This is a genomic window from Nonomuraea sp. LP-02, from assembly GCF_036289125.1.
Classification (GTDB): domain Bacteria; phylum Actinomycetota; class Actinomycetes; order Streptosporangiales; family Streptosporangiaceae; genus Nonomuraea; species Nonomuraea bangladeshensis.
The window spans coordinates 1,185,762-1,297,322 of sequence record NZ_JAXCLK010000001.1 but is presented as its reverse complement, the minus strand read 5'-3'; the positions used below and the strand labels follow the sequence as shown (position 1 = coordinate 1,297,322).

Annotated in this window: 110 protein-coding genes, 1 pseudogene and 1 riboswitch (2 of these 112 running past the window's edge); of the genes and pseudogenes, 56 read left to right on the top strand and 55 right to left on the bottom strand. The window is 73.4% G+C overall.

The window, feature by feature from the left end; genetic code table 11:
- Positions 1–365, bottom strand: partial view of a DUF6716 putative glycosyltransferase gene (locus SMD20_RS06005; RefSeq protein WP_329592450.1) — the 5' end (the start) only. 802 nt of this gene lie to the left of the window's left edge; 365 of the gene's 1,167 nt are visible here — the first part of the coding sequence; its start codon is at positions 363–365; its stop codon lies beyond the left edge, outside the window.
- Positions 366–367: 2 nt separating this feature from the next.
- Positions 368–1,312 carry a hypothetical protein gene (locus tag SMD20_RS06000; protein WP_329575933.1) on the bottom strand — a complete coding sequence of 315 codons (945 nt, stop codon included), beginning with the start codon at positions 1,310–1,312 and terminating at the stop codon, positions 368–370.
- A gap of 115 nt (positions 1,313–1,427) precedes the next feature.
- Between SMD20_RS06000 and SMD20_RS05995 the strand changes: the two genes are divergently transcribed.
- The 3 genes from SMD20_RS05995 to SMD20_RS05985 all read left to right on the top strand — a co-directional run bounded on the left by SMD20_RS05995 (position 1,428) and on the right by SMD20_RS05985 (position 4,198).
- Positions 1,428–2,249, top strand: a complete 822-nt coding sequence (locus tag SMD20_RS05995) for an aldo/keto reductase (protein WP_329575931.1) — start codon at positions 1,428–1,430, stop codon at positions 2,247–2,249.
- Positions 2,250–2,269: 20 nt separating this feature from the next.
- Positions 2,270–3,223 carry a Gfo/Idh/MocA family protein gene (locus tag SMD20_RS05990; RefSeq protein ID WP_329575928.1) on the top strand — a complete coding sequence of 318 codons (954 nt, stop codon included), beginning with the start codon at positions 2,270–2,272 and terminating at the stop codon, positions 3,221–3,223.
- 122 nt (positions 3,224–3,345) lie between these two features.
- Positions 3,346–3,481: riboswitch (cyclic di-AMP (ydaO/yuaA leader) on the top strand.
- Between the two features lie 12 nt (positions 3,482–3,493).
- Positions 3,494–4,198: a CHAP domain-containing protein gene (locus SMD20_RS05985; protein WP_329575926.1), complete on the top strand. Its 705-nt coding sequence runs from the start codon at positions 3,494–3,496 to the stop codon at positions 4,196–4,198.
- Between the two features lie 73 nt (positions 4,199–4,271).
- Here SMD20_RS05985 and SMD20_RS05980 read toward each other — a convergent pair whose 3' ends face one another.
- On the bottom strand, positions 4,272–4,853 hold the full coding sequence (locus SMD20_RS05980; protein WP_329575924.1) for a PadR family transcriptional regulator: 582 nt from the start codon (positions 4,851–4,853) through the stop codon (positions 4,272–4,274).
- A 108-nt stretch (positions 4,854–4,961) separates the two neighbouring features.
- Here SMD20_RS05980 and SMD20_RS05975 point away from each other — a divergent pair, with 108 nt between their 5' ends.
- From SMD20_RS05975 to SMD20_RS05950, 6 genes are all read left to right on the top strand, one after another.
- Positions 4,962–5,645 (top strand): class II aldolase/adducin family protein, encoded by a 684-nt coding sequence (locus tag SMD20_RS05975; protein ID WP_329575921.1) that lies wholly within the window; start codon positions 4,962–4,964, stop codon positions 5,643–5,645.
- Positions 5,642–6,553, top strand: a complete 912-nt coding sequence (locus tag SMD20_RS05970) for a VOC family protein (protein WP_329575918.1) — start codon at positions 5,642–5,644, stop codon at positions 6,551–6,553. Before SMD20_RS05975 ends, SMD20_RS05970 begins: the two co-directional genes overlap by 4 nt.
- 1 nt (position 6,554) lies before the next feature.
- Positions 6,555–6,761 (top strand): tautomerase family protein, encoded by a 207-nt coding sequence (locus SMD20_RS05965; protein ID WP_020541062.1) that lies wholly within the window; start codon positions 6,555–6,557, stop codon positions 6,759–6,761.
- A gap of 1 nt (position 6,762) precedes the next feature.
- Positions 6,763–8,193: an aldehyde dehydrogenase gene (locus SMD20_RS05960; RefSeq protein WP_329575916.1), complete on the top strand. Its 1,431-nt coding sequence runs from the start codon at positions 6,763–6,765 to the stop codon at positions 8,191–8,193.
- A gap of 114 nt (positions 8,194–8,307) precedes the next feature.
- A complete protein-coding gene (locus SMD20_RS05955; RefSeq protein WP_329592449.1) occupies positions 8,308–8,733 on the top strand; it encodes a YciI family protein in 426 nt (141 codons plus the stop codon).
- A gap of 57 nt (positions 8,734–8,790) precedes the next feature.
- On the top strand, positions 8,791–10,131 hold the full coding sequence (locus SMD20_RS05950) for an RNA polymerase sigma factor (protein WP_329575913.1): 1,341 nt from the start codon (positions 8,791–8,793) through the stop codon (positions 10,129–10,131).
- A 12-nt stretch (positions 10,132–10,143) separates the two neighbouring features.
- Here SMD20_RS05950 and SMD20_RS05945 read toward each other — a convergent pair whose 3' ends face one another.
- On the bottom strand, positions 10,144–10,479 hold the full coding sequence (locus SMD20_RS05945; protein WP_329575910.1) for an ArsR/SmtB family transcription factor: 336 nt from the start codon (positions 10,477–10,479) through the stop codon (positions 10,144–10,146).
- Between the two features lie 41 nt (positions 10,480–10,520).
- Positions 10,521–11,816 carry a UDP-glucose dehydrogenase family protein gene (locus SMD20_RS05940; protein ID WP_329575908.1) on the bottom strand — a complete coding sequence of 432 codons (1,296 nt, stop codon included), beginning with the start codon at positions 11,814–11,816 and terminating at the stop codon, positions 10,521–10,523.
- A 298-nt stretch (positions 11,817–12,114) separates the two neighbouring features.
- On the opposite strand from SMD20_RS05940, the gene SMD20_RS05935 reads away from it, so the two are divergent.
- The 6 genes from SMD20_RS05935 to SMD20_RS05910 are packed head-to-tail and all read left to right on the top strand — an operon-like array spanning position 12,115 to position 19,821.
- The gene (locus SMD20_RS05935; RefSeq protein WP_329575906.1) at positions 12,115–13,167 is read left to right on the top strand and encodes a sugar ABC transporter substrate-binding protein; all 1,053 of its coding nucleotides are present in this window, start codon (positions 12,115–12,117) and stop codon (positions 13,165–13,167) included.
- Positions 13,168–13,179: 12 nt separating this feature from the next.
- Positions 13,180–14,694: a sugar ABC transporter ATP-binding protein gene (locus SMD20_RS05930; RefSeq protein ID WP_329575904.1), complete on the top strand. Its 1,515-nt coding sequence runs from the start codon at positions 13,180–13,182 to the stop codon at positions 14,692–14,694.
- Positions 14,691–15,680, top strand: a complete 990-nt coding sequence (locus tag SMD20_RS05925; RefSeq protein WP_329575902.1) for an ABC transporter permease — start codon at positions 14,691–14,693, stop codon at positions 15,678–15,680. The genes SMD20_RS05930 and SMD20_RS05925 overlap by 4 nt, the downstream gene beginning before the upstream one ends.
- On the top strand, positions 15,681–17,003 hold the full coding sequence (locus SMD20_RS05920) for a hypothetical protein (RefSeq protein ID WP_329575899.1): 1,323 nt from the start codon (positions 15,681–15,683) through the stop codon (positions 17,001–17,003).
- Positions 17,000–18,304, top strand: a complete 1,305-nt coding sequence (locus SMD20_RS05915; protein WP_329575896.1) for a DUF917 domain-containing protein — start codon at positions 17,000–17,002, stop codon at positions 18,302–18,304. Before SMD20_RS05920 ends, SMD20_RS05915 begins: the two co-directional genes overlap by 4 nt.
- A complete protein-coding gene (locus SMD20_RS05910) occupies positions 18,301–19,821 on the top strand; it encodes a PucR family transcriptional regulator (protein WP_329575893.1) in 1,521 nt (506 codons plus the stop codon). Before SMD20_RS05915 ends, SMD20_RS05910 begins: the two co-directional genes overlap by 4 nt.
- Before the next feature lie 67 nt (positions 19,822–19,888).
- On the opposite strand, the gene SMD20_RS05905 is transcribed toward SMD20_RS05910, so the two are convergent.
- Both SMD20_RS05905 and SMD20_RS05900 read right to left on the bottom strand, forming a co-directional pair.
- Positions 19,889–21,595, bottom strand: a complete 1,707-nt coding sequence (locus SMD20_RS05905) for a hydantoinase B/oxoprolinase family protein (RefSeq protein ID WP_329575889.1) — start codon at positions 21,593–21,595, stop codon at positions 19,889–19,891.
- On the bottom strand, positions 21,592–23,640 hold the full coding sequence (locus tag SMD20_RS05900; RefSeq protein ID WP_329575888.1) for a hydantoinase/oxoprolinase family protein: 2,049 nt from the start codon (positions 23,638–23,640) through the stop codon (positions 21,592–21,594). The genes SMD20_RS05905 and SMD20_RS05900 overlap by 4 nt, the downstream gene beginning before the upstream one ends.
- A 172-nt stretch (positions 23,641–23,812) precedes the next feature.
- On the opposite strand from SMD20_RS05900, the gene SMD20_RS05895 reads away from it, so the two are divergent.
- The 3 genes from SMD20_RS05895 to SMD20_RS05885 all read left to right on the top strand — a co-directional run bounded on the left by SMD20_RS05895 (position 23,813) and on the right by SMD20_RS05885 (position 27,171).
- Positions 23,813–24,703 (top strand): hypothetical protein, encoded by an 891-nt coding sequence (locus tag SMD20_RS05895; RefSeq protein ID WP_329575885.1) that lies wholly within the window; start codon positions 23,813–23,815, stop codon positions 24,701–24,703.
- A 32-nt stretch (positions 24,704–24,735) separates the two neighbouring features.
- The gene (locus SMD20_RS05890; protein WP_329575882.1) at positions 24,736–25,233 is read left to right on the top strand and encodes a DUF305 domain-containing protein; all 498 of its coding nucleotides are present in this window, start codon (positions 24,736–24,738) and stop codon (positions 25,231–25,233) included.
- Between the two features lie 99 nt (positions 25,234–25,332).
- Positions 25,333–27,171 (top strand): serine hydrolase domain-containing protein, encoded by a 1,839-nt coding sequence (locus tag SMD20_RS05885; protein WP_329575880.1) that lies wholly within the window; start codon positions 25,333–25,335, stop codon positions 27,169–27,171.
- Positions 27,172–27,371: 200 nt separating this feature from the next.
- Here SMD20_RS05885 and SMD20_RS05880 read toward each other — a convergent pair whose 3' ends face one another.
- Genes SMD20_RS05880 through SMD20_RS05870 form a run of 3 tightly spaced genes read right to left on the bottom strand, consistent with a single transcriptional unit; the run spans position 27,372 to position 29,375 of the window.
- Positions 27,372–27,635 carry a MarR family transcriptional regulator gene (locus SMD20_RS05880; RefSeq protein ID WP_329592447.1) on the bottom strand — a complete coding sequence of 88 codons (264 nt, stop codon included), beginning with the start codon at positions 27,633–27,635 and terminating at the stop codon, positions 27,372–27,374.
- A gap of 22 nt (positions 27,636–27,657) precedes the next feature.
- Entirely contained in the window at positions 27,658–28,908 is a 1,251-nt protein-coding gene (locus SMD20_RS05875) for a cytochrome P450 (protein ID WP_329575878.1), read from the bottom strand.
- A gap of 59 nt (positions 28,909–28,967) precedes the next feature.
- Positions 28,968–29,375 (bottom strand): ATP-binding protein, encoded by a 408-nt coding sequence (locus SMD20_RS05870; protein ID WP_329575875.1) that lies wholly within the window; start codon positions 29,373–29,375, stop codon positions 28,968–28,970.
- Between the two features lie 256 nt (positions 29,376–29,631).
- On the opposite strand from SMD20_RS05870, the gene SMD20_RS05865 reads away from it, so the two are divergent.
- Entirely contained in the window at positions 29,632–30,504 is an 873-nt protein-coding gene (locus tag SMD20_RS05865; RefSeq protein WP_329575872.1) for an SGNH/GDSL hydrolase family protein, read from the top strand.
- A gap of 26 nt (positions 30,505–30,530) precedes the next feature.
- On the opposite strand, the gene SMD20_RS05860 is transcribed toward SMD20_RS05865, so the two are convergent.
- The 6 genes from SMD20_RS05860 to SMD20_RS05835 form a co-directional block, all read right to left on the bottom strand.
- Entirely contained in the window at positions 30,531–31,670 is a 1,140-nt protein-coding gene (locus tag SMD20_RS05860) for an esterase-like activity of phytase family protein (RefSeq protein WP_329575870.1), read from the bottom strand.
- Positions 31,671–31,691: 21 nt separating this feature from the next.
- Complete coding sequence (locus SMD20_RS05855; protein ID WP_329575867.1) at positions 31,692–31,877, bottom strand: hypothetical protein; 186 nt, start codon at positions 31,875–31,877, stop codon at positions 31,692–31,694.
- A 33-nt stretch (positions 31,878–31,910) separates the two neighbouring features.
- Complete coding sequence (locus SMD20_RS05850) at positions 31,911–32,432, bottom strand: flavodoxin family protein (protein ID WP_329575864.1); 522 nt, start codon at positions 32,430–32,432, stop codon at positions 31,911–31,913.
- Between the two features lie 14 nt (positions 32,433–32,446).
- The gene (locus SMD20_RS05845) at positions 32,447–32,917 is read right to left on the bottom strand and encodes a CBS domain-containing protein (protein WP_329575861.1); all 471 of its coding nucleotides are present in this window, start codon (positions 32,915–32,917) and stop codon (positions 32,447–32,449) included.
- A gap of 115 nt (positions 32,918–33,032) precedes the next feature.
- The gene (locus SMD20_RS05840; protein WP_329575858.1) at positions 33,033–33,836 is read right to left on the bottom strand and encodes a putative protein N(5)-glutamine methyltransferase; all 804 of its coding nucleotides are present in this window, start codon (positions 33,834–33,836) and stop codon (positions 33,033–33,035) included.
- A 174-nt stretch (positions 33,837–34,010) separates the two neighbouring features.
- The gene (locus tag SMD20_RS05835) at positions 34,011–35,084 is read right to left on the bottom strand and encodes a TetR/AcrR family transcriptional regulator (protein ID WP_329575856.1); all 1,074 of its coding nucleotides are present in this window, start codon (positions 35,082–35,084) and stop codon (positions 34,011–34,013) included.
- An 84-nt stretch (positions 35,085–35,168) separates the two neighbouring features.
- Here SMD20_RS05835 and SMD20_RS05830 point away from each other — a divergent pair, with 84 nt between their 5' ends.
- Together SMD20_RS05830 and clpX are read left to right on the top strand one after the other, a co-directional pair.
- The gene (locus SMD20_RS05830) at positions 35,169–36,383 is read left to right on the top strand and encodes a cytochrome P450 family protein (RefSeq protein ID WP_329575853.1); all 1,215 of its coding nucleotides are present in this window, start codon (positions 35,169–35,171) and stop codon (positions 36,381–36,383) included.
- Between the two features lie 5 nt (positions 36,384–36,388).
- Positions 36,389–37,624: an ATP-dependent Clp protease ATP-binding subunit ClpX gene (clpX, locus tag SMD20_RS05825; RefSeq protein WP_329575849.1), complete on the top strand. Its 1,236-nt coding sequence runs from the start codon at positions 36,389–36,391 to the stop codon at positions 37,622–37,624.
- 2 nt (positions 37,625–37,626) lie between these two features.
- Here the strand turns inward: clpX and SMD20_RS05820 are convergent, their stop codons facing one another.
- The 10 genes from SMD20_RS05820 to SMD20_RS05775 form a co-directional block, all read right to left on the bottom strand.
- A complete protein-coding gene (locus tag SMD20_RS05820) occupies positions 37,627–38,139 on the bottom strand; it encodes an FBP domain-containing protein (protein ID WP_329575846.1) in 513 nt (170 codons plus the stop codon).
- Between the two features lie 41 nt (positions 38,140–38,180).
- Complete coding sequence (locus SMD20_RS05815; RefSeq protein ID WP_329575843.1) at positions 38,181–39,530, bottom strand: MATE family efflux transporter; 1,350 nt, start codon at positions 39,528–39,530, stop codon at positions 38,181–38,183.
- 90 nt (positions 39,531–39,620) lie between these two features.
- The gene (locus SMD20_RS05810) at positions 39,621–40,484 is read right to left on the bottom strand and encodes an SMP-30/gluconolactonase/LRE family protein (protein WP_329575840.1); all 864 of its coding nucleotides are present in this window, start codon (positions 40,482–40,484) and stop codon (positions 39,621–39,623) included.
- Positions 40,485–40,549: 65 nt separating this feature from the next.
- Entirely contained in the window at positions 40,550–41,434 is an 885-nt protein-coding gene (locus SMD20_RS05805; protein WP_329575837.1) for a pentapeptide repeat-containing protein, read from the bottom strand.
- 41 nt (positions 41,435–41,475) lie between these two features.
- On the bottom strand, positions 41,476–42,243 hold the full coding sequence (locus SMD20_RS05800) for a GNAT family N-acetyltransferase (RefSeq protein WP_329575834.1): 768 nt from the start codon (positions 42,241–42,243) through the stop codon (positions 41,476–41,478).
- Positions 42,244–42,246: 3 nt separating this feature from the next.
- Positions 42,247–43,023: a polyprenyl diphosphate synthase gene (gene uppS, locus SMD20_RS05795; protein ID WP_020541032.1), complete on the bottom strand. Its 777-nt coding sequence runs from the start codon at positions 43,021–43,023 to the stop codon at positions 42,247–42,249.
- Positions 43,024–43,091: 68 nt separating this feature from the next.
- Positions 43,092–44,144: a small ribosomal subunit Rsm22 family protein gene (locus SMD20_RS05790; RefSeq protein ID WP_329575824.1), complete on the bottom strand. Its 1,053-nt coding sequence runs from the start codon at positions 44,142–44,144 to the stop codon at positions 43,092–43,094.
- A 192-nt stretch (positions 44,145–44,336) separates the two neighbouring features.
- A complete protein-coding gene (locus tag SMD20_RS05785; RefSeq protein WP_329575821.1) occupies positions 44,337–44,690 on the bottom strand; it encodes an MmcQ/YjbR family DNA-binding protein in 354 nt (117 codons plus the stop codon).
- A gap of 60 nt (positions 44,691–44,750) precedes the next feature.
- Positions 44,751–45,353: a Dps family protein gene (locus SMD20_RS05780; protein ID WP_329575818.1), complete on the bottom strand. Its 603-nt coding sequence runs from the start codon at positions 45,351–45,353 to the stop codon at positions 44,751–44,753.
- A gap of 91 nt (positions 45,354–45,444) precedes the next feature.
- Entirely contained in the window at positions 45,445–46,638 is a 1,194-nt protein-coding gene (locus SMD20_RS05775) for an MFS transporter (protein ID WP_329575815.1), read from the bottom strand.
- Positions 46,639–46,689: 51 nt separating this feature from the next.
- Here SMD20_RS05775 and SMD20_RS05770 point away from each other — a divergent pair, with 51 nt between their 5' ends.
- The 3 genes from SMD20_RS05770 to SMD20_RS05760 all read left to right on the top strand — a co-directional run bounded on the left by SMD20_RS05770 (position 46,690) and on the right by SMD20_RS05760 (position 48,555).
- The gene (locus SMD20_RS05770; protein ID WP_329575813.1) at positions 46,690–47,073 is read left to right on the top strand and encodes a MerR family transcriptional regulator; all 384 of its coding nucleotides are present in this window, start codon (positions 46,690–46,692) and stop codon (positions 47,071–47,073) included.
- Positions 47,070–47,693 (top strand): GNAT family N-acetyltransferase, encoded by a 624-nt coding sequence (locus SMD20_RS05765; protein WP_329575810.1) that lies wholly within the window; start codon positions 47,070–47,072, stop codon positions 47,691–47,693. The genes SMD20_RS05770 and SMD20_RS05765 overlap by 4 nt, the downstream gene beginning before the upstream one ends.
- 76 nt (positions 47,694–47,769) lie before the next feature.
- The gene (locus SMD20_RS05760; protein ID WP_329575807.1) at positions 47,770–48,555 is read left to right on the top strand and encodes a TetR/AcrR family transcriptional regulator; all 786 of its coding nucleotides are present in this window, start codon (positions 47,770–47,772) and stop codon (positions 48,553–48,555) included.
- 45 nt (positions 48,556–48,600) lie between these two features.
- Here the strand turns inward: SMD20_RS05760 and SMD20_RS05755 are convergent, their stop codons facing one another.
- The 3 genes from SMD20_RS05755 to SMD20_RS05745 are packed head-to-tail and all read right to left on the bottom strand — an operon-like array spanning position 48,601 to position 50,536.
- Positions 48,601–48,939: a DUF4180 domain-containing protein gene (locus SMD20_RS05755; protein WP_329575804.1), complete on the bottom strand. Its 339-nt coding sequence runs from the start codon at positions 48,937–48,939 to the stop codon at positions 48,601–48,603.
- 32 nt (positions 48,940–48,971) lie between these two features.
- Positions 48,972–49,373: a helix-turn-helix domain-containing protein gene (locus SMD20_RS05750; RefSeq protein WP_329575801.1), complete on the bottom strand. Its 402-nt coding sequence runs from the start codon at positions 49,371–49,373 to the stop codon at positions 48,972–48,974.
- 35 nt (positions 49,374–49,408) lie between these two features.
- Complete coding sequence (locus SMD20_RS05745) at positions 49,409–50,536, bottom strand: winged helix DNA-binding domain-containing protein (RefSeq protein ID WP_329575799.1); 1,128 nt, start codon at positions 50,534–50,536, stop codon at positions 49,409–49,411.
- A gap of 133 nt (positions 50,537–50,669) precedes the next feature.
- Between SMD20_RS05745 and SMD20_RS05740 the strand changes: the two genes are divergently transcribed.
- The 11 genes from SMD20_RS05740 to fusA all read left to right on the top strand — a co-directional run bounded on the left by SMD20_RS05740 (position 50,670) and on the right by fusA (position 62,561).
- Complete coding sequence (locus SMD20_RS05740) at positions 50,670–52,208, top strand: phenylacetate--CoA ligase family protein (RefSeq protein ID WP_329575796.1); 1,539 nt, start codon at positions 50,670–50,672, stop codon at positions 52,206–52,208.
- On the top strand, positions 52,205–52,648 hold the full coding sequence (locus tag SMD20_RS05735; protein WP_329575794.1) for a DUF4188 domain-containing protein: 444 nt from the start codon (positions 52,205–52,207) through the stop codon (positions 52,646–52,648). The genes SMD20_RS05740 and SMD20_RS05735 overlap by 4 nt, the downstream gene beginning before the upstream one ends.
- A complete protein-coding gene (locus SMD20_RS05730) occupies positions 52,645–53,730 on the top strand; it encodes a hypothetical protein (RefSeq protein ID WP_329575792.1) in 1,086 nt (361 codons plus the stop codon). Before SMD20_RS05735 ends, SMD20_RS05730 begins: the two co-directional genes overlap by 4 nt.
- On the top strand, positions 53,727–54,644 hold the full coding sequence (locus SMD20_RS05725; RefSeq protein ID WP_329575789.1) for a hypothetical protein: 918 nt from the start codon (positions 53,727–53,729) through the stop codon (positions 54,642–54,644). The genes SMD20_RS05730 and SMD20_RS05725 overlap by 4 nt, the downstream gene beginning before the upstream one ends.
- 65 nt (positions 54,645–54,709) lie before the next feature.
- Entirely contained in the window at positions 54,710–56,122 is a 1,413-nt protein-coding gene (locus SMD20_RS05720) for a carboxylesterase/lipase family protein (protein WP_329575786.1), read from the top strand.
- Positions 56,123–56,143: 21 nt separating this feature from the next.
- Complete coding sequence (locus SMD20_RS05715; protein WP_329575784.1) at positions 56,144–56,569, top strand: hypothetical protein; 426 nt, start codon at positions 56,144–56,146, stop codon at positions 56,567–56,569.
- Positions 56,570–56,596: 27 nt separating this feature from the next.
- Positions 56,597–56,971 (top strand): YciI family protein, encoded by a 375-nt coding sequence (locus SMD20_RS05710; protein WP_329592445.1) that lies wholly within the window; start codon positions 56,597–56,599, stop codon positions 56,969–56,971.
- Entirely contained in the window at positions 56,968–58,200 is a 1,233-nt protein-coding gene (locus tag SMD20_RS05705; protein WP_329575782.1) for an RNA polymerase sigma factor, read from the top strand. The genes SMD20_RS05710 and SMD20_RS05705 overlap by 4 nt, the downstream gene beginning before the upstream one ends.
- Positions 58,201–58,256: 56 nt before the next feature.
- Positions 58,257–58,739: a metallophosphoesterase family protein gene (locus SMD20_RS05700; RefSeq protein ID WP_329575780.1), complete on the top strand. Its 483-nt coding sequence runs from the start codon at positions 58,257–58,259 to the stop codon at positions 58,737–58,739.
- Positions 58,740–58,966: 227 nt separating this feature from the next.
- Positions 58,967–60,253, top strand: a complete 1,287-nt coding sequence (locus SMD20_RS05695; RefSeq protein ID WP_329575778.1) for an FAD-binding oxidoreductase — start codon at positions 58,967–58,969, stop codon at positions 60,251–60,253.
- A 286-nt stretch (positions 60,254–60,539) separates the two neighbouring features.
- Positions 60,540–62,561 carry an elongation factor G gene (gene fusA / locus SMD20_RS05690; RefSeq protein WP_329575775.1) on the top strand — a complete coding sequence of 674 codons (2,022 nt, stop codon included), beginning with the start codon at positions 60,540–60,542 and terminating at the stop codon, positions 62,559–62,561.
- 85 nt (positions 62,562–62,646) lie between these two features.
- Here fusA and SMD20_RS05685 read toward each other — a convergent pair whose 3' ends face one another.
- From SMD20_RS05685 to SMD20_RS05675, 3 genes are all read right to left on the bottom strand, one after another.
- A complete protein-coding gene (locus SMD20_RS05685) occupies positions 62,647–65,238 on the bottom strand; it encodes a M14 family zinc carboxypeptidase (protein WP_329575770.1) in 2,592 nt (863 codons plus the stop codon).
- Positions 65,239–65,503: 265 nt separating this feature from the next.
- On the bottom strand, positions 65,504–66,343 hold the full coding sequence (locus SMD20_RS05680) for an alpha/beta fold hydrolase (RefSeq protein ID WP_329575768.1): 840 nt from the start codon (positions 66,341–66,343) through the stop codon (positions 65,504–65,506).
- Complete coding sequence (locus SMD20_RS05675; protein ID WP_329575765.1) at positions 66,340–66,777, bottom strand: MarR family winged helix-turn-helix transcriptional regulator; 438 nt, start codon at positions 66,775–66,777, stop codon at positions 66,340–66,342. Before SMD20_RS05675 ends, SMD20_RS05680 begins: the two co-directional genes overlap by 4 nt.
- 250 nt (positions 66,778–67,027) lie before the next feature.
- On the opposite strand from SMD20_RS05675, the gene SMD20_RS05670 reads away from it, so the two are divergent.
- Positions 67,028–69,352, top strand: coding sequence for a rhamnogalacturonan lyase (locus SMD20_RS05670; protein ID WP_329575762.1), 2,325 nt, complete (start codon positions 67,028–67,030; stop codon positions 69,350–69,352).
- A 56-nt stretch (positions 69,353–69,408) separates the two neighbouring features.
- Here SMD20_RS05670 and SMD20_RS05665 read toward each other — a convergent pair whose 3' ends face one another.
- The 5 genes from SMD20_RS05665 to SMD20_RS05645 form a co-directional block, all read right to left on the bottom strand.
- Positions 69,409–69,987 carry a hypothetical protein gene (locus SMD20_RS05665; protein WP_329592443.1) on the bottom strand — a complete coding sequence of 193 codons (579 nt, stop codon included), beginning with the start codon at positions 69,985–69,987 and terminating at the stop codon, positions 69,409–69,411.
- Positions 69,988–70,360: 373 nt separating this feature from the next.
- Positions 70,361–70,672, bottom strand: a complete 312-nt coding sequence (locus SMD20_RS05660; RefSeq protein WP_329575759.1) for a hypothetical protein — start codon at positions 70,670–70,672, stop codon at positions 70,361–70,363.
- 64 nt (positions 70,673–70,736) lie between these two features.
- Entirely contained in the window at positions 70,737–71,279 is a 543-nt protein-coding gene (locus SMD20_RS05655; protein WP_329575756.1) for a hypothetical protein, read from the bottom strand.
- A gap of 163 nt (positions 71,280–71,442) precedes the next feature.
- Positions 71,443–71,823, bottom strand: coding sequence for a hypothetical protein (locus SMD20_RS05650; RefSeq protein ID WP_329575754.1), 381 nt, complete (start codon positions 71,821–71,823; stop codon positions 71,443–71,445).
- A 580-nt stretch (positions 71,824–72,403) separates the two neighbouring features.
- The gene (locus tag SMD20_RS05645) at positions 72,404–73,168 is read right to left on the bottom strand and encodes an IclR family transcriptional regulator (RefSeq protein WP_329575752.1); all 765 of its coding nucleotides are present in this window, start codon (positions 73,166–73,168) and stop codon (positions 72,404–72,406) included.
- A 168-nt stretch (positions 73,169–73,336) separates the two neighbouring features.
- On the opposite strand from SMD20_RS05645, the gene SMD20_RS05640 reads away from it, so the two are divergent.
- From SMD20_RS05640 to SMD20_RS05620, 5 genes are read left to right on the top strand one after another with little or no spacing between them, the layout of a single operon-like run.
- A complete protein-coding gene (locus tag SMD20_RS05640) occupies positions 73,337–73,990 on the top strand; it encodes an ABC transporter permease (RefSeq protein ID WP_329575749.1) in 654 nt (217 codons plus the stop codon).
- Complete coding sequence (locus SMD20_RS05635; protein WP_329575745.1) at positions 73,977–74,981, top strand: ABC transporter ATP-binding protein; 1,005 nt, start codon at positions 73,977–73,979, stop codon at positions 74,979–74,981. Before SMD20_RS05640 ends, SMD20_RS05635 begins: the two co-directional genes overlap by 14 nt.
- A complete protein-coding gene (locus tag SMD20_RS05630; protein WP_329575742.1) occupies positions 74,971–75,747 on the top strand; it encodes an ABC transporter permease in 777 nt (258 codons plus the stop codon). The genes SMD20_RS05635 and SMD20_RS05630 overlap by 11 nt, the downstream gene beginning before the upstream one ends.
- Positions 75,748–75,775: 28 nt before the next feature.
- A complete protein-coding gene (locus SMD20_RS05625; protein WP_329575740.1) occupies positions 75,776–76,753 on the top strand; it encodes a glycine betaine ABC transporter substrate-binding protein in 978 nt (325 codons plus the stop codon).
- A 37-nt stretch (positions 76,754–76,790) separates the two neighbouring features.
- Complete coding sequence (locus SMD20_RS05620; RefSeq protein WP_329575737.1) at positions 76,791–76,961, top strand: hypothetical protein; 171 nt, start codon at positions 76,791–76,793, stop codon at positions 76,959–76,961.
- Here SMD20_RS05620 and SMD20_RS05615 read toward each other — a convergent pair.
- Complete coding sequence (locus tag SMD20_RS05615; RefSeq protein WP_329575735.1) at positions 76,945–77,574, bottom strand: cysteine hydrolase family protein; 630 nt, start codon at positions 77,572–77,574, stop codon at positions 76,945–76,947. The two genes, SMD20_RS05620 and SMD20_RS05615, sit on opposite strands and share 17 nt — an antisense overlap.
- A 99-nt stretch (positions 77,575–77,673) precedes the next feature.
- Here SMD20_RS05615 and SMD20_RS05610 point away from each other — a divergent pair, with 99 nt between their 5' ends.
- Entirely contained in the window at positions 77,674–78,615 is a 942-nt protein-coding gene (locus SMD20_RS05610) for a glycosyltransferase family 9 protein (protein ID WP_329575733.1), read from the top strand.
- Positions 78,616–78,649: 34 nt separating this feature from the next.
- Positions 78,650–79,705, top strand: coding sequence for a glycosyltransferase family 9 protein (locus tag SMD20_RS05605; RefSeq protein WP_329575731.1), 1,056 nt, complete (start codon positions 78,650–78,652; stop codon positions 79,703–79,705).
- Between the two features lie 54 nt (positions 79,706–79,759).
- Here SMD20_RS05605 and SMD20_RS05600 read toward each other — a convergent pair whose 3' ends face one another.
- The 6 genes from SMD20_RS05600 to SMD20_RS05575 are packed head-to-tail and all read right to left on the bottom strand — an operon-like array spanning position 79,760 to position 85,092.
- A complete protein-coding gene (locus SMD20_RS05600; protein ID WP_329592441.1) occupies positions 79,760–80,974 on the bottom strand; it encodes a cytochrome P450 family protein in 1,215 nt (404 codons plus the stop codon).
- Positions 80,931–82,211, bottom strand: coding sequence for a cytochrome P450 (locus SMD20_RS05595; protein ID WP_329575728.1), 1,281 nt, complete (start codon positions 82,209–82,211; stop codon positions 80,931–80,933). Before SMD20_RS05595 ends, SMD20_RS05600 begins: the two co-directional genes overlap by 44 nt.
- Complete coding sequence (locus tag SMD20_RS05590) at positions 82,208–82,801, bottom strand: GTP-binding protein (RefSeq protein ID WP_329575725.1); 594 nt, start codon at positions 82,799–82,801, stop codon at positions 82,208–82,210. Before SMD20_RS05590 ends, SMD20_RS05595 begins: the two co-directional genes overlap by 4 nt.
- The gene (locus SMD20_RS05585; protein ID WP_329575723.1) at positions 82,782–83,111 is read right to left on the bottom strand and encodes a DUF742 domain-containing protein; all 330 of its coding nucleotides are present in this window, start codon (positions 83,109–83,111) and stop codon (positions 82,782–82,784) included. The genes SMD20_RS05590 and SMD20_RS05585 overlap by 20 nt, the downstream gene beginning before the upstream one ends.
- Positions 83,112–83,137: 26 nt before the next feature.
- On the bottom strand, positions 83,138–83,578 hold the full coding sequence (locus tag SMD20_RS05580; protein WP_329575720.1) for a roadblock/LC7 domain-containing protein: 441 nt from the start codon (positions 83,576–83,578) through the stop codon (positions 83,138–83,140).
- Positions 83,575–85,092 (bottom strand): hypothetical protein, encoded by a 1,518-nt coding sequence (locus tag SMD20_RS05575; protein ID WP_329575717.1) that lies wholly within the window; start codon positions 85,090–85,092, stop codon positions 83,575–83,577. Before SMD20_RS05575 ends, SMD20_RS05580 begins: the two co-directional genes overlap by 4 nt.
- A gap of 192 nt (positions 85,093–85,284) precedes the next feature.
- Here SMD20_RS05575 and SMD20_RS05570 point away from each other — a divergent pair, with 192 nt between their 5' ends.
- A complete protein-coding gene (locus SMD20_RS05570; RefSeq protein ID WP_329575714.1) occupies positions 85,285–85,806 on the top strand; it encodes a hypothetical protein in 522 nt (173 codons plus the stop codon).
- A gap of 1 nt (position 85,807) precedes the next feature.
- On the opposite strand, the gene SMD20_RS05565 is transcribed toward SMD20_RS05570, so the two are convergent.
- On the bottom strand, positions 85,808–86,821 hold the full coding sequence (locus SMD20_RS05565) for a LacI family DNA-binding transcriptional regulator (RefSeq protein WP_329575711.1): 1,014 nt from the start codon (positions 86,819–86,821) through the stop codon (positions 85,808–85,810).
- A gap of 225 nt (positions 86,822–87,046) precedes the next feature.
- Between SMD20_RS05565 and SMD20_RS05560 the strand changes: the two genes are divergently transcribed.
- Both SMD20_RS05560 and SMD20_RS05555 read left to right on the top strand, forming a co-directional pair.
- Positions 87,047–89,368, top strand: coding sequence for a beta-glucosidase family protein (locus SMD20_RS05560; RefSeq protein ID WP_329575710.1), 2,322 nt, complete (start codon positions 87,047–87,049; stop codon positions 89,366–89,368).
- 1 nt (position 89,369) lies between these two features.
- On the top strand, positions 89,370–91,388 hold the full coding sequence (locus tag SMD20_RS05555) for a beta-galactosidase (RefSeq protein ID WP_329575706.1): 2,019 nt from the start codon (positions 89,370–89,372) through the stop codon (positions 91,386–91,388).
- A gap of 7 nt (positions 91,389–91,395) precedes the next feature.
- Here SMD20_RS05555 and SMD20_RS05550 read toward each other — a convergent pair whose 3' ends face one another.
- The 5 genes and pseudogenes from SMD20_RS05550 to SMD20_RS05530 form a co-directional block, all read right to left on the bottom strand.
- The gene (locus SMD20_RS05550; RefSeq protein WP_329592439.1) at positions 91,396–92,127 is read right to left on the bottom strand and encodes a class I SAM-dependent methyltransferase; all 732 of its coding nucleotides are present in this window, start codon (positions 92,125–92,127) and stop codon (positions 91,396–91,398) included.
- 142 nt (positions 92,128–92,269) lie between these two features.
- A pseudogene (locus SMD20_RS05545) lies at positions 92,270–93,271 on the bottom strand (RNA polymerase sigma factor); the annotation flags it as partial.
- Between the two features lie 116 nt (positions 93,272–93,387).
- A complete protein-coding gene (locus SMD20_RS05540) occupies positions 93,388–94,521 on the bottom strand; it encodes a winged helix DNA-binding domain-containing protein (RefSeq protein ID WP_329575704.1) in 1,134 nt (377 codons plus the stop codon).
- A 16-nt stretch (positions 94,522–94,537) separates the two neighbouring features.
- Entirely contained in the window at positions 94,538–95,977 is a 1,440-nt protein-coding gene (locus SMD20_RS05535) for a WS/DGAT/MGAT family O-acyltransferase (protein ID WP_329575701.1), read from the bottom strand.
- 55 nt (positions 95,978–96,032) lie between these two features.
- The gene (locus tag SMD20_RS05530) at positions 96,033–97,082 is read right to left on the bottom strand and encodes a winged helix DNA-binding domain-containing protein (protein WP_329575699.1); all 1,050 of its coding nucleotides are present in this window, start codon (positions 97,080–97,082) and stop codon (positions 96,033–96,035) included.
- A gap of 9 nt (positions 97,083–97,091) precedes the next feature.
- On the opposite strand from SMD20_RS05530, the gene SMD20_RS05525 reads away from it, so the two are divergent.
- Complete coding sequence (locus SMD20_RS05525; RefSeq protein WP_329575696.1) at positions 97,092–98,270, top strand: cysteine desulfurase-like protein; 1,179 nt, start codon at positions 97,092–97,094, stop codon at positions 98,268–98,270.
- A 72-nt stretch (positions 98,271–98,342) separates the two neighbouring features.
- Here the strand turns inward: SMD20_RS05525 and SMD20_RS05520 are convergent, their stop codons facing one another.
- Positions 98,343–100,040, bottom strand: a complete 1,698-nt coding sequence (locus SMD20_RS05520) for a SulP family inorganic anion transporter (RefSeq protein WP_329575693.1) — start codon at positions 100,038–100,040, stop codon at positions 98,343–98,345.
- 206 nt (positions 100,041–100,246) lie between these two features.
- Positions 100,247–100,861, bottom strand: a complete 615-nt coding sequence (locus tag SMD20_RS05515) for a TetR/AcrR family transcriptional regulator (protein WP_329575690.1) — start codon at positions 100,859–100,861, stop codon at positions 100,247–100,249.
- A 66-nt stretch (positions 100,862–100,927) separates the two neighbouring features.
- Between SMD20_RS05515 and SMD20_RS05510 the strand changes: the two genes are divergently transcribed.
- The 5 genes from SMD20_RS05510 to SMD20_RS05490 all read left to right on the top strand — a co-directional run bounded on the left by SMD20_RS05510 (position 100,928) and on the right by SMD20_RS05490 (position 106,448).
- Entirely contained in the window at positions 100,928–102,919 is a 1,992-nt protein-coding gene (locus tag SMD20_RS05510; RefSeq protein ID WP_329575688.1) for a HelD family protein, read from the top strand.
- A 54-nt stretch (positions 102,920–102,973) separates the two neighbouring features.
- Entirely contained in the window at positions 102,974–103,234 is a 261-nt protein-coding gene (locus SMD20_RS05505; RefSeq protein ID WP_329575685.1) for a hypothetical protein, read from the top strand.
- 69 nt (positions 103,235–103,303) lie between these two features.
- A complete protein-coding gene (locus SMD20_RS05500) occupies positions 103,304–103,900 on the top strand; it encodes an NUDIX hydrolase (protein ID WP_329575683.1) in 597 nt (198 codons plus the stop codon).
- A 250-nt stretch (positions 103,901–104,150) separates the two neighbouring features.
- A complete protein-coding gene (locus SMD20_RS05495) occupies positions 104,151–104,843 on the top strand; it encodes a lysophospholipid acyltransferase family protein (protein ID WP_329575680.1) in 693 nt (230 codons plus the stop codon).
- Between the two features lie 30 nt (positions 104,844–104,873).
- Complete coding sequence (locus tag SMD20_RS05490; protein WP_329575677.1) at positions 104,874–106,448, top strand: penicillin-binding transpeptidase domain-containing protein; 1,575 nt, start codon at positions 104,874–104,876, stop codon at positions 106,446–106,448.
- On the opposite strand, the gene SMD20_RS05485 is transcribed toward SMD20_RS05490, so the two are convergent.
- Positions 106,445–107,308, bottom strand: coding sequence for an alpha/beta fold hydrolase (locus SMD20_RS05485; RefSeq protein ID WP_329575675.1), 864 nt, complete (start codon positions 107,306–107,308; stop codon positions 106,445–106,447). The genes SMD20_RS05490 and SMD20_RS05485 overlap by 4 nt on opposite strands.
- A 143-nt stretch (positions 107,309–107,451) precedes the next feature.
- A complete protein-coding gene (locus tag SMD20_RS05480; protein ID WP_329575672.1) occupies positions 107,452–108,099 on the bottom strand; it encodes a PadR family transcriptional regulator in 648 nt (215 codons plus the stop codon).
- Between the two features lie 100 nt (positions 108,100–108,199).
- Here SMD20_RS05480 and SMD20_RS05475 point away from each other — a divergent pair, with 100 nt between their 5' ends.
- Genes SMD20_RS05475 through SMD20_RS05465 form a run of 3 tightly spaced genes read left to right on the top strand, consistent with a single transcriptional unit; the run spans position 108,200 to position 110,238 of the window.
- A complete protein-coding gene (locus SMD20_RS05475) occupies positions 108,200–108,862 on the top strand; it encodes a GntR family transcriptional regulator (RefSeq protein WP_329575669.1) in 663 nt (220 codons plus the stop codon).
- Positions 108,859–109,341 carry an OsmC family protein gene (locus tag SMD20_RS05470; protein ID WP_329575666.1) on the top strand — a complete coding sequence of 161 codons (483 nt, stop codon included), beginning with the start codon at positions 108,859–108,861 and terminating at the stop codon, positions 109,339–109,341. Before SMD20_RS05475 ends, SMD20_RS05470 begins: the two co-directional genes overlap by 4 nt.
- A gap of 42 nt (positions 109,342–109,383) precedes the next feature.
- Positions 109,384–110,238, top strand: coding sequence for a carbohydrate deacetylase (locus SMD20_RS05465; RefSeq protein WP_329575663.1), 855 nt, complete (start codon positions 109,384–109,386; stop codon positions 110,236–110,238).
- 31 nt (positions 110,239–110,269) lie between these two features.
- On the opposite strand, the gene SMD20_RS05460 is transcribed toward SMD20_RS05465, so the two are convergent.
- The gene (locus SMD20_RS05460) at positions 110,270–110,614 is read right to left on the bottom strand and encodes a DUF3040 domain-containing protein (RefSeq protein ID WP_329575660.1); all 345 of its coding nucleotides are present in this window, start codon (positions 110,612–110,614) and stop codon (positions 110,270–110,272) included.
- 134 nt (positions 110,615–110,748) lie between these two features.
- On the opposite strand from SMD20_RS05460, the gene SMD20_RS05455 reads away from it, so the two are divergent.
- Positions 110,749–111,561, top strand: the 5' portion of a protein-coding gene (locus tag SMD20_RS05455; protein ID WP_329575657.1) for an Rv2578c family radical SAM protein. Its footprint extends 252 nt past the window's final position; only the first 813 of its 1,065 coding nucleotides appear in the window; its start codon is at positions 110,749–110,751; the stop codon falls past the right edge of the window.

The following is a 111,561-nucleotide window of genomic DNA, read 5'->3' as shown; positions in this document are numbered from 1 at the left end:
CCGCTGCGGTAGATCCACGCCTTCTCCGTCGCCGGCACCGAGATGCCCGGCAGCCCGCTGACGAACACCGGCCGGGGCCGCAGCCCGTCCAGCACGCCGGACACGAGCACGTCCACCACCGGTCCCGTACAGGCCACGAGGATCACGTCGGGCCGGGTGCGCTCGGCCAGCCGGCGCACCGACCGGGCCGACAGCACCGGCGGCGCGGGCCGGCCGCGCCCGCTCACCGCGGCGGCGATCTGCTCGGGCGAGGGCGCGATCGGCGTACGGACCACCACCAGGTCCGGGGAAGAGCCCCCGGGCAGGTCGTCGAGCAGGCAGGCCGCCCACTTCAGGTACGAGTCGGAGTCGGCCACCGCCAACACGTTCAACCAGGCACTCCCGTCAGATGCGAGCGCAGGGCGGGCGCCGCCCTGCTGGTCCACCAGTCGTCAGGCACGTCCACGGGCTCGACGGCGACGCCGCGCGGGCCGAGCAGGACCCGCAGCGAGGTGACGGCGGTCGAGGGGAGGCTGAGCACCCGCTGGTCCGGGCGCAGGCCGCGCAGGGTCAGCTCGGCGGGCGCGCCCGCCTCGTGCACGGTGACGCCGGGCAGCTCCCCGATCAGCGCCACGTCCACCGGGTCCTCGCGGCGGTGCGGGTAATACGCGAGCGGCTCGCGGGCGGCCAGGTCGGTCAGCCAGCGCAGGTAGCGGCCGCGGTGCACCAGGCCGTTGCGGACGAGCGAGGTGCCGAGGACGACCGTGTGCTCGGCGGGGCCGTACGGGCTCGGCGGCTGGGCGCGCAGCCAGGCGAAGTCGTGCCGGACCAGCTCGACGCCGGCGGCGCGGACGGCCTCGGCGAGCTTGTCGTCCACGTCGAGCGCGGTGAAGACCGACACCCGGCTGAGGCGCAGCCGCAGCGCGGCGGCCAGGCCGAGTGCGGCGCGCGGCACGGACGGCTCGGCGCGGGCGCGCAGCAGCGGGCGCGACGGCCCGGCCGCCAGCAGCTCCAGCAGGCGCAGCGTGGCGAGGCCGTCGTCCACGATGACGACCCGGCCGGGCCACGAGGCCAGCCAGCGCACCTGCACCCTGCCGGAGAAGGCGTCGCCGACCGCGACGACCCGGCGCGGCATGCGTTCACGCGGATCGGCCAGCACCAGCCCCGCGGGCGGCCCGAGGGAACGCAGCTCCGCGCGGGTGGCCTTCAGCGCGCGCAGCCCCGCGCGCGGCACGATCGTGGTCACGGGCCCGAGGAGACCCGCGTGGTGGGCCTCGACGGCGCACAGCATCTGGAGCGGTGACTCCACCCAGGCCGACGCCTGTCCGACCACTCCTGCCCCTCCCGGCCGATGGGCCTCCCCAGCAGGGTGATGGCCCGTCCATGACGCCGTTAAGTTACCCCCGCCGCCTTAAGCCGCCAGGAACGCGACGTGAACAATGGAGGCTATGAACTCGCTCATGCTCAACACCGACGGCGTGCAGATCCCGCAGCTGGGGTACGGCGTCTGGCAGGTCCCCGGCGACGAGGCCGAGCAGGCCGTGCGCACCGCGCTGGAGGCCGGCTACCGGCACATCGACACGGCCGCCGCCTACGGCAACGAGGAGGGCGTGGGCCGGGCCGTGCGCGCGAGCGGGCTGCCGCGCGAGAAGGTGTTCGTCACGACCAAGCTGTGGAACGGCGACCACGGCCGCGCCGAGCAGGCCTTCGACGAGAGCCTGGCCCGGCTGGGCCTCGATCACGTCGACCTGTTCCTCATCCATTGGCCGGTGCCGCGGCAGGACAAGTACGTCCAGGCGTGGAAGGCCCTGGAGAAGATCTACCGGGACGGCCGGGCCAGGGCGATCGGGGTGTCCAACTTCACCGTCCCCACCCTCACCCGGCTGATGGAGGAGACGGGCATCACGCCGTCGCTCAACCAGATCGAGCTCCATCCCTATCTGCAGCAGCGCGAGATGCGCGAGTTCCACGAGGCCAACGGCATCCTCACGGAGGCGTGGAGCCCGCTCGGCCAGGGCAGGGGCCTGCTGGAGGATCCGGCGCTGGCGGTGCTGTCGGGGAAGTACGGCAGGACGCCCGCCCAGATCGTGCTCCGCTGGCACCTGCAGCTCGGCAACGTGGTGATCCCGAAGTCGGTCACCCCGGCGCGCATCAAGGAGAACATCGACGTGTTCGGCTTCATCCTCGACACCGAGGACATGGCCGCCATCGGAGCGCTCAACCAGGGCAAGCGCCTCGGCCCCGACCCCGACACCTTCAACGCCACCTGAACCCTCTACGATCTCGCCTTGTGCGAGATTTTGCTTGGGGCATAGCGGCGACCGGCGGCATCGCCCAGACCGTGGGGGCGGCCATCGCGGCCGAGCCGGGCATGCGGGTGGCCGCCGTCGGCTCCCGCGACCTCGGCAGGGCGCGGGCGCTGGCCGCGACACTCGGCGCGGAGTCGGCGTACGGCTCCTACGAGCACCTGTGCGCCGACCCGGCCGTGGACGCGATCTACGTCGCCACGCCCCACGCCCAGCACCTCCCGGTGGCCGTGGCCGCCATCGCGAACGGCAAGGCCGTGCTGTGCGAGAAGCCGCTCGCGGCGAGCGTGGCGGACGCCGAGACGATGGTGCGCCTGGCGCGCGAGGCGGGCGTCTTCCTCATGGAGGCCATGTGGATGCGGTTCAACCCGCTGATCCGCATGATCGCCACCGACGAGCGCTTCGGGGAGATCCGCTCGGTGCAGGCGTCCTTCGGCTTCGCCCATCCCTATGACGAGGCGCACCGGCTGTGGGCTCCCGAGCTGGGCGGCGGCGCGCTGCTCGACCTCGGCATCTATCCGTTCGGGCTGGCGCAGCTCCTGCTCGGCATGCCCGAGGGCCTGCGCGTCACCGGGTCGCTCGCGCCCAACGGCGTGGACGCCGAGGCGGCGGGGCTGCTGACGTACTCCGGGGGGCGGCACGCCGTGGTGGCGACCTCGTTGCTCGCGCACTACCCCAACTCCGCCCACGTGGTCGGCACGGGCATGCGGGCGGAGATCCCGGCGGCGTTCTGGGCGCCGGAGCGGATCGTGCTGTCGGCGCCCGGCATGGAGCCCGAGGAGCACTTGCTCGATCCGGCCGACAACGGCTACGCGGGTGAGGTGCGCGAGGTGCGGGCCGCGGTGGCCGAGGGCCGGACCGAATCGGCGATCATGCCGCTCGACGAATCCCTTGCCATGATGGGGCTGCTGGCCGACGCCCGGCAACAACTGTCCTGACCAGGCTTTTAGGGATTTGTCATCTCCTTGCCGTGTGTATTACCTTATGGGGCATCTCAGGGCATACGTCCGTTTTGTCGGAGTATGTCTGACCATCGCAAGTGAAAGAACATCACAGGATCGTCCTGTGACCGCTGAATCCGCCACGCGCGGAACCGGGGACCCACGTCCTTTGGGGTGAATCGGCACCACGTGCCGTAGGGCAGCTTCCACGTCCGAACCCGTCAGCTAACCCGGTAAGCGGCATGGAAGCAAGGAGTAACCCCCTCGATGGCCAAGCACGGCTTCACCGCTGCCCGAAAGATGAAGATCGCCTACGCCGTCCTCGGCACGGCCGTGGCCGCCGCCGCGCTCGGCCCGCAGGCCGCGAACGCCGAGACCGCGTCGGCCGCCGGACAGCACGGCAACACCGTCAGCGACACTGTCAAGAACCCGGTCGACCGCGCCGCCCAGCGCTCCCGCGCCGAGGAGAACAAGATCCAGGTCACCGCCGCCCAGGTGCTGTCCATGGCCCGCTCCCAGGTGGGCACCAGCGAGAACTCCGCCGGCGGCGGCACCCCGTACCAGCGGTGGTACGCCGACTCGAAGCGGGCCGCCGAGACCATCGCCCGCGACGGCGGCACCCCGGCCGGCTACCTCAACGCCCCCTGGTGCGCGATGTTCGTCTCCTGGGTCGGCGAGAAGACCGGCGCCCGCCCGCAGATCGGCTGGGACGCCTGGACCGTCGCCCACGCCAAGTGGTTCAAGAACAACGACCGCTTCGGCACCGCCGCCAAGCCCGGCGCGGTGGTCTTCTTCTCCTGGAGCGGCAGCAAGGACCTCGACGCCATCAACCACGTCGGGTTCGTCGAGAAGGACAACCAGGACGGCACCATCTCCACCATCGAGGGCAACACCGGCAACGGCAAGGTGGAGGAGCGCGTCCGGCCGAAGTGGCAGGTCGTCGGCTACGGCTACCCCGAGTACGCCTCCTGACCTCACCCACGTACGAGCGCGCGTCCCCATCGCCCGGGGACGCGCGCTCGTCGCGTGTCCGGCCCCGCCCGCGTCAGGGTGTGGGCTCCTCCAGCAGCCGCAGGCTCTCGCGGGCCCACGCGGCGCGGGCCGTCGCGACGGCGATCTGGCCCGCGAACACGTGCGCCTTCAGCGCGGCGATGCGATCGTGCTCGGCCGCCGGGCGGTTCTTCAGCCGTTCCTTGAGCAGGGGCGTGTCCTTGGCCAGCAGCGCCTCCCTGTGCGCCCGCCACTCGGCGGCGAGCTGCTCCTGCTCGGCGATGAACGCCTTGAGCACCGACGCCGCCCGGTCCGGCTCGATCATGTCGAAGAACAGCGCCTGCAGGAAGAACGCGTCCCGCGCCGGCGGCGGGGTGTGGGCGGTGCCGAGCCAGGCGCGCAGCTCCGCCAGCCCGCGCTCGGTGATGGAGTAGACGGTCCGGCTCAATCTGGTGCCCCGGATCTCCTTCTGGCCCTCGATGAGCCCGGCCTGCTCCATCTGGCGCAGCGTGGGATAGATCTGGCTCTGCGGCGCTGACCACACCCAGCGCGGGGCGGCCTCGAAGAAGCGGGTCAGCTCGTACCCGTTCATGGGGCGCGCCTCCAGGACGCCGAGCAGCGCGTGCTGAAGCGACATGCCCTCCAGCATAGGGAGAGCATGATCCGTTCCTCTAGAACAGGTATGGAGATACATGTATTGTCCTCCCTGACTTCGAGAACGATCTCGCGAGGAGGGCGGACGGCGGTGACCACGGCAGAAGCCGGACCATTACCGGCAGAGCACTTACGGACCGAGCTGGCCCTGGCCGGCCGGGCGCTGGCGGCGGCGGGGCTGGTGACCGCGTTCGGGCACGTCTCCGTCCGGACGGGCGGCGACCGGCTGCTGATGACCCCGCCGGTCCCCCTCGGCACCCTCACCGCCGCGTCCCCGTACGCCGAACTCCCCCTCGACGCCGCCGAGCTGCCCGACGGAGCGGCGCGCGAGGCGTGGATCCACGTCGAGATCGCCCGCGCCCGCCCCGGAACCGGCGCGATCTGCCGGGCCCAGCCGCCTGCCGCCACCGCGCTCGCCGCCGCCGGGGTGCCCATCCTGCCGCTGCACGGACAGGGGGCCTTCCTCGGGCCCGAGGTGCCCGTGCTCGACGACGCCGTGCTCGTCCGCGACCGCGCCCGCGGCCGGGCGCTCGCCGACCGGCTCGGCGACTCCCCCGCCCTGGTCATGCGGGGCAACGGCGCGGTCACCACCGGCGCGAGCGTCGGCGAGGCCGTCGCCCTCATGTGGGTGCTGGAGGCCGCGGCCCGCATGAACGCCACCGCCGCCGCGGCCGGAACCCCCATCCCCCTCACGCCCGCCGAACAGCGGGCGTGGCGGGCCGCCGCGCCCGAACTCCTTGCCCGCATCTGGTCCCACCTCCGGGAGTCGTCATGATCGAGTTGACGGACATCGCCTACGTCCGCTCCGGCGCCGCCGACCTGGACACCGCCGTGCGCTTCGCGGTCGACATCGTCGGCATGGAGCTCACCGCCCAGGAGAACGGCGTCGCCTACCTGCGCGCCGACCAGCGCCACCACTGCCTCGCCCTGGTCGAGGGCGAATCCGGCGTCATCAGCTCCGGCTTCACCGTCCGCGACGAGGACGCGCTGGCCGCCGCCGAGACCGAGCTGGAGAAGGCGGGCGTCACCGTCGCCCGGGGTAGCGCCGAGGAGGCCCGCTCGCGCCGCGTCCGCGACTTCCTCTCCTTCGACGACCCCTTCGGCAACCGCGTCGACCTCGTCATCGACCAGGTGACGCTCACCGCCCCCGTACGGCACGGCCGCGAGGCCGGCATCACCGAGTTCGGCCACCTGTGCCTGGACGCCCCCGACGTGCGCGAGGCGTACCGCTTCTGGAACGGCCTGTTCAACGCCCGCGTCTCCGACTGGATCGGCGACTGGGCCTGCCTCATGCGCATCGACCAGGTCCACCACAAGCTCGCCGTGTTCCAGGGCAGCCAGCCTGGCCTCTGCCACATCAACTTCCAGGTGGACTCGCTCGACGACGTCATGCGCAACTGGCACTTCCTGGAGGCGAACGGCGTCGAGATCGAGATGGGCCCCGGCCGCCACCCCCAGTCCACGGCCGTCTTCGTCTACTTCAAGGGCCCCGAGGGCATCACGTACGAGTACTCGTGGGGCGTACGCCTCATCACCGACGAGGACGCCTGGCGCCCCCGCTACTTCGACCCCGCCGAGCCGGGCTCGATCGACATGTGGCAGGGCCCCACGCGCCGCGTCCACACCCAGCCGCAGATCCGCCGTCCCCTGCCGGGGCGGCCCGCCACGGGAAGCGAGGGCTGACATGCCGCTGGTCGAGGTGTCCCTGTCCGAAGGGCGTGATCCGGCCGCGATCCGGGCGCTCATCCACGAGCTGCACGCCGCCGTGGAGCGGGCGATCGGCTCGCCGGCCCAGAGCATCAGAGTGATCGTCAGGGAGGTGCCGCGTACGCACTGGGCGGCCGGCGACCAGACGCTCGCCGAACGCGACGAGATCAGCAAGGGCGGTTGACGTGGAGTTCTTCGGGCACGTGATCGACGGCGCCGAGGTCGCCTCGGCGAGCGGCGAGACCTTCGCCAGCGTCGATCCCTACACCCGCGAGCCGTGGGCCGAGGTCGCGCTCGGCGGCCCCGCCGAGGTGGACCTGGCCGTCGCGGCGGCGCGGCGCGCGTTCGACGAGGGGCCGTGGCCGCGCATGGGCCGCGCCGAGCGCGGGCGGCTGCTGCACCGCCTGGCGGACCTCATCCTCGCGAACGCCGACCGGCTCGGCCTGGCCGACACCCGCGACATGGGCAAGCCGATCACCCAGAGCCGCGGCAACGACGTGCCCCGCGCCGCCGACAACTTCCGCTTCTTCGCCGACCACGCCCGCCTCACCCCGGCCGAGGCCCTGCCGATGGACTCCGGCCACCACGCCTACACCCGCTACGAGCCGGTCGGCGTGGCCGCCGCCGTCGCGCCGTGGAACTTCCCGCTCATGCTGGAGACCTGGAAGATCGCGCCCGCGCTGGCCTGGGGCAACACGGTCGTGCTCAAGCCCGCCGAGGACACGCCCGCCTCGGCGACCATCCTCGCCCGGCTCGCGCTGGAGGCGGGCCTGCCGCCCGGCGTGCTCAACGTCGTGCACGGGTACGGCCCCGACTCGGCCGGCCAGGCGCTCACCGAGCATCCCGGCGTGGACCGCATCACGTTCACCGGCGAGTCGGCGACCGGCCGCGTCATCTCGGCCGCCGCCGCCCGCAACCTCGTCCCGGTCAGCCTGGAGCTCGGCGGCAAGGGCGGCAACGCCGTCTTCGCCGACGCCGACCTGGACAACGCGGTGAGCTGGTCGCTGCGCGCGATCTTCACCAACGCCGGGCAGGTCTGCCTGGCCGGCTCCCGCCTGTACGTCCAGCGCCCGGTGTTCGAGGAGTTCCTGGCCCGCTTCACCGCCGCCGCCGGGGCGATGCGGCTCGGCGACCCCAAGCTGGACGGCACCGAGATCGGGCCCCTGGCCTCCGAGACGCACTACCGCAAGGTGCGCGGCTACGTCGAGACCGTCGCCGCCGAGGGCGGCACCGTGCACGCGGGCGGGCTCGGCGACGGCTGGTTCGTCCGGCCGACGGTCGTCACCGGCCTGCCCGCCACCGCCCGCCACCAGCGGGAGGAGATCTTCGGCCCGGTGGTGACGGTGACGCCGTTCGACACCGAGGACGAGGTCGTGGCGCTCATGAACGGCACCCGTTACGGGCTCAACGCCATGCTGTTCACCGAGAGCCTGTCGCGGGCGCACCGCGTCTCCGCCCGGCTGCGGGCGGGCACGGTCTGGGTCAACTGCTTCTTCATCCGCGACCTGCGCGCGCCGTTCGGCGGGGCGGGCGACTCGGGCGTGGGGCGGGAGGGCGGCACGTTCAGCCGCGAGTTCTTCACCGAGCCGAAGGCCGTCGTCATGCAGATCGACTGAACGCGTGGCCTCCGGTGTACGACAATCGGGGGCCGCCTGTCGATCCGGCCCCCCGCCGTTCGACGCACCGGCGAAGGACCGTACGCGTGAAAGAGGGAACAGACCGTGAAGTTCATGATCGTGGGCAAGGGCAACGCCGCGACCGAGGCCGGGGAGCTGCCCCCTCAGGAGGTCGTCGACGCCATGCACGCCTACAACGAGGCGCTGGCCAAGGCCGGGGTGCTGCTGGCCGCCGAGGGGCTGCTCCCCAGCTCCAAGGGGGCGCAGATCGCCTACAGCGGGGGGCGGGCGAGCGTGATCGACGGGCCGTTCGCCGAGTCCAAGGAGCTGATCGCCGGGTTCTGGCTGATCCAGGTGAAGTCGCGGGAGGAGGCGATCGAGTGGGCGCTGCGGGTGCCGGTGCCGCCCGGCGGCGACGGCATCGGGCTCGACGTGTGGCGCGTCTTCGACGCCTCCGACGTGTTTGACGAGACGCTGCCGGAGGAGGAGCGCGACAGGGCCCTGCACGTACGCCTGCGCGGCGACGCCCCCGGCGCCTGACCCCCACGCCCCCGCCGCGGGTTGCGAGGGCGGCGGGGGCGCTGGTGGGATGGACGGATGACGACGGACACGGACACGGACACGGGCACGGGCGCGGGCACGGGCGCGGGCACGGGCGCGGGCACGGGCACGGGCACCGGCGCGCACCGCATCACCGGCGCCGATCCGCACCGCACCGTGGAGGCGGTGTGGCGGATCGAGGCCGCCCGGCTCATCGCCGGGCTCGCCGGGCTCGTCCGCGACGTCGGCCTGGCCGAGGAGCTGGCGCAGGACGCGCTGGTCGCCGCGCTGGAGCAGTGGCCCGGGTCCGGGGTGCCGGACAACCCGGGCGCCTGGCTCATGACGGTCGCCAAGCGCCGCGCGATCGACCTGATCCGCAGGAACGAACGGCTGCGCCACAACCTCGCCGAGCTCGGCCACCGGCTGGAGAGCGGCGCGGGCGAGGAGGAGCGGCCCGAGCCGGACGAGATCGAGGACGACCTGCTGCGGCTGGTGTTCACGGCCTGCCATCCGGCGCTGTCGATGGAGTCGCGGGTGGCGCTGACCCTGCGCGTGCTCGGCGGCCTGACCACCGAGGAGATCGCCCGCGCGTTCCTGGTCCCGGAGCCGACGGTCGCGCAGCGCATCGTCCGCGCCAAGCGCGTCCTGGCCGACAAGGGCGTCCCGTTCGAGGTGCCCGGGGGCGGCGAGCTGGCCGGGCGGCTGGCCGCCGTCCTGGAGGTCATCTACCTGATCTTCAACGAGGGTTACTCGGCCACGGCGGGCGACGACTGGCTGCGGCCCGCGTTGTGCGAGGACGCCCTGCGCCTCGGCCGCGTCCTGGCCGGGCTGATGCCGGGCGAGCCCGAGGTGCACGGCCTGGTGGCGCTCATGGAGCTGCACGCGTCCCGCTCGGCGGCCCGCGTGGGCCCGTCCGGCGAGCCGGTCCTGCTGCTGGAGCAGGACCGCACCCGCTGGGACCGCCTGCTCGTCGGCCGCGGCCTGGAGGCGCTGCGACGGGCCGAGAGCCTGGCCGGCGGCGCTCCTGGCCCGTACACGCTGCAGGCCGCCATCGCCGCCTGCCACGCCCGCGCCGTCGTCGCCGGCGACACCGACTGGGTACGCATCGCCGCGCTCTACGAGGAGCTGGCGAGGCTCCTGCGCTCCCCCGTGGTCGAGCTGAACCGGGCGGTGGCGCTGTCGATGGCGTACGGCCCGGAGGTGGGCCTCGGCCTGCTCGACCAGATCGCCGGCGAGCCCGCGCTGAAGGGCTATCACCTGCTGCCGAGCGTCCGCGGCGACCTGCTGTTCAAGCTGGGCCGCCGCGAGGAGGCGCGGGCCGAGTTCGAGCGGGCGGCGGCGCTGACCCGCAACGGCCGCGAGCGCGCCCTGCTGGAGTCCCGCGCCGCCGCCTGCTGACCTCGCGAGGTTTCAGACCCGGGCGCGCTCCGCGCCGACGATGGCGTCGAGCAGGCCGGGGAAGACGGCGTCGAGCTCGTCGCGGCGCAGGGTGTTGAGTCGCGCGGTGCCTGCGTAGTGCTGGCGGATGAGGCCGGCCTCGCGCAGGACCCGGAAGTGGTGCGTGGCCGTCGACTTGCTCACGGGCAGGTCGAAGTCGCCGCACTTGATGGCGGCGGCGGAGTCGCGGAGCTGCGTGACGATGCCGCGCCGCACCGGGTCCACGAGGGCTTCGAGGACCTGCTGGAGCGTGACCTCCCGGGGATCGGGGTGCGGCGGGATGCGCTCGTCTTCCATGACGTCTTCCATGACGTCATGGTAGACAACCATCGAAAGTCCGACGGGTGCCGTTACGGCCGGCCGACCCCCATGTACGTGAACCCGAGCGCCCGCATCGCGGCCGGGTCGAGCAGGTTGCGCCCGTCGTAGAGGACCGGGCGCCGCATCGACCCCGCGACCGCCGCCCAGTCGACCTCCTGGAGCTGCGGCCACTCGGTGACCACGATCGCGGCGTCGGCCTCCGCCATGGCCAGCTCCGGCGTCGGGTGGCGGGTCGTGGACGCCCACGGCTCGGCCGCGCCCGGCCGGGCCATCGGGTCCCAGCAGCGCACCTCGGCCCCCTCGGCGAGCAGCCGCGAGGCCAGCACGGTGCTCGGCGCCTCGCGCATGTCGTCGGTGCCCGGCTTGAACGTCAGCCCGAGCAGCGCCACCCGCGCCCCGGCCAGCGTGCCCAGCGCGTCGTTGAGCTGCTGGATGGCCCGCCGCTTCTGCAGGTTGTTGACCTCGATGACGGCCGACAGCAGCTGCAGGTGGTAGCCGGTGTTGCTGGCGAGCTGGCGCAGCGCCTCGGAGTCCTTGGGGAAGCAGGAGCCGCCCCAGCCGATGCCGGCCCGCAGGAAGTGGGGGCCGAGCCGGTGGTCGAGGCCGACGGCCTGGGCGACCTCCGTGACGTCCGCGCCGGTCTTCTCGCAGAGCGTGGCGATCTCGTTGATGAAGCTGATCTTGGTGGCGAGCAGGGCGTTGGAGGCCAGCTTCACCATCTCGGCCGAGCGCACGTCCATCGTCACGACCGGACCGTCCACGCCCCCGTGCAGGTCGGCGACGAGCCGCGCGACCGTCTCGTCGGAGGCGCCGACGACCACCCGGTCGGGGTGCAGGAAGTCGTGGACGGCCGTGCCCTCGGCGGTGAACTCGGGGTTGGAGGCGTAGCCGACGTGCGCGAGGCCGCTCTCGTCGAGGACGGCGCGTACGCGCGAGCCGGTGCCGACCGGCACGGTCGACTTCACCACGACCGCTTTGAGGTCCTTCGCGCCCTCCAGGGAGCGCACCACCGACCACACGCGCGACAGGTCCGCGTCGCCGGAGGCGGAGGGCGGGGTGTCCACGCACACGTACGCGACCTCGGCGCCGTCCAGCGCCTCGGCGAGGTCCAGGGTGAACGACAGCCGCTCCTTGTTGCGCGCGATCAGGTCGCCGAGCCCCGGCTCGTAGATCGGCACGTCGCCGGCCCGGAGCAGCCTGACCTTCTCGGGATCGATGTCCCTGACCACCACCCGGTGTCCGAGCTCGGCGAAACAGGCGCCGGTCACCAGCCCGATGTACCCGGCACCGAACACCGCCACCCGACGTTCCGGCTTGTCACCCATGAACCGACCATCCGTTTCGTGACTCCATCAGCACGACATCCCGCGCGCGCGGGATTGTTCACCTTAACGGCCTCCCGCGGTCGTCACGGATCCGAGGGGGGCAAAGGGCCCGCGGAGGCTCCTCCCCCGGTGCGCGGCACGTCGCACAGTGGCAACCGGCCAGGATGTGCGCCGCGCCCATGGGGTCCGGGAAGGGCTTCCTACAGTTTCCAGCACGTCGGAGGAGGCCGACGCCCCGGGGGTAAGGCGACGGGCTCTCCACAAGCGTCCAGCCGCGCACCGAGAAACGGGAAAGCCCATGCACATCAGGAAATACGGGCAGGTCAGGAAGACAGGGATGGCCGTCGGCGCCGCCGCCGCGATCCTCGCGTTCAGCACCGCGTGCGTCGCGCCCGGGTCGGAGACCGGCACGGCGAGCAGCGCGCCCGCCTCGCAGGCCGCCCAGGGCGCCGACGCGCAGAAGCGGATCGCCTTCTTCGGTTTCGCCCGTGCGAACGCCTTCGCCGTCGCCACGTGGACCGGCATCGAGGAGTACGCCAAGGCCAACAACGCCACGGCCGAGTTCTTCGACCCGAACTTCGACGCCCAGACGCAGGTCCAGCAGATCCAGGACGCGGTCACCAGCAAGCGGTTCGACGTGTTCATCGTGCAAGCGAACGACGGCGCGTCCGTGGTGCCGGCGCTCCGGCAGGCCGTCGCGGCCGGGATCACGGTGGTGGCCGAGTTCACGCCGGTCGGGACCGCGTACGACACGGCCGACTCGCAGGTCCCCGGCGTGATCACGCTCGTGGACGTGCCCGCCGACAACGGCAAGAAGCTCGGCGAGCTCGGCGTCGAGGCGTGCCGCAGCAAGAACCTCGACCCCTGCAAGGTCGCGTACCTGGAGGGCATGAAGTCGCTGCCCCTGGACAACGCCCGCACCGAGGCCGCGGTCAAGGCCCTGGAGGCGGCCGACGGCGTCGAGCTGGCCTCCCGGGTGGAGGGCGGCTACACGCGGGAGGGCGGGCGCAAGGCCATGCAGGACGTGCTGCAGGCCCAGCCGGACGTCAACGTCGTCATCGGCAGCTCCCAGGCGATCGCCGGCGCGGAGAGCGTGGTCAAGGGCAAGGGCGTGCTGCTCATCGGCAACGGCGGCTCCCGTCAGGCGGTCAAGGCCGTCCAGGACGGGCGCTGGTTCGCCACCTACTACCTGCCGGAGAAGAGCGCCGGCGCCAAGGCCGCCGAGCTCGGCCTGGCCAAGGCCCGCGGCCAGCAGGTGGAGGAGTCCAACAGCGAGACCGTGCTCGCGCCGAACGACGGCAAGGGCACCAAGGAGGCGCTGGCCGGCGTCGCCGGCGAGTACGACGAGTAGGAGGAGCCGCCGGTGAGGATCGACCTTGAGGGGTTCGGCAAGTCCTACGGCGGCGTGCCCGTCCTGCGGGACGTGTCGTTCACCCTGCACGGCGGCCGGGTGCACGGCCTGCTCGGCGAGAACGGCGCGGGCAAGTCCACGCTGCTCAAGGCGGTGTGCGGGGCGGTGGCCCCGGACACCGGCCGCATCCTGCTGGACGGCCGGCCCATCACGGTCGGCTCGCCCAGGGACGCGCTGCGGCACGGGTTCACGCTCATCTCGCAGGAGCTGGCCCTGGTGCCGGCCATGACCGTGCTGGACAACGTGTATCTCGGGCGCTGGCGCAACCGGCTCGGCTGGCGCGACCGCCGCGCCGACCGGCGGCGCTTCGCCGAGCTGACCGAGCGGACCGGGTTCGAGCTGGACCCGTCCGCGCTGGTCAGGGACCTGCCGATCGCCGCGCAGCAGCAGGTCGAGGTGCTGCGCGCGCTCGCCTCGGGCGCGTCGGTCATCGGCATGGACGAGCCGACCGCGCTGCTGACCCAGAACGAGACCGAGCGCCTGATGGAGGTCATCAGGCGCCTCGCGGCCGACGGCGCGGCCGTGGTGCTCATCTCGCACTTCCTGGACGAGGTGCTGTCGGTCTGCGACGACGTCACCGTGCTGCGCGACGGCCGGCACATCAAGACCGGCCCGGCCGCGGAGCAGACGCCGCAGAGCCTGGTCGGCGACATGGTGGGCCGGCCGGTCGAGCTGCTCTACCCCGAGCCGCGGCCGGTGCGCGAGGACGCGCCCGTGCTGCTCAGCGCCCGCGGCCTGCGCCGCGGCACCGCCGTGCAAGACGTGTCGCTGGACATCCGCGCGGGCGAGATCGTCGGCATCGCCGGCCTGGTGGGCAGCGGCCGCTCCGAGACGCTGCGCGCGATCTTCGGCGCGGACGCGCCCGACGCGGGCGTGGTCGAGGTGGCCGGTCAGGCCGTGCCCGCGGGCTCCCCCGCCCGCTCGATGAAGGCCGGGCTCGCCATGGTGCCGGAGTCCCGCAAGGACCAGGGACTCGTACTCGGCCGCTCGGTCCGCGAGAACGTGGCCCTCGCCAGCCTCGGCAGCCGGCAGCGGGCCGGGTTCGTCCGGGGCGGGGCCGAGCGCGAGGCCGCCGGCGCCATGCTCGGCGGGCTCGACGTACGCGGCTCCGACCTCGGCGGCCCCGTCTGGACGCTGTCGGGCGGCAACCAGCAGAAGGTGCTGTTCGGCAAGTGGCTCATGGACCGGCCCAAGGTCCTGATGGTGGACGAGCCGACCCGCGGCGTGGACGTGGGCGCCAAGGGTCAGATCCACCAGCTCCTGGTCGAGCTGGCCGCCGAGGGCATGGCGGTGCTGGTGGTCTCCTCCGAGGTCGAGGAGGTGCTGGGCCTGGCGCACCGGGTGCTGGTCATGCGGCACGGCCGCTTCGTCGGGGAGTTCGCGCGCGGCCGGGCCACCCCGGAGCAGGTCGTCGCGCTGGCCTTCGCCGACACCCCCGACACCGAACTTCCTGAGGAGAACCGATGACCGCCACCACCGCGGACGTCAAGGCGGACGTGAAAGCCGCGCCCGGCCGTTCGGCCCGGCTGCGCGACCTGGGGATCGTGCTCGGCGTGGTCCTCATCATCGTGGTGCTGTCGGTCAGCACCTCGACGTTCCTCACCACGGGCAACCTGGTCAACCTGCTCGACCAGGCCGCCGTGGTGGGGCTGCTGGCCACCGCCGCCACCCTGGTGATCATCTCGGGGTCGTTCGACCTGTCGATCACCGCGGTGCTGGCCCTGTCGGCGATCGTCGCCGTCGCGGTCACGAACGTGGCCGGGGTCGGCCCCGGCATGATCGCCGGCGTGCTGGCCGGCGCGCTGCTCGGCATGATCAACGGCATCGTGGTCGTCCGGATCAAGGTGCACTCGTTCATCGCGACGCTGGCGCTCAGCATCATCTACCGCGGTGTGGCGGTGATCCTCACGGCCGGCGCGATCGTCTACCCGGCCGAGGACCGGGCCACCGCCTTCCAGGCGCTGAGCTGGCCGACCGTGCTCGGCGGGGTGACCGCGGCGTCGCTGCTGTTCCTCGCCGTGGTCGCGGTCTGCTGGATCGTGCTGGCCCGCACCACGTTCGGCCGCCGCGTGTACGCGATCGGCGGCAACGAGGAGGCCGCCCGGCTGTCCGGCATCAGGGTCGGGCAGATCAAGGTGGCGGTGTTCGCCATCAGCGGCGTGTGCGCGGCACTCGGCGGGCTCATCCTGGCCGCCCGGGGCGGGTCGGCGCAGGCGAGCCTCGCCACCGGCATGGAGATGACCGCCATCGCCGCGGCCGTCGTCGGCGGCACCAGCGTCATGGGCGGCGAGGGCGCGATCTGGCGCGGCCTGATCGGCGTCCTGCTCATCACGCTGATCGGCAACGGGTTCAACCTGCTGGGCTGGGATACGATATATCAGCAGGTCGTACAGGGTGCGCTCATCCTCGGCGCGGTGAGCCTCGACCGGCTGCTGCGAGGCCGAAGGAGCTAGGTGGAGGGCGCGCGGATCGGGATCCTGCTGGGTGCGGGGCGCGCGCACGCCGCACTCGTCGGCGACGGCGAGACCCGCCACGCCACCGGTCCCAACGCGAGCGAGCGGGTCCTCGCCCGGATGCTGCGCGGCCTCGCGAACGGCGCCCGCGTCGGCTCCGTCACCTGGGACGTCTCCGCCGAGCTCGACCCCGCCCTGGCCGGCACGCCGGTCGCGGCCGTGCGCGTCGTGCCCCGGCTGCCCACGGGCGGGCTCGGCTCCGGCCACCCCTCCCCGCTGCTGCGGTCCCTGCAGGCGCGGCGGGGCGCGGTGATCGGCGGGCACGACCTGTTCGGCGTCGAGCTGGCGCCGCTCGACATCTACGCCGTCCTCGCCGAGGCCGCCGCGGCCCGCGACATCCCCGCCCTCGCGGTGACCGCGAGCGGCGCGCCCGGCTGCGCCGACCACGAGCTGGCCGCGGCCGAGCTGGTCCACGACACCCGCCCCGAGGCGCGGGTGTCACTGTCGCACCAGGTGGGCGGGCTGGGGCTGCTCGACAGGGAGGCCGCCACCGTCATCAACGCGGCGCTGCTGGCGCGGGCTGCCGAGCTGGCCGAGCGGTGCGTACGGGTGGGCGAGCTGGTCGGGCCGCAGGTGTCCACCTGGTTCGCGGCCGGCGACGGCGGGCGCATCTCGGCCGAACGGCTGCGGCTGCTGCCGGTGCTCGCGCTGGCCGCGTCGGAGGCGGCCGCGCTGACCGGCGCGGCCTGGCTGGCCGGCGCCGGCGACGCGCTGGTGGGGCTGGCCCTGCCGGACGCGCTCGCCGTGGGCCACGTCACGGGCGGCCTGCCCGAGGTGACCGTCGACCGGCCGGGGCCGGGCGGGGTCCGGATGGCGGTGCCGACCGCGTCGCTGACCCGCATCCCCGGCTCCCCAGCGGCCTCGGCCGCCGCGTTCGCCCTGCTGGCCGAGCACGAACCCGACCAGGCGGTGGTGGCCGCCGGCTCCACCGGTGAGGCCGCCGGACGGGCACGGGCCGTCGCCGCCCGGCTCCCCGCGCCGGGACGGCTGGTGCTGCCCGGCGGCGAGCTCGCGGCCATCGGCGCGGCCTGCACCGAGCCGACCGCCTGGCTCGACACCGTCGTCTACGCCGAGTCGCGCGAGGAGCTCGACCGCCAGCGCGGCATCGCCGAGCAGCGCGCGCTGACGCTGGTGGCCGAGAGCGGCGCCCGGCTCGGCAGCGAGCGCGTGGTCAGCTCGCGGGCGGTGTCGATGTCGTTCCTGCGCAGCGGCTCCTACCGGCTGATGGTCCGCGCGGGCGGCGAGGCGGGCGACGACTCGTGAGCGAGCGGCTGATCACCGCCGCCGACGTGCCCGCGCTGCTCGCCGGGGCGGAGTTCTTCTCCACCAGCGCGGCGGGCGAGGGCATCGACTTCGCCGGCGTCTGGCTCGGCGACATCCTGGCCCACACCGGTCCCGTACGCCTGGTCGCGGCCGGCGACCTCGACCCCGGCACCGTCTGCGCCGCCATCGGCGCCATGGGCTCCACCACCGCCATGGCCGAGCTGCCGCCCTCCGGCGACGAGCCGGCCGTGCTGGCGCGCAGCCTGGAGGGCCGGTGCGGGCCGCTCGGCGCGGTGCTGCCGCTCAACGCCGCCAGCGTCAACGCGCTGTTCCCCGTGGCGGCGGCGGCGCTGCTCGGGCTGCCGCTCATCGACTGCGACGGCATGGGGCGGGTGTTCCCGCTCATCCACCAGACGACGTTCGAGTTGGCCGGGCTGTCGCTGGCGCCCATGGCGGCGGTCAGCGCGGGCTACGACTCGCTGCTGCTGGAGACCGGGTCGGCGCGGGCCGAACGGCTGGCGCGGGTCGTGGCGCAGAGCGCCGGCGGGTGGCTGCTGTGCGCGCTCTACCCGACGCGGGTGGGCGAGCTGGCGGGGGTGGCGATCCCGGGCTCGATGAGCCGGGTGCTGGAGGTCGGCCGCGTCCTGCTCGCCCACGCCCCCGGCCGCCCCGCCTGGACCGGCGGCCCGCCCCACCCGCCGTGGGAGAGCGGGCCCTCGCCGGGCGGCGGGCCCTCCTACGAGGGCGGGCCTTCCTGGGAGGGCGGACCCTCCTGGGAGGATGGGCCCTCCTCAGCGGGTGGGTCCTCCTGGGAGGGCGGGCCCTTCTACGAGGGTGGGGGGTTCCGGGAAGGCGGGCCGGGGCAGCGGCGGGTCGTGGCGCCGCATGAGCGGCTGCTGGCCGAGCTGACCGCCGTCACCGGCGCGAGCGTGCTCGGCGGCGGGCGGCTGGTCGAGATCGGGCCCTCGGTGCGCCAGGCCGCCGCCCTCTTCCCCGGCAACCCGGTGGGCCTCGCCGTGCACGACCACGACAGCGGCCGCCTGATCCGCATCGAGGCGCACAACGAGCTGATCCTCGCGCTGTCCGACGGCTCGCTGGCGGCGGCCGTACCCGACCTGCTGTGCCTGCTGGACCGGGGCACGCTGCGCATGACCGGCCCCGGCAGGCTGACCGCGGGCGACCTGGTGGACGTGCTGGTCGTGCCCGCCGCGCCGCTCTGGCACACGATCCCCGGCCTGGCGCTCGGCGGCCCCGGCGCGTTCGGCTTCCCGCTGCGGCACCCGAAGGAGGCGAGCAGATGAGCAGCGTACGCGCCCCCCGCGTCGCCGAGCAGCTCACCGTGGACGAGCTGGTCAGGTACGGCCCGCTGGGCCGCGCCCAGATGCTGGTCGGCGAGGACCTCGGCCGGCGGGTGTCCCGCGTGGCGCTGGTGTCGGAGCTGGACCAGATCCGCTCGCACGGCCCCGGCACGGTCGTCGTGCTGTCGGCCACGCTCGGCCACGGCGCCTGGATGGTTGAGTCGGCGCTCCGCCTGGCGTGGGAGCGCAGCGCGTCCTGCCTGGTCAGCCCGGCCGAGGCGGGGCCGACGTCGGCGACGGCGCAGCTCGCGACCCGGATGCGGCTGCCGGTGTTCGCGGTGGGCGAGGACCCGGCCGCGTACGCGCTGGAGCTGGCCGCCGTGGTCGCGAGCCCCGAGGCGGCGCGGGCCCGGCTGGCGGCCCGCTGCGCGGAGCTGTTCGCCGAGCGCAGCAGCCCGCGTGGCATCCTCGGCGTGATCAACGCGGAGGTGCCCGGCGTGACGGCGGCGCTGCTGCTGCCGGACGGGCACCTGCTGGCCGGGCAGTCGGCGGCGGCGCGGGCCGAGCACCAGGTACGGGTGGAGGTTCCCGGCCCGGACGGCCGCCGCTGGGCCGATCTGGTCGCCGGCCTGGCCGCTCCCCCGGCTCCGGCGTGGGCGGAGAGCGTACGGCTGATCCTGCGCCTGGCGCGCGCCCCGCTCACGACGTCGGTGGCGCGGGAGCGGGTGAGCGCCGTCTACGGCGCCGAGCAGGCGAGGGCCGCGCTGACGGCGCTGTTCGCCCGGCCGGGGCACGCCGTGGAGGCCGAGCCGGGCGTGGACCTGCCGGGCTGGCGGCTGGAGGGGCGGCACGTGGCGGTGTTCCTGCGTACCGATCCCGCGCTGGAGGGCGCCGGCCTGTCGCCGGGCGTGGTGTCGGCCTGGCAGGAGGTGCTGCCCGATCTGCCGCTCGCCCCGTGGCAGGACGGCTGGGCGAGCTGGTGGACCGAGCCGGAGATCGAGTCCGGCCAGGTCGCGGCGGCGCTGCGCAGGCATCTGGCCAGGATGCGCGTGCCGGTGCCGCTCAGCGCGGGCGTGGGCCGGGCCGCGGAGGGCGGCGAGGGGCTGCGCGCCTCGCTGGAACAGGCGGTGCTGGCGGCGGGCGCGACGGTCCGGCTCGGGCACGGCGAGGTGCGTACGTTCGACGAGCTCGGCTACCGGGCGCTGCTCGGCACGCTGGGCCAGGCGGAGCTGGCCGCGTCGGCGCGGCTGGTGCTGGCCGACCTGCTGGCCGCGCCGGACGGGCCGGTGCTGGTCGTGACGCTGGCGGCGGTGCTCGACTGCGGCGGCTCGACCGGGCGCGCGGCGGCGCGGCTCGGCCTGCACCGCAACACGGTGCTCGGCAGGGTGGAGCGCATCCGCGCCCGGGGCGTCGACTTCGACCACCCCGACCAGCGGCTCGCGCTCCACTTGGCGTGCTACGCGCTGCTGCCCGAGCTCCAGAACGGCCAGCAGGCGGCGACCCAGCAGCCGGGCCAGTAGACCGGCGCGCGGAACGGCGACGGCCGGCCCCGGGGCGTGGTGCTCCGGGGCCGGCCGCTCCCGCTGGTCAGGCGGAGAAGGAGTAGACCTCTCCGGCCCGCGCGGCCGAGACCTGGCCGTCGAGCACGTCGGCCCGGACCGCCTCGGCGTCGCGTTCGGCCGGGTCGCCGAAGCCGCCGCCGCCACCGGTCTTGCAGAGGATGACGTCGCCCTTCTTCAGCTTCATGCCGTTGCACTTCAGCAGGCGGCGCTCGTCCTCCCTGCCCGGGTTGATGATAATCTCCGGCGGGGTGGCGTCGTGACCGCCGAACAGGCCCCAGGCGGGCGTCAGCGACCGCTCGAACCACAGCGACACCGTGCAGTCGTGCAGCGCGGTGTACTCGCGGACGACGCCGTTGCCGCCGCGGAAGCGGCCGGCGCCGCCGGAGTCGGGGCGGATGGCGTACTCGCTGATCCGGAACGGGTAGCGGGTCTCGAACACCTCGACCGGGATGTCCTTGAGCGAGCCGTTCACGTTGTTGATCAGCGCGGTCTCGCCGTCGGAGCCGTCCCAGGCGCCCCAGCCGCCGAGCGTGGCCTCCAGGCTGACGTAGTCGCGCTTGGTGCGCGGGTCGGTGCCAGCCAGCAGGACGATCATCGAGTCGCCGTGGCTGGCCCCGGCGACCTTGTCCGGCATGGCGGGGGCGAGCGCCTTGGCGACCATGTCGATGAGCAGGCCGAGGTGGGAGAAGTACCACTGGCAGGCGGCCGGCGCCACCGCGCCGAAGACCGACCCCTCCCTGACCTGGACGGTCATCGGGCGGAACGAGCCGCCGTTGCCGGGCACGTCCGGGCTGACCAGCAGTTTGTAGCCGACCCGGCAGGCCGAGACGGTCTGCGATACGCCGCAGTTGACCGGGCCGACGGTCTGGTCGGCGGAGTCGCGGACGTCGAAGTCGATCTCCGAGCCGGACACCGTGATCTTCAGCCTGATCGGGATCGTCGTGTCCAGGTCGATGCCGTCGTTGTCGAGGCAGCCCTCGGCCTCGTACACGCCGTCGGGGATGGCCGCGATGACCTCGCGCTCCAGGCGCTCGGTCTGGGCGAAGATCTCGTCGCGGGCGGCGCGGAGGGTGTCCAGGCCCCACCGGCGCACGATCTCCTCCAGGCGCGCCTGGCCCATCTTGATCGTGGCGATCATGGCGTGCATGTCGCCGCTGGTCTGGTACGGGAAGCGCACGTTCGTGGCGATCGTGCTCATCGCGCCGTGGACGTCCACGCCGCCCTCGACCAGCTTCTGCGGCGCGAGCCGCAGGCCCTCCTGGAAGATGTTGACCGAGTCCATGGAGCCGCCGGGGTCCTTGGAGCCGACGTCGATCCAGTGGGCGCGGGTGGCGGTGAAGCCGACCAGCTCCTCGTCCACGAAGACGGGGCCGAAGATGGTCACGTCGTTGAGGTGGGTGCCGCCGAGGTAGCTGTCGTTGAGGATCCACACGTCGCCCGGCTGCCACACCTCCCGCCCGAACTGCTCCTCGGTGGCCTTGGTGCAGGTCTCCAGGTTGCCCAGGAAGATCGGCAGGCCGGCGGACTGGCCGAGGACCTGGTGCTGGTCGTCCAGCAGGGCCACGACGCAGTCGCCGCACTCGTAGATGATGGGGGTGTACGCCGAGCGGATGAGCGTGGCGTTCATGTCGTCGGCCGCGGCGGCGAGCGCGTTGCGGATGATCTCGACGACGACCGGGTCGACGGTCTGGGCGTCGTCGGTCTCGGCGGCGGTCTGGGTGGCGGTGGTCACTGCTCCTCCTCGGTGTTGCGAACGACCAGCGAGCCGATGGGGTCGACCGACACGGAGAAGCCGGGCGGGACGACCGTGGTGGCGGTGCTCTCCACGATGATCGCCGGACCCTCGAAGGAGTGGCCGGCGGACAGCGCCTCGCGGCGCACCAGGATGGTCGGGCGGGCCTGCCCGTCGAAGACGACCTCGCGCGTCTCGTGCGCGAAGTCGGGCCCCTGCGCCTCCCCGACCTCCTCGGCGGCGCCGCGGCCGAGGTCGCCGAAGGCGGTGGTGCGCAGCGTCACGAACTCGATGGGCGCGCCCAGGTTGGCGTGGCCGTAGCGGGTCTCGTGCTGCTGGGCGAAGCGCTTGGCGATGACCTCGACGAAGCCCTCGGCGGCCGGCTCGTCGGCGTCGGTCAGCGGCACGGTGAGCGTGTACTCCTGGGCCGCGTAGCGGATGTCCACGGCGTGCTCGACGCGGCGGTTCTCCTCGGGGACGCCCTCGCCGGCCAGCGAGGCGAGGCCCTCCTCGGCCATGCCGCGCAGCTTGGCCGCCATGTCCGCGCCGTCGAGGTCGGCGTCGAGGTGGAAGTAGGTGTCGGAGAAGTCCTTGCGGATGTCGGTCTGCAGCATGCCCCAGGCGGAGAACGCGCCGGGGAAGCGCGGCACGACGACCTCCTTGATGCCCAGCTCGCGGGCGAGGAAGACGGCGTGCATCGGACCGGCGCCGCCGAAGGCGACCAGCGTGAACTCGCGCGGCTCGATGCCCCGCGAGACGGTGATCGTCCTGATGGCCTGGGCCATCTTGGCGTTGGCGACGTCGCAGACGCCCTCGGCGATGGCGAGGGTGTCCAGGCCGAGGCCCTGGCCGACGGTGTCGAGCGCGCGGCGGGCCGCCTCGGTGTCGAGGTCCAGCGTGCCGCCGGCGAACCAGTCGGGGTCGATGCGGCCGAGCACGAGGTTGGCGTCGGTCACGGTCGGCTCGGTGCCGCCGCGGCCGTAGCAGGCCGGGCCGGGGGTCGCGCCGGCCGAGCGCGGTCCGACGCGCAGGCCGCCCGCCTCCAGCCAGGCCACCGAGCCGCCGCCGGCGCCGATGGTGTGGATGTTGACGACGCTCATGAGCATCGGCAGGCCCTCGATGTTGGCCTCGGGCGAGATGTCCGGCTGGCCGTCGATGACCAGCGAGACGTCGAACGAGGTGCCGCCCATGTCCACGCCGATGAGGTTGGGCCGGCCGATGGCGCGGGCCAGCTCGACGCCGCCCATGGCGCCGCCGACGGGGCCGGACAGCAGCGTCTGCAGCGGGCGGCGGCGGGCCGACTCCGCGGTCAGGATGCCGCCGGAGGACTGCATGACGTGCATCGGCACGGTGAGGCCGCGCTCCTTGAGGTTGGCCTCAAGGCGCTCCAGGTAGCGGCGCACGACCGGGCCGGTGTACGCCTCGACCACGGCGGAGGAGGTGCGCTCGTACTCGCGCCACTCCTTGGCGGCCTCGTGCGACAGCGACACCGTCACCTCGCCGCCCAGCTCCTCCAGGAGGATCTCCCTGGTGCGCAGCTCGTGCGCCGGGTCCAGGTAGCTGAACAGGTAGGCCACCGCGATCGCGCCGAACCCGCCCTCGCGGTAGCGGCGGGCGGCCTCGCGCACCGCCTGCTCGTCCAGCGGCTCCAGCTCCTCGCCCGCGGCGTCGAACCGGCCGCCGATCTCCACGATGTCGCGCTTCGGCACCAGCGGCTCGGGCTTGCGGAAGTGCAGGTCGTACAGGCGGGTACGGGGGCCGCGGGCGATGTGGTACGTGTCGCCCGCTCCCGTGGAGGCCAGCAGCAGCACCTTGACCCCGCGCCGTTCGAGGAAGGCGTTGAGTCCCTGGGTGGTGCCGTGCACGGTGAACGAGATGTCACGGGGGGAGTCCACCAAGGACTCCAGCGCGGTCAGCACACCCCTCGTCAGATCGTCGGGCGTGGTGGACGACTTGCCGACATGGTAGCGGCCGGTCGTCTCGTCGTACCCGATGACGTCGGTGAACGTGCCGCCGATATCCATGGAGACCCGGTATCGGCTCATGAGCGAGCTCCTCTCTAGCAAGGCGGTGACGCGACGGTAGTCCTGTCACGATCGTCGTGGGTGTGCGCGGCGAACACTCCCCCGACGGTTCACCGTGCCCCGGGCCCTGTCGGGGGGTGCGGGGCTGCGGCAGACTGGCGCGGCAGCCGAGCCGAGACGGGGGGAGACGCGCGTGGCCGGGCCGCCGTACCTGGGAGACGAGCAGATCCGGCGCATGTTGCCGATGGAACACGCGGTGATGGCGCTGGAGGCGGCCTTCCGCGCGGGCCCGCCCGGTCCCGACGCCCCCGCCGCCCGCGCCGGGCTGGGGGGCGGCGAGCTGGTGCTGTCGGCGGGCGAACGCGGCCGGTGGGCCGCCGCCCGCCTGACCGCCGCCCCCGCGTCCCGCCCCGTCCCCGCCCCAGAGCCCGGGTCCGGGTCCGGGTCCGGGTCCGGGTCCGGGTCCGGGTCCGGGGACGACGCGGTGTTCGTCGTGTTCGACGCGGACGAGCTGCGGCCGCGGCTGCTGCTCGACGCGCGGGCGCTCGCCGTGCTGCGGGCGGCGGCGGTGAGCGCGCTCGCGACCCGGCACCTCGCCAAGGCCGACGCCCGGCGGCTGGTGGTGCTCGGGACGGGCGCCGACGCCCGCGCACACGTACGGGCCATGCTCGCGGTACGCCAGCCCGACGAGGTGCGCGTCGTCGGCCCGGACGCCCACCGGGCCCGACGCCTGGCCGGGGAGCTGGACGCCGAGCACGGCGCGAAGGTCGTCCCCGGCGACCCTGACGACGTGGCGGAGGCGGACATCGTGTGCGTCTGCCTGCCCGGCCCGCTGTTCCCCGGCCCGGCTCCTGGGCCGGGTTCGCACGTCAACGTGATCGGCGGCCGGACGCCGGAGCCCGGGAGCCGGCGGCCGTACGTGGTGGGCGAGCACGCGGGGATGCCCGGCTGCGACACCGACCTGCACCACGTGCTCACCGGCGAGGGCACGCCGCCGCCCGGCGCGCCGACGTTGTTCACCTCCTCGGGGCTGATCGCCGAGGATCTGGTCCTGGCCGCGGAGCTGGCCGCCAAACTCGGCTGAACCCGGGAGTCGCCGCCCGCGTACCCTCCTACATGCGCTTCAGGATGACCACGGCGGCCCTGCTGACGACCCTGCTGACGATGGCGGCCGGGTGCGCCGCGGCCGGCGCCGATCCGGGCTACTCGCAGGCCGACGTGCGCTTCAACCAGCAGATGATCACCCATCACCGCGAGACGATCCACCTCGCCGGGCTGGCCGTCGAGCGCGGCTCCGGCGCGTACGTCCGCGACCTCGGCGCCAGGCTCATCCCCAAGGAGCAGGCCGACATCAAGGCGATGTCGGACTGGCTCACGTCCTGGGACCAGCCGGTGCCGAAGGAGGAGGCCTCGACGGCGGGCGCCGAGCTGAAGGCCGGGCCGGGCTTCGACCGGGGCTGGCTGACGCTGGTGTCCAAGCATCTCGAACACGGCATCCACATGGCCGAGGAGGTCAAGACGGGCGGCGTGCACAGGCCGACGCACGAGCTGGCCGACCGCATCGTCGAGGCGCAGACCGAGGAGATCGCGGAGATCGCCGGACACCTGGACTGAGCGGCCGCCCTTCTGACAACGATTCCCACGTCTGTGCCACGCGGCCGTAAGATCGTCCGCGCGCCTCGCCCCGGGGGCTCGACGTGAGGAGTGAACCGCATGGAACGCAGACGTTTTCTCGCCCTGGCCGGCGCCGCGGGCCTGGCCGCCGCCGGGTCCGCCGGGCCGGCGCTGGCGGCGACCTACCCCTTTCACGACGCGGGCGTCACCGCCGAGGCGCACGCGAAGCTGGGCGAGCTGGCGCCGTACGGGGTGACGGCGTTCGCGTTCACGCCGTCCGGCGGCTGGGTGGTCGTCACCCAGGACGGCCGCTACTTCGCCCGCGGCATCCCCGACGCCTGCTTCACCGAGCTGGGGGCGCTGTCCAAGGCGGGCCGGCGGATCCACTGCCTGGCCTTCCCGCCGGAGGGCGGCGACCGCTGGGTGATCACCACCGACAAGGGCGTGTCGGCGCGCGGCCTGCCGGCGGCCTGCCTGGACCGGATCAAGTCCTACTACGCCGCCGGACAGCAGGTCGTGGACGTGGCGTTCCCGCCCGCGGGCGGCGACCGGTGGGTGGTGACCGCCGCGAACGCCTTCTACGCCAAGGGCGTGGACGACGAGTGCTACCAGATGATCCGCAACCTCACGCAGGGCGGCCGCAAGCTGACCCGGGTGGCCTTCCCCAAGGCGGGCGGCTGGGTGGTGGTGGCGCAGGACGAGTACTTCGCGCGCGGCATCCCCGACGCCTGCTTCACGAAGATGGGGACCCTCGCGGGCGGCGGCTGGCAGGTGCACACCGTGGCGTTCGCGCCGGGCGGCGGCTGGGTGCTGAGCACCCGCGGCAAGGTGCCCGCGCTGCCCGCCGACAAGGTGCGCAAGGTCGAGAACGCGGTCGGCGGCGCGACGCTCTGGCAGCGCATGAGCGCCTACCACACGCCGGGCGTCACGGTCGCCGTCGTCGTCGGCAACAAGATCGCCTGGTCCACCGGCTACGGCCGGCTGGAGGCGGGCGGCGCGGCGGCGGCCCATCCGGAGAGCGCGTTCCAGGCCGCCTCGATCAGCAAAGCGGTGGCGGCGCTCGGCGTGCTGCGCCTCGCGCAGACCGGCGGCCCGGCCCTGAGCGCCGACGTCCGCCCGCACCTCGGCTGGACGCTGCCGCAGCGCGACTGCGTCACCTCCACCGCGGTCCCGACGATCGACCGGCTGCTCACCCACCGGGCCGGCGTCGTCGGGCGCGGCTCGACGTCACCCGCCGGCGCCTGCTCCGGGTTCGCCTCCGGCGGCGGCGGCTTCGCCGGCTACGGCCCCGACGCCGCCGTGCCGACGCTGCTGCAGGTCATGAACGGCGAGGGCAACTCACCGAAGATCGAGCTGACCACCACGCCCGGCGCCGAGTACCACTACTCCGGCGCGGGCTTCGTGCTGCTGCAGCGCATGCTGGAGCAGCGGACCGGCGGGACGCTGGCGGACTACATGCGGACGGAGGTGTTCGCGCCGCTCGGCATGACGACCAGCTCGTACGCGCTCGCGCCCGCCTTCGAGCTGGCCTCCGGCCACACCGCGACCGGCGCCGTGATCCCCGGCAAGCGCAACCGCTACCCCGAGTCGGCCGCCGCCGGCCTCTACACGAACGTCCTCGACCTGTGCCGGCTGGTGTCCTGGCTCAACCGGGCGTACACCGCCTCGGCCGACATCGCCGGCCCGCTCAGCAGGGCGTCGGTGCGCACGCTGCTGTCGGAGGGCCCGCAGCCGGGCATGGGCCGCGGGCTGTTCCTCGCGGGCGCGGGGACCGACGGCTTCTCCTACAGCCACGACGGCTCCAACTACGGCTTCCGCTCGCTGTTCCAGGGCTATCCGAAGCTCGGGGCCGGGTTCGCCGTCCTCGCCAACGGCAGCGACGCCGGCCTGGTGAACGAGATCGCCGCCGCGATCAAGAAGGTCTACGGCTGGCCGTAGGAGGCCCGGCGCACGCCGAGGGCGGCCACCACGGCGGCGGCGGCGCAGACGACCGCCGTGACGAGCGCGGCCGTCCTGAGCGCGGTCCGGCGGGGTCAGGACGGTTTCTGGATGAGGCCGGCCAGGCGGCGCAGGGCGGGCAGCGCCGCGGCGATGGCGGCCCGGTCGTCCTCGCCCAGCGAGCCGAACGCGCGCAGCACCTAGCCGGTGAACAGCTCGTGGACCTCCTCCACGCGCCGCCGCGCCTCGTCGGTGAGGTGCAGGTGGAGCACCCGCCGGTCGGCCGGGTCGCGTTCGCGGCGCAGCAGCCCGGCCGCCGCCATCTGGGTGATCATGGCGCTGGCGTTGCTGGTCTTCATGAGCAGGGCCTCGGCGAGCTCACGGACCGTGATGCCGTCCCGCTCCCGCACCAGGCGCAACGCGGCGAGCTGGACCTCCGGCGGCTTGGGATGCGGGAAGTCCAGCTCGATACCTATGCCAGCATAGCTATTCTCCGGAGACGGGAGCCGTCACGGGAGCGCGGACGCCGCTGATCACGACGCCGCTCGCCGGACGGGCGGGGACCCGGCGCAGCGAGATGCCGAGATCCTGCGGCGGAACGTCGTAGTCGAGCCGCGCCAGCCGGACCACCAGCTCCCGCAGCAGCGTGACGGTGATGTCCTCGCCGGGGCAGCGGTGCCCGGTGCGCGGGTCGCCACCGCCCTGCGGGACCAGCTCGAAGGGGTCGATCGAACGGCCGAGGAAACGTTCGGGGCGGAAGGAGTAGGGCTCGGGCCACAGGTCCGGGTCGTGGTTCTGGCCGTACAGGTCGAGCAGCACGAGCGTGCCCTCGGGGATCGCGTGGCCGCGCCAGGTCAGGTCGCGCGCCGCGCGCCCGCCGACGAACGGCGCGAACGGGTAGAAGCGCCGCACCTCATGCGCGAACGCCTCGGCGAACTCCTCGTCACCCGTACGCAGCCGCGCCCGGTGCTCGGGCCAGCGGTGCAGCGCGTGGGCCGCGTACGCGACGAACCAGCAGACGGCCACCGTCGGCCGGATGAAGTTGAGCAGTTCCACGGCGGCCAGGTGGGGGTCGAGGCGCTCGCCGTGGGCGTCCGTGTGCCGGGCGACCGCGGCCAGCGCCGAGCCGGTGGGCGCGTGGATCGCGCCGCGCCGCACGTCCTCCATCAGGCTCGTCAGCCGGGCCTCCTGCCGGACGCGGCCCCGGCGGGCGCGCCAGTAGCGCGGCCCGAGCGTGGCGAAGCCGTCCACCATGGCCACGCAGTCGCCGGCCAGTTCGTCGGCCTCGTCCGGGGACATCGTGACGCCGGCCCAGGCGGTGACGGCGCGGCCCAGCACGCGGGCGGCCTCGTCGAAGAGCACGACCGGCTCGGCGCCGGCCGCCCAGCCGGCCGCGGCCTCGTCCCAGGCGGCGGCGGTACGCCGGCGGAGGTCGGCGATGCCCGCGGGCGTCATGAGCGACAGGAACATCGCCTTGCGGACCCGGTGGTCGGCGCCGTCCAGGGTGTGGACCGGCCCGTGGCCGAACAGCGTGCTCTGCACGAGGCCGGGGAGGGCGCCGTGGCGGAGCACATTGTCCTCGTCGTAGAGGAAGCGGGCGGCGTCGGGGCCGCACAGGCCGGTCGCGCGGCGGCCCAGGACGCGGGTGCGGGCCACACCGTCCGGGGCCTCGCGGCGGCGCGCGGGGAGCCAGCCGTAACCTTCAAGGAGCATGAGTGGGGTGTTGTCGAGCGGCATCGCCCCCAGGTTCCCTTTCCGGCGGGACCGAAACGGCCGGGCGGGGTGATCGGGGCGCGTCAGGCCGCGCTCAGCCGGTGACTCATGAACAGCTCCAGCCGGGTACGGCCGCCGGGGTGGTCGAGCCGCACGCGGTCGCACACGCGCTGGATGATCCGCAGCCCGAGGCCGCCGTGGCCGGGCCGGCGCGGCGCGGCGTGCAGGTGGTCGGCGGTGAGGGCGCCCGCCTCGTCCGCGACGTGCACCGTGACGCCGTCGGCGTCGCTGCGCAGGCTCACGGTGCCGGGGGCGCGGGCGTGCTCCAGCACGTTACCCGCCGCCTCGCTGACCGCGAGCACCAGCAGGTCGGCACGTGAGCGCTCCAGCCCGGCCCGTACGGCGAACGCGCGCACCAGCTCGCGCAGCGGGGCCAGGTCCTCGCCGAGCGGAGTGTGCACGGCCTCGGCGGGGCGGAGCGATGTGAGCACGAAAGACACGCAAGCACATTGCCCACATCGTCGGCGTTCAAGCGGCCTGGTCCAAGTTTCTTGCGGTTCGGGGTGATTTCAGGCGTCGCACAAGGGCCCGCAGGGGTTGGTGAGATGTACCGGAATTGACAGCTCTGTTTCACTACTCCGTCCAATTCACAGAATGACCTTCGGGGATCATCGTTGAGCCGCGGGTCATCATCATCGAACGGAAACTCGGCACCCCCCACTCACCCCCTCGCCCGAGGAGTCCTCCATGTCCCGACGTGTCCTCGCCATGCTCGCCGCCGCCGCCCTGCTGTTATCCGTCTCCCCGCCCGCCCACGCCGCCACACAGAACGCCGCAGCGCAGAACGACGTGTACGTGGCGCTCGGCGACTCTGCCGCGGCGGGCCCGCTCATCCCCGACCAGGTGCTGCCCGAGCTCGGCTGCTGGCGCTCCACCCGCAACTACGCGCACCTGACCGCCCAGGCCATCGGCGCGCGCACGCTGCGCGACGTCACCTGCTCCGGCGCCAAGACCACGCACATGTACCAGTCGCAGAGCACCGACCTCGGCTCGGTCGCGCCACAGCTCAACGCCGTCACCGCGGACACCACGCTGGTCACCGTGCAGATCGGCGCGAACGACGTCGGCCTGACCGGCTTCATCGAGGACTGCCTCAACCTGCTGCCGCCGCCCGTCGGCGACGCCTGCAACGACGACTACATCGTCGACGGCCAGGACAGCTGGCGGGTCAAGACCGACGCGCTGCGGCCCAAGCTGACCCAGCTCGCCGGCGACATCCGCGCCCGCGCCCCGCAGGCCCGGATCTTCGTCGTCGGCTACGCGACGTACGCGCCGCCCAACGGCTGCTACCCGCGCGTCCCGATCATCAAGGCCGACGCCAACTACATCCGCGCCACCCTGCAGTACTTCAACCGGATGCTCGCCGAGCAGGCCGCCGCGGCCGGCGTCGGCTTCATCGACCTGCAGACCCCGAGCGTCGGCCACGACCCGTGCACCGCGCCGGGGACCCGCTGGATCGAGCCGTACGTGCCGGCCTCGCCCGCGACCCCCTTCCACCCGAACGCGCTCGGCATGCGCGGCTTCGCCGCCGTCGTCACCGCCGCCGTCTCGGGCGCCTGACCAGGTGAGTACGGGGCCACGGGCGCTCAGCGGCAGCCCGTGGCCCCGTACGCCAGGAACCGGGTGACCTCCTCCTGGCTGAAGTTGTCGTCGGAGCCGACGATGAGCGTGCACTCGCCGTTCGCCAGCCGCGGCCCCCAGGCCAGACCCTCGTAGTTCTGGACCTGCGGGGCCGCCTCGCTCAGATCGAGGACGAACCGCTTGGCCACCGGCCGGTACGGCCGCCCGTCGGCCAGGGAGCGCCGGCCGAGGACGTCGGTGGCGCCGCGCAGGTCGAACTCGTACAGCCGGGCACGATAGCCGACGCCCTGGATCCAGGACCGTTCGAGCGCGAGGTAGCGCAGGTCGTCCACGGCCAGGATCTCCGACACGCCGCTGTCGGCGTCGCCGGTCGGCGGGACGGGCGCGGCGGGCAGCGCGTCGAGCGGGTAGGCGTACTGGCCGCGCAGCCTGCCGTCGCGGCTCCACACGGTGACCCGGGCGGGCGCGCCGCGTTCGGCGGTGGGCGGCGCGCCGTCCTCGTAGCGGGGGCCCTCGGTGACGGCGGTGACCACGCGGGGCGTGACGGCCAGGCCCTCGAAGCCGAAGTTGCGCCGCGGGCCGCGTTCGGCGCGGGTCAGCCGCAGGCCGCGCGGCAGCGGGAACGCGCCGAGGTGGCGGCCCTGCCGGTCCATGGCGCGGACTGCGGGCTGGGAGAGCGGGATGCCGGGGTTGCGGTCGTCGGGCCGGTCGCCCTCGTCGCCCCACAGCAGCCGGCCGTTCCAGCGGTCGAACCTGATCGACTCGGGGTCGGCGGACTCGGGCTTGCCGTAGCCGGGGTAGGGCGTGCCGTCGGCGCGGGTGAGCGTGGTGACGCCGGTCAGCCGCACGCCGCGGAACTCGCCGGTGACGCGGTCGATCTGGAGACGGCCGGTGTAGAAGCGGGCCGGGTTGTAGCGCCAGCGGTCGTCGGAGATGAAGTACCAGGTGCCGGTGCGAGGGTCGTGGTCGATGCCGGACAGGCCACCCACTGTCGTGCCGTCCAGGCGGGTCATGTGCGGCAGGCTCCGCTCACCGAGGAAGCGGGTGACGCGCACCGGCTCGCGCCGTCCGGCCGCCGACGCCGACGGCGCCGAGAACGCCGCCGCCACCACCAGAATGACGGCGACCGCCATTGTTCGCCGCATCTGAACCATTTATTCCCCCCATCATGGAATGGCAATGACGGGGAAATGAAATCGCGAATCAGCGGAGAAGTCCATGCAGGTCAAACCGGCGAACGACGCTAATTCGCGATATTTCACGGGAAACAAAAAACCGTGCGGCGGCGAATCCTCGCCGCCGCACGGAATCCACGCGCCGACCCGCCGCACCGGACCACGCACGGAGTCCACCGCACGGAGCCTGCCGTACGGAGCCTGCCGGGCTTACGCCGCCGGGACGCTGTGGGCGCGGGCCAGGCTCTCGCCCCATTCCCTGGCCCGGTCCAGCTCGCCGGGGACGAGCGGCCCCAGGGTGCCCTCGACGTAGAAGCTGCGCGCCGGGCAGGCCAGCCGTACCCCGGCCCGGCGCAGCCGCCTCGCGACGCCCTGCGCGGCGGAGCCCGGCATGCGCGGCTTGGCGACCCGCGTGTCGAAGGCGGCCGCGTCGAGGGTGGCCGACGAGGTGCGCAGCGCCGCCAGCCACTCGCGCACCCCGCGTCCCCCGGAGACCAGCGGGCCGCCCTCGGCCTGCTGCGCGGCGGACTGCCGGGTCGAGACCCGGCTCAGCCCGAACGCGTGCGTCGGCCCGCCCACCACCAGCAGGCCCACGTCCGCGCCCACCACGTCGGGAGCGGTGGCGACCTCGGCCACCTCGGCCCGCATGGCGCTCGCCAGCCCCTCGGCGATCGACTCGGCGACCGCCCTCGTGTTGCCGTACATCGACTCGTACACCACCAGCGCGTACATGGCGCCCTTCCTCCTCAGCTCTCCCGCGGAAGCACCGGTTCGAGGTGGAACATGCCGGTCATCACCTCGCCCGCCGCGCCCTTCGGGCGCGGCCTGCGGCCCGCCACGGCGGCGACCACGTCGGAGGCGGTGATGAGCCCGACCAGCCCGTGCTCGCCGACCACCGGCAGGGCGTCGCAACCGGAGTCGGCCAGGATCGCGGCCACCCGTGGCAGCGGCGTGCCGGGCAGCACCCGCGGCCGGCGCTCGCCCGTCAGCAGCGCGCCCACCTGGCGTCCCGACTGCTCCCACGGCCCGCCCGACCAGGAGGCCGCGAGGTCCTCACGGCTCAGCACCCCGATCAGGTGCCCGCCGGACACGACGGGGAGATGGTGCACGTTCGCGCGGCGCATCAGCTCCCACGCCATCAGCGGCGACTCCTCGGACTTGACGACGACCAGGATCCGGCTCATGACCTGCTCGACCACCAGGGTCTCGACGCTCATGACACTCCTCCAGCGGCTCGACCTTCCCCTTTCATCATCGCGCCACAGGGCGAGCCGCGCCCGGGGACGAAGTCCCTGGATCGGGGTGCCGTTGGTCCCTGACTCCCTGGCCGGCTCAGCTCAGCGGGGCGGTGGCGATGACGGCGGTCGCGTCCAGTTCGTCGGAGCCGGTGACGCGGGCGGTCAGTCCTGCCTCCCCGGCGGCGCGGGCGGTGGCCTCGGCCTGGCGTTCGCTGGTCTCGATCAGCAGGTGGCCGCCGGGGGCCAGCCAGCCGGGCGCGCCGGCGATCACGCGGCGTACCACGTCGAGGCCGTCGTGGCCGCCGTCGAGCGCGGTCAGCGGCTCGTACAGACGGGCCTCCGGGGGCAGCAGCCCGACGGAGGCGGACGGCACGTACGGCGGGCTGGCGATCAGCAGGTCCACCCGGCCGCGCAACGTCGCGGGCAGCGGCTCGTACAGGTCGCCCTGGTGGACGGAGGCGTCCGGGAGGTTGCGCCGGGCGCAGCGCACGGCGGCGGGGTCGAGGTCGGCCGCGTGCAGCTCGACCGGCCCGGCCAGCCCGGCGGCCAGGGCGGCGCCCATCGCGCCCGTGCCGCAGCACAGGTCGAGGACGACCGGCGTGCCCGGAAGCTCCCCGGCCAGGGCGACGGCCTGCCCGATGAGGAACCCGGTACGGGGCCGCGGCACGAACACCCCGGGTTCGACGGCCAGCCGGAGCCCGCAGAACTCCGCCCAGCCCAGCACGTGCTCCAGCGGCTGCCCGGAGGCGCGGCGCTCGGCCATGGCCTCGACCTCGTCAGGGGTGCGGGCGGTGGCGAGGAGGAGCTCCGCCTCGTCCTCGGCGAACACGCATCCGGCGGCCCTGAGCCGCGCGACGAGACCGGGAACGGCCTCCTTGGACGACAAATAACCCGACATGGGCGACTTTCCTATCAGATGCCGGTCATGTCACCGCGACCCGTCCCCACAGAGCCGGTCCCGCCTGCCACCAGCATGACGCGGTTCCGGGCGGGCAGACCAGGCGGGAGAGTCAGCCGGGCGATCAGGCGGGGTGAAGGCAGGGCGATCAGGCAGGGCGATCAGCCGGGGCGATCAGCCGGGGTGCCGGGCGGCGGCGTGGGGGGCGCCGTAGCCTTCGGCGCGGACCGTGACGCGGCCCGCCTCGACGCGTAGCGCCACCTCCGTGGCGTCGTCCACGCCGGTGACGCCGGCCGCCGCCGCGAGCTCGCCGCTCTCGTCCCACACGACCCGCAGCCGCGGCCAGGCCGATCGCGGCAGGACCGGGCGCAGGCAGCCGCACAGCTCGGCGAGCGTGAGCCTGGCCAGCGGGAACAGCTCCTCGGGCGCGCCGCTGACCACGACGGCGGTGACCTCGGCGCCGGGAGGCGCGGCCCGTACGGCGTCCTCGACGGCCGACAGCCGGTGCATGCCGAGCACCGCCACCACGCCGTCATCGGTGAGCCGTACGAGCTCGCCGCTGACCGCGTCCGGCACGGGCGACGGCGGCGACCACGGCTCGTCGCCGGCCGACAGGCGCGGCAGCAGCGGCGCGACGAACCACCGGTCGCCGAGGTCCAGATCGGCCAGAGCCTCGCAGGCGCGCACCACGTCGAACGGCTCCACGAATCCCGGCGCGGCCGCCGCGAGCTGACCCGCCCCGTGCAGCAGCGTGAGCGCGGCCTCGGCGAGCCGCACCAGCCGCCCGTCCGGGGCGGGCGGCGGCCGCAGGCGTTCCAGCGCCAGCCCGAGCAGGATCGCGTCGAGCTTCACGAGCTGCGCGTACGGCACCCGCGTCAGCTCGTCGGCGAGGATCTCCGGCATCAGGTGCATGCCGAGCCGGGTCGGCCCGCGTTCGTCGTCGGTGGCGAGCGGCAGCCGGCCGAGCCAGGCGCGGGCCACCTCCCCCAGCGCCTCGCCGACGGTCAGCGCGGGCTCCGCGGGCGCGGACGGCTCGGCGGACTCGGCCAGCTCGGCCAGCACCGCGAAGTACAGCGCCCGCTTGCCCGGGAAGTTGGAGTAGACCGCTCCCCGCGTGAGCTCCGCGCGGTCGGCGATGCCGTCGATCTTGGCTTCCCGATAGCCGCGTTCGGCGAACTCCGCCCGCGCCGCGGCCAGCACTCTCGCCCGGTTGCGCTCCTGTGCCTGCGCTCTGGTCAGCCGGGCCATCGTCCTCCTCGCGTTGCCGGGTCCCGCCGGTCAGGATACCGTGAACACTCAAATGATGAGATCATCTAAAATGAGGGGTGGCCCATGGCCGACGTGCCCGAGCTCGACATGACCGACCTCGCGCTGCTGCGCGACCCCTCCGCCGCGTACGTCAGGGCGGCCGCCGACTCCCCCGTGGCGCGGCTCACCGGGCCGGGGTTCGCGTTCTGGGTCGTGCTGCGGCACGCCGAGGGCCGGGCGGTCCTCGCCGACCCGCGGCTGCGTACCCGTGAGGACAGCTACCAGCGGCCGGACGTCCTGGCCGGCTGCCTGCCGTACATGACGACGATGTCCGAGCTGAACGGCGCCGAGCACGCCCGGCTGCGCCGCCTGGTCGCGCCCGCGTTCACGCCGCGGCAGGCGGAGCGGTTCCGGCCGCGCGTCGAGCGCATCGTGGACGCCCTGCTTGACGAGCTGCCCGGCCACCGGTCGGACGACGGCCCAGGAGACGGCCCAGGAGGCGGCATGGTGGACCTGCTGGCGCACTTCGCCCGGCCGCTGCCGATGGAGGTGATCTGCGAGCTGACCGGCATCCCGACCGCCGACCGGCCGCGCTGGCACGCGTGGGGCGCGGAAGTCGCGGCGGGGCACGGGGCGGCGTTCGCCGAGGCGATCCCCGGCATCCTGGAGGGCGCGAAGGCCGCCGTGGCCAGGGCGCGGGCCGAGCCGGGCGACGACCTGATCTCCGAGCTGGCCCGCGTCCAGGAGGAGGACGGCGACCGGCTGTCGGAGACCGAGCTGGTGACGATGGTGTGGCAGCTCGTCCTCGCCGGGCAGACGCCGACGAACCTCATCGCCAACTCCGTGGCCGCCCTGCACGAGCATCCCGACCAGCTCGCCGCGCTGCGCGCCGACCCGGCGCTGATGCCGGGCGCGGTCGAGGAGCTGATGCGCTGGTGCGGTCCGCAGCTGCTGACCATCCCCCGGTTCACGGCGGAGGACGTCGAGATCGGCGGCGTGACGGTGCCGAAGGGCGAGCCGGTGACGGTCGCGATCCCGGCCGCCAACCGCGACCCGCGCGTCTTCGCCGACCCAGGGCGGTTCGACGTGGGGCGGGACGCCGCGGGGCAGCTCGGGTTCGCGCACGGGCCGCACTTCTGCGCCGGGGCGTCACTGGCGCGCGTGCAGACCGCGGTCGCGCTCGGCTCGCTGCTGCGTCGCTTCCCCGGCCTGGCGCTCGCGGGGCCGCCGCGACGCGTCCCTGACCCGGGCACGGCCCGGCTGCTGTCGCTGCCGGTGACCCTGGGCACGGCGGGCTGACGGCCGTGCCCCGCTCGACGGGACCGGCCTGCTCGTTCTGCGGGAAGGGGCAGCACGAGGTCCGGCGGCTGATCGCGGGGCCGCCGTCGGTCTGCATCTGCGAGGAGTGCGTCGGGCAGTGCACCGAGCTCATCGCCGAGGAGGAGGCCGCGACGGCCCCCGCCGGGCCGGCGCGCGACCTGCCGACCCCGCGCGAGATCCACACGTTCCTGGACCAGTACGTCATCGGCCAGGACCGGGCCAAGCGGACGCTGGCCGTGGCGGTCCACAACCACTACAAGCGCCTGCGCGCCCCCGTCTCCAAGGACGACCCGGTCGAGCTGGGCAAGTCCAACATCCTGCTGGTCGGCCCCACGGGCAGCGGCAAGACGTACCTGGTGCAGACTTTGGCGCGGATGCTGGACGTGCCGTTCGCCGTGGCCGACGCCACCGCGCTCACCGAGAGCGGCTACGTCGGCGACGACGTCGAGAACATCCTGCTCAAGCTCATCCAGGCGGCCGACCATGACGTGCGGCGGGCCGAGACCGGCATCGTCTACCTCGACGAGATCGACAAGATCGCCCGCAAGGCGGACAACCCGTCGATCACCCGCGACGTCTCCGGCGAGGGCGTGCAGCAGGCGCTGCTGACCATGCTGGAGGGCACGGTCGCGAACGTGCCGCCGCAGGGCGGGCGCAAACACCCCCACCAGGACCTCATCGCCCTGGACACGACGAACGTGCTGTTCATCGCCGGGGGCGCGTTCGCCGGGCTGGAGCAGGTGATCGAGCGGCGGGCGCTGCGGAGGGCGGCCGGGTTCGGCGGCACGCCGCACGATCCGGCCGAGGAGGACGTGCTCGCCCGGGTCATGCCGCAGGACCTGGTGGCGTACGGGCTGATCCCCGAGCTGACCGGCCGGCTGCCGGTGCTGACGACGCTGCGCCCGCTGGACCGGGCCGGGCTGGTCCGGATGCTCACCGAGCCGCGCAACGCGCTGATCAGGCAGTACCAGCGGCTGTTCGAGCTGGACGGCGTCGAGCTCGCGTTCGAGGAGGACGCCGTGGCGGCGGTCGCCGAACAGGCGCTGCTGCGCCGCACCGGGGCCAGGGCCGCCCGCGCGGTCCTGGAGGAGGTGCTGCTCAACGTGATGTACGAGGTGCCGGGCAGGGACGACGTGGCCCGGGTCGTGATCACCCGCGACACGGTGCTGCACCACGTCAGCCCCGCCCTGGTGCCGCGCGCACGCCGGCGGCCCGCCTGAGGTCAGGCGTTCGCGAGGGTGTCGTCGAGCACCCGGCCGAGGAAGACGTCCAGGTTGGCCACGGCCCGCGCGACCCGCTCCTCCGCCGTCAGCGACTCGAACCGCGTGTCCGCCTCGGTCCGCTTCCTGCCGCGTGCGTACAGGGAGCAGGCGAGGTCGGCGCACATGTAGACGCCGACCGTGTTGCCCTGCCGGCCGGCGGCCCCGACGCGGGGCGCGGTGAACAGCGCGACGCCGGTGCCCGCGTGCGGGGTGACGCACACCGAGCACAGGGTGCTCTTGGTGACGCTCCTCCGCACGTCCTGGGCCAGGCGGAGTGCCACGCCGGTGAGCCCGCCGCCGCGCTCGGCCACCAGGTACGCCCGCTCGGGCGCCCCCGGGTCGCGCCAGCCCAGGAAGTCGAGGTCGGCCCAGGGGGTGGCGGCCAGGTCGCGCGGCAGCCCGAGCCTGCGGGCCTCCCCTTTGGAGCAGTTGACGAAGGACGCGCGCAGGTCGCGCTCGGTGACGGGGTTCATGACTCTTCCCTCAAACTAGGAACTCTAGGCAAGAACCTAGGCTATCTAGTTTGGAGGGGCAAAGGGTTTGCGGGCACCGACAGCTTTCGTATGTGTCGTACGGCGACGAGCGGCACCGTCACGCCGATCAGGTTGCAGTACGCCACCGCGGCGTAGAAGCCGTCCGCGCCGCCGACGGCGGGCGCCGCCACCGCGCCGGCCACGACGATCAGGCCGAAGTAGATGGCGTTGAGCACGATGGCCAGGAAGCCGCCGCCGGTCTCCTCCATGACGGTCAGCGAGGCGAGCACGGGCCCCTGGACGGCGTAGGTGAGCGCCACGGCGCCCAGGTAGCCGCCCGCGGCCGCGGCCACCCCGGCGTCGCCGCCGATCAACCGCGCCAGCGGGTCGTGCAGTGACCACACCAGCGCCGCGATCACCACGTAGGTCACGACGGTGACCTCGATGCCACCGCGCATCGATGCACGTATTCGCCGCCGTTCGCCGGCGCCGCGTTGCTGGTTGATGGTGATCGCGGTGGCCGTACCCAGGACCATGCCCGGCAGCAGCACGACGTTCTGCAGCGTGGAGGCGACCGTGAACCCGGCCACGGCGTCCTCCCCGTAGTTCCCGAGGACGCCGATGACCGCGAGGTTGTACGCCGAGAGCACGAGAAAGGACATCGCGATGGGCACACCGATGCGGCGCAGGTCGGTGAACACCTCGCGCCGCCAGATCCGGACGGCCGGCGGATGCCACAGCTCGGTGCGGCGCAGCAGCACCAGGCCCATGGTCAGGCCGATCAGACCCGCTGCCGCCTCGGCGATGGGCACCGCCGCGATCCCGATGCCGGCGCCGAGTCCGAGGCCGGCCACGAGGCCGATCCGCACGCTCGCCGTACAGATGACCAGGACGGTGGCCTGCCGCACGTACCCGTAGCCGCGCAGGCCGGCCGCGCACAGCTCCCCCCCGACGATCAGCAGGCCGGCGGCGCTGGTCCAGCGCAGGAAGGAGGCGAACGTGTCCCGCAGCCCGGCGTCCACATGAAGGAGGCCGGGCAGGGAGGGAGCCGCGACCGCGAGGACCAGGAACAGGGCCGCGCCGAGCCCGATCCATACCCTGGCCAGGCTGGCGGCGTTCGACATGACGTCCCGGGGGCGCCCGGCCCCCTTGCTGATCGCGGCGGCGACCTGGTTGCAGACCGCGAAGCCCACACTCAGGGCAAGGACGATGAGGGCGACAGGCTGATACAGGGAACGCACATAAATCGCCTCTCCCCCCATACGTCCAAGAATGGCGATAATTCCGAGTTGGGCAGCAAAATTAACGGACCCGGCCACGAAAAGGGGAACAGCGAGGCCGGAGATGGTTCGCCATACCTCCCTTCTTTCGTGCGCGGCTGAGGGAAACATGCGGACCTCCGGGGACGTGAATTGGCCTGTGGGAAGATAGCGAAATTTATCGATAAATGTCCACAGGGCCTTTCCCCGAAAATTGTTCGGTCAGAAGGCCGCCTGCAGCACCGGGCGGCCCCGGACGCCGGGGTCGGCCGCGAACACCGCCCCCGCCTCCGGCTGCTCGGCCCGGTCCACGTCCAGCGCCGAGGTGGTGACGAACAGCCGGCTGAGGTCGTCGCCGCCGAAGGCCACCGCCGTGACCTTGCGCGCCGGCAGCGCGACGACGGCGTCGAGCCGGCCGGCGGGGTCGTAGCGGTGCACGGCTCCGCCCTGCCAGAGCGCCACCCAGACGCCGCCCTCGGCGTCGACCGTCAGCCCGTCGGGCTGCCCCCGCTCCGGGTCGACGTACGCGAACGGCCGCCGCCCGCCGAGCCCCTTGTCCGGGTCGTAGTCGAACACGTCCACCCGGCCGGTGGCGGTGTCGGCGTAGTAGGCGAGCGAGCCGTCGGGGCTGAAGTCGAACCCGTTGGAGATCGTCACCTCCGGCAGCACCACGCGCAGGGCGCCGTCCGGGCCGGCCACGTAGAACGAGCCGCGCCCCGGGGCGGCGTCGTAGGCCATGCTGCCGATGTAGAAGCGGCCATCGGGGTCGCAGCCGCCGTCGTTCATCCGTACGGACGGGTCGCTCCACGCCTCGCCGCCCAGCGGGCGGAGCGGGGCGTCGAGGTCGTCGGAGTCGGCCAGCAGCAGCTCACGCTCGGCGGCGACGACGTAGCCGCCGGCCGCGCGGGGGCGCAGCGCGGCGGCGACCTTGCCCACACGCCGCCGCCGCACGGTTTCGCCGTCGAGCGCCAGCACGTCGCCGGCCAGCATGTCGACCCAGCGCAGCCCGCCCCAGCGCGCGGACCACACCGGCCCTTCCCCGTGCTCGGACACCGGGTCGGTCACGGGGTACGCGGTGATGCTCATGCCGATCTCCTCCAGAGTGCTGGACGTGATATCGGCACGATGTTCCCACGCGCCCGGCCTCCGGATCAGCGGCGGCGGGGGCGGCGTGCGGGCCGGGCCGCCGGCCGGGAGGCCGTTTCCGGCCAGTGGGCGGGGCGGGTCAGGGCGGGCGGGATGCGGGTGGCGGCGTCGCCGGCGGCGGCGTTGAGCTGGGCCTGGGTGAGGAAGATCGCGCCCGTGAGGTCGGCGCCCGCCAGATCCGCCCCGCGCAGGTCGGCGCCGATCAGGTCGGCCTCCCGCAGATCAGCGCCGCGCAGGTCCGCCCCGATCAGGTACGCGCCCCGCAGGTTCGCCCGCCGCAGGTCCGCGCCCCTGAGCCGGGCCCCGATGAGATCGGCCCCACGCCGGTCCTTGCCCCGGCCCTTGTCGCGACCCTGGGGGCCGGATCTGACCAGTTCGCTGACCCGCAGCAGCAGCTCGTTGACCGCGGCCCGGTGCGGGGCCACGTCGTATTTCTCCAGGGTGCCGGCGTCCTGCCGGGTGAGCCGGTCGGTCTCGTCGAGCGCGCGGCGCAGCTCGGCGTGGACCGGCCGGGCGGGCTCCAGGGACAGCGCCTCCGCGAGGTACCACAGCAGCTCGTGGAGCTGCCGCATGACCGGGAAGACGGCGTACATCTGCCCGGCCGTCTCCGGCGCGGCCCGCCAGCTCCGCCCCCCGAACGTGACCTGCGAGACCTTCTGCCCCGCCCCGAAGCAGTCGAAGACCGTGCAGCCGGGGTAACCGCTCGGACGCAGCCGCTCGTGGATCGAGCAGCGGAAGTCCTCGCGCAGGTTGCGGCAGGGCTCCCCCGCGGCCTTGTCGGCGGCGAAGTCGGCCGAGGCCGCGAACGGCAGCGCGACGCAGCACAGGCCGAAGCAGCTGCCGCAGTCGGACAGCAGCTCCAGGTCACGGAAGTCGTCAGCAGGGGGCAACGGGCGAAACTCCTCGGGCGTGGGCGGACGCTCCAGGATAGTCACCCGTACGTGTACGGCGTGGTGGTGGCCAGGGCGGCGAAGCCGAGCCGGGTCAGGATCGGCCGGCTCTCGGCGGAGGCGTCCACCTGCAGATAGCGGTATCCGCGGGCGACCGCCTCGCGGGCCCGGTAGGCGACCAGGGCCCGGTAGATGCCGCGCCCCCGCCACTCCGGCGCGGTGCCCCCGCCCCACAGGCTCGCGAACTCGGTGCCGCGGTGCAGGTCCATCCGGGCGGCGCTGACCGGCACGCCGCCCGCCATGGCGAGGACGGCCACCACGCTTCCCTCGGCGAGCTGCACGGCCAGCCGTTCCCTGATCCGCACCCGGCTGGCCCCGAACACCCGCTCGTGCACGTCGGCCATCAGCTCGACGCCGTCCATGCCGGTCACGGGCACCAGCCGGACGCCTTCCGGTTCGGCGGCGGGGACGGCGATCCGCGCGGTCTCGGCCACCATGAGGGTCTCGGGCGGCTCGGCGGTGAAGCCGGCCGCGAGCAGCCGCCGGTCGAGGTCGGCCGGGCGGTCGTGGTCGTAGAGCTTCCACTCGAACTCCGTGCCGAGCTTCGCGTAGTGGCGGATCTGCTCGGCGATGGCGGCGTCCGCCGTCCGCTCGTCGAGGTCGGACCACAGGATGCCGTTCCAGCAGGGCGCGGGGCCGGACTGGCGTACGACCGCGCCCGCCCGCTCCACCACGGCCCCGGGCATCTCGGGTGCGGGCTCGCGGCGGAAGCGCCGCTCGTACAGGCTGAGCACCTCGTCATGGTTCACGCGTCAGCCCCCGAAGCGCCTCTGGCGGGCGGCGAAGCTGCGCAGCGCCCGCAGGAAGTCGATCTCGCGGAAGGCCGGCCAGTACGCCTCGCAGAAGTACAGCTCGGAGTAGGCCGACTGCCACAGCAGGAAGTTCGACATGCGCTGCTCGCCGCTGGTGCGGATGACCAGGTCGGGGTCCGGCTGCCCGGCGGTGTAGAGGTGGCCGGCGAGGTCGTCGGCGGTCAGCGTCTCGGCCAGCTCGTGCATGCTCTGCCCGGCCTCGGCCCGCTCGTACAGCAGCTCGCGCAGGGCGTCGATGACCTCCTGGCGGCCGCCGTAGCCGATGGCCAGCGTCAGGTGGAAGCCGGTCGCGCAGTCGCGGGTCGCCTCGACGGCGTTCTTCAGCGCGCGGGCGGTGGTGTCGGGGAGCATGTCGAGCAGCCCGGCGACGTGCACCCGCCAGCGGGCGCCCGGGCGGGCGAGCCGGTCGGCGACCATCTCCTCGATGACCCGCAGCAGGAAGGCGACCTCCTTGTCGCCGCGGCGCTGGAGGTTCTCCGTCGAGCACAGGAACACCGTCAGGTGCCTGATGCCGAGGCTCTCGCACCACGCCTGCACGTCCTGGATGTGGTCGGCGCCGTACTGGTGGCCGATGCTCGGGTTGGGCAGGCCCTTCTGCCTGGCCCAGCGGCGGTTGCCGTCGATGATGAGACCGACGTGCCGGGGCAGCGGGCCGGTCGAGACCTGGCGGCGCAGGCGCCGGGCGTACAGGGGATGAAGAAGATCGCTTACGTGCACCCCCTAAGAATGGCGTGCGGGGTCGGCCGGTTCGGGAGGATTCGAGAAAGTCGGCGCAGCGGTCGCCGTCATCCGGGGTCGGCCGCGGGGCGTGCGGCTTCGCTGGCGACTTCCCTGGCGGCTTCGCTGGCGGCTTCCCAGGTGTCTCCCCATCCGGTGTCCCTGGCCCGGCGGTAGAGCTCGCCCTGCCGCTTGGAGACGAGCACGTCGCGGATGCCGCCGGCGTCGGTGCACAGGCGCAGCGATACCACGCCCTTGCGCTTCTGCGGGTGGCGCAGCACCCGGTCGGCTGCGGGGGCCGGCGCGGGGCGGGCGGTGGCGGCGACGTAGGCGAACTTCTCGTCCTCGAAGCTGAGGGTGCCCGCCTTGACCTGGCGGTGCAGGGACGTCCGCGGCAGGCGCACCGAGAAGTGGCACCAGTCGCGGCCAGGCTCGATCGGGCAGGCGCGGTCGTGGGGGCAGGGGGCGACGACGCTCAGCCCCTCGGCCAGCAGCACCTCGCGGGCCGCGGCGATCGTGGCGTAGCCGGCGGGCGTGCCCGGCTCGACGACCAGCACCATGGCGGCGTCGCGGGCGAGCCAGCGCACGACGTCGGCGCGGTCCCGCTCGGGGAGCTCGCCCAGCGCGTACGACATGGTCGCGAGGTCGGCGCGCGGCCGGTCGAGACCGGCCCCGACGGTGGCCTGCCGCCACGCGGTGCCGCGCACCCCGGCGGCCTGCGCCGTGCGGGCGAGACGCCTGCCGAGGTCGATGATCTGCGGGTCGCGTTCGATGACCGTGACCTGGCGCAGGGACGGCCACGTGGCTCCGGCCGCCCAGATCGCGGCCCCGGTGCCGCCGCCCGCGTCGAGCTGGCTGACCGGCGCGAACCCCGGGACCCGGGCCGCCGCGTGCCGCATCGCCAGCGCGGCGGCCTCGTAGGTGGCCGGCATGCGGTAGGCGGCGTAGGCGGCCACGTCGGCCTGGCCGCGGATGTGCGCGGTCTCACCGGTCGCGCCGGTCTCGCCGGTCGCGCCGCCGCGGTAGCGCTCGGTGAGCCGCGCGACCGAGCGGGCCAGCTCCTGGGGCGAGTGCCGGGCCAGGGCCTGGTCCAGGGCGGCGCGGAGGTCGTCGGGCAGCATGGGCGAAGTCGCTTTCGAGAACGGGCGGGACGGTGCGGGGAGCGCCCGCACGCTGGGCCTCGGCCATTATCGGCCATCCACGCGACCACGGCGCCCCCCGCGCCGGAACACCCGCCGCATGGGAGCGCCGCCCCACGCGCAGGCGTCCGCCGCACGAGAACGCCCCCCGCGCGAAAGCGCCCCCGCGGGGGCTCAGGCGTCGAGAAGGGCGGCCAGGCGTCTGGGTGCGACCAGGCGGTAGCTGTCCCTGATCAGCTCGTCGAGCTCGTCCCAGTCGTGCCCGGCCGTCAGCCACGCGCCCACCCAGCCCTTGCTGCCGACGTAGGGCGGCACGAAGAAGCGCTCCGGCTGGGAGCCGACCAGCGCCTCCTGCACGCCGGGCCCGGCCTTGAACGTCATCGACCGCCCGTCCTCGCTGGTCATGACGAACAGCTTGCCCCGCACCCGGAAGCTGGGCGCGGTGTGCCCGCCGAACGGCTGCTCCTCCGTCTCGGGCAGGCCCAGGCAGATCTCCCGCAGCCGCGCCGCCACCTCGTCGTCGATCATGTACGCCTCCCGCTCGCCGAGACGCCGACCGTACCGCGCGGCTCCGACAATTTCCGGCGCTCAGCTCCCAGGCGTCTCGACGAGCGGCGTGTCCACCAGATGCTCGATGAGGAACCACGTCTGCAGCTCGTTCGTCCGGATCACCTCGGAGACGAGCAGGTCGTTGGTGCCGTCGTCGCCCATCTCCTGCGCCCTGCTCGCCGCGTCGTGGCAGGCGACCAGGATGGTCTCGTGGGCCTCGATCAGGCGGGAGAGCATGGCGGGCACCTCCTCGCAGCCGTTCGGCGGGCGCGGGATCACGGTGATCTCGGCGACGTGGCGCGGGTCGCCGACGGCCACGCCGCCGAGGGTCTGCACCCGCTCGGCGATCTGGTCGACCAGTTCGAGCTGCTCATCGGCGTGCTTGTCCAGCAGCAGGTGGAGCTGGTAGAAGGTCGGGCCGCGCATGAGCCAGTGGTGCTTCTTGTACAGGGCGTGGAGGATCTGGGTGTCGGCCAGGATCTGGTTGAGCCGCTCGCACGAGTACATCCGGGCGTCCCGCGACAGCCCGAGCGGGAACATCCGCACGGTGCCGAACTCCTGGATCTGCACGCCGTTCATGTGCAGCCACGGCTGGCTGTCGGTCTTGGACCGCGTCGCCTTGGCAGGGCGTCTGGTCGTCATGTGCGTCTCCTCACGACGGCGGATGGCAACGATCCCCATCAACCTCCCCTCTGCCGCGCCAAGCGCCGCCGCGAACCGGCACAAGAGACGGTCAATCCCGCTCCACGGCGGCCCGCCGGGGGAACGCGTGCCGCCGCGCCACCACGGCCATCACCAGGGCGCAGGCCAGCAACGGGAGCGCCGTCCACGGCAGCGCCGCCGCGCCGGCGGACTCCAGCACGAGGCCGCCGGTGAGCGAGCCGGCGGCGATGCCGGCGTTGTAGACGGTGGTCTGCATGGAGGTCGCGACGTCGGCGTGGCCCGGCCCCGCCGCGTGCACCAGCGCCGTCTGCAGCAGCGTCGGCACCCCGCCGAACGCGGCCCCCCACAGGGCCACCGCCGCCACCGGCGTCCAGCCGGGCCCGCCCAGCAGGGGCATGACGGCGACCATCACGGCCAGCACCACGAGCAGCGCCGCGCGGGGCCGCCGGTCGATCGTCGCGCCGGTGGCCCAGATCCCGGCGACGGTCCCGGCCCCGAACACCAGCAGCACGACACTCGTGGCCGCCGTTCCCGACAGCTCGGCCAGCGGCGCCAGGTACGTGTAGACGGCCTGGTGCCCGACCAGGACGAGCGCGGTCGTGCCGAGGACGACGCGCACGCCGGGAGCCGCCGCCACCTGCCGCAGCGGCGTACGCTCCCCCGCCGCCTCGCCGGGGAAGTCCGGCACCTTCCACAGCACCCACGCGACCAGCGCGGCCGCCACGCAGGCCAGCCCGGCGAAGGCGGCCCGCCAGCCGAGGGCCGTCGCGAGCGCCGCGCCCGCGGGCAGGCCCGCGCACAGGGCCACGGTGATGCCAGCCGAGACGATGGCGATGGCCCGCCCGCGCCGCTCCGCGGGGACCATGCGGGCGGCGTACCCGACGAGCATGGCCCACAGCAGCCCGCCCATCACCCCGGCGAGCAGCCGCACGGCGAAGGTGAGCGGATACCAGGAGGACGCCGCGGTCACGGCGTTGAGCAGCGCGAACCCGCTCAGCGCCGTGACCAGCACGGGCCGCCGCCGCAGTCCACGCACCAGGGCGGTGAGCGGGATCGCGGCGAGCGTGGAGGCCACGGCGTACCCGGTGACGAGGAAACCGACCCGGGCCTCGGGCACGTCCAGGGCCTCGGCCATGCGCGGCAGCAGCCCGGCGGGCAGCAGCTCGGTCATGACGGCGGTGAACGCCGCGGTGAACAGGGCCAGCAGGCCCGCCCAGGGCAGGCGGGAGTCCCGCCCCGGAGGAGCGGCCGTCGTCTCGGTCATGCGACCATGCTGAAACCTTCTCATCAATGAGAAGGCAAGCGAGGAGGTCGCATGAGGATCGGGGAGCTGTCACGCCGCACGGGCGTACCGGCTCGGATGCTGCGCTACTACGAGGAGCAGGACCTGCTGCGCCCGGATCGTGCGGTCAACGGGTACCGGATCTATCCGGAGGCGGCGGTCTATCAGGTCCAGCAGATCCGGGGGCTGCTCGACTCGGGGCTGACCACGGACATCATCCGCCGCATCATCCCGTTCCTCGACCGGCCCGACGACATCCATCTGCATCCGGACTGCCTCACGCCCGAGCTGGCCGACCTGCTCAGGTCCGAGGCGGCCCGCATCCAGCAGCGGGTGGAGTGCCTGTCACGCAACCGGGACCGCATCCTCGCCTACCTGGAGGCGGTCGAGGCGGCGAAGCTGGGGGCCGGGCGTTGAGCACGCTGGAGGCCGTGCTCGCCGCCGCCGAGCGCGGCGCGCCGCCCGCTCCGGACGGCGGGCTGACGGTGGTGGCCCAGCCGTCCCCGCGCGACCTGGGCGTGATCGCGTTCACGGGGCACACGGTCGTCTTCGCCGACCTGCCGCCCGCCTGGGTACGCGAACGGCTGCCCCCCGACGACCTCTCTGCCCCGGTGAACCCGCCGTTCCTGCTGGAGCTGGGCCTGCGGACCGGGCGGAGCGCCGGGAACCTCGACCTGCTCGCCGTGGCGGACCCGCTTCCCGGCCCGCCGCCGCTCGCGCTGCGGGAGGTGACCGAGGCCGGGCATCCACGGGTCGAGCGGGCCCTGGCCTACCGTGACGAGGTACGCGTCTGGACGTGCGAGGGCGGCCTGCTGACCGTGGGCCGGGGCGTGGCCGGCCGCTGGGAGGCCGCCGTCGAGGTGGAGCCGGGGCACCGGGGCCGTGGGCTCGGCCGGCTCCTCGCCACGGCCGCCCGCCACCTCGCGGCCCGGCCGCTGTGGGCGCAGATCGCGCCGGGCAACGCGGCGAGCGTGCGGGCCTTCCTCGCGGCCGGGTACGTCCCGATCGGCTCGGAGGTCCTGCTGATCCCCGGCTGAGCCGCCTCATGGGCCCGGGACGGCGCTGCTACGCTTCACGGCGGAGCACAGTCGGGTCCGTACGGGGAGTCGCGCGTTGGTCGTCTACGCCGGTCAGGGTGACGCCCGCCGTTCGATGGCGCTGCTGTGGCGCGACGGGCAGGAGCGGCGCGAGACCCGGCCGGGGCCGAAGCCGGGGCTGAGCGTGGACGTCATCGTCGACGCCGCCATCGAGGTGGCCGACGCCGAGGGCATGGCGGCCCTGTCGATGCGCAAGGTCGGCGAGCGGCTGGGCCGCAGCGGGATGGCGCTCTACACGTACGTGCCGAGCAAGGGCGAGCTGGTCGACCTCATGTACGACCGGGCGATGGCCGAGCTGCCCGCCGAGTACGACCTGAGCGGCGGCTGGCGCCCGGCCGTCGCGGCGTGGGCCGAGCAGACCCGCGCCTTCTACCTGCGTCACCCGTGGATCCTCCAGGTGTCGCAGGCCCGGCCGGTGCTGGGGCCCAACGAGTTCGCGGCGCTGGAGACCCTGGTCGGGATCCTGCGGGCGACCGGGCTGCGGCCGGCCCGGGTGCGGGGCGTGGTGGCGCTGCTGTTCGACTTCGTGCGCGGCGCGGCCCGCACGGTCGCCGAGTCGCGCGAGGCCCCGTCGGAGACCGGCGTGTCGGACGAGGAGTGGTGGCGGGCCCGCGCGTCGCTGCTGGAGGAGGTGGCTCCCGGGTTCGCCGGGCGCTACCCGATGGCGCGGTGGGTGGAGTCGGAGGACGACTGGCCCGGCGGCGACGGCGAGCCGTTCCTGGAGCACCGGACCCGCCAGGCGTTCCTGACGGGCCTGGACGTGGTCCTCGACGGCATCGAAGCCGCCGCCCCCAGGCCCTGACCGACGCCCGACCCGACCCGACCCAGGCAGGTCAGGCGCGGCGGGTCAGGCGCGGCGGGCGGCCAGTTCGTCCAGGTCGCGGACGAACCACAGCTCCCGCCCTCTGTTCGACTCCGTCACCCAGGCGCGCAGCGCGGCGCTCTCCGCCGTGAAGCGCGAGATGTCGCCGACGACCGCGAGCCCGAGCCGGTAGTTCGCGAACTTCTGCGTGATCCGCCCAGCCACGCCGGTGGCGAGGGCGAAGAAGTCGTCGTGCAGCCGCTCAGCGGGCACCGCCACCCAGGTGGCGCCGCTCCCCCAGGTCTCGCCGATGAGGTCGAGCGCGTCCTGCTCCTCCCGCAGGGACGGGCCGTCGGCCGGGCAGACGTGGACGTCGTCGAGCATGGTGCCTCTCAAAGGGGGTCGGGGGTGGAGCGTCACGGGCGCACCAGCGCGTCGACGATGCGCAGGACCTGCGCGGCGGGCTCCAGCTCGCCGAGCACGATCACCTTGAGGTGGGCGCGCTCCTCGTCGTAGGCGAACTGGACCCGCACACCGTTGGGCCGCCCGGCGAGGGAGCCGGTGACCATGGTGGTGACGCGGTCCATCTCGGCGCGGCCGATCCCGTCGAGCTGGACGATGGCCGACACCTCGGCGGCGCGCGGCCGCGCCGGCTCGTCCGGCGGCAGCCCGCCGAACGCGGCCAGGTCGTCCTTGGCGATCCGGTAGCGCTTGCCCACCCGCACAGCGGGCAGCCGCCCATCGCGGACGTAGTTGCGCACGGTCTTGACGTGCAGCCCGAGCAGCGCGGCCGCCTGCTCCACGGTGTATTGCTCCATATCGCTCCCTATCGTAGGGCACGATAGGGAGTGTTTCAGGCGTGCGCGCCCACGGTGACCGTGCCGATGGTCAGCCGGGGCCGGGCCTCCAGCACCTCGCCCAGCCGCTCGACCCGCTCCTCCAGCTCCCGTTCCCGCTCCGGGCCGAGCTCGTGGAGCGGCTCCACGGTCACGTCGAGACGGTCGCCGGAGCGGCGCTGGTGCCAGACGCCGGCCACGACGCCGTCCACGAGCAGCACCGGGAAGTTGCCCGCCTGTCCCCGGTTGAGCGCCCGCGCCGCCGCCGCACCGGGGTACAGCAGCTCGCGGGGCCGCCCCGCCACCACGTACGCGTCGAAGTACGGCAGCAGCCGCACCCCGCGCGGCGGCTCCTCCGGCACCGCCGTGTCCCCGGCGACCACCCAGGCCGGCCGCCCCTCGAACAGCACCTCCTCCAGCCCGGCCCCCTCGAAGGCGCGCGCCGCCCACCGCACCGGCCCGCCCGCCCACTGCGCGAACTGCTCCGGCGTGGCCGGCCCGTACGCCGTCAGGTAGCCGCGCACCAGCGCGCCGAGCCCATCTTCGACAAGGTCGGCGGCGGGCGGCGCCGTGTAGGTGACCTTGCGCCCCCGTCCGGCCCCGAACACGAACGCGCCCCGGTGCGCGGCCAGGTGCATCGCCTGCCGCCAGCGCGGCCAGTTCCCGCCGAACGCGGGCATGACGAGGTCGCCCGCCCAGGGTCCCGCGAGGTCCACGACCCGGTCGCTCAGCTCCTCGATGGTCAGCTCGTCGTCGGCGACCGCCTCGGTGATCGCCGCCACCACCCGTTCGGTCTGCTCGGGGGTGAGCCGCACGGACGGCGCGAACGGATTCCTGCCCGCCGGCACCGACGACAGAGCGCTCACCCACGTGGCCAGGTCGCGGACGGGCAGCACGTGGACGGTGCCGCGCGGCCCGTACGTCTTGACCAGCTCGCCGCCGGGCCGCAGCGCGGCGCGCACGTGCGCGCGGGTGGCTCCGGCGAGGCGCAGGCCGACGGAGACCTCCGCCGCCGACATCACCTGGGCGTGCGCGCCGCACATGGCCGCCACGACCTCCCCCGGGCCGGTCCTCGCCGGCTCCGCGCCCAGGCCCGCCCGCTCCAGCCGGCGCGCGCTCACCTGCGGCCATGACAGTGCGATCATCAACGTACTCCTCGGTCGGCCCGTCCGCTTTCACCGCATACCGTAGGGGCGAACGCGGAAAGGAGGCTTCCGCGTTGGCGGTTCAAGTGCGACGCAAGTGATCGGCAATTCGGGATCACTAGGGTCAGCGCTCATGAACCGGCTCAGTCCCCGTCTCGGCCCCCTCACCGCGCGCCAGCGCTGGCGCCGTCTGCGGCTCCAGGCCTACTCCTGGTCCCTGACCGGCGCGTACCGGCTCGGCGCGCTGCATCCCGCGATCTGGCGGCTGGTCGCCCGCAGTTACCATCCGGCGCTGGACCGCGTGGCCGCCCGGCACGCCCGCGTGGCCTGCCAGTTCGCCGCCGTGGACGTGCCCGCCTACCGGCACTTCCTGCGGGAGAACGACGCCGAGCACGCCCGCCGGCTCGCGGACTTCCCCGAGACCACCAAGCAGAACTACGCCGCCGCCTACGACGAGGAGAGCCGCTGCCAGGAGGGCAGGCTGCACCGGGCCGGCGTGATCGTGGACGAGTCGTCCGGGTCGAGCGGCAAGCCGTACAACTGGGTGCGCGGGCCGCGCGAGCTCAAGGGCGTGTACCGCAACGCGGCCGGCTACATCGACCTGGTCTTCCCCGGCAGGCGGCTGTTCGTGGTGAACGCGTACTCGATGGGCGCCTGGGCCACCGGCACCACCACCGGCACGGCCATGGCGCGCATCGCGATGGTCAAGAACACCGGCCCCGACCTGGAGAAGATCGCCGACACGCTGGAGCACTTCGGGCCCGGCTACGACTACGTGGTGTCCGCGTACCCGCCGTTCCTCAAGCACCTGCGCGACCACCTCGACGAGCGCGGCTTCCCCTGGGGGGACTACCGGATCCGGGGCATGGTCGGCGGCGAGGGCATGACCGAGGCGCTGCGCGACTACCTGGAGGAGCGCTTCGAGGAGGTCCGCTCCGGCTACGGCGCGAGCGACCTGACGATCGGGATGGGCGCGGAGAGCGGGTTCAGCGTGTGGCTGCGCAAGCGCCTCGCCGTCGATCGGGAGCTGCGCGAGCGGCTGCTGGGGCCCGGCGAGCAGCGGCTGCCGATGATCTTCCACTACAACCCGCTGGAGACGTTCCTGGAGGTCAACGCCGCCGGCGAGCTGCTGTGCACGATCAACACCAAGACGTGCCTGCAGCCCAAGCTGCGCTACAACGTGGGCGACGAGGCCGCGCTGCGCACGCTCGCCGAGGTGCGCGCCGCGCTCGGGGACGAGGCGTACGAGAGCGCCTGGACCGACGAGCGGCTGAACCTGCCGCTGCTGTTCCTGTTCGGCCGCAAGGACTCGACGATCTCCTACATGGGGGCGAACCTGTATCCGCAGGACGTCGAGTACGGCCTCTACCAGGGCAACCCGTACGCCGCCGCGATCAACCGGTTCTGCCTGTCGCTGGAGGAGCTGCCCGGCCTGGAGTACCGCCCGGTGGTGAACCTGGAGGTACGCGGTGGGGTGGACCGCGAGGAGCTGGCCGCGCTGTGCCGCAAGGGTGTGCTGGCCCACCTGAGCGCCGTCTCGCGCGACTTCGCCGAGTCGCTGCGCGAGGACCCGACGGCCGCCGATCTGCGGGTGCGGGTCTTCGGCCCGGGCGAGGGCCCGTTCGCCGGGCTCACCAAGATGAAGAACGTTTACCTGGTGAAGGACGCATGAGGACCACCGATTTCAGCAAGGCGCCGCCGCAGGGGCAGGCGACGGCGATGTTCGTCGGGGCGACCCGCTACCGGGGGCCGCTGTCGATCGTCGTCCTCTCCTTCACCTGGTGGCGCATGGTGCGCGACATGAAGCGGATGCGCGGCTACCGGTGGCACAAGGTCTACTGGGAGTTCCCGTTCACGCTGGGCACGCTGGCGTTCTTCGAGGACCGCGACGCCCTGATGCGCTTCGCCCGCACCCGCCACCACCGCAGGCTGATGCAGTGGGTCACCGACGGCACGAAGAACGCCACCGGCGGCTACATCCGGGTCTACAACGCCGAGCCCGAGGGCTACAGCAACGGGGTGTGGCGGGCCGAGGGCGACGGGATGGCGCACATCGAGACGTTCACCCCGCTGTCGACGGAGAGCGCGGGCCCGCCGGTGAGACGCGCGTGAGCGGGCTGGAACGCGTCACGAGCCGGGCCGGCCTGCGCGACTTCCTGTCGCTCACCGACCGCCTGCACGCCCCCGGCGACAATCCGCCGCGCTTCGTCCCGCCGCTGCACGCCCAGGTCCGCGCCTGGATGCGCCAGGGCGTGGCCCTGTACGTGCTGCGTCGCGCCGGCCGGGTCGTCGCCCGCACGACCCTGCACACCGACGCCGCGTTCGACGCCAAGCTGGGCGAGCGGCTGCAGCTCTTCGGCCTCACCGAGTTCGCGGAGGACGCCGCCGAGGAATTGTTCGACGCCGTGTGCGAGGCGGGCCGCGCGAACGGGCGGCGGACGGCGTTCGGCCCGGTCTCGCTGCTGCCGAACCAGGCGGGCGGCGTCATCACCTCGGGCTTCGCCGAGCGCGGCTTCATCGACAGCGCCTGGAACCCGCCCTACTACCCGGCCGCGTACGAGGAGTACGGCTTCGCCCGCCGCTTCGAGTCCGACACCTGGATCTGCCCGGTGCCGCAGGAGCCGGTGTTCGCCTTCGACGACGCCCGCGTCGTGGCGGAAGGGCTGGAGGTGCACCGCGGCGACCGCCGCCGGGTGGCCGAGCAGCTGCCGATACTGCGCGGCATGCTCAACGCCTCCTTCGCCGGGCTCGGCTACTACACCGAGATCTCCGCCGCCCAGCTCGCGGCGCAGACCGACGGGCTGGCGCACCTGCTGGACGAGGACCTGCTGCTGTACCTCACCAAGGCGGGCCGGCCGATCGCGTTCGTGCTGTGCCTGCCCGACATCTCCGAGTTCGTGATGCGCGTGCGCGGCGACCTCCACCTGCTCAACCAGCTCCGTCTGCTCGCCACCCGCTCCCGCCACCGGCGCGAGGCCGTGCTCGTGATCAAGGGCACGGTGCCGGACGAGCAGGGCCGCGGCTACATGCGCCTGCTCTCGCGCGAGCTGCACGCGGGCCTGCGCCGCGGCGGCTACCACACGCTGCGCAGCACGTACGTCGAGCGCACCAACCCCGGCTCCGCCGCCCAGTACGCCGCCATGGGCGGCCGCCCCCTCCACGGCTACACCTTCTACGCCAAGGACCTCGCGTGAACGAGCTGCGGGCGCTGGAGCCCGACTTCTGGCGTGCGCCGAGCGCGCACAACACGCAGCCCTGGACGCTGACGTACGAGGACGACCGGGTGACCGTCGGCTGGGACCCGGACCGGGCGCTGCCGGTCAGCGACCCCACGGGCCGCGACCTGCGGCTCGGGCTGGGGGCGTTCGTGGAGTGCTGCCTGATCGTGTGCGCGTCGGCGGGCCTGCGCGTGGCGTTCGCCGCCGATCCCGGGCCGCTGCGCGTCGGCCATCTCCTGCGGGCCGACGGGACGTACGCGACGCCCTTCACCACGGCCGACGTGCGCGCCCGCGGCGCCAACCGCGGCGAGTACCATCCCGGCCGGCTGCCGGACGAGCTGGTGGCCGGGCTGACCGGGATGCGCCGGGTGCCGTGCCGCGACCTCGCCGACCTGCTGCACGCGGCCGACCTGCACCAGTACGGCTCGCCGGAGGTGACCCGCGAGCTGCGCCAGTGGCTGCGGCTGACCCGCAGGCACCGCCGCTACCTGCTCGACGGCCTGAGCGACCGGGCGCTGCGCCTGACCCGGCTGGAGGCGGTGGCGCTGCGCGCGTCGCTGGCGCTGTACCCGGCGCTCCGGCCGCTCGGCCTGCCGCGCGTCCTGGCCGGCGCCTCGCGCGGGCTGCTCGACCACGACGGTGACGTGCTGGTGCTGGTCGGCCCGGCGGGCGACGAGGTGGAGCAGGGGCGGCTCCTCCTCCGCCACTGGCTCACCCTCTCCGCCGCCGGCTACACCACGCACCCGCTGAGCCAGATCATCGACAGCCCCGGCACGCGGCGCGAGCTCGCCGCCCGCCTGGGCGTCGCCGACCCCTCCTCGCTGCTGCACATCGCCCGCGTCGGCCGGCCCCGTTCCCCCGCCCCGCCCTCGTCCCGGCTCCGCGGCTGAGCCCTGCCGCGCCCGGTGCAGCCGCGTCCAAGTGATCTCCAAGCTGGCCCGGCCAGACTGGAAACATGCAGGTCATCGTGAAGACCGCCCAGGGCTCCGTGCGGGGCGCCACGCGGGACGGCGTCGCCTCCTTCCTGGGCGTCCCGTACGCGGCCGCGCCGGAAGGGCCGCTGCGCTTCCGGCCGCCCGCCCCGCCGCCCGCGTGGGACGGGGTGCGGGACGCCGTCGCGTACGGCGCCGCGCCGCCCCAGCTCCCCCCGGCGCCGGGGGTGCCGCCGATCTGGCGGCCCGGGGACGGCCTCGCCTGCCTGAACCTCAACGTGTGGAGCCCCGACCCGGGAGGGGCGGGGCTGCCGGTCATGGTGTGGCTCTACGGCGGCGCGTGGCAGGTCGGCGCGACGGCCATGCCGCAGTACGACGGCGCCGTGCTGGCCCGCTCCGGCGTCGTGGTGGTGACCGTGGACTACCGGGTGGGCTTCGAGGGCTTCGGCCACCTGCCCGGCGTCCCGGACAACCGCGGCCTGCGCGACCAGCTCGCCGCGCTGGAGTGGGTGCGCGGGAACATCGCCGCGTTCGGCGGCGACCCCGGCAACGTGACGGTGTTCGGCCAGTCGGCGGGCGCGGCCTCGGTCGCGCTGCTGACGGCGGCGCCGGCCGCGGCGGGGCTGTTCCGCCGGGCGATCGCGCAGAGCATCCCGGCCGGTCTCCGCACCCCGGACGAGGCGGGGCGCGTCACCGGGGCGCTGGCCGCGGCGGCCGGGGTTCCCGCGACGTACGAAGCCCTCGCCGGGCTGCCGCCCGAGGCCGTCCTAGCGGCGCGGGACGTCACGGGGACGAGCCCGTTCGGGCCGGTCGTGGACGGCGAGCTGGTCACCGGGCCGCCGTGGGCGGGCATGGCCGGTCCGGCCGCTCGCGGCGTGGAGCTGATCTGCGGCTTCACCCACGAGGAGTATCGCGGGCTCGCCCCTGGCGGACCGCCCGCGGGGGTCGATCCGGCCGCGGCGGCGGCCTCGTTCGGGCTGGACGCCGACGCCGTGCCCACGTACGGCCTGGCGCACCCCGGGGCCGGCGACGCCGAGCTGTTCACCGTGCTGATGTCGGACGCGCTGGTCCGCATGCCGACCACGTGGACCGCCGAGGCCCACGCGCGGGCCGGCGGCCGTACCTGGCTGTACGACTTCACCTGGAAGGGCCCGGCGCTGGGCGCGGCGCACGGCGTGGACGTGCCGTTCACCTTCGGCGACACCCACAGCCGCTTCGCCGCCCGCCTCCTGGGCTCACCGCCGCCCGCCGGTTTCGCCGAGCTGTCGGAGCGCGTCCGCCGCGCCTGGACGTCGTTCGCCGCCACGGGCGACCCCGGCTGGCCCCGCTTCGACCTCGACCAGCGACGCACCCGCCTCTGGGACCTCCCGCCCGCCGACGTGCCGTACCCGCTCACCGACTTCCGCCGCATCTGGGGCCGCCCCCCGCAGCGCTGATCCCGCGTAGAGTTCGCCGTCGTGAGATCCGGATGCCTCGTCGCCGTCGTATGCGCGGTCCTGGCGCCCTTCGCCGGGCTGTACCTGCTGTTCGCCATCCCCGCCTGGGCGAACGACAGGAAGCTCGCGGCGTTCGGGGACCGCCTCCTCGCCTATCCGCCGCCGCCCGAGACCTTCCACAGGGACAACACCGCCGATGGTTCCATCGCCCTGCGGGGGAACGGCAACCACTGCGACTACCAGGTCCGCGTCGCGCTGTCCACGCACCTCTCCGAGGGGTCGGTGCTCCGGTACTACGCCGCCGCCCGCATCGCCGGGGTCGAGACCGAGCGGGCTTCCTTGCGGATCTACTTCGAGAGGGATCAGGACACCGACGGCCTCCCCAGGTCCTTCATCGTGGAGGCGTACGACAGCACCGACGCCGGTCTTGACCTCCGCTGCCACTGATGCCCATAGCATGAGCGCGTGAAGTACATGCTGATGATCTACGCCAACGCCGAGTCGCAGCAGCACGTGGCCGATCACGAGTCCGACGTGATGGCCGAGGTGGACGCCCTGATGAAGGAGCTCTCCGACAGCGGCGAGCTGGTGGGCGGGCAGGCGCTCGACGGGCCCGCCACCTCCCGTGTCGTGCGGGTGCGCGGCGGCGTGCCGGCCGTCACCGACGGGCCGTTCCTGGAGGCCAAGGAGTTCCTGGCGGGCTACCTCATCGTGGAGTGCGCGAGCGTCGAGCGGGCCACGGAGATCGCGGCCCGGTGGCCGGACGCGCGGCTGTGCGCGATGGAGGTGCGGCCGATCATCGACGAGGTCGACCCGCCCGCGGGCGAGGGCGGCCCGGCTCTGGGATGACCGAGGTCGAGGCGCTGCTCCGGGAGCTGGCGCCGCAGGTGCTCGGCATCCTCGTACGGCGCCACGAGCAGTTCGCCGCCTGCGAGGACGCCGTCCAGGAGGCGCTGCTCGACGCCGCCGTCCAGTGGCCGCGCGAGGGCGTGCCGGACAACCCGCGGGCCTGGCTGGTGACGGTGGCCTCGCGGCGGCTCATCGACCTCGTACGCAGCGAGCACGCCCGGCGGCGGCGCGAGGAGAGCGCCGGGGCGGGCGAGCCCGCGGACGCGCACACGGTGGCCGGGCCGGGCGAGGAGCCGGCCGGCGACCGGGACGACACGCTCACGCTGCTGTTCCTGTGCTGCCATCCGGCGCTGTCGCCGCCCTCGCAGCTCGCCCTCACGCTGCGGGCCGTCGGCGGGCTGACCACGGCGCAGGTGGCGGGCGCGTTCCTGGTGCCCGAGACGACGATGGCGCAGCGCATCAGCCGGGCCAAGCAGCGGATCAAGGCCGCGGGGGCGCGGTTCGAGCCGCCGCCGGAGGGCGAGCGGGCCGGACGGCTGCGGGTGGTCCTGCACGTGCTCTACCTGATCTTCAACGAGGGCTACACCGCGACGGCCGGGCCGGACCTGCACCGCGACGAGCTGACCGGCGAGGCGATCAGGCTGGCGAGGGCCGTGCACCGGCTGCTGCCCGACGACGGCGAGGTGGCCGGGCTGCTGGCGCTCATGCTGCTCACCGAGGCGAGGCGGCCCGCCCGCACCGGGCCGGACGGGCGGCTGGTCCCGCTCGCCGAGCAGGACCGCGGCCTGTGGGACCGGCGGCTCGTCGCCGAGGGCGTGGAGCTGGTGAGCAAGGCGCTGTCCACGGCTCCGCTCGGGCCCTACCAGGTGCAGGCGGCCATCGCGGCCGTGCACGACGAGGCCCCGTCGGCCGCGGAGACCGACTGGCCGCAGATCCTCGCGCTGTACCGGGTGCTGTCAGGGCTGGACGACAACCCGGTGGTCGAGCTCAACCACGCGGTCGCCGAGGCCATGGTCCACGGCCCGCGGGCCGGACTCGACCGGCTCGACCGGCTCGCGGCCGACGGCCGGCTCAAGGACCACCACCGGCCGGCCGCGGTCCGGGCGCACCTGCTGGAGCTGGAGGGCGACCACTCCGGGGCGGCCGGCGCCTACCGGGAGGCGGCCCGGCTGACGGCCAGCGCCCCGGAGCGTGACTACCTCGAGGAACGGGCGGCCCGCCTGGGCTGACGGCTCCGTGTCGGCGCGGGGTGACGCCCCCGGGGCGCGGCGGGCAGGGGCAGGGCATGAACGTGGTCGCGCTGTCCGACACCCACGCGCCCCGGCGCTGGCGCTCCTGCCCGCCCCGGGTGGCGGAGCACCTGCGGGGCGCGGACGTCATCCTGCACGCCGGGGACGTCTGCGTCGCCTCGGTGCTGGCCGAGCTGGCCGCGTACGCGCCGGTGCACGCGGTCAAGGGCAACAACGACGGCCCGGACGTGACGGCGCCGGAGACCCTGGAGCTCACGCTGGACGGCCTGCGGATCGGCATGATCCACGACAGCGGCCCGGCCAAGGGCCGCCTGGCCCGCCTGCGGCGCCGCTTCCCCGAGTCGGACCTGGTGGTCTTCGGCCACTCCCACATCCCGCTGGACGAGTCCGGCGACGGCCTGCGCATCTTCAACCCGGGCTCCCCCACCGACCGCCGCCGCCAGCCGCACGGCACGATCGGCCTGCTCACCATCGAGGACGGCGTCCTGACCAGGGCCGAGATCGTGCCCGTCACGTAGACCCGGTCGTCCTTCATTTGCCGGTACCACTCCCGCAGTGGCAGCCCGGCCCCCATCTACCGCCTGCGGCGTAGCCGCGAGAACGACGACGGCTGGATTCGCCGGCCGCGCAGCGACGAGATTCTGGCTCTCGAACGGTCTTAAGAGGGGCGGTAAGGCGGCGGGAACGAGACCGTAAGCGCCCTCCCGCACGCTGATCACAGGACTTGACGAGAAGGGCGATCGAGATGAGCAACCCGTACAGGATCGACGACGACATCACGCTCACCGGTTTCACCGGGCGGGCGCACCGGCCCGGCGACGAGCGCTACGACGAGCTGCGCCGCGGGCTCGACCCCGCGGTGGACGCCCGGCCCGCGCTGGTCGCCGAGGCGTACGGGATGGCGGACGTGCGGTCGGCGCTGCTGGCGGCGCGGGCGCACGGGGTGCCGTTCGCGGTGCAGGCGACCGGGCACGGCACGCACGCCGGGGCCGAGGGCGGCGTGCTGGTGCGGACGACGCCGATGGCGTCGGTGCTGGTGGACCCCGTCCGCCGGATCGCGCGGGTCGGGCCGGGGGCGCGCTGGGGCCACGTGATCGCCGCCGCCGCGCCGTTCGGGCTCGCGCCGCTGTCCGGCTCGGCGCCCGACGTCGGCGTCACCGGCTACACGCTCGGCGGCGGGCTCGGCTGGCTGGCGCGCAGGCACGGCTTCGCCGCCGACAGCGTGCTGCGGGCCGAGGTGCTGCTCGCCGACGGGCGGCACGTCACGGCGAGCCCGGACAGCCACCCCGAGCTGTTCTGGGCGCTGCGCGGGGGCGGCGGCGGGTTCGGCGTGGTCACCTCGCTGGAGTTCCGGCTGCACCCGGTGTCGCGGGTGTACAGCGGGTTCGCGTACTTCCCGATCGAGGCGGCGGGCGAGCTGCTGGAGGCGTACCGGACGTGGATCGACACCGCGCCCGACGACCTCAGCACCGCCGTCGTGCTGCGGCGGATGCCCGACGAAGGCCCGCTCGCCGGGCGGCACGTGGCGCAGCTCAAGGTCGTGCACGCCGGCGACGAGGCGGAGGGCCGGCGGCTGCTGGCGCCGCTCCTGCGGGCGGCCGGCCCGGCCCTGCTGGACGAGACCCGGACGACGACGTACGCGGACACGGCCATGGGCGGCACCCCGAACCGCCACATGTCCATGCTGGAGGAGGTCCCCGGCGAGGTCGTGGACGTGCTGGTCGCGGCGGCCGAGCAGGCGCAGACCGTGGAGGTGCGGCACTGGGGCGGCGCGATGAGCCGTCCGGGGCCGGACGCCGGCCCGGTCAGCCACCGCCGCACCCGGCTGTCGGTGATCGTGGACACGCCGGTGCCGGGGCTCGCCGAGGCGCTGCGGCCGTACGACAACGGGGGCACGTTCCTCAACTTCCTGGCCGACACCGGGCGTACGGCGGCGGCCTGGTCGGGGGCGGACCACGCGCGGCTGCGGGAGGTCAAGCGGTCCTACGACCCGGACGGCTTCTTCCGCGTCGGCCACGTCGTCGAGCGGTGACGCGCGGAAAAACCCGTCGCCCCGCCGCAAGCCGCTTCACTACACTCGCCCCGAACCCGCCGCGATCGAGAAGGGAAGGACCCCGCCATGCGCCCTGTCAGCGCCGCCGTCGTCCTCCCGTCCTCGCGGTACGAGGTGATCCTGGTGTCCTCGTCACCCCGGCGCCGGCTGCGCGGCCGTCGCCGGACGTCCTGACGAACACCTCCTCTTCCTGATCCTGCCGGGTTGTTCGCCGGGCGAATCGCGCTGTCCTCGTTTCCCGACCTTTCACGAAAGGCCGCAGGCCATGCGCACCCGTGTCGTAGCCGACCCCCTCGCCGCCGTACGCAACCTCGGCGTCCTCGCCCACGTGGACGCCGGCAAGACCACCGTCACCGAGCGGATCCTGTACCTGACCGGCGCCACGTACAAGCGCGGCGAGGTGCACGACGGCACCACCGTCACCGACTTCGACCCCCAGGAACGCGACCGCGGCATCACGATCTTCGCCGCCGCGGTGAGCTGCGACTGGGACGGCCACCGGATCAACCTCATCGACACGCCCGGCCATGTCGACTTCTCCGACGAGGTCGAGCGGTCGCTGCGGGTGCTCGACGGCGCGGTGGCCGTCTTCGACGGCGTGGCCGGGGTCGAACCGCAGAGCGAGTCCGTGTGGCGGCGGGCCGACCGGCACGGGGTGCCGCGGGTGGCTTTCATCAACAAGATGGACCGGGCGGGCGCGGACCTCGACGCCGTGGTCGCCTCGATCCGGGCGCGGCTGCATCCCGCGCCGCTGCCCGTCCAGCTCCCGATCGGCGCGGAGGACGGCTTCCGCGGCGTGGTGGACCTGGTCCGGATGCGGGCGCTGGTCTGGGACGGCGGCGGCGCGCCGGTGCGGGAAGCGCCCGTGCCCGAGGAGCTGCTGGCGGAGGCGCGGCGGCGGCGCGGGCTCCTGGAGGAGGCCGTGGCCGGGCTGCATCCGGGCGCCCTGGAGGAGTTCTGCGCCGCCCCCGCGAGCGCGGGAGCGGCGCTCTCCGACGAGACGCTGGCGCTCGCGCTGCGGGAGCTGACGCTGTCCGGGGCGGGCGTGGTCGTGCTGTGCGGGGCCGCCTACCGCGACCGCGGGGTGGAGCCGCTGCTCGACGCCGTCGTGGCGTACCTGCCGTCGCCGCTCGACGTGCCCGCCGCCGCACGGGCCGCCGATCCCGCGGCGCCGCTGGTGGCGCTGGCGTTCAAGGTGAGCGCGACGGCGACGGGACGGCTCACGTACGTGCGGCTCTACGCGGGGACGCTCAGGAAGGGGGACGCGGTGCTGGACGCCGGCGCGGGCCGCGTCGAGCGGGCCGGGCGGATCCTGCGGGTGCAGGCCGACCGGCACGCCGAGGTGGACCGGGCGGTGGCGGGCGACATCGTGGCGCTGGTCGGGCTCAAGGCGGCCCGCGCGGGCGCGACCCTGTGCGCGCCGGACGCCCCGGTGGTTCTGGAGCCGCCGAGCCCCGCCGAGCCCGTCGTGTCCGTGGCCGTCGAGGCGCGGAGGAGCGCCGACGCCGGCCGGCTGGCCGCGGCGCTGGCCCGCCTCACGGAGGAGGACCCGTCGCTGTCGGTACGGGCCGACGCCGAGACCGGGCAGACGCTGCTGTCCGGGATGGGCGAGCTGCACCTGGAGGTGGCGGCGGAGAAGCTGCGCCGCGACCACGGCCTGGCCGTGGCCGTCGGACGTCCGCAGGTCGCCCACCGGGAGACGGTCGTGCGCGGGGTGCGGGGCGTGCTGTACCGGCACGTCAAGCAGGACGGCGGCGCCGGGCAGTTCGCGCACGTCGTGCTGGACGTCGAGCCGCTGGACGGCGAAGGGTTCGTGTTCGGCTCCTCGGTGACCGGCGGGCGGGTGCCGCGCGAGTACGTCCGCGCGGTCGAGGCCGGCTGCCGCGACGCGCTCGCGGCGGGGCCGCTCGGCGGCCATCCGGTGACCGGGCTGCGGGTGACGCTGACCGACGGGGCCACGCATCCGAAGGACTCGTCGGAGCTCGCGTTCCGCGCCGCCGGGCGGCTGGGGCTGCGCGCGGCGCTGGCGGCGTGCGCGATGGCGCTGCTGGAGCCGGTGGCCGAGGTCACGGTGACCGCGCCGGACGAGGCCGCGGGCGCGGTGCTCGGCGACCTCGCGGCGCGGCGCGGGCGGGTGACCGGCTCCGTGGCGCGGGCGGGCACGGTCGTCGTCACGGCGACGGTGCCGCTGGCCGAGGTGTTCGGGTACGCGACGCGCCTGCGCGGCAGGACGCACGGCCGCGGCACGTTCACCGCCCGGCCCGCCGGCTACGCGCCGGCGCCGTGACCGGCGCGGGCCGGGCGGATCGCTCCGCCCGGCCCGTCCGGCTCACGGGGCGGCCGTCGGCCCCCTCATAGGGCCGCCGGCTTGTTCAGGAAGCGGCGGCCGCTGCTGCGGCCGTCGCCGTCGCCGTCCAGTAGGCGGCCCTGGCTACCTGCGGGAACAGGCCCTTCGGGTGGTTGCGGAACATGGGCTCGGTGCCGAACATGACGACGGCCGCGCCGCGCTCGTCCCGGCCGCTCACCACCGCAGCCTGCCCCCTGGCCTGCTCGGGCCCGCCCGCGCCGGTCCGGGGGTCGGCCCGCCAGTGACCGGCGACGAGGGGTCCGTCCGCCGCGTACGACTGCTCCACCCTGACCTCCGGCCCCAGGCCGGTGAACCAGCGCGGCGAGTACACGAACGAGTGTTCCGGCGACCCGGCGCCGACCGGCCCGGCGGAGGACGCCACGCGCACGACGCCGTTGGCGTCGGAACGGCCCGCGACCGCCGTCACGGTGAGCAGCCCGGCCGCCGCGTTGAACGCCGCGCCCGTGCCGCCCCGGGTGATGACGCCGCCGGTGGTGAGGAAGGCGTCGAGCGCCGCGCGGGCGTCCGGGTTGAGCGCGGTGTAGCTGAGCCCGCTGGAGACGACCAGCACGTCCGTGGCGCTCCAGTCGAAGCCGGCGTTGAGCACGGCGGTCGACACCGGGGTGACCGGGAAGCCCAGCTCGCGCAGCGTGAACAGCTCGTCCGCCGCGACGGCGGCGGCCAGCCGGACCGGCGCCAGCGGCCTGCCGGTCGCGCCGGCGGCCGGGGTGAAGGCGACGCCGTACCGGTCGGAGACGGTCCCGGCGGCGCGGCGGGCGCTCGCCGGGACGATCACCCGGCCGTCGTCGGTCCAGGTCAGGGCGACGCCCTGGGCGAGCAGGTCGTTGACCGCCCGGACCTCCTTGGCGTCCACGACCTTGAGCGCGAGCGGCCCCGAGCCGCGCGGCACCGAGCCGGTCGGAACGGCGGCCTTGACCGGCTCGGCCGCCACGCGCGGCGCCGATCCGGTCACGGGCTCGACGGTGGCGCCCCACAGCAGCGCGTGGCTCCAGCCGGAGATGTCGTACATCGCATCCACCCGTGGTGAGATGTCCGCGCCGGGCTCCAGCATCACGTTGGCCAGGCCGCGCTTGGGCTGGCGCATGTCCACGACGTACGACCCGGCCGGGTAGGTACGGCCGTCCGCGCGGAAGGCGTGCCTGGCGCGCCCGACCCGGACGTCGTTGGCCACGAGGTGGTCGACCAGGCGGGCGGCGGCGGTGGCCGAGCGCTCGCCGGTGATGACGTACGCGTGGGGGAAGGTCGTGGTGTAGACGTCCTCGGGGCCGAAGCCGGGCACGATGCCGAGCGGCACGGTCCTGGACGGCTCCCCGGCCGCGCCGCGCCGGAACACCTCGATCTGGTCGGCGATCAGCGCGTCGTGCCGGGCCTGGACGAAGGCGTAGGAGGCGCGGATGGCGGCGGCGGCCACGTCGGTGTTGATCGCCGAGCGACGGCGCAGCTCCTCGACCGGCAGGTTGGCGTAGTCGGCGTTGTTGACCCGCAGCGGGATCTCGACGGTGTGCGAGGCGACGGCCCCGTGGAAGGGCGCGTACTGCGGGGTGAAGATCGGCGGCCAGTCGTCCCAGCCCTCGGCGCTGTCGCGGAACGGAATCTGCGCCGGATGCACGCCGTCCTTCTCGGCGGTGTAGCCGAGGCCGTTGACGGCGGCCTCCATGCCGAGGCCGTTGGCGTAGGCGTTCCTGATGAACAGGTCGTACTCGTAGTTCGCGCCGTGCGGCGGGGTGGTGGGCTCGATGAGGGTGCCGTTGACGTACCCGTGCAGGTCGATCATGGTGACCGGCTGGGCGTCGATCATGAGCCGGCGCATCGCCCTGACCTCCGGCTGGGAGGCGGTGACGAAGTCCCGGTTGAGGTCGAAGCCGTCGCCGTTGGGGCGCACGCCGTTGACCCGGCCGTCGGGGTTGGCGGTGACGTTGAAATAGACGCGGGTGCGCGCGAGCAGCGCGGCGACCTTCGGATCGGCGCTGGTGGCCAGCTCCTCGAGGGTACGCAGCGAGGCGTCGGTGCCTTCCCACTCGTTGCCGTGGATGTTGGCGTTGACGTAGAGCGGGGCCTTGTAGCGGGCGGCGAGCTTGCGGTCGCGGGCGGCGGCGGCCGGGTCGTTCGCGATGCGCTCGCGCAGGCGGGCCTGCTCGCGCGCCTCGGCGCGGCTCTCGGGGGCGGTGACGGTGACGAGGTAGAGGTCGCGGCCCTGGGCGCTGCGCCCGATGATCTCGGCGCTCACCCGGTCGCTGCGCCGCTGCAGCTCGTTGAGCTTGGGGGCGATGCCGTGGTACGGCACCAGGCCGAGCTTGATGGAGGCGTCGGCAGCATTCTCGGGCGGTTCGGGAAGTTTGGTGCGGCGGGGGTAGCCGAGGTCGCGGGACGGGCCGCCGGACGGCTCGCCGGTCGGGTCGGCGGTCGTGGGAGGGGCGGTGCGGAGGGCCCGGGCCTGCTCGTCGCCGCCCGCCGCCTCCTCGTGGCGTTCGGGGCCGTTGCCGAAGTCGCGTACGGCGGGCTGGGGCGGCGCGGGCGGTTCGGCGGTCGCCGCCCCTGCCGGGGCGAGGAGCACGGCCGAGACGGCGATGCTCACTAACGGGATGGATAAGCGCACGACGGCCTCCATGTGCATGAATGAGAGGTGCGTTCCGTTCGTACGGGTTTGTGGAGGAACGCGGCAAGACGCCGTGATCAGAGCGACGCTCAATCCATGTCAATCCGTGGTCATTCCGGCAGCCGCAAGGCCGGTGAAGTGCGCGTGGGCCGCCTCCAGCGGCGGCCTGGTCCGGGGCGGACCACGCGCGGCTGCGGGAGGCCGAGCGGGCCTACGACCCCGGACGCCTCTTCCGCCCCGGCAACGTCGTCGAGCGATGACGCGGCTATGGCAGAAGGAACCGAAGGGTGCGCTCGGCCACGAGCGGGGCCGTTTTCCCTTCCGGCCCGAAATGGTTGAGGCCGGGCAGCCTTTCGAGCGTGGCGTGGGGAAGCGTGTCGCGTACGGCGTCGAACTCCGCTCTGCTCGCGGGCGGCGTACGACCGCCGCACAGCAGCAGCACCGGAGCGGTGACGGCCGCGAACGCGGCGAGCCGGCCGTGCTGGGCCGCCAGCTGCTCGTGCTCGGCCAGGTTGGTCTCCAGGAGCGGCCGCATCCGCTGCCAGCTCGGCCCGCGGAACCCGACCCGCATCACCATCCGCAGATACCAGTGCGGCATCTTGGCCACGAAGGCGGGCGCGCCACCCGAGCCTCGGATGAAGTGGACGAACGCGCCGTAGGGGTCGCCTGCGGCCAGCCGTTCCCGGTAAGGGGCCGTCCAGTGCGAGGGAACGGGAGTGACAGGAACTCCGGGCTCGTAGACCGCGATCCGTTCGAACACCTGGGACGACCGCGCGGTCTCAAGGATGACGAGGCCGCCGTAGCTGTGGCCGAACGCCAGCCGCGCGCCGGTCTCCTCCTGGACGGCCAGCAGGTCCTCCACTTCTTTGCCCAGGTTGTACCGGGGCCCCTGGGGGCCGCTGGCGCCGCGTCCCCGCCGGTCGACGACGTGCACGGTGAAGGAGCGGGCCAGGACGGAGGCCAGCGGCAGGTAGTCCTGCGAGGTGCGCAGGCTGCCGCCGAGCACGATGAGGCCCGGCCCGGCGCCTAAGGTCTGATAGCTGATCGGCGTTCCGTCGGCCGAGGAGACGGTGTGCGTCCGCGGGGGCTGAGTGACCTGATTCATCTCGTTGACTCCTGTTCCATCTGGTCCAACGTCGCGAGCAGTCGCGCGGTGTGCTGGGCGAACTCGGCGTAGGGCACGCCGCTGTGTGCGACCAGGGCGGCCAGCTTGTCCTCGAACTCCTGCCGGAGCGAGGCCACGATCTCCTTTCCCTTGTCGGTGAGGCTGAGCTGCCGGCGGTTCCCGCCCGCCGGGTCGGGCTGGACGTCGAGCAGCCCTTCGGCGGCGAGGACGCCGGTCATGCGGCTCACGGACGGCTCGGTCACGCCCAGGCCGTCGGCGAGGGCGCGTTGCGTCGAGAGGCCCAGCTCGCCCACCAGGGTCAGCGCGAGGAAACGGCTGTAGGAGATGTTGTGCTCGGCCCGCAGGATCCGGTCGGCCATCCGGTCGAGGCGGGCGACGAGCACGTGCAGGTTGAGGCTGAGGTCGCGTTCCACACCTCATAACTTAGCATGCTAACTTAGGATTGCAAGTCCCGATCCGGAGCTTGCCGGCACGGCCCGCCCGCGCGGGATCGACCGCGGTCGCAAGCGGAGAACACTCACTGCACGGCCGGTGCAGTAATTTCGCGAAAATACTGCGCGTAATAAGCAGTAAATGAATCCTTGACAAATATCGTAGGCGCATTGATTATATCGATTTAATCCCGCGCCCCCACGCGGGCCTCACTCCGAGGAGCCCGTCACGATGAGACTCCCCACCGGCCCGCGCGCGCGCCGCCGCGCCGCGACCCTCGCGCTGGCCGCCCTCCTCACCACCCTGGCGACCGCGCCTCCGCCGGCCGCAGCCACCCCGGCCGGGGGCGCGGGCGCGGGACCGCGTCTCGAACACCTGGACCGCGGCCTGGTCGCCGCCTCCACCCCCACCGGCGTGTTCCTGAGCTGGCGGCTGCTCGGCGACGAGGTCACCGGCCACGGCGCCACGGGCATGACCGGCGCCGACTTCCGCGTCTACCGCGACGGCCGCCCGATCGCGACGGTGACCGACAGCACCAACTACCTCGACCCGGCCGGCACGCCCGCCTCCCGCTACCAGGTGGCCCCGGTCACGAGGGGCCGCGAGGGCGGCCGGGGCGCCGTCGTCACGCCCTGGCTTAAATCGTTTTATGATCTTCGGCTCACCAAACCGGCCGACGGCGTCACCCCGGCCGGCGAGGCGTACACCTATTCCGCCAACGACGTGAGCGTCGGCGACGTGGACGGCGACGGCCAGTACGAGTACGTCGTCAAATGGGACCCGTCCAACTCCAAGGACGTCTCCCAGCGCGGCTACACCGGCAACACCTATCTCGACACGTACGAGCTCGACGGCACCCTGCGCTGGCGGCTCGACCTCGGCGTCAACATCCGCTCCGGAGCCCACTACACGCAGTTCCTCGTCTACGACTTCGACGGCGACGGCCGCTCGGAGCTGATGCTCAAGACCGCCCCCGGCACGAAGATCATCCGGTACGGCGCCCGCGGCCAGGTCGTCTCCGAGCGCTACGTCACCATGCCCAAGGCCGACATCAGGGCCGGCCGCTCCCATGCCGACGACTACCGGCTGAGCGCCGCCGGCTACTTCGACCACCTCGTGGCCATGTTCGAGAAGTGGCACGAGCACCCCGAGGTGGTCGCCGGGCACTGGCCGCGGACGCTGGAGGAGGCGTTCGGGATCGCGCCCGCGCACACGTACCCGCTCTCCCACGAGGCCGCCGTCGAGCTGGCGAACCATTTCGTGGACGTGTACGCGCCGGGCCGCAGCGCCAACAACCGGCTGCGGGAGTTCGCCGGGTTCGTCGTCAGCGGGCCCGAGTACCTGTCGGTGCTCGACGGCGCGTCCGGCAAGGAGCTCCAGACCGTCCCGTACAAGCCGGGCCGCGGCGACGACGGCCTGATGTGGGGCGACTACGCGATGGCGCGCGTGGAGCCGGCCAACCGGGTGGACCGGTTCCTGTCCGCCGTCGCCTACCTCGACGGCCGGCGCCCGTCGGCGGTCTTCGCGCGCGGCTACTACACGCGCACCACGCTCGTCGCCTACGACTGGGACGGCCGGCGGCTCAAGGAGGTCTGGTACGCCGACAGCGGCCACGTGCCGATGGCGAACCCGTTCAACGCCTCCCCGCACGGCCAGCCCGGCACCAACCCGAAATATGCCGACATCACCACGCAGGGCTTCCACTCGATGAGCGCGGCCGACGTGGACGGCGACGGCCGGCAGGAGATCGTGTACGGCGCCGCCACCATCGACGACGACGGCGACGTGCTGTACTCGTCCTTCGCCGAGGCCCCGCCGCAGAGCAACGTGCCCGGCCAGACCGTACGGCTCGGCCACGGCGACGCGATGCACGTCGGCGACCTCGACCCCGACCGTCCCGGCCTGGAGATCTGGACCGTGCACGAGGGCGGGCGGAGCGCCCCGTACGGATGGGCGATGCGCGACGCGGCCACCGGGCGGGTGCTGTTCGGCGGCTACAGCGGCGTGGACACGGGCCGCGGCATGGTCGGCGACGTCGACCCGGCGCTCCGCGGCCTTGAGGCGTGGTCGTCGATGCCGCCCGACCAGGCCGTCCAGGCGGGCCTGTGGTCGGCCCGCGGCGACTACCTGGGCCGCGACGCGCCAGGAACGAACATGAGCATCCGGTGGGCGGCCGACATGACGACGCAGCTCGTCAACGGCACCGCCACGACCGTGCTGCAGACGCCGACGATCGACGACCGGCGGCGCGGCACGCTGCTCACCGCCGAGGGCACGCTGACGAACAACTGGACGAAGGGCAACCCGGGCCTGGTGGCCGACGTGTTCGGCGACTGGCGGGAGGAGCTGCTGGTGCGTACGGCCGACAGCTCGGCCCTGCGCGTCCACCTCAGCACCGAGGTCACCGACCGCAAGCTGTACACGCTGATGCACGACCCGCAGTACAGGGTGGAGGTGGCGCGGCAGCAGACGGCCTACAACCAGCCCGCCTACCCGAGCTTCTACCTCGCCTCCGACCTCGACTGGTCGAAGGTGCCGGTGCCGCGCACGCGCTGAACATGAGGAGGGCGCCCCCTCACGGGGACGCCCTCCTCATGGCCCGGCCTGCCGGGTTACTGGTTCTTGACCGAGACCGGGCGGACAGCGGTGTCCTTCTCGGCCCAGGCGCCGGTGGAGAAGGCCACCGGCTGGCTCTTACGGCCCACGCCGTCACCCCACTTGGTGATGACGTAGTCGATCTTGATGTGGCCCTCGCCGTCGACGCCGTCCACGCCCAGGGTGTCGGGGTTGAACGTGCCGCCGGTCAGCTCGGCGAAGGTCTTGGCGTCGAGGTCCAGCATGACGCCACGGTCGGAAGGCTCGCCGGGGCCGCGGTCGCCGACGAAGAAGGGCAGCTTCTTGCCCTTGTACGTCACATAGCCCTCGGTCATGAGCGGCCAGCTCGGGCTGGCGGCCAGACCCTTCTGCATGGGCTTCCCGGCGGCCGGCAGTCCGGTGTCGCCGGCCCGACCTGAGGAGTCGTCCCAGAAGTACGACGCCTTGGTCGAGCCCGTGAGCAGAGTCGCCTGGGACTGGGCGGCGGTCACCGGGGCGGCGGTCTGCGCGTCGGCGTGCGCGGTGGCCGCGCCGATGGTCAGGCCGCCGATGGTGGCGGCGGTCAGCAGGCTGAGAGCTCGCGTGCGGACGGACATGGTCAAGGGAAAGTCCTTCGTTAGGGAACACGGAGGTTGCGCTCGCTTGACTGATGTAGCCGGGCCTAAGCCAATGCGGTCGCTACGTGGAGCGCGGGGGATCCGGAGATTCCGGAGATCCGATGCCACCGGGAGACTGGTCTACCCGTTGGCCAACGCCTACCAAGCTACCGACTAAACCTGGACACATGCAAACAAAACACCATATATCCGGCAAAGATCTACCTCGCTGGGTAAAGCGTCGGATACGTAACGCCACTGAGGCAGGCGGCATTCCCATCGATCGGCAATCCCCGCATCCAGCGCAAGGAGCGCACACCGGCGACCGTCGCGACGTACTTCAAGGCGATCGCCGATCGCACGTCGAACGTCTTCACGCCCCCCAGATCCACAGGTACCGGTGCGGGGCGTCTCCCAGAACGCACAACCTCCTGAGGAACGACAGATAGCGCCGCTGGTCCGCCGTGAGCGGGGCATCCGCGGCCAGCAAAGCGTCGATCTCGTCCAGCAGCGTCCTCATCTGCGCCCGGTTGAACATCGTGTCCCCGTAAGGATCGATATGTCCGAGCATGGGCTGCCCGGCCTTGGAGATCGCCGGGCAGTCCAGCACGTCGAGCGGGAAGTACTCCTCCTCCGACAAGACTTTCTTGAATTCGGACAGGAGCCGCACTCTTATACTGGCCATCGTCAGACACGGTACATGGTGACCAGCCGGCCTTGCTTGTCACGCACGACCGCGTATCTGGTGCTCAGTCTTCCGCCGCTTCGCTTGGAGCGACCGATGATTCGGCCGGCGTCCACGTAGTAAATGATGGTGCCGTGACTCTTCTGGTACCTGCCGATTCTCCCGGCGGTTCTTCTGGCGAGTTCACCGAGGCGTCCTCGTCCATGTCCTCGTCCCACACTCCGTCGTCCGACTTGCCGTAACTGTCGTGGCCGTGCCTGTCGAGCGCGTGGTCAACGCCGTCCGCGTCGTCCGGACACGGCGTGTTGTGGACGAGTACGCTCGCCCTGCCCACCCCGACGTAGTAGGTGGGGATGCCGTCGACGCTCAGGTTGTGCACGTGCTGGGCGGCCGTCCACTTCTCCACGGCGGAGACCTGGACCCACGTGCCGTCGCCCGTCTGCAGCCACGTACCGGCGTGCAACTGGGCGGCGTACACCCAGGCGCCCTCACCGGCGATCAGTGCGGTGACGGGCTTGGCCTCGGTCCGGCCGGACACCGGATCGGTGGCCTGCACCTTGTCGCCGACCTCGACGTCCTCGATGGGTTTTTCGGTGCCGTCGGCCATCACGACCATGGTTCCCGGCACGAAGCTGTTGCGTTTTCCGCAGACCGCCCGGACCGCTTTCTCCGCGGCATCCCTGGCCCGTTCGGCTATCTTGAGTTTGTCCTTGGCCGCCAGCCAGTTCTTGAAGGCGCTGATGGCGTCCCCGGCGTGTTTCCAAATGGCCTTACCGAGTTCGTAGGTTCCACTTCCACGGCAGCGCGTATTTCGCGGCCAGTTTGGCGGCGAGCCCGCCGGCGAGTGAGCCGAGAATGAAGCAGCAGGCGGACGCCGCCGCCAAGGCCGCCCAGGCCGAGGTCGACCGGCAGCTCCAGGCCCTGCTGAACGCAGTCATGTCCATCGCGAAGATCTGCGCCGATGAACTCGGCATCACCGCCGGCATCAAGTGTTCACCACCGGCGACCTCAGCGCGTGTGGCGAGACGGACGAACCCGTACGCGTACGCGGGCAACAACCCCATCGGCGCTTCCGACCCGACCGGCCTGAAAGTGATCGACGACGCGGGGCCGGCCGACGCCTGCGCCAAGCCCAAGAGCGCGTTTGCCAACTGTAGAAGATATGTAGAGGTAGCTCCACAACGGTGCCGACACCCGGATCTAAGTGCTCGCGCAGAGCCACAGCCCTGGTCTCAACCTCACCGGGTTGCCCAGGCCGCCCGAAAGGGAAAGGTCATTGAATCGGCTGACGGGAGACCGTCAATCGGCACCGTTGTTCCATTCGTGTCGGGTGATGGACAACGCTCTGTTCGGGGCTGCCGGTTCAGGTGACGCTGATCACGTTGGCCATGACGCACGGCTCGGCCTCCGCCAGCTCGGCGGTGATGCGCGAGACAGGTGCCCGCTCTGTTCCTTCCCGTTCACCACATACCGGGCGTCCCACGCCGCCCGCCCGCAACACAGACAGTCCTCCTCGCGCACCACCACGTCGGTGAGGGAGACGAAAAGATCGATCGCACTGGGGGTCGGCCGCTCAGGCCATAAGACAGTCCACTCCGGGCGGCCGGGTGAAAGCCGGAGACCCCGACGCCCCAGGAACTCACCACCGCCAGGCCGACGGCGGGCCTCCGGCCGGCCGGAGCGACTCCCCCGCTCCGGCCGAATCGGTGACCGTCCCGCGCCGAGCGGGTGCTACGCCGGCGACTTCCACGTTCCCGCAGCGGGCGTCGCGGGGTAACCCAGCGCGGCCGAGAGCTCGCGGGCCACCTCCGCAACCACGGCCCCCATCTCGTGCAGCCGCTCCGGCGCCGGCGCCCGGATCACGGACACACTGATCGCCGCCGTGATGAGCCCCCGGTGGTCGCGTACGGGCGCCGACACCCCGGCGGCACTGTCCTCCAGCTCCACGTCCGAGACCGCGTAGCCCGCCGACCGCACATGGGCGAGGTCGGCCAGCCAGTCGTCCTCGCTGGCGACCGCGCTGTCCAGCCCGGACGGCAGCACGGTGCGCAGCAGCGCACGCACGCGTTCCTCGTCCCACTCGGCGAGCAGCGACCGGCCGGCGGCGGCCATGATCACCGGCACCGAGATCCCCTCCCACACCCGGTGGTAGGCCCGCGACGACGGCACCGACAGCAGCGTCAGGACCTGGTTGCCGCGCAGCACGCACAGATAGGCGTCCTCGTCGAAGGCGCCGGCCAGGCGCCGCAGGTAGGGCGCGGCGACCCGGACAAGCCGGGCCTGCTGGGTGCGCGCGGCCAGCGCGAACAGCCGCCAGCCCAGCCGGTAGCGCCGGGTGACCGGGTCCCGCTCCACCATGCCCTCCAGTTCCAGCGCCCGCAACGCCCTGGAGATCTGGCTCTTCTCCCGCCCCAGCCGCTCGGCGATCCAGCTGACGCCGAACCCGTCCGCGTCCCTGTCATCGCCGTGACCTGCGAGGACTTCGAGGATATCCATGTCCCGCCGTAGCCCGGCCGAGGGCGCCGGAGGCTTGTCGCTCATCCACGTCCGTTCGTAACAGAAGCATTGCGCTTTGTTGCGCTAGCTGCACCTGGTTTTGCACTGACCGCAACTCTTGGCGTACGTTTGCGAGCCTCTGACAGCGTAAGCGAAGGTGGTCCTCGTATGAGTTTTGGCGAGTACGTGGTCTCCCGCTGGGACACCCTCTCGCTGGCCGCCGCCGAGCACGCCCTGGTCGTGGCGATCGCCATCGTCCTGGCCAGCGTGATCGGCATCGGCGTCGGCGTCCTCGGCCACGGCTCGCCGCGCGTGCGGGAAGGGTCGATCGCGGTCTCGGCGGCGATCCTGACCGTCCCGTCGCTGGCCCTGCTCACCCTCCTCATCCCCCTGACCGGGCTGGGCTGGGGGTCCACGCTGATCGCGCTCATCGCGTACGCGTTCCTGCCGATCATCCGCAACACCGTGACGGGCCTGCGCGGCCTGGACGCCGCCACCGTCGAGGCCGGCCGCGGCATGGGCCTGAGCCGCCCGCGGCTGCTGCTGCGCGTCCAGCTCCCGCTCGCCTGGCCGCTGATCCTGACCGGGATCCGGATCTCGACGCAGATGGCGATCGGCATCGCCGCCATCGCCGCCTTCGTCGACGGGCCGGGGCTCGGCAACCAGATCTTCGAGGGCCTCTCCCGCCTGGGCTCGGTGAACTCGCTCAACGCCACGCTCGCGGGAACGCTCGGCATCGTGATCATCGCGGTGCTGTTCGACCTGTTCTTCGCCGCCGTCCGCCACCTGACCACCCCGAGGGGGCTTCGTGTTCGACCGTGACCTGTCCGACCGTGACGCCGAGGGCGTGCGCATCGAGCTGCGCGCGCTGACCAAGCACTATCCGGGCCAGCCGGCCCCCGCGGTGGACAACGTCACCATGGACATCCCGGCCGGCGAGCTGGTCGTCTTCGTCGGCCCGTCCGGCTGCGGCAAGACCACCACGATGAAGATGATCAACCGGCTGGTCGAGCCCACCTCGGGCGAGATCCGGATCGGCGGGCGCGACGTGCTCAGCCTGAACCCCGACGAGCTGCGCCGCCACATCGGCTACGCCATCCAGCAGGTCGGCCTTTTCCCGCACCTGACCGTGGCCCAGAACATCGGCCTGGTCCCCAAGCTGCTCGGCTGGCCGCAGCCTCGGATCGCCGCCCGCGTCGAGGAACTGCTCGCCCTGGTGCACCTGGAGCCGTCGGCCTTCCACGACCGCTACCCGCGCCAGCTGTCCGGCGGCCAGCAGCAGCGCGTGGGGGTCGCCCGGGCGCTGGCCGCCGACCCGCCCGTGATGCTCATGGACGAGCCGTTCGGCGCCACCGACCCGATCACCCGCGAGCATCTGCAGAACGAGTTCGTCCGGCTGCAGAAGCAGCTCCGCAAGACGATCATCTTCGTCACCCACGACTTCGAAGAGGCCATCAAGCTGGGCGACCGCATCGCCGTCCTGCGTGAGAGGTCCCACATCGCCCAGTACGACACCCCCGCCGCCATCCTCGACCGCCCCGCCGACGACTACGTGGCGGGCTTCATCGGCCAGGACGCCACGCTCAAGCGGCTGGCGCTGCTGCGGGTCACCGACGTCGCGGCCACCGACCCGCTGCCCGACCCCCTGCTGCCCCAGATCGCGGCGGACGCCAGCCTGCGCGAGGCGCTGGACCTCATGCTCGCCCACGGCACCGACCGGTGCAGCTCGACGGCCGGCGTGCTGAGCTACGCGACGTTGTGCGCGGCCGTCGGGAACCGGTCGCGGGAGGAGCTGGTCGCCGGTGACCGCTGAGACCGCGCCGGCTGAGACCCTGCCCCTCGCCCCCGTACGGCGCGTCCCGCGCGGCGCCCGCCACCTGATCACGCCCGCCGCCGTCGCCGCCGCCCTGCTCGCCCTGTACGTGTGGGTGGGCACGCTGGAGCTCGACTCCATCGAACAGCGCAGCCTCAACCGCGCGGTCATCCTGGCCAAGACCGTCGAGCATCTGCAGATGACGCTGGCCGCCACCACGCTCGTCGTGCTCATCGCGATCCCGCTCGGCGTGGCCGCCTCCCGCGCCCGCAACCGGCTCATCGCCCCCGTCATCCTGACCCTGGGCAACCTCGGCCAGGCCGTTCCCTGCATCGGCCTGCTGGTGCTGTGCACGTTCCTGATGGGCGTGGGTTTCCAGACCGCGCTCGTCGGCCTGGTCGCGTACGCGGTGCTGCCCGTGCTGCGCAACACCATGGTCGGCGTGCAGCAGGTCGATCCGGCGCTCATCGAGGCCGCCCGCGGCATGGGCATGACGCGGGGACAGATCCTGCGCCGCGTCGAGCTCAAGCTCGCCGTCCCGGCGATCCTGGCGGGGCTGCGCACCGCGCTCGTGCTGACCGTCGGCGTCGCCACGCTCGGCGCCTTCGTCGCCGCGGGCGGCTTCGGCGAGCTGATCATCAACGGGCTCAAGCTCAACCGCATGCCCGTCACCATCGTCGGCGGCGTGCTGACCGCCTGCGTCGCCTTCTTCATCGACTGGCTCGCCAGCCTGGCCGAGAACCTGCTCAAACCACGCGGCATCTGACCGTACTGGACAACCGAGAGGCCTTTTCATGCTCCCCCGTCCCCTCAGGACGACCTTCGCCCTGCTCGCCGCCGCGGCGCTGACCGTCGCCGGCGCGAGCGCCTGCGGCACCGCCGACGCCGTCGAATCCGGCAGCGCGGGCAACGAACTGGCGGGCAGCAAGCTCGTCGTCGGCTCCAAGGACTTCACCGAGAACATCGTGCTCGGCAAGATCGCCGCTCAGCTGCTCAAGGCCCACGGCGCCGACGTCGTCGACAAGACCAACCTCGGCGGTACGGCGCCGAACCGCAAGGCGCTGGAGGCCGGCGAGATCGACCTCTACTGGGAGTACTCCGGCACCGGCTGGATCGAGCACCTGAAGAAGACCGAGCCGATCCAGGACTCCGCCGGGCAGTTCAAGGCCACCGCCGACGAGGACCTGTCCAAGAACAAGATCCGCTGGATCGGCCCCACCCCGTTGAACAACACCTACGCCCTGGCCATCCGCTCGGAGAAGGCCCAGGAGCTGGGCGTCAAGACGCTGTCCGACGTGGCGAAGCTGGCCGAGACCACGCCCGAGGCGGTCACGCTCTGCATCGAGACCGAGTTCTCCACCCGCGACGACGGCCTGCCCGGGCTGTCCAAGGCGTACGGCATGAAGATCCCGAAGAAGCAGGTCAGCCTGCTCGACACCGGCGTCGTCTACACCGAGACCGACAAGGGCCAGGTCTGCGATTTCGGCGAGGTGTTCACCACCGACGGCCGCATCGCCGCGCTCGGCCTGACCGTCCTGGAGGACGACAAGAAGTTCTTCCCGAACTACAACGCGGCCGTCACGGTCCGCCAGGACACCTACGACAAGCACCCCGCCCTGGAGAAGGTGCTGCAGCCGGTGATCGCGAAGCTGGACGACGCCACCATGCAGCGGCTCAACGCCCGCGTGGACGTCGAGGGTGAGGAGCCGGGCAAGGTCTCCGCGGACTGGCTGAGCGAGCAGGGCTTCCTCGGCTCGACCGGCGACGCCTGACCCAGAAGGCTCGACAGTTCGCGAGCGGCACCGGCGGGTGGTTGGGGACGGCGCCCAGCCGGCGGCGTACGACGTCCTCGTCGCGCACCCGCCGGCCGCGCGCGACCACGACGCGGAGCAGCTCGGCCACGCGCTCGCGGTAGGCGGAGCTGAACATCCGGCCCAGGCGCTCCTTGAGCGCTCGGTCGCGGTCAGCGGGCGGAGCTGATCGCCGCGAGCAGGTCCTCCGTCGTCGTGATGGAGTGCGCGAACGTCGGCCCGTTGAGCTCGTGCGCGGCGCGCATCATCTCCGCGCTGAAGGCCGCGGTCGCGTCCCTGACGAGGGTGACGTGGTAGCCGAGCTCCATCGCGAACCGGCCGGTCGACTCGACGCAGGTGTTGGCCAGCAGGCCGATGAGGATCACGTGGGTGATGGCGTGCTGGCGCAGCAGCAGGTCGAGGTCGGTGTTGGAGAACCCGCTCTGCGCCCAGTGCTGCTTGGCCACGATGTCGCTGCCCGGCGAGACGAGGTCCGCCCGCCACTCGCCGCCCCAGGCGCCCTTCTCGAAGGAGTGGCGCTCCTGGATGCCGCGCTGGGTGGGGTTGGGATGGTCCCAGTCGTCGTAGTCGCCGGGCCGCCACTGCCGGTGCGGGACGATGAAGACCAGCATCCCGGCCTCCCGCGCGGCGGCGGTGATCGCGCGCAGGTGGCTGAGGAGGTTCACCCGTTCGGCGATCTCCCGTACCCGTGGCCAGATCTTCCCGCCCTCGGACAGGAAGTCGTTGTACGGGTCGACGAGGAGGACGGCGGTCCGGTCGATCTCGTAGGAGGCGCTGCTCACGCCCGTGGTGTACCCCCGGGCGTCGGGCGGGTCCTGGGTGTTGACCGCTTCCGGACCGCGGGCGGGATTGTCTTTGCCCGGCCACGGGCAGCGGAGGGTGTGACCGACGCCCAGGAGGCCGCGCCCAGGCTGCTGGCGCTGCGCGCGCTCAACCTCGGTGACCTGCTGGTCACCGTGCCGGCGCTGCGCGGGCTGCGCCGCCGCTACCCGGACCACCTCCTGCTGCTGGCCGTCAACCCGGCGCTCCGGCCGCTGGCGCGGCTGACCGGGGCCGTGGACGAGGTCGTCCCGCACCGCAGCCTCCGCCCGCCTCCCGTCGTGGCCCCCGACGTGGCCGTGGACCTGCACGGCGTGCTGCCGGACAGCGTACGGGCGGTGTGCGGCACCCGCCCCCGCCGGCTGGTGGCGTTCGCCTGTCCCGAGGCCGGGCACCCGGACGGGCCCGCGGTGCGGGACGTGGAGCACGAGGTGGCCAAGTGGTGCCGGCTGGTCCGCTCCGACGGCGGCGATCCGGACGAGGCCGACCTGCTGCTCGCGCCGCCGCCCGCCCGGAGCCCCCGGCCGGGGGCGGCGGTCGTGCATCCCGGCGCGGCCTACGGCAGCAAGCGGTGGCCGCCGGAGCGGTTCGCCGCCGTCGCGGCGGCGCTCGTCATGGCCGGCCACGACGTCGTCGTCACCGGCACGGCCGCCGAACGGGAGCGCGCGGCCCGGGTGACCGCCCTGGCCGGGCTGCCGGAGCAGGCGAACCTGGCCGGGCGGACCGGCCTCGACACGCTGGCGGCGCTGGTGCGCGGGGCGGCGCTGGTGGTGTGCGGGGACACGGGGATGGCGCATCTCGCCAGCGCGTACGAACGGCCGTCGGTCGTGTTGTTCGGCCCGGCCTCGCCGCGCATCTGGGGCCCGCCGCGCAAGCCGGTCCACGCCGCCCTGTGGCACGGCGGCGGCGAACGGGAGGTGCAGACGGACGTGCCGGACCCGGCACTGCTGCGCATCACCGTCGAGGAGGTGCTCGACGCCGCCGCCAGGGTGCTCGCCGCGTAGTTTGCCCAGGTAGGAGCCGGGCACCACGGTCGTCATGACGGGGCTGCTCGACGGGGTGCGGACGATCGCGGTGCTGCGCGCCAACGCGCTCGGCGACCTCGTCGTGACGCTGCCCGCCATCACGGCGATCAAGGACGCCTACCCGGACGCCCGGCTGGTCCTGCTGGGCAACGCCTGGCACGCGGCCTTCCTCGCCGGGCGGCCCGGCCCGGTGGACGAGGTGGTCGCCATGCCGCCGATCGCCGGGCTCACCACCCGGCCGGAGGCCCGTCCGGCCCCGGAGGAGCTGGTCGAGCGGCTGCGCGAGCGGCGCTTCGACCTGGCCGTGCAGCTGCACGGGGGCGGGCGGCACTCCAACCCGTTCCTGCGGCGGCTCGGCGCCCGCGTCACCGCCGGGTTCCGCACGCCGGACGCCGAGCCGCTGGACCGCTGGCTGCCGTACCACTACTACCAGCACGAGACCCTGCGCTACCTGGAGGCGGCCGCGCTGGTCGGGGCCCGCGCGCGGGAGTTCGAGCCGCGCGTGGCGGTCACCGGCACCGACCGGGCCGAGCTGCGCGCCGTGCTCGGCGAGCCGCCGCCCGGCCTGGTCGCCCTGCATCCGGGCGCGACCGACCCGCGGCGGCGCTGGCCGGCCCGCTCGTTCGCCGCGGTCGGCGACCGGCTCGGCCGTCCCGTCGTGGTGACCGGCACACCCGAGGAGGCGGACCTGGTGGCGGAGGTCACCGCCGCCATGCGCCGCCCCGCGACGCCGCTGGTGGGCACGCTCAGCATCGGCGGACTGGCCGCCCTGTACGAACGCTGCGACCTGGTCATCGGCAACGACACCGGCCCGCGCCACCTGGCCGCCGCCGTCGGCGCCGCCACGATCGGCCTGTACTGGTGCGGCAACCTCGTCAACGCGGGCCCGCTCACCCGGGCCAGGCACCGGCCGCTGGTCTCCTGGGTCATCGCCTGCCCCCGCTGCGGCGCGAGCGGCGTGGACCTGCGGGCGGAACGGTGCCCGCACGACGCCTCCTGGGTGGCCGCGATCACCGTGGACGAGGTGACCGAACAGGCCGAGGACCTCCTCCGCCTCCGCCGGGGCTGATCCAGCGGCAGGCCGCCGGCCCGCCCCCGGTCCGGACAGGCCGGCGGCCCCCGCCTACGCGGCGGCGGGCCCGAGGAACACCGGCAGGTCGCGGACGTCGTTGCCGATGAACGACGGCTGCCGCGTCAGCGAGCCCACCGGCCACGCCGGCGCAAGGCGCGGGAACCGTCCGAACAGGGCGGGCAGCGCGACGCCCGCCTCCAGCCTGGCCAGCGGCGCCCCGAGGCAGAAGTGCATGCCGTACCCGAAGGCCAGGTGCTGCCGGTCGTGCCGGTCGATGTCGTAGCGGCCGGGATCGGGGTTGACGGCCGGGTCACGGCCGTGCGCGCCGAACCCGATGATGATCAGCTCCCCCTTGCCGATGGTCACGCCCTCCCCCAGGTCGAGGTCGGCGGTGGCGTAGCGGAGCGGCAGGTGCATGACCGGCGGATGCAGGCGCAGGCTCTCCTCGATCACGTCGGCCCAGCGTCCGGGGGTCTCGCGCGCGGCCGCGAGCTGGTCCGGATGGGTGAGCATGGCGACGACCGCGTGGTCGATGAGGGAGACGGTCGTCTCGCTGCCCGCCCCGATCATCAGGATCAGCGTGCTGACCAGCTCGTCCATGCTGAGCCGGTCCTCGTCGCGCTGCTGGGTGGTCAGCAGCAGGCTGGTCATGTCGTCGCCGGGCCGGGCGGACTTGGTGGCGACCAGCCGGTGGATCGCGGCGTACATGCCCCGCTGCACCTCGGCCGCCTCGTCGGGGCCGAGGCTGGTGTCGAGCACGGCGTCGATGGTCGCGAGCATCGCGGGACGCTGGTCGTCCGGCACACCGAACAGGTCGCAGATGACCCGGGTGGGGACGCGATAGGAGAAAAGGGAACGCAGGTCGAGCGGCCGGTCGGCGGGTAAGGCAGCGAGCTCGTCGAGCAGCGAGGTCACGATCGCCTCGATCGCGGGCCGCATCGCGTCGATGCGGCGGGCGGTGAAGGCCCGGCCGACGAGGTCCTTGAGCCGCTGGTGGTCGTCGCCGTCGGCGGTGAACATGCTGACCACGTCGACCCAGGCGGTCAGCCAGGCGATCGCGAAGGGCCGGTAACCCGGCCACGACCTGCGGGCGTCCTTCGAGACGTCGGGATGGGTGAGGAGCCGTTTGACCACGTCGCCCCTGGTCACCGACCAGGCGACGAGGTCTCCGGGGAGCAGGACCCGCACGGCGGGGCCGGCGGCGCGCAGGTGGTCGGCCTGTTCATACAGGCGGAGGCCGGTGGTGTCGAGGGGGATCGGTGCCATGGTCACGGAGACCTCCAGCGTTCGGCAGGGACGAGGGGGTGAGGGTGTCTGCCGTTTGGGGGCGGAAGCGGATTCCGAGGCTCGCGGGGCACTGGTGGAACGGGCCGTGCCGGTTGGGCGTGTACGGGTCGATGAGGTCGAGGTCCCACAGGTGGCCGAGGAGCGCCTCGACGCCCGTCTGGGCGATGATCGCGGCGTGACTCTCGGCCGGGCACCGGTGCGGCCCCGCCGACCAGGCCAGGTGGGAGCGGTTGCCGTAGCCGGGCTGCGGCGCGGCGGGGTCGGTGCCGGTGGCGGCGTGGCTGATGAGGATCGGCACGCCGGCCGGGATCGGCACGCCGTGCAGCGAGGTGTCGTGGCGGGCGTAGTGGACGGAGAAGTTGGCCATGGGCGAACGGGTCCACAGCACCTGCTCCATGGCCCGCCGGACGGTGACCGCGCCGCCCGACAGGTCGCCGGCGTAGGAGTCGTCGGTGAGCAGCAGCCGCAGCGTGGAGGCGATCCACGCGGCGGTCGGGATGGTGCCCGCGCCGATGAGGACGACGAGCTGGTGCAGGATCTCCTCGTGGCCGAGCCGCGCCGGGTGGGCCAGCATCCAGGTGGTGCAGTCGTCGTCCGGCCGGTCGCTCTTGAGCTGGATGATCTCGGCCAGGACGGCGGCGAGGTCGGCCGCGGCCTGCTCGGCCTGCGGTCCTGCGCCGATCATGCCCTGACAGCCGGTGACCATGCGCTCGACCATGGGCGCGGGACAGCCCAGCAGGTCGGCGAAGACCAGCAGCGGCAGCAGGTCGGCGAACTGGCTCATCAGGTCGGCGTGGCCGTCGCGGGCGAACTCCGCGATCAGCCGCCCGGCGTGGCCGCGGGTGCGGTCGCGCAGGCGGTGCAAGTTGATCCGGGCCAGGCAGTCGTCCATGGCGTGCCGCAGCCGGGCGTGCCGCTCCCCGTCGGCGTACAGCAGGCTGGGCCGGAAGGCCATCAGGGCCAGCACCGGGCTGTCGCGCGGCACCAGCCCGCGGGCCAGGTCGCCCCACATACGGCTGTCCTTGCTGTACGTCTCGGCCTCGTTGAGCAGGTCGCGGGCGGCGCGGCGGCTGACGACGACGAGCGCGCGCACGTGCGGGGCGATCTCCGCCCAGGCCACCGGGCCCTCGGCACGCAGCTTGTCGTAGGCGTCCTCGGGGCGGGCGGCGAACTCCTCGCCGTACAGGCGGACGCCGGCGGCTGCGGGGATGGTCATCGGGCGGGCTCCAGACGGGACTGCGTGATGATGGCGGTGACGAGGGCGATCAGCCCCTGCTTGGCCGAGCCCAGCTCGCGCGCGTCGAGGCTGACCAGCGCGCGGTCACCGGGCAGGGCCAGCGCCTCGCGCAGCTCGGCCTCGCGGTGCAGGGGCGCGCCGGCGAAGTGGTTGATCGCGACGGTGTACGGCAGCCCGGCCTGCTCCAGCAGGTCGATCGCCGGGAAGCTCTGGTCGAGGCGGCGGGTGTCGGCCAGGACGAGCCCGCCCAGCGCGCCCTCCATGAGGCAGCGGGCCATGCCGCTGAACCGCCGCTGGCCGGGCGCGCCGAACAGGTAGAGCACGATGTCGGGGGTGAGCGTGAGGCGGCCGAAGTCCATGGCGACTGTCGTGGTGCTCTTGCCCCGCAGGTCGTCGAGGTCGTCCACGAGCTGGCCGGCCTGGGTCAGCCGCTCCTCGGTGTGCATCGGCCGGATCTCCGACACGGTGCCGATGAACGTGGTCTTGCCCACCGCGAACGGCCCGAGCACCACGATCTTGACGGGGCGGGCGGCCGCGGGGACGTAGCGGTCAGAGTTTGTGTAGGGCATCGAGCACCTGCTGCAGGAAGTCGAGGTCGTGCCGCCCGGCGGCGGGCGTGTAGGGGGCCCGGGCGCTCAGGTGGCCGCTGTGGACCAGCCCGGCGACGATCATCTTGACCACCGCGCCGGGCAACCGCAGGTGGTACGCGACCTCCGCGACCGACAGCACGCCGGGCCGGCACAGCGTCATCGCCCGCTGGGCGTGCGCGCCGAGACCGGCCGGCGACCGGTGCGGGTCGGCGATGAGCAGGGTGGCCTCGTCCAGGGCGGAGCGGGACGCGGCGGCGCCGCCGCCGGTGACGGTGTGCGAACGCACCATCCCGGCCCGCCTCGGCCGCGGCCCGGTCACGACGGCTTGCCCCGCTCCCTGGCGCCGAGCACCGGCTGCAGGCCCCTGATCGTCTTCATGATGGCCTGGATGGCCACGGCGACCGGCCCGGTCGTGGACCCGCCGCGGACCGCCGCGGCCAGCCCGGTGCGCTCGCCCGCGGCGAACAGCAGCACGGTGACGTCCGACAGGTCGCTGATCATGTGCCGCCAGGGGGCGGCGAGCTCCTGCTCGGCGGGCATGCCGCAGAAGCCGGCGAGCTGGCGCTGCAACGACTGCAGGCCCGCCATCATCGCGGCCGTGCGTTCGGCCTCCTCCCTGCTGAGGCCGTGCGAGCGGGCCAGCAGCAGGCCGTCGGTCGTGAACAGCATCGCGTTGATGAGGCCGTCGTTCTCGGTGACCAGGCGGTTGAGGTGCCCGGTCATGTCGATGGTGTCGGCGGTGGGCTGGGTGGTCATGGCTGGTGCTGTCCTCGGTCGGGGTCGCGGACGGGGTCCCGGTCTGTGTCCCGGTCTGTGTCCCGGTCTGTGTCACGGTCTGTGTCACGGCCGGCTTCACCGCCGGGGTCGCGGTCGGCGTACGCGGCGCGGAGCGCTTCGAAGATGGACTCCATGCCGCCGTCCAGATCGTCGGCCGGCACGGCGCCCCTCATCGGCCCGGGCGGGGCGGCGGTTCTGCCCTCCGGCACCCGTACCCGCCGTTTCGGCAGCCCGGACATCGTGGTCGAGGGCGCCTCGGCACCGTCCGTCTCCCCCGATTCCTCCTCCGGAGGAGGGGCGGTGACGGGCGTCGGGTCAGGAGGGAGCAGGTCGTCGGGGACGGTGGCCCAGTCGGGATGGCCGGGGCCGAGAGCGGCGGGGTCGGTCGAGGGCGGGATGCTGATGATCATGTGAGTTGGCACGAGGCACACCGCCTTGACCCCGCCGCTGCTGGACGGCGCGCCGACGTCGACGCGGAAGCCGTAGTCGTGGGCCAGGCGGCCGGCGACGGCGAACCCGAGCCGCCGCTCGTCCTTGAGCGCGGCGGCGTCCATGGGCGTGTCGCCGGCCAGCAGGTGCTCGGCCTCGGCCCGCTGGAAGCCGTTCATGCCGAGCCCGCGGTCCTCCACGACGACGCGGTAACCGGCCTGCACGGCCTGGACGTAGACGTCGACCCGGTCGTCGGAGTAGCTGGTGGCGTTGTCCAGCAGCTCGGCCAGCGCGACGATGATGGGCTCGGCGACCCGCCCCTCGACCACCACCTCCCCGGCGTCGGGGTGGTAGGTGTAGTCGACCCGCAGGTAGGGCCCGATGCGGCCCCTGGCGCTCTCGACGATCTCCCTGAACGTGCAGTCCTCCCGCTGGACGCCCGGCCAGGAGCCGGCCAGGATGCGCAGCCGCTGGAGGCTGTGCAGCGCCTGGGTGGCCAGGTGGTCGATCTCGATCAGACCCTGGTGGTAGCGGGGGGTGCCGGCGTGGTCGTCCAGCTCCTCGTCGATCTTGATCTGCAGCCGGGTGAGCGCCGCCTGTGCGGTGTCGGCGACGCCGCGCACGCCCGAGCGCGCGGCCGCCGCGACGTCGCCGCGGATGGCAGCGGCGCGCTCCCTGAACAGGCTCTCGGCCTCCCGGCAGTGGGCGGCGACGGCGGTCTCGGCGAGGCACTCGTTCAGGAGCCCCGGGATTTCCACGGCGGGATGCCCGGCCTCGACGTCGGCCACCGCGCGCAACCGCTCGACGAGGCGGCCGTATTCGCTCACAGCGGCGTCGTACCATTTTTTATTGATCTCGGCCTGTTGCGCGGCGCTCTCGGCATTCTTGCGCGCCGTCTCGGCCTTCTGCTCGGCGGAGCGGGTCTCGCGCCGGGCGACGTCACGGGCTCGAAGAGCAGCGCGTCTGGCCCTGGCCTGCCACAGGAGGGCGCCCGTCAGCGCGAGTACGACGGCCACGAGCACACCGCCGAGCAACGCGCCGACCAGGAGATCCGGTGTAATCATGACGATCCTTGGTCGGTCGGGACTGCCTTGACTTCACTTTTACCAGTTCTCCACCGTGACTCCACAGGAAATCGTCAGCGAATTCCACCGGCGGAAATTCGAGGGTTATTACGAGAATTATTCATAAACGCGGGCCGCAGTCCCTCAAAATCCGGAGTGAACCTGAGGGCCCGTTCGGCCGTCGTACCGTGCATGACACCACACACGACGGCTCGTGCCGCGCTGGCGACGGCGCTGGCCGCTGGGCTCCTGCTGGCCGCCGCCCCCACCGCACAGGCCGCGACGGCCGCGACGGCTCCCGGCACGTTCGGCCCCCACGGGTACGGCGGCGTCCGGCTCGGCATGAGCGCCAAGGCCGCCCAGGCCACGGGCAAGGTCAGATATAAGCGCACCTTCGACTCCGAGACCTGCACCGGATGGGAGCTGAAGGCGCACCCGGCCGGCAAGAACGCGGTCGGGCTCTACATCTCGAAGAAGCGCGGCGTCGCGATGATCTTCGCGCCGAAGGGCGCCCGCACCCCGGCGGGCATCGGCCTGGGCTCCACCCTCACCAGCCTCAAGAAGGCCTACCCCGGGCTGAAGACCGCCGCCAGCGGTTACCCGTACATCAAGGTCCCCGGCAACCCGAAGGCGTACTACGCGTTCCTGGTCAACTCCAAGAACCGGATCTACGAGATCGCGCTGGCCCTGAACACCCAGGACTGCGCCAACTAGGTCAGCCTCCGGCGGGCGGGGCGGTGCTGGCGCGCAGGATGAGGGTGGTGGCGAGCTCGATGCGGGTCCCCGCGGGGCCGCGCGGGTGGGTCAGCTCCTCGCTGATGAGCCGTACGGCCTCGTTCGCCATCTCGTCGAGCGGCTGGCGCACGGTGGTGAGCGGCGGCGACATCGTCGCGCAGAGCGGCGAGTCGTCGAAGCCCACCACCGACAGCTCGGCGGGCACCCGGACGCCGCGCTCGGCCGCCGCCTGGTAGACGCCCGCGGCCTGGAGGTCGGAGCCGGCGAAGACGGCGGTGGGCGGGTCGTCGCGGTCGAGCAGCTCGGCCCCGTGCCGCTTGCCGCCGGAGACGAGGAAGTCGCCGTAGCGGGTCAGCCCGGGGTCGGGCTCGATGCCGAAGGTGCGGTGGGCGGCGAGATAGCCCTCGTAGCGGTCGAGCGTGCACTGGACGTCGAGCGGCCCGCCGATGAAGCCGATGCGGGTGTGGCCGAGCTCCAGCAGGTGGGTGGTGGCGAGGACGCCGCCGTTCCAGTTGGTGGCGCCGACGGCGGAAAGGCGCGGGTCGCGCTGCCCCACCGGGTCGAGCAGGACCAGCGGGACGTGCAGCAGCTCCTCGATGGCCCGGATCTCCTCAGCGCCCGCGCGGGAGAGCACCAGCACGATGCCGTCGGTGCCGCGCTTGCGCATGATGCCGATCCAGCGCCGCAGGTCGAAGTCGGGCCGCGCGGAGGAGGTCACCACCAGCGAGAACCCCCAGCGGGCGGCGGCCCGCTCGGCGCCGTCCACGACGACGTGCGCCCACGGCGAGCCGAGCCCGTCGATGAGCAGGTCGACGATGCCGGCCCGGGGCGTCGAGGGCGGGCGCGGCGCCTCGTAGCCGAAGGCGCGCACCGCCTCCAGGACCTTGTCCCGGGTGGCGGCGGAGACGTGTTTCTTGCCGCTCAGGACCTTGGACACCGTGGGCACCGACACTCCGGCTGCCGCCGCGACGTCCGCGAGCGTGGCTCGGCGCACCGAAATCTCGCACCTCCACAAGTTTTCGGAAAGTATCGGAAACCTGGCCATCCCCGATGAGCTGCGGATACCGCCAGCATGCCGCTCTTTCCGGAGATCTGTTGACATTACTACGTGCCGGAGCCTACCGTAACGCTTCGGCAATGTCACGGTAATATTTCGGAAAGTGAACCAGAAACTTTCTGACCGACTTCTGTAAACGCTTCGGGACAACTTCGAGGGGTCATGCCTGCACGTGTGGAGCAGCCGGCGTCGGAGCTGGAGGAACGCCGCGCGCGGCGGGTCCGTGAGTTGATGGCGGAGATGACGCTGGACGAGAAGCTCGCCCAGCTCGTGGGCGTGTGGCTGAACGTCAACCGAGACGAGGGCGTGGTCGCGCCGCTGCAGGACTCGATGCAGGGCGAGGAGGTGGAGTTCGAGGCGTTCGCCGGCACCGGCCTGAGCCAGGTCACCCGCCACTACGGCACCCGCCCGGTCGAGCCGGGATGGGCGGGCGGCGTGCTGGCCGCCCGCCAGCGGTGGCTGCGCCGCGAGACCCGCCTCGGCATCCCCGCGCTGGCCCACGAGGAGTGCCTGACCGGCCTCGCCGCCTGGCGGGCCACCGTCTACCCGGTGCCGCCGGCGTGGGGGGCGTCGTTCGATCCCGCGCTGGTCGAGCGCATGGCGGCGCGGATCGGGGCGGACATGCGGCTGCTCGGCGTCCACCAGGGGCTGGCGCCGGTGCTCGACGTCATCCGCGACCAGCGGTGGGGGCGGGTCGAGGAGTGCGTCTCCGAGGACCCGTACGAGGTGGCCACCATCGGCGCGGCCTACGTTCGCGGCCTGCAGTCGGCGGGCGTGATCGCCACGCTCAAGCACTTCGTCGGCTACTCCAACTCCCGGGCGGGCCGCAACCTCGCGCCGGTGCACGCCGGCGCCCGCGAGGTGGCCGACACGCTGCTGTTCCCGTTCGAGGTGGCGGTGCGCGACGCCGGCGCAGGCTCGGTCATGAACTCCTACGCCGAGATCGACGGCGTCCCGGTGGCCGCCGACGCCCACTACCTGACGAAGGTCCTGCGCGAGGAGTGGGGCTTCGACGGCACGGTCGTGGCCGACTACTTCTCCGTCGCCTTCCTGCACACGCTGCACGCCGTCGCCGAGGACGCCGAGGACGCGGCCGTGCAGGCGCTCACGGCGGGCATCGACGTCGAGCTGCCCACCGGCGTGGCCTACCTGGAGCCGCTGCGGAACGCCGTCGTCTCGGGCCGCGTCGGCGAGGACCTGGTGGACCGGGCGCTGCTGCGGGTGCTGCGGCAGAAGGCGCGGCTCGGGCTGCTCGACGACGAGTACGCACCGGACGAGCCCGCCGGAACCGTCGATCTCGACGGCCCGGAGTCGCGCGAGGTGGCGCGGCTGCTGGCCGAGGAGTCGGTCGTGCTGCTGTCCAACGACGGGCTGCTGCCGCTCGGCCCCTGCGAGGGGCGCCGCCTGGCCGTGGTCGGGCCGAACGCCGACGAGGTGGCCGCGTTGTTCGGCTGCTATTCCTTCGTCCAGCACGTGCTGCCGCACTTCCCCGGCGTGGAGGCGGGGATCGCCGCGCCGACGCTGCTGGAGGCGCTGCGCGCGGAGCTGCCTGGCGCGGTGATCGAGACCGCGCGCGGCACCGGCGTGGACGACGGCGACCGCTCCGGCATCGCCGAGGCCGCCCGCCTCGCCGCCGCGTGCGACGTGGCGGTGGTGGTGCTCGGCGACCGGTCGGGGCTGTTCGGCCGCAGCACGTCCGGCGAGGGCTGCGACGCGGAGAGCCTGGAGCTGCCCGGCGCGCAGCGGGAGCTGGCGGAGGCGGTCATCGCCACCGGCACGCCGACCGTGGTGGTGCTGATGACCGGCCGCGCGTACGCGGTGCCCGGCCTGCTCCGCGACGCCGCCGCCGTCGTACAGGCGTTCTTCCCCGGCGAGGAGGGGGCGGGGGCGATCGCCCGGGTGCTGAGCGGCGCGGTCAACCCGTCGGGGCGGCTGCCGATGAGCCTGCCGCGGGCGAGCGCCGGCCAGCCCTACAGCTACCTGCATCCCAGGCTCGGCGGGGCCGGGTCGGTGAGCAACATCGACCCCGCGCCCGCGCTGCCCTTCGGCCACGGGCTGAGCTACACGATTTTCGCCTACGCGGACATGACCGCCGACGGCGAGGCCCCGGCCGGCGGCCCGATCCGCTGCTCGGTCACCGTGCGCAACGCCGGCGACCGGCGCGGCGCCGAGGTCGTCCAGCTCTACGCCGCCGACCGCGTCGCCTCGGTGACCCGGCCGGTCGCCCAGCTCGTCGGGTACGCCCGCGTCGAGCTCGACCCCGGCGAGCGGGCCCGGATCGGCTTCGAGGTGCCGGCCCGGCTGCTCGCCTTCACCGGCCGCGACGGGCGGCGCGTCGTGGAGCCCGGCGCGGTGGGGCTGTCCTTCCGCCGCTCGGTGCCGGACGTCATCGAGGAGCGGGACGTGACGCTGACCGGTCCCGTACACGAGATCACCGGCGAGGAGCCGCGCCTGACCGTCGTGACCGTCGAGCGGGAGATCTGACATGAGCCGTATGGACGCTTTCCGCCGCCGGATGGGCGGCCTCGCCTTCGGCGGCGACTACAACCCCGAGCAGTGGGACCGCGAGGTGTGGCGCGAGGACGCGCGCCTGATGCGCGAGGCGGGGGTGAACCTGGTCTCGCTGGGCGTGTTCGCGTGGGCGTCGCTGGAGCCTGAGCCCGGCACGTACGAGTTCGGCTGGCTGGACGAGGTCATGGACCTCCTCCACGACAACGGCATCGCCGTCAACCTGGCCACCCCGACGGCCGCGCCGCCCGTCTGGCTGACGCACCTGCACCCCGAGGTGTTCCCCATCAGGGAGGACGGCCAGCCGTTCGGCTTCGGCAACCGCCTGCACTACGACCCCTCCTCGCCGATCTACCGCCGCTACGCCGCCGCGATCACCACGAAGCTGGCCGAGCGCTACTCCTTCCACCCGGCGCTCGCGATGTGGCACATCAGCAACGAGTACGGCCCCACCGCCTACAACGAGGCGGCGTCGGAGAACTTCCGCCGCTGGCTGCGCCGCAGGTACGGCACCCTCGACCGGCTCAACGAGGCGTGGACCACCCGCTTCTGGGGCCAGGTCTACACCGACTGGGAGCAGATCGACGTCCCGCACATCCCGCGCACCTGGATGAACCCCACCCGCAGGCTCGACTTCAAGCGTTTCACCTCCGACGCGCTGCTGGAGTGCTTCGTCGCCGAACGTGACATCGTCCGCTCCTTCCGCGACGACATCCCGGTGCTGACCAACTTCATGCGCTTCTTCCGGCACGCCGACTACTGGAAGTGGGCGCCGGAGGAGGACGCGGCGGCGCTCGACATCTACCCGAACCCCGCCGACGCCGGCTCGCACGTCTCGGCGGCGTTCAACTTCGACCTGTTCCGCTCGCTGAAGGGCGGGCAGCCGTGGCTGCTGATGGAGCAGTCGAGCAGCGCCGTCAGCCAGTGGTCGCTCAACATCGTCAAGGAGCCCGGGCGGATGCGGCTCGGCTCGCTGCAGGCGCTCGGGCGGGCATCGGACTCGGTGATGTTCTTCCAGTGGCGGGCGAGCCGGGGCGGGCAGGAGCGCTTCCACTCGGCGATGCTGCCGCACTCGGGCCCGGACTCGCGGACGTTCCGGGAGATCAAGGACCTGGGGCGGGAGATGAGGCTGCTGGCCCCGCTCACCGGGACCACCTCGCGGGCGGAGATCGCGATCCTGTTCGACTGGGACGGCTGGTGGGGGCTGGAGGAGGTCTTCGGCCTGCCGCGCAGCGACTTCAGCTACACCGACACGGTGATGCGGCACTACACGCCGCTGTGGGAGCGGCACCACGCGGTGGACGTGGTGTCGGCCGCCTCGCCGCTGGACGGCTACAAGGTGCTGGTGGTGCCGAACGCGTACCTGATCGGCGACGAGGGCGTGCGGCGGATCACCGAGTTCGCGCGGGCCGGCGGGACGGTGCTCATGTCGTTCTTCTCCGGCGTCGTGGACGCCGACAACCGGGTACGGCCGGACGGGTACCCGGGCGCGTTCCGTGAGCTGATCGGCGCGAAGATCGACGAGTACTGGCCGGCCAGGCCGAACGAGCGGTTCACGGTGGAGTTCAAGGAAGGGCCCACCACCACCTCCACCTGGTGGCGCGAGGACCTGCGGCTCGAAGCCGGCACCGCCCTCGCCACGTACGCCGACGGGCTGCTCGCCGGCCGGGCCGCCGTGGTCGAGAACCGCTACGGCGCCGGCCGGGTCGTCTACGTCGCGACCCTGCTGGAGCAGGCGGCCTTCGACGAGCTGGTGGCCGGCACGGTCGAGGCGGCGGGGGTGCGGGCGCGCTTCGCGGGCGTCCCCGCCCACGTGGAGTGCGCGGTGCGCGGGGACGAGACCCACGAGTACGTGTTCCTGCTCAACCACAGCGGCGAGTCCGGCGCGTCCGTGCCTGTGGAGGCGGACGGGACGGACCTGCTCACCGGCCGGGCCGTGACCGGGCGGGTGGAGCTGGAGCCGCTCGGCGCGGCGGTCGTCAGGATCGCCCGCTGAACGGCTCTCACGCCTCCGGCCGCCGCGTGAGGCGGAGCTTGGACTGCTTGTGCAGCGGCTCCCAGTCCGCCATGAACGTCGCCGTGAAACCGTGGCGGCCGGCCAGCTCCACCAGCGTCTCGGTGCGGTAGTAGAAGTCCTCGCGCAGCACCTGGTGCTCGCGGCCCTCGGTGCGGTCGAAGGTGAAGTCGAAGTGCGCCCCCGGCTTCATCACCCGCCCGACGTGCGCGAAGCACTCCTCGATGACCTCCAGCGGCGAGTGCGAGAAGACGCTGTGGGCGTGCACGACGTCGAAGAAGCCGCTGGGCAGGAACTCCAGCCGCAGGTCGCGGACCGGCGTCAGGTGCGGCAGCTTGTCCCGCAGGCCGTAACGGACGAGGGTGTCCTGGGCCGCCATGAGGATGTCGGGCGAGATGTCGAGGCCGTAGTAGTTGCCGGTGTGCAGGTAGTCGATGAACAGCCGGCCGGCGCGCAGGTTGCCGCACCCGATCTCCAGCATCCGGCACTCGGGCTTCAGTCCGTGCCTCACCAGGTAGTCGAACTGGGTGCGGCCGAGCGCGAGCCAGCGCTTGTGCGTGTGGGAGCCGACCGCGCCCTCCGGGTCGCGGGCGGTGTCGGAGCGCATGACGCGGCGGTAGTAGGCGACGTGGTCGCGGCTGCTCAGGCGGAACCACGTGTCGCGGGCCAGGCGCCGCAGGTGCGGCGCGATGCGGTGCGGATGGCCCGCGGCGTAGGCCATCTGGTGGACGAGGCTCGATCGGGTACGTCTCACGCTACGAACGTAGGTCAGCCGCCGGTGCGGTCAGCAGGCCCTTGCGGCACTCTTGAGTGCTTGTTTGCGCAGCCTTTCTCGCCACCGGCGGAACACCCACGCGCGTGGGCTAGCTCAGGTAGTCGCGCAGCGCCAGTGACCGGGAGGGGTGGCGCAGCTTGGACATCGTCTTGGCCTCGATCTGCCGGATGCGCTCGCGGGTGACGCCGTAGACCCTGCCGATCTCGTCGAGCGTGCGCGGCTTGCCGTCGGCCAGGCCGTAGCGCATGGTGATGACGCCCGCCTCCCGCTCGGAGAGCTGGTCGAGCAGGTGGTGGAGCTGCTGCTGGAGCAGCGTGAACGACACCGCCTCGGCCGGGGAGATGGCCTCGGTGTCCTCGATGAGGTCACCGAACTCGCTGTCGCCCTCCTCGCCGAGCGGCATGCTCAGCGAGACCGGCTCGCGTCCGTAGCCCTGGACCTCGATGACGCGGTCGGGTTCGAGGTCGGTCTCGGCGGCGATCTCCTCCGGGGTCGGCTCGCGGCCGAGGTCGCTCTGCAGGCGGCGCTGCACCCGCGCGACCTTGTTGATGAGCTCGACCATGTGGACCGGGATGCGGATGGTGCGGGCCTGGTCGGCCATGGCCCTGGTGATCGCCTGCTTGATCCACCAGGTCGCGTACGTCGAGAACTTGTAGCCGAGCCGGTAGTCGAACTTCTCGATGGTGCGGATCAGGCCGAGGTTGCCCTCCTGGATGAGGTCCAGGAAGAGCATGCCGCGGCCGGTGTAGCGCTTGGCGATGGAGACCACCAGCCGCAGGTTGGCCTCCAGCATGCGGCGCTTGGCCTCGACGCCGTCGGCGGCGATCCACTCCAGATCGCCCCTCAGCTCGTCGGAGAGCCCCTCCTCGGTGTCGAGGCGTTCGCGCGCGAACAGGCCGGCCTCGATGCGCTTGGCGAGGTCGATCTCCTGCTCGGCGGTGAGGAGCGGCACCCGGCCGATCTCCTTGAGGTAGGCCTTGACCGAGTCGGCGCCGAGCGGCGCACCGCCGTCGGCGCTGGTGTCGTCCAGTTCTAGAACCTCTGCTGCTTCGGACAAGACTTTCTCCTCGCTCGCTTTGGACGGACGCACGGAACGTGGTGAGAACGGGACTACGGCATCGCCACCTCGGACATCACGGAAGAACCACCGGCCGCACGGGCCGCCCAACCTCCAAGCTACCCAACGGGGACGACTCGACAGCACGCTCAGGCCCGCGGGCTCCCCTCGCCCTTGCTGTCCGTCCTGGGCGGCAGCCAGGTGAACCTCCCCTCCTCGACGCCGGCGAACGCCATCAGGCGCGCCCCCTCGGCCTCCAGCTCCTCGCGCACCCCGGCGGGCAGCGGGTGGAAGGGCTCGGCCGTCAGCACTCCCCCACCAAGGTTCCACATGCCACCGACAAATCCGTCGACGAGGAACGTGGGATAGATCGCGGCGCCGACGCAGACCGCCTTGCGCTGCTCGGCGGTCATGAACCGGCCGCGGTCGGCGTAGGCGACGATGAGGTTGTCGAACCAGGGCAGGAAGCGCACGGGCGCGGGCGTGCCGGGGTCGGCGAGCGGCAGCCCGGCCAGGTCGTACAGGACGCGGCCGGTCTCGTCCCGGTAGGTCCGCAGGTCCGGCATGCCCTCCATGACCGCGCGCAGCCGCGTGAGCCCCGACCATGCCTGCACGTCCATCACCGACGCCGGGCCGAACGCCGCTAAATACCGCCGCACCAGCCGCTCTGCGGCGGCCTCCGTGCCGGGCGGGCCGTCCAAGGGGCGACCCAGCCAGTCCTCGGCCAGGGTGAACGGCGTGGCGCCGCCGCGGCCCCAGACGCCGCTCGGCGAGGTGTGGACGATGGGCAGCAGCGTCTGCACCGCGTAACCGAGCGCCACCGGGTCGGCCTGCGGCCACCGCTCGCGCAGCAGATCGCGCAACTGCGGCCGGGTGAGCACGCGCCCGTCGCGGTGCGCGCCCGCCAGGTGGGCGCGGGCCAGCTCGGTGAGCTCCGCGTGGTCCACGTCCCGGAGTGCGCGGCCGAAGGCGCCCTTCCTCGCGCGGTCGAGGACCGGCTGCACGAGCGGGCGCAGCCAGGCGTAGTCGTCGGCGAGCGAGAGGTGCTGGGTGGCGCGCAGCAGCGCCCCCCGGACGACCTGCCCTCCGTGGAGGAGGGCGGTCAGGTCGTCCTGGGTGAAGGAGGCGAGGCGCGACCAGAGCCCGATGTACGGCGCGTCGGCCTCCTGTCCCTGCAGCGCGACCAGCCGCGCGACGGCCTCGGCGGGAGGCAGGGCGGCGCGGGCCAGCAGGAGCTGGCGGTCCAGAGTCGTACGGTTGAGCACCCGGCGGTCGAGGATCATCCGCCGAGCGTAGGCGTCAACGCGGCAAGGATGATTCCGCGTTCAGCAGGTCGTCGAGGGCGGCACGCAGGTGCCCGGCGAGCTCCCAGGCGTCGGGGATCATGGTGCGGTCGGTGACGACGCCGATGTCGAGCGAGCCGTTGTAGGAGAAGGCGGTGATGTTGACGCCGCCGCTGACGTCCGTGATCACCGAGACCGGATAGTGGGTCAGGAGCAGGTTGCCGCACACGTACAGCGGGAACTGGGGGCCCGGCACGTTCGAGATGATCACGTTGATCGGCGGGACGGTCTCCCCCACCAGCGCGAACGCCGAGCGCGAGGCCAGCCCCATGAGCGCGGCCGGCATCGAGGCGCTGAACTCGCGCAGCCAGCGCGCCGGCGCCAGCGCGAAGCGGTCCTTGATCCGGCGCATGGCCCCGCGCACCTCGTGCAGCCGCTCGACGGGGTCGGCGACGTGCGTGGCGAGCGGCGCGGTCATGATCGTCACCTGGTTGCCCGGCCCCGGCATGCCCGCCTCGCGCAGCGAGAACGGCACCCCGGCCACCAGCGGCCGGCCCGGCACGCCGCCGTGCCCGGCCAGCCAGCCGCGCAGCGCGCCCGCGCACACCGTCATGACCACGTCGTTGACGGTCACGCCGAACGCCTTGCGCACCGCCTTGACCTCCTCCAGCGGCAGCGACACGTACGCGAACCGCCGGTGCTGCGAGACCGGCCCGCTGAACGGCGTCCGGGGCGCGGGCAGGGCGGGCAGCCCGGGCACGCCGCCCGCGCCGGCCACCCTGCGGGCGAGCCCGGACAGCAGCCGGGTGCCGGGCAGCCACGACACGACGGGGATCTCGTCCAGGTACGGCACGGCCGCCGCGGCGAACCTGACCACCCGCGCCGGGTTCGCCGCGAGCCTGGCCAGGCCGCGCGCCACCATCTCCGCCTGCCCGGGCGGCGGCTCGTCCCGGTCGGGCTGTGGTTCCTCGGTGCCGGGCGCGGGCGGCGGCTCGGGGGTGGTGTCGAGCAGCGCGGCCAGCACGTCCGCGCCGCCGATGCCGTCCACGGCGGCATGGTGGATCTTGGTGTAGAGGCCCGTGCGGCCGCCGGACAGGTTGTGGACGAGGTAGATCTCCCACAGCGGCCGGCTCCGGTCCAGCCGGCGGGCGTGCAGCCGGGAGACCTGCTCGGCGAGCTGCCGGTCGTCGCCGGGCTCCGGCAGGCCGATCTCGCGGACGTGGTAGTCGAGGTCGAGGTCGTCCTCCTGCACCCAGTACGGGTGGTCCAGCCCGAACGGCACCGGCGCCAGCCTGCGCCGCAGGGCGGGCACGGACGGCAGCCGCCGTTCGAGCAGGGCCTGCAGGTCGGCGCGGTTGAGTGCGCCCTCCAGGATGGCGAGGCCGGCGATGTTCGCGACGTTCGTGGCGGTCTCGATGCTGAGGAACTGCGCGTCCAGGGCGGTGAGCTGCGGCACGGCGTACCACCTCCGTCCCGAACCAATCAAACTCCGTCCGGCGCGGCAAGCACCGTCAGGCCGTGACCTCCAGGTCGTGCGTGGCGGCGTCCGGCTCGGCGAAGGCCAGCATCCGCAGGCCCTCCTCCGCCACCGCGTCCCGGGAGAGCTTCGCCTCGAAGGGGCTGATCAGCAGCTTCGCCTTCTTGCCCGAGCGCTTGATCTGCCACGTCCCCGCCGCGAACCCGTCCACCAGGACGACCGCCCGCACCCGCAGGTTCTTGGTGGTGACCAGGCCCTTGTACGCGTCGGCCAGCAGCCGGGTGCGGTCGGCGTGGCCGAGGACGAGCGTGTCGAAGTCGGGCAGGAACCGCACCGGCGCGGGCACGTCGCCGCCCGGCCGGGGCGCGCCCGGCAGGTCGAACAGCTCCTTGCCGGTGGGCCCGGCGAGCCGGTCCAGCTCCATCGCCTCCATGACCGGCCGCAGCCCGCCGAGCCCCGACCATGCCTGCACGTCGGCGGGCGTGGCGGGGCCGTACGCGGCCAGGTAGCGCTCGACGAGCGCCTGCGGGCGGGGCTCCGGGTCGAGGCCGATGCCGGGCGGGGCGAAGGCGGGGTCACGCGGGAAGCTCCACCGGTCGTCGGTCGGCACGACGGCGAGAGGGGTCAGCATGCGCACGGCGTAGCCGAGCGCCCGGTCGTTCGCGCCGGGGAACTCCTCCAGCAGCCGCGGGCGCAGCTCGTTGAACGTGTGCGGCCGCTCGGCCAGCATCCGGCCGGCGGCGGCGACCACGGCAGCGGCGTCGTACCCGTCGAAGCGGCGCGCCGCGGCGGCCAGCACGGGCGCGAGCAGCGGCCGGAACGCCGCGAAGTCCGCCGCCGTCACCAGGTGCAGCGTGGCCCGCCACATCGTGGCCCGCAGCACGGTCCCGGCGTGCAGCGCGTCGTGCAGTCCCGCCCGCTCGAAGTTCGCCAGCCGCGACCACACCCCGAGGTACGGCGGCCGCGGCTCCTGCGCCTGCAGCCCGGCCAGCCGGTGCACGACGTCCGTCACGTCGCCTTCATACCGGTCGAGCAGGTGCTGCCGGGCCAAGGTCGCACGGTTGAGGTCGCGGAGGGTGAGCATTTACCTATCATGCCCTTCCCCATCAAAGCGGTACGCGCCTGCTACCCCGCTCTCAACGACGGCTACGCCTATCTCGACGGTGCCGCGGGCACACAGACCCCGCGATCGGTGATCGAGGCCATCTCCGACGCCTACCGCGGCGGGATCGGCAACGTGGGCGGCGCGTTCCCCGCCAGCCACCGCTCCGACGCGATCGTGGCCGCCTGCCGCGCCGCCGTGGCCGACCTGGTCGGCGGCGACCCGCGCGGCGTGATCCTCGGCCCGAACATGACCACACTCACCTACCGCCTGTCCCGCGCTCTCGCCGGGCCAGGGGACGAGGTCGTCGTCTCCCGGCTCGACCACGACGCCAACGTCCGCCCCTGGACCCAGACCGGCGCGACCGTGCGCTGGGCCGAGGTGGACCCGGTGACCGGCGAACTGCCCGTCGAGCAGTACGCGAGCCTCATCAACGAGCGCACCCGCGTGGTGGCCGTGACCGCGGCGAGCAACATCATCGGCACCCGTCCCGACGTCGCCGCCATCGCCGAGCTCGCCCACCGGGCGGGGGCGCTGATGTACGTGGACGGCGTGCACGCCGCCGCCCACGGCCCCGTGGACATGCGGGCGCTCGGCGCGGACTTCTACGCCACGAGCGCGTACAAGTGGTCGGGGCCGCACGTCGGCGCGGTGGTGGCCGACCCGGCGCTGCTGGAGACCCTGCGGCCGGACAAGCTGGCCTCCTCGCCCGACACGGTGCCGGAACGGTTCGAGACGGGCACGGCGGCCTTCGCCGACCTGGAGGGCGTGACGGCCGCCGTGGACCACCTGGCCGCGATGGTGCCCGGCACCGGCAACCGGCGCGAGCGGCTGCTCGCCTCGATGGCGGCGGCGGAGGAGCACGAGATGGAGCTGTTCGGCACCCTGATCGAGGGCCTGGAGACGCTGCCACGCGTCACGGTGTACGGCAAGCCCGCCCGGCGCACCGCCACCGCGTACTTCACCGTGGCCGGGCGGACGCCGCGCGAGGTGGCCGAGCACCTGGCCCGGCTGCGGGTCAACGTCTGGAACGGCCACAACTACGCCTGGGAGCTGACCGGCGCGATGGGCATCCGCGACACGGGCGGAGCCGTACGCGCCGGCCTCGTCCCCTACAACGACCGCTCCGACGTCGACCGCCTCCTGGAGGGCATCGCCCAACTCACCTGACCGCCCCCGATCCCCCGGCCCCGGTCCCCTTGCGCCCGGGACCCGGGCCGGGGGGCAAGGGGACCGGGTGGGTCAGCCGGCGAGGCGGGGCAGGACGCCGGTGTTGTGCAGCCGGTCGCGGGCGGCCGCGATGGCCTCCGTCGTCGTGGCGAACACCTGGCCCGCCTCGCTGAGCCGGGCGATCACCCCCAGCGCCTCCAGCGGCTGGTGGTGGCCGTCCGGGATGCCGGAGACGTAGACGAGGATGCCGCGCCGTTCGAGGCGTTCGATGGCGTCGCCCAGGACCAGCGCCCCGCTGGCGTCGATGCCGTTGACCCGTGACATGCGCAGCACGACCACCGACACGCCGGTCACCGCCGACAGCTCCAGCAGGAACCGGTGGGCCGCCGCGAAGAACAGCGGCCCCTCCAGCCGGTAGGTGACGATGTGCTCGGCGAGCAGCGCGTGCTCGTCCTCGGTGTGCTGCGGGTGCTCCTCGTGGCGCAGCGGCTCGGCGTCGAGGCGGGTGTTGCGGGCGAGCTGGCGCAGCGCGAGCGCCCCCGCCACCACGAGCCCCACGACGATGGCGAGCACCGTGTCGAGGATGAGCGTGGCGACGGCGGTGAGCACCAGGACGACGGCGTCGGACCGGGTGGAGCGGAACAGGGCGCGGACGGTGCCGACCTCGATCATCCTGATGGACGTGGCGAGCAGCACGCCGGCCAGCGCGGCGAGCGGGATCTTGGACACCAGCTCGGCCCCGGCGTAGACGATGGCGGCGAGGATGCCCGCGTGCGAGAGCGCCGCGAGGCGCGAGCGGGCGCCGGCCCGTACGTTGACCGCGGTGCGGACCATGGCCCCCGTGCCGGGCATGCCGCCGAACATGGGCGCCACCAGGTTGGCCACCCCCTGCCCGAACAGCTCCCTGTCGGGGTCGTGCCGGGGGCCCTTCGTCATGCCGTCCGTGACGGAGGCCGACAGCAGGGACTCCAGCGCGGCGAGGGCGGCCACCGCAAGGGCCGGCCCGACCAGCGACGGCAGCGCGGCGGCGTCGAGGAAGCCGAGCGACGGCGCGGGCAGCCCGGTGGGCAGGGTGCCGATGCGGGCCAGCGGCAGCTCGGCCAGCTCCGCGACGACGGCGGTGACGACCACGACGAGCAGCGAGAACGGCACCGTGGGCCGCAGGCTCGCCCCCACGAGCAGCACGGCGGCCACGGCGATCGTGACGGACATGGCCCACCAGTGGGGGCGGGCCAGGAAGTCGAGCAGGGCGTGCCAGGCGACGACGGCGACCTTGTCGTGGCCGCTGGCCGGCACGCCGAGCGCGGTGGGGAGCTGCTGCAGCCCGATCACGCAGGCCACGCCCACGGTGAACCCGGCCACCACCGGGGCGGGCACGAGCGCGATGAAGCGGCCGGCGCGGGCCAGCGCGAGCACGATCAGCAGCAGCCCGGCCAGCACGCCGACGGCGAGCACCCCGGAGGGGCCGTGCGCGCTCATGATCGGGAGGAGGATGACGGTCATGGCGCCGCTCGTGCCGGACACCTGGACCCGTGAGCCGCCGAAGAAGGCGGCGAGCGCTCCGGCGACGATGGTCGTGGCGAGCGCGGACTCGGCGCCCATGCCGGAGCTGATGCCGAAGCCGAGCGCGAGCGGGAGGGCGACGATCGCCACGGTGAGCCCGGCCACGAGGTCGTGGCGCGGGGTGCGGGTCATGGCGAGGAGGCCGGCCGGGTCGGGCAGGACCGCGCGCAGACGCTCCCAGGCGAAGGAGAGCCGGACGCCGGTCACGATCCGTGATCCTTCACAATCACCCGGTAATCGCATATATCCGTAAATGAGCCTTCCATTGTCACTCCTTCTGGTAAAGAATCCCGTGACGCTCATCGCACGACTAATGCACGTCACCAAGGCGTTGTTCAGAATATCAAGCGCACCTTGGACGACCTGGTTGAACACCGGCTGTCTCGCGGACAGCGGAAAGCCCCATTACCGGATTAATAACCATTCATCGTCAACAAAGAGAATGCCCGGTTCGCGGCATCAACAGCCTCCGGCTCGACCTCGGCCGGCGGACGGCCCTCGGCGAGCCGCTGCCAGATGCGGCGGGCCAGCACCCGCTGCGCGGCCAGCGCCTGGGCGGCGAGCAGCGCGGCGGTCAGGTCGTCCAGCCCGCCCGATTCCACGAGGGCGTCCGCGAGAGCCTGCTCGTCGCGGGAGATCTGCTGGAACATCCGCGCCTGGAGGCTGGGCGTCGAGAACACCATGCGGTGGAAGGCCATGACCTCGGGGTGGTCGTTGAGCCCGGTGACGGGGTCGCGGCGGGCGAGCCCGTCGAGGAAGTGGCGGCGCAGCGCCTCCAGCGGCGTCTCCCCCTCCGCCCGCGCCCGCACCACGCGGGCGGACTCGCCCTCGTGGTCGGCGATCCGGTGCAGGACGAGGTCCTCCTTGGCCGGGAAGTACTTGAACAGCGTCGGCTTGGACACGCCGGCCGCCGCCGCGATCTCGGTGACCGGTACCTCGTCGAAGCCCCGCCGCAGGAACAGCCCGATCGCCGCGGCGGAGATGGCCTCACGCACGCGCTGCCGCTGGAGCTCCCTGAGTCCCGTCACCAGGCCACTCTAGCAAAGTGTTAACCTGGTCAAAATCTTAACCGGGTTAACACTTGAGGAGGCGCGATGGGGACGCTCGACGAGGAGCGCGCGTACGTCGAACGCTGCCGGGCGGGCCTCCGCCGCATGCTGGAGGGCGCGCGGGACAACGTGATCGTCGGCGAGAGCGTGGCCGGCGACCGCTACAGCGCCGAGCGGCTGGGCCGCCACCTCAAGAGCCTCGCCAAGGAGCTGAGCGAGGAGCCGGAGGGCCCGCCGTTCTTCGGCCGCCTCGACTTCGGCGCGGACTCGGCCGAGCACCGGGGGCGCGCGTACCACATCGGGCGGCGGCACATCACCGGCGAGCACGGCGGACCGCCCGTCGTGATCGACTGGCGCGCGCCGGTGGCGCGGGCCTTCTACCGCGCCGGGGCCCGGGATCCCCAGGGCGTCGCGGTGCGCCGCAGGTTCGGGTGGTCGGGGATGACACTGACCTCGTACGAGGACGAACGGCTCGATCGGGGCGAGGAGGGCGGCGGGCGCCTCCTGGCGGCCGAGATCGAACGCCCGCGCGTCGGCCCCATGCGCGACATCGTCGCCACCATCCAGCCCGAGCAGGACGACCTGGTCCGCGCCGGGCTCGACGTGAGCGTCTGCGTCCAGGGCGCGCCGGGCACCGGCAAGACGGCGGTGGGCCTGCACCGGGCCGCCTACCTGCTCTACGCGCACCGCCGCCGCCTGGAACGCGGCGGCGTGCTCGTCCTCGGCCCGAACCGCGCCTTCCTCGGCTACATCTCCGCCGTCCTGCCCGCGCTCGGCGAGGTGGACGTCGAGCAGACCACGCTGGAGCGGCTGCTCGCGACCGTCCCCGTCACCGCCGCCGACGGCGAGGAGGCGGCGGCCGTCAAGCACGACGCCCGCATGGCGGAGGTGCTGCGGCGGGCGCTGTACGGGCGCATCAGCAAGCCGGTCGAGCCGGTCACCGTGGCCGACGGCTCCTACCGGTGGCGGGTCGGGGAGGACGAGCTGCGCCGCATCGTGGACGACGCCCGCCGCGCCTCGCTCCCGTACGGCGTGGGCCGCGAGCGCGTGCACGCGCGGACGCTCGACGCGGTCCGCCGCCAGGCCGAGGCCCGCGGCGTCAGCGCCAACGCCGCCTGGAGCCGCAGGACGGCCCGCGCGCTCGCCCCCGCCCTGGACGCCCTCTGGCCGCCCGTCAAGCCGGAGGAGGTCCTGTACGAGGTCCTGAGCGGCCCGGCGGGCGACGGTACGGACCCGGCGCGCGGGGTGCTGACCGACGAGGAACGGGCCGCGATCACCTGGGCCCGGCCCCCGCGCGGCCCCAGGAGCGCCAAATGGACGGCCGCCGACGTGGTGCTGCTCGACGAGATCGCCGGGCTCGTCGAGCGGCCGCGCGGCTACGGCCACGTCATCGTGGACGAGGCCCAGGACCTGTCCCCGATGGAGTGCCGCGCGGTGGCCAGGCGCAGCGAGCACGGCTCGCTCACCGTCCTCGGGGACCTGGCCCAGGGCACCACGCCGTGGGCGGCGGCCTCGTGGCCGGAGCGGATGGCGCTGCTCGGCAAGCCCGGCGGCGAGGTGGTGGCGCTGACGACCGGCTTCCGGGTGCCGGGGGCCGTGGTGGAGCTGGCCAACGGGCTGCTGGAGTCGCTGGAGGTGGACGTGCCGCCGACGCGGTCGTACCGGTCGGACGGGCGGGTGCGGGTGACCGCCGTCGAGGAGCTGGGGAAGGGGGTGGTGGCGGCGGTGCGGGAGGCGTACGGGTTCGAGGGGTCGATCGGGGTGATCGCCGCCGATCCGGGGGCCGCGGAGCTGGCCGCGGCGCTGCGTGACGAGGGCTTCGACCTCGGCGACCGGCTCAGCGTGGTGAAGGCGTCGCTGGTCAAGGGGCTGGAGTACGACCACGTGGTGGTCGCCGAGCCGGCCGCGATCGCCGAGGGCGAGCGGCGCGGGCTCAACCGGCTGTACGTGGCGCTCACCCGGGCCGTGTCCCGGCTCGACGTCGTCCACGCGCGGCCGCTCCCGCCCCAGCTCGCCCGGACGGGGACAACGGGCTGACAAGGCCCTGGCGGAGGTGTGTGATGGAGTTCCCCGCCGGAAGGAGCCCGCCCGGTGCCCCACCCCGACGACCCGCCCCAGGACGACGCCGCGCGGCGGCGCCGGGGAATCGATCAGGTGTCGTCGGTTCTCGGCTGCGTGTGCGCGGCGGTGGCCGTGCTGTACGCGCCCGTCCTGTTCGGGCTGGCGGGCATCGTCCTGGGGATCGTGGGCCACCTGCGGGGCGAGCCCCTGGGGAAGTGGGCCGCGCCGGCGGCGGGCGTGGGCATGGGGGTGGGGACGGTGCTGACGCTGGTCCTGGAGAGCGTCAGGTGAGACCCGGCCCCGGAGACGCGTGATCGTCACGTCCCGCCGCGCGGGGGGCGGGCGTGAGATCCTGTACGGGTGCTGTCGCCGATCGACGTGTTGCGCGAGGAGGTGGCCGCCCGGCTGGCCGCGTTCGACCGGCGGGAGGTGCCGCCGGTGGGCGGCGTACGCCGGGCCGCCGTCACCGTGTGCGTGCTGGAGGACCCCGGCGGCGTCCCGTACACCGTGGTGATCAAGCGGGCCTCGCGGGGCCGCAACCCCGGGCAGTGGGCGCTGCCCGGCGGCCGGCTCGACGACGGCGAGCAGCCGGTGGAGGCGGCGCTGCGCGAGCTGGCCGAGGAGACGGGCCTGACCGGGGTCGAGGTGGCGGGGCTGCTCGACGACTTCGTCACCGACTCGGGGTTCGTGATCACGCCGGTGGTGGCGTTCGGCGGCCGGCAGCGGCCGGTGGCCGATCCGCGTGAGGTGGCGTCGGTGCACGAGGTGCCGCTGGAGTGGTTCCTGGCGCCGGGGGTGCCGCGGTGGGAGGGCGAGCTGCTGCAGATGCCGCTGGGGCCGTCCATCGTGATCCACGCGCCCACGGGGGCGATCCTGTGGCAGTTCGCCGAAGTGGCGCTGCGGGGGCGCGAGCAGCGGGTCTTCGACGTCGTCCAGCCTCATTGGACGCGGACATGACCACGCCTCCGGCGAGCCGGTGGAATAGCGGGCCCCGATCGTCCGTTAGCATCGAGAGGCCGATGTGGTCTGTGTCCCCCGGGCCGCAAATTACCGCCTTCACGGAATACCGTTCGGCTGGAGCCGTGTTGTGCACCTCGCCGAGGAGGCGACCGCCACATCGGCCTCAATCTTTCCAGGCGCTCCGCTCACCGGCGGAGCGCCTGCTCTATGGTGGGTGGCCGAACGCCCGATGATCCAGGAGAGCCTGTTGCTTTACGAAGTGGTCAAGTTCGCCGCCGCTCCGCTGACGCACGCGATGTGCCGGCCGCACATCACCGGCGCGGCGCACGTCCCGAGGAGCGGGCCCGGGATCCTGGCCGCCAACCACCTGTCGGTGCTCGACTCGTTCCTGCTGCCCGCCCTGCTGCCGCGGCACGTGACGTTCACCGCCAAGAACGAGTACTTCGACGGCAACCCCATCTCCGGCTTCTTCATGCGTCTCGGGCGGAGCCTGCCGATCGACCGCGAGAGCGCCCACGCCGCGCAGGCGATGCTGGAGGAGGCCGCGGCGCTGCTGGAGCGGGGCGAGCTGTTCGGCATCCACCCCGAGGGCACCCGCTCCCCCGACGGCCGCCTCTACCGCGGCAAGATCGGCGTGGCCTGGCTGACGCTGAAGACGGGCGCGCCGGTGCTGCCGGTGGCGCTCAGCGGCACCGAGAAGGTGCTGCCGCTGGGCTCGAAGGTGCCGCGCCCGGCGCGGATCGGCATCGCGATCGGCGAGCCGATGCGTTTCGAGGGCGACTACCGCAGCGCCCGCGACCGGCGGCGGGTCACCGACGAGGTCATGGCCGCCATCCAGCGGCTCTCCGGGCAGGAATACGTGCCCGTCTACGCCTCCAGCGTCAAGGGGGCCAACGGCGCGGTCGTGGCCCGCACATCGTCGGCGGAGGCGGGGGGCTGATCGGTGGCACGGGGCCGGACCATCGCGATCGTGTCCACCGCGGCCGTGCTCGCGGTGGGAGCCGCGGCCGGCGGCGCCTACTACGTGCTGCACACCCGGGGCACGCCCGCCGGCACCGCACAGCGGTTCGTCGCGGCCTGGCAGTCCAATGACGCCGCCGCGATGGCCAGGGAGCTGGCGACACCCCAGCAGCTCGGCGTCTACGAGCAGCAGCGCGCCGCGCTCGGCGTGGAGCGCACCTCGGTCCGGCTGGGCCAGGTGGCCGAGGGCGACGGCAAGGCCCGAGTCCCCTACACCGTGACGCTGAAGCTGAAGAACGTCGGCGACTGGTCCTACGACGGCCGGCTCGACCTGGTCGTGGCCGATCGCACCTGGAAGGTCGACTGGTCGCCCACGGCCCTGCATCCCGAGTTCACGGACGGGGCGGAGTTCTCGATCAAGACGCGCTGGCCGCAGCGGGCGGAGATCACCGACGCCGACGGCGGGCGCATCGACGACGGCTCGGTCGGCGGCTCCGTGCAGCAGCTCGTCGGCTTCCTGGACAAGGCGTCCAAAGAGGACGTCGCCAAGCTCGGTTCGGCCTACAAGGCGGGGCAGGCGATCGGCCGCGGCGGGCTGCAGGAGACGTTCCAGAAGCGGCTGGCCGGCACGCCGTCCACCGACATCAAGCTCGGCGGCAAGACGCTGGAGACCATCGAGGGCGGCGAGGGCGAGCCGGTCCAGACCTCGCTCGACCCGCGTGCCCAGGCCGCGGCCGTGGCCGCGGTCAAGGACGTGGAGAAGCCGACCTCCATGGTGGCGATCCGGCCCTCGACCGGGGAGATCCTGGCGGTGGTCAACAACCGCGGCGGGTTCAACCGGGCGCTGGACGGCCGCTACCCGCCCGGCTCGACGTTCAAGGCGGTCACCGCGATCGGGCTGCTGGCGGCGGGCATGTCGCCGGAGGACACCGTCACCTGCCCCGAGTACGCCACCGTCGGCGGCCTGAAGATCCGCAACTCCGACAACGAGGCGTTCGGTTCGCTGTCGTTCCTGGACTCCTTCGCCCACTCGTGCAACACCACCTTCGCGCCGCTCGCCCAGTCGAAGCTGGGCGCGACGAAGCTGCTGAAGGCGGCCGAGGCGGTCGGCTTCAACCAGCCGCTCAACATCGGCGTCCCGGCCACCCCGGCGAGCTTCCCCAAGCCGCAGTCGGACGCCGAGCTCGCGGCGGAGTCGTTCGGGCAGGCCAGGATCACCGCCAGCCCGCTGTCGATCGCCTCGGTGGCGGCCGCCATCGCCGACGGCACGTGGCGTCCGCCGACGCTGGTGCCGTCGCTGAAGCAGAAGGCGGCCGAGCGCGCGCTGCCCGGCGGGGTGAAGAGCCGGCTCCACACGATGATGGCGGCCGTCGTCACCAAGGGCACCGCCAAGAAGGCCGGCCTGCCCGCGGGCACGCACGGCAAGACCGGGACGGCCGAGTACAACGTCGGCGACAAGCTGGAGACCCATGCCTGGTTCATGGGGTTCAAGGGCGACGTGGCGTTCGCGGTGATCGTGGAGGGCGGCGGCGGGGGCGGCGCGGTGGCCGCGCCGGTCGCCGCCACCTTCCTGAAGAACCTCTAACCCGCCGCCCGCAGGAAGCGGCGGACCTCCGCCGCGACCAGTTCCGGCCTGCCGCGCATCGAGGCGTTCGAGGTGGCGCTGTGGTCGAGGCCGGGCAGGTCCACGCGGCGGCAGCGGGGCAGCACTCCTCGCAGGGCGGTGAGGACGTTCCTGAGGTAGGCGGGGCTCCTCGTGCCGCCGAGCAGCAGCACCTCGGCCTCCACGCGGCGGTAGGCGTCGAGGTCGTCGGCGGTCTCGGCGACGACCTGGACGTCCTGGCGGAGGGTCGGCGCGAGCTCACGGAACGTGGGCTCGCCGTCGGCGGCCGTCCTGTCCTGCCGCTTGAGCATCGCGGTGGTCATGGCCTCCAGCAGGGGCCGCGGCAGCAGGCCGAGGAACGCCGGGCCCATGCGGGTCCCCAGCATGCCGGTGACCAGCGCCGCGGGGACGCGGCCCGCGGCGAGCTCCCTGTCGAAGCGCTCCAGCCAGCCGGTCGGGTTGGAGCCGTCGAGGTCGAGGGGCGGTTCGAAGGCGACGACCGTACGCAGCTCCGGGCGGGCCAGTGCGGTGCGCAGAGCGATGACGGCGCCCGAGCTGACGCCCATGACGTGCTCGGCGCCGGTCGCGGCCAGCAGCGCGGAGAGGTCCTCGACCTCGCGGGCGAGCCCGTAGCGAGGTCCCGCGGGGCCGCTGCGGCCCCGGCCGCGCCGGTCGGGGACGTAGCAGGTGAACGCGCCGGACAGGGCCTCGGCCAGCTCGATGTTGCCGTGCCCCGTCTGCATGGCGCCGTGCAGCAGCACCAGGCCGGGGCCGTCGCCGCCGAGGCGGCGGTAGGCGATCTCCGTGCCGTCCTCCGACGTCACGCGGTCAAGAGTGATCATGTTTGCTCCCCATGGTCGGGACCGCGGCGGGGAGCCCGGCTATTGTTGCCGTTGCCACCTCGTGGCCGGGGTCCGCTCCGCGGGTCTGTCGGATGCGAGGTCACCCGGCGGCGGTGTGCCAGCACCGCCGCCGGGTTCTTGCTTCAGTCGTCCAGGCGTCCCCTTTCGGCGGCGGCGGCCACGTCGTCGGGGAGCCGGCCGGTCTCGTGGTAGGCGCGCCAGGCGTCCAGGCCGGGGAACGTGCCGTCCGTGAGCTCGGCGAGCAGGCCACCCACCCAGGCGGCCTCGGCCCGCCGCATCGCGAGCGCGTACTCGGCCTCCAGGAGGAACAGCCGGGGCACCTCCCGCCCGTCGCGCTCCAGCTCGTCCCGGCCGGCCGCGAGGTGCCGCTCCAGGACGGCGAGCCGCCGCCGCAGCAGCTCGGCGACCTCGTCGGGGCCGAGGCCGCCCAGGACCGACAGCCCGGCCTCGAACGCCGACGGCTCCTCCGCGGGGGTCGCGAGCAGCTCCCGCGTCCAGTCGGCGGCCTCCGCGAGGCCGGCGTCGGTGACGCGGTAGACGGTGCGCTCGGGGCGGGCGCCCTGGCGGTTGCTCTCCACGGCGGCGATCAGGCCGTGTTTCTCCAGGTTGCCGACCACCGTGTAGAGGGAGCCCCATTTGATCCGCATGTCGCGGTCCTTGGCGCGGGCCCGCAGGACCGAGGCCATCTCGTACGGATGCATGGGGCGCTGCACGAGCACGGTGAGCACGGCCAGTCCCAGCAGGTTGCGCACGGGCCGCCGCTTCGCCATGACGTTCTCCTTACTCGTTTGCGAGTATACGTCTGCGAGTATTCTCCGGCAATACCTCCCGCTTTGCATGCAATGTATGCAAAGCCCTAAGATCCTTTCCATGCAGACCGACGTGGCGTGCAGCCGGTTGCGCGAGCTGATCCTCGGCGGCGCCTATCCGCCGGGCGCGCGGCTGACCGAGATGGAGGTGGCCGCGAGCCTGCGGATGAGCCGCACCCCCGTGCGGGAGGCGCTGCGGGCGCTGGCCGCCGACGGCCTGGTCCGGCCGGCCGGGCGCGGCGTCACGGTCGTCGTCCTGGAGGAGGGCGACCTGGACGAGGCCTACCAGGTACGGGCCGCCCTGGAGGCGCTCACCGCCGAGCTGGCCGCGGCGCGGCAGCGCGAGGGCCGCATCGCCCCCGCCGACCTGCGCGCGCTGCACGACGTCGCGGCGCGGACGGCGGCCGCCACGGCCGAGGGGCGCCTGGCCGACGCCGTCCCGCTCAACCGCCGCTTCCATCAGACGATCGCCGAGCTGGCCGGCAACGCATTGGCGCTGCGCACCCTGGAGCGCGTCTGGGACCAGATCCAGGTGTCCACGCTGCGCTCGCTGGCGCCGCCCGACCGGCACGCGTACGTCTCCGCGCAGCACGAGGACCTGCTCGCCGCTATCACGGCGGGCCGCCCCGAGGAGGCGGCCGCCGTCGCCCGCGCCCACGTCCTGGACACCCGCACGACCACGAGCCACGCCCACGAACCGCGACCAGAGGGAGACCGCCCATGACCCGCCACCACACCTACGCCACCGTCGTGACCTGGACCGGCGACAAGGGTTCAGGCACCAGCGGCTACCGCGACTACGCCCGCGACCACGAGCTGTCCGCCGACGGCCCGGCTGCCGTCATCCCCGGCAGCTCCGACCCGGCCTTCCGCGGCGACCCGTCCCGCTGGAACCCGGAGCAACTGCTGGTCGGCGCGCTGTCGCAGTGCCACATGCTGTCGTACCTGCACCTGTGCGCGGTCAACGGGGTCGTCGTCACCGCGTACGTCGACCGCGCCGGCGGCACGATGGAGCAGACGGCGGCGGGCGGCCACTTCACGGAGGTCGTGCTGCGCCCCGAGGTCACGGTGGCCGCCCCGGAGATGGCGGAGAAGGCCGCCGCCCTGCACGCCGACGCCCACAAGGCCTGCTTCATCGCCTCGTCGGTGAACTTCCCGGTACGCCACGAGCCGGAGATCCGCATCGCGACCGCGTCGTCATGAAAATGGGTTGTGCAGGCCGTTCACCAAGATCATGGTAAGGAGATGACTGCACGACCGTCCGCCTCGTTGCCGGGTTTCCCGCCCGAGGCGCGCCTGCTGATCGTCAACGCCGACGACTTCGGACTCCACCCCGAGGTCAACGAGGCCGTCGTCCACTCGATCGAGAACGGCGTCGCCGCCTCGTGCAGCCTCATGACGCCCTGCCCGGCGGCGGCGCACGCGATGACGCTGCTGCGCGACCGGCCGGAGATCCCGTTCGGCGTCCACCTGACGCTGGTGTGCGAGCAACCGGGCCGCCCGTGGGGGCCGCTCGCCCCGCGGGCGCTGATCCCGTCGCTGCTGGACGCCGCCGGCGGGTTCCCCTCCTTCGAGGAGGCTCCCGGCGTCCTGGCCGGCGCCCGCCTGGACGAGATCGAGATCGAGTTCCGGGCGCAGCTCCGCGCCGTGCTGGACGCGGGACTGGAGCCGTCGCACCTGGACTGGCACTGTCTGGCCGACGGCGGGCGCGCGGACGTGTTCGAGCTGACCCTGGAGCTGGCCGACGAGCACGGCCTGGCGGTGCGGGCGTGGCTGGAGCCGTCGCGGGAGCTGCTGCGCGCCCGCGGCCTGCCCGCGCTCGACCATGACTTCCTGGACAGCTTCGCACTGGACGTCACCGGCCGGGCCGAGGCGTACGCCCGCGCGCTGCGCGAGCTGCCGCCCGGCCTGAGCGAGTGGGCGGTGCACCCCGGCCTCGGCGGGCCCTCGTCACGGGCGGCCGACCCCGACGGGTGGCGGGTGCGCCACGGCGACCACGAGTTCCTGACCTCGCCGCGGGCGCGCGAGCTGATACGGCAGGAGGGGATCACCGTGCTCGGCTACGGCGAGATCCGCCGCGCCTGGACCGAACGACGCTGACGCGTCCTGGACCGGACGACGCTGACGGGCGTCAGTGAGTCCCCGCCGAGGCGGGGACGGCGGCGGTGTCGGTGGTGACTTCGGCCGCCGGTTCGCCGGGCACCGCGCCCAGCGACCGCCCCGCGGCCGGCTCGTTGTGCAGGACCATGATCAGGAGTGTGGAGACCAGCGTGGCGATGAGCACCCAGCTGACCAGGATGATGACCGTCGAGCGGCGCGGCCGGCGCCAGGCGCCGGGCTGCCCCTGTGACCTGGCCTCGCTGCGACGGACTCGTTCGTTGAACGACTCGAGCCGTGCGACGAGTCGCGGATCATCCTCGACGAGGTGCTGCTCGATCTCGGCGAGCATCCGCTCCTCGTCCTGCGACCAGGCCATACGTGCACCTCCGGAACGCAAGCTCTGTGGCCTCTTCCTGCCCAACCATGAAGATCATTAGCCACGGCCTGACCAGGTAATTGCACCCTCTTTTCGGTTTGCGATCAAGCTCGAACTTTTGTTCTAATCATGGCATGCGCTGGGACAACCTGCGCCTGACCGCCGATGGTGAGGCCGATCCGTCCGTCCCGCTGTTCGCTCGCGGAGCGGTCACGCGGACGTTCGACACGCCCGAGTTCCAGGGCATGACCTTCTACGAGATCCAGGCCCGCTCGATCGTCAACCGTGTGCCGGCCGCGAGTCGCGTGCCGTTCGAGTACACGATCAACCCCTATCGCGGCTGCAGCCATCGGTGTATTTACTGTTTTGCCCGGAAAACGCATGAATATCTTGATTTGGATTCCGGGGCGGACTTCGACTCCAAGATCGTGGTCAAGGTCAACGCCGCCGAGCTGGCCCGCAGGGAGCTGGCCGCGCCGCGCTGGGGCGGCCACCACATCGCCATGGGCACCAACGTCGACTGCTACCAGCGCGCCGAGGGCCGCTATCGCCTGATGCCCGGCATCCTGACCGCGCTGCGCGAGGCCGCCAACCCGTTCTCCATCCTCACCAAGGGCACACTGATCCTGCGCGACCTCGACCTGCTCGCCGAGGCGGCCGAGGTCACCGAGGTGAGCGCCGCCGTCTCGGCCGGGTTCGTCGATCCTGGGCCCTGGCGGGCGGTCGAGCCGGGCGCGCCCCACCCGCTGCGCCGCCTGGAGGTCTGCCGCACGCTCAACGACCACGGCATCGCGTGCGGCGTGCTGATGGCGCCGGTCCTCCCCTACCTCACGGACTCCCCCGCGCAGCTCGAACGCACCGTCAAGGCGATCGCCGAGGCGGGCGCCACGTACGTCACGCCCATCGTGCTGCACCTGCGGCCCGGGGCGCGCGAGTGGTGGCTGCGC

Bases quoted from the DNA above. Each gene is read 5' to 3' on its own strand.
- SMD20_RS05980 (WP_329575924.1), bottom strand. From the start codon at position 4,853: ATGTCGCTTCAGCACGCGCTGCTCGGCGTCCTGGAGGCGCGCCCCATG.
- SMD20_RS05935 (WP_329575906.1), top strand. From the start codon at position 12,115: ATGCACATCAGGAAATACGGGCAGGTCAGGAAGACAGGGATGGCCGTC.
- SMD20_RS05970 (WP_329575918.1), top strand. From the start codon at position 5,642: ATGATCGAGTTGACGGACATCGCCTACGTCCGCTCCGGCGCCGCCGAC.
- SMD20_RS05590 (WP_329575725.1), bottom strand. From the start codon at position 82,801: ATGCCCTACACAAACTCTGACCGCTACGTCCCCGCGGCCGCCCGCCCC.
- SMD20_RS05680 (WP_329575768.1), bottom strand. From the start codon at position 66,343: ATGAATCAGGTCACTCAGCCCCCGCGGACGCACACCGTCTCCTCGGCC.
- SMD20_RS05775 (WP_329575815.1), bottom strand. From the start codon at position 46,638: ATGACCGAGACGACGGCCGCTCCTCCGGGGCGGGACTCCCGCCTGCCC.
- SMD20_RS05890 (WP_329575882.1), top strand. From the start codon at position 24,736: ATGCGCTTCAGGATGACCACGGCGGCCCTGCTGACGACCCTGCTGACG.
- SMD20_RS05485 (WP_329575675.1), bottom strand. From the start codon at position 107,308: ATGATCACTCTTGACCGCGTGACGTCGGAGGACGGCACGGAGATCGCC.
- SMD20_RS05785 (WP_329575821.1), bottom strand. From the start codon at position 44,690: ATGATCGACGACGAGGTGGCGGCGCGGCTGCGGGAGATCTGCCTGGGC.
- SMD20_RS05995 (WP_329575931.1), top strand. From the start codon at position 1,428: ATGAACTCGCTCATGCTCAACACCGACGGCGTGCAGATCCCGCAGCTG.
- SMD20_RS05770 (WP_329575813.1), top strand. From the start codon at position 46,690: ATGAGGATCGGGGAGCTGTCACGCCGCACGGGCGTACCGGCTCGGATG.
- SMD20_RS05780 (WP_329575818.1), bottom strand. From the start codon at position 45,353: ATGACGACCAGACGCCCTGCCAAGGCGACGCGGTCCAAGACCGACAGC.
- SMD20_RS05600 (WP_329592441.1), bottom strand. From the start codon at position 80,974: ATGGCACCGATCCCCCTCGACACCACCGGCCTCCGCCTGTATGAACAG.
- SMD20_RS05475 (WP_329575669.1), top strand. From the start codon at position 108,200: ATGCAGACCGACGTGGCGTGCAGCCGGTTGCGCGAGCTGATCCTCGGC.
- SMD20_RS05555 (WP_329575706.1), top strand. From the start codon at position 89,370: ATGAGCCGTATGGACGCTTTCCGCCGCCGGATGGGCGGCCTCGCCTTC.
- SMD20_RS05525 (WP_329575696.1), top strand. From the start codon at position 97,092: ATGCCCTTCCCCATCAAAGCGGTACGCGCCTGCTACCCCGCTCTCAAC.
- SMD20_RS05465 (WP_329575663.1), top strand. From the start codon at position 109,384: ATGACTGCACGACCGTCCGCCTCGTTGCCGGGTTTCCCGCCCGAGGCG.
- SMD20_RS05470 (WP_329575666.1), top strand. From the start codon at position 108,859: ATGACCCGCCACCACACCTACGCCACCGTCGTGACCTGGACCGGCGAC.
- SMD20_RS05695 (WP_329575778.1), top strand. From the start codon at position 58,967: ATGAGCAACCCGTACAGGATCGACGACGACATCACGCTCACCGGTTTC.
- SMD20_RS05790 (WP_329575824.1), bottom strand. From the start codon at position 44,144: ATGCTGCCCGACGACCTCCGCGCCGCCCTGGACCAGGCCCTGGCCCGG.
- SMD20_RS05830 (WP_329575853.1), top strand. From the start codon at position 35,169: ATGGCCGACGTGCCCGAGCTCGACATGACCGACCTCGCGCTGCTGCGC.
- SMD20_RS05705 (WP_329575782.1), top strand. From the start codon at position 56,968: ATGACCGAGGTCGAGGCGCTGCTCCGGGAGCTGGCGCCGCAGGTGCTC.
- SMD20_RS05460 (WP_329575660.1), bottom strand. From the start codon at position 110,614: ATGGCCTGGTCGCAGGACGAGGAGCGGATGCTCGCCGAGATCGAGCAG.
- SMD20_RS05530 (WP_329575699.1), bottom strand. From the start codon at position 97,082: ATGCTCACCCTCCGCGACCTCAACCGTGCGACCTTGGCCCGGCAGCAC.
- SMD20_RS05900 (WP_329575888.1), bottom strand. From the start codon at position 23,640: ATGAGCCGATACCGGGTCTCCATGGATATCGGCGGCACGTTCACCGAC.
- SMD20_RS05955 (WP_329592449.1), top strand. From the start codon at position 8,308: ATGATCGTGGGCAAGGGCAACGCCGCGACCGAGGCCGGGGAGCTGCCC.
- SMD20_RS05540 (WP_329575704.1), bottom strand. From the start codon at position 94,521: ATGATCCTCGACCGCCGGGTGCTCAACCGTACGACTCTGGACCGCCAG.
- SMD20_RS05865 (WP_329575872.1), top strand. From the start codon at position 29,632: ATGTCCCGACGTGTCCTCGCCATGCTCGCCGCCGCCGCCCTGCTGTTA.
- SMD20_RS05480 (WP_329575672.1), bottom strand. From the start codon at position 108,099: ATGGCGAAGCGGCGGCCCGTGCGCAACCTGCTGGGACTGGCCGTGCTC.
- SMD20_RS05585 (WP_329575723.1), bottom strand. From the start codon at position 83,111: ATGGTGCGTTCGCACACCGTCACCGGCGGCGGCGCCGCCGCGTCCCGC.
- SMD20_RS05595 (WP_329575728.1), bottom strand. From the start codon at position 82,211: ATGACCATCCCCGCAGCCGCCGGCGTCCGCCTGTACGGCGAGGAGTTC.
- SMD20_RS05710 (WP_329592445.1), top strand. From the start codon at position 56,597: ATGCTGATGATCTACGCCAACGCCGAGTCGCAGCAGCACGTGGCCGAT.
- SMD20_RS05875 (WP_329575878.1), bottom strand. From the start codon at position 28,908: ATGCCGCTCGACAACACCCCACTCATGCTCCTTGAAGGTTACGGCTGG.
- SMD20_RS05750 (WP_329575801.1), bottom strand. From the start codon at position 49,373: ATGGAGCAATACACCGTGGAGCAGGCGGCCGCGCTGCTCGGGCTGCAC.
- SMD20_RS05910 (WP_329575893.1), top strand. From the start codon at position 18,301: ATGAGCAGCGTACGCGCCCCCCGCGTCGCCGAGCAGCTCACCGTGGAC.
- SMD20_RS05985 (WP_329575926.1), top strand. From the start codon at position 3,494: ATGGCCAAGCACGGCTTCACCGCTGCCCGAAAGATGAAGATCGCCTAC.
- SMD20_RS05720 (WP_329575786.1), top strand. From the start codon at position 54,710: ATGCAGGTCATCGTGAAGACCGCCCAGGGCTCCGTGCGGGGCGCCACG.
- SMD20_RS05850 (WP_329575864.1), bottom strand. From the start codon at position 32,432: ATGTACGCGCTGGTGGTGTACGAGTCGATGTACGGCAACACGAGGGCG.
- SMD20_RS05575 (WP_329575717.1), bottom strand. From the start codon at position 85,092: ATGATTACACCGGATCTCCTGGTCGGCGCGTTGCTCGGCGGTGTGCTC.
- SMD20_RS05625 (WP_329575740.1), top strand. From the start codon at position 75,776: ATGCTCCCCCGTCCCCTCAGGACGACCTTCGCCCTGCTCGCCGCCGCG.
- SMD20_RS05740 (WP_329575796.1), top strand. From the start codon at position 50,670: ATGAACCGGCTCAGTCCCCGTCTCGGCCCCCTCACCGCGCGCCAGCGC.
- SMD20_RS05645 (WP_329575752.1), bottom strand. From the start codon at position 73,168: ATGGATATCCTCGAAGTCCTCGCAGGTCACGGCGATGACAGGGACGCG.
- SMD20_RS05670 (WP_329575762.1), top strand. From the start codon at position 67,028: ATGAGACTCCCCACCGGCCCGCGCGCGCGCCGCCGCGCCGCGACCCTC.
- SMD20_RS05965 (WP_020541062.1), top strand. From the start codon at position 6,555: ATGCCGCTGGTCGAGGTGTCCCTGTCCGAAGGGCGTGATCCGGCCGCG.
- SMD20_RS05605 (WP_329575731.1), top strand. From the start codon at position 78,650: ATGACGGGGCTGCTCGACGGGGTGCGGACGATCGCGGTGCTGCGCGCC.
- SMD20_RS05640 (WP_329575749.1), top strand. From the start codon at position 73,337: ATGAGTTTTGGCGAGTACGTGGTCTCCCGCTGGGACACCCTCTCGCTG.
- SMD20_RS05700 (WP_329575780.1), top strand. From the start codon at position 58,257: ATGAACGTGGTCGCGCTGTCCGACACCCACGCGCCCCGGCGCTGGCGC.
- SMD20_RS05950 (WP_329575913.1), top strand. From the start codon at position 8,791: ATGACGACGGACACGGACACGGACACGGGCACGGGCGCGGGCACGGGC.
- SMD20_RS05570 (WP_329575714.1), top strand. From the start codon at position 85,285: ATGACACCACACACGACGGCTCGTGCCGCGCTGGCGACGGCGCTGGCC.
- SMD20_RS05845 (WP_329575861.1), bottom strand. From the start codon at position 32,917: ATGAGCGTCGAGACCCTGGTGGTCGAGCAGGTCATGAGCCGGATCCTG.
- SMD20_RS05560 (WP_329575710.1), top strand. From the start codon at position 87,047: ATGCCTGCACGTGTGGAGCAGCCGGCGTCGGAGCTGGAGGAACGCCGC.
- SMD20_RS05580 (WP_329575720.1), bottom strand. From the start codon at position 83,578: ATGACCACCCAGCCCACCGCCGACACCATCGACATGACCGGGCACCTC.
- SMD20_RS05510 (WP_329575688.1), top strand. From the start codon at position 100,928: ATGGGGACGCTCGACGAGGAGCGCGCGTACGTCGAACGCTGCCGGGCG.
- SMD20_RS05660 (WP_329575759.1), bottom strand. From the start codon at position 70,672: ATGGCCAGTATAAGAGTGCGGCTCCTGTCCGAATTCAAGAAAGTCTTG.
- SMD20_RS05550 (WP_329592439.1), bottom strand. From the start codon at position 92,127: ATGGCCTACGCCGCGGGCCATCCGCACCGCATCGCGCCGCACCTGCGG.
- SMD20_RS05925 (WP_329575902.1), top strand. From the start codon at position 14,691: ATGACCGCCACCACCGCGGACGTCAAGGCGGACGTGAAAGCCGCGCCC.
- SMD20_RS05745 (WP_329575799.1), bottom strand. From the start codon at position 50,536: ATGATCGCACTGTCATGGCCGCAGGTGAGCGCGCGCCGGCTGGAGCGG.
- SMD20_RS05940 (WP_329575908.1), bottom strand. From the start codon at position 11,816: ATGGGTGACAAGCCGGAACGTCGGGTGGCGGTGTTCGGTGCCGGGTAC.
- SMD20_RS05860 (WP_329575870.1), bottom strand. From the start codon at position 31,670: ATGCGGCGAACAATGGCGGTCGCCGTCATTCTGGTGGTGGCGGCGGCG.
- SMD20_RS05840 (WP_329575858.1), bottom strand. From the start codon at position 33,836: ATGTCGGGTTATTTGTCGTCCAAGGAGGCCGTTCCCGGTCTCGTCGCG.
- SMD20_RS05755 (WP_329575804.1), bottom strand. From the start codon at position 48,939: ATGCTCGACGACGTCCACGTCTGCCCGGCCGACGGCCCGTCCCTGCGG.
- SMD20_RS05835 (WP_329575856.1), bottom strand. From the start codon at position 35,084: ATGGCCCGGCTGACCAGAGCGCAGGCACAGGAGCGCAACCGGGCGAGA.
- SMD20_RS05885 (WP_329575880.1), top strand. From the start codon at position 25,333: ATGGAACGCAGACGTTTTCTCGCCCTGGCCGGCGCCGCGGGCCTGGCC.
- SMD20_RS05820 (WP_329575846.1), bottom strand. From the start codon at position 38,139: ATGAACCCCGTCACCGAGCGCGACCTGCGCGCGTCCTTCGTCAACTGC.
- SMD20_RS05945 (WP_329575910.1), bottom strand. From the start codon at position 10,479: ATGGAAGACGTCATGGAAGACGAGCGCATCCCGCCGCACCCCGATCCC.
- SMD20_RS05815 (WP_329575843.1), bottom strand. From the start codon at position 39,530: ATGTTTCCCTCAGCCGCGCACGAAAGAAGGGAGGTATGGCGAACCATC.
- SMD20_RS05810 (WP_329575840.1), bottom strand. From the start codon at position 40,484: ATGAGCATCACCGCGTACCCCGTGACCGACCCGGTGTCCGAGCACGGG.
- SMD20_RS05665 (WP_329592443.1), bottom strand. From the start codon at position 69,987: ATGTCCGTCCGCACGCGAGCTCTCAGCCTGCTGACCGCCGCCACCATC.
- fusA (WP_329575775.1), top strand. From the start codon at position 60,540: ATGCGCACCCGTGTCGTAGCCGACCCCCTCGCCGCCGTACGCAACCTC.
- SMD20_RS05655 (WP_329575756.1), bottom strand. From the start codon at position 71,279: ATGGCCGACGGCACCGAAAAACCCATCGAGGACGTCGAGGTCGGCGAC.
- SMD20_RS05735 (WP_329575794.1), top strand. From the start codon at position 52,205: ATGAGGACCACCGATTTCAGCAAGGCGCCGCCGCAGGGGCAGGCGACG.